Origin of the sequence: Paenibacillus sp. 7523-1 (genome assembly GCF_002276415.1) — a bacterium.
GTDB lineage: Bacteria > Bacillota > Bacilli > Paenibacillales > Paenibacillaceae > Paenibacillus > Paenibacillus illinoisensis_A.
The window spans coordinates 749,728-865,070 of sequence record NZ_NPBR01000005.1; the positions used below are offsets into that span (position 1 = coordinate 749,728).

Genomic DNA, 115,343 nt, shown 5'->3' on the forward strand with positions numbered 1-115,343 from the left:
AATCAGCGAAAGGTTATATCGAAGAAAACTACATGCAGGAAATTACGCTCACCTCCATCGCAGAGCAATTTAACTATCACCCTTCGTATTTCTCTGAAATGTTCAAGGAAGGTGCTGGCATCTCATTTATTCAATATTTGACGGAAACCCGGATGAAACACGCAACACGCTTACTGAAGGAAACTCAATTGAGTGTATGGGATATCACTGAGCTTACAGGCTTCTCTTCCCCGAGCTATTTCAGCGCTCGCTTCAAAAAGATGCATCACATGAGTCCTTCCGAATACCGGGTGCTTCAATCCGAAAAAATCACTAGTCAGAATCCGAAGAAATGAGATTCCGGCCGCATTGGCTCCCAGGTAAGATGAGGTTATCAGGACGTTCACCGCTTATCATGTAAGCGGATTCAGTGATTGGAATTGTGAATGTTCAACCACTCTTAGCCTGAAGGGAGGCAAATCATGAAAAAAATGTCCACGCCCTTATACGGCCAGCAAAATAAAACAGCCTACTTGTTCCTATTACCCTGGCTGATCGGCCTGTTCTGTCTAACGCTGGGGCCAATGGCTGCATCACTGTACTTATCCATGACCAAATTCAATCTGTTATCACCGCCCACGTGGACGGGGCTCAGCAACTATGTGCAAATTTTTAGTGAAGACGATACATTTCGCAGATCGCTCGGACTTACCTTCTTTTATGTATTCTTGTCCGTCCCGCTCCGCCTGGCCTTTGCGCTGCTGGTAGCGATGTCACTAAACAAAGGCATTCGCGGCCTCGGTATTTATCGAACCGTGTATTACATCCCTTCCCTTCTGGGAGGAAGTGTTGCCATCGCCATCGTATGGCGCCAAATTTTCGACGGTAACGGACTCGTTAATCAATTCCTGAACTGGTTCGGCATAGCGGGACCTTCCTGGATTGCACATCCCGACTATGTCATCTATACCATCGTGACCTTATCCGTGTGGCAATTCGGTTCGGCGATGGTGATCTTCCTCGCTGGCCTGAAGCAGATTCCGGCCGACCTTTACGAAGCGTCGGATGTGGACGGTGCGAGCAAGCTGCGTCAATTTTTCCGCATTACGCTGCCCATGCTGTCACCCGTCATTTTTTTCAACCTGATCATGAGCATGATCAATTCCTTTCAGGCCTTCACACCGGCATATGTCATCGGAGATGGTCGCGGAGGACCACTCGATGCCACCATGTTCTACACCTTGTATCTGTATCTGAAAGGCTTCTCGTTCTTTGATATGGGTTACGCCTCAGCACTCGCCTGGATCATGCTGGTCATTATCGGTATATTCACTGCAATTGTCTTTCTTACATCCAGGTTCTGGGTATTCTATGGCGACAATCAGGAGGGGAGGTAATGCATATGCCGTTCAAACGAAAACTGATTCAGACCGGAAGACACACGGTTATCATCCTTCTCGGTCTGCTGATGCTGTACCCGGTGTTATGGCTGATCTTCAGTTCGTTCAAACCTAACCAACTAATCTTTACGAACAGCAGTCTGATTCCGACCAGCTTCACACTGGATCATTACGTGAATGGCTGGAAAGGATTACAGGGCGTTTCCTTCGGCCGATTCTTCGGCAATTCGGCACTCATCTCGGTCATGAGCGTACTGGGAAATGTGATCTCCTGTTCGCTTGCTGCCTATGCTTTTTCCAGACTCCGCTTCAAGTTAAAAACGCTGTGGTTCAGCATCATGCTGGTCACGATTATGCTGCCTTACCATGTAACACTTGTACCTCAATATATTCTGTATAACGAGCTGCAGTGGATCAATACGTATTTCCCGCTTATTTTGCCGAAGTGGCTGGCACAGGACTCCTTCTTCATTCTGCTAATGGTACAATTTATCCGCGGCATTCCGCGGGAACTCGACGAGAGCGCAACGATTGACGGGTGCGGACAATCCCAGATTTTTTTCCGAATCGTGGTGCCTCTCCTTGTTCCTGCATTGATCACAACGGCAATCTTCACCTTTATCTGGAGCTGGGATGATTTCTTCAGCCAGATGATTTACCTAAGCAAGATCGATCTGTTCACCGTACAGCTGGGCATCCGTTCCCTGTTTGATCCATCAGGACAATCCGATTGGGGAGCATTGCTTGCCATGTCCACGTTATCCCTGCTGCCTGTAACGATCATCTTTCTGGTATTTCAGCGCTATTTTCTGGAAGGCATTGCTACTACAGGTCTGAAGTAAGTTCTATTTTCGCAATCACCATATTCGTTAGGAGGATGAACAATGTTTAAGCGACTCATGATGGGAATGGCCGCCTCACTCCTGCTATTTGCAACCGCCTGCTCGGGTACGGATCATACGGGTGCTGGCGGTAATACGGATCAAGGTAACGAATCAAACGGCCAGGTCGAATTGCGCATGATGTGGTGGGGTGATCAGAAACGGGCAGATATTACAAACGAAGCTCTTCAAGTCTTTCAGGAAAAACATCCGGACATCAAAATTGTAGGTGAATTCGCTCCTTCCTCCGGATATTTTGACAAATTGAATACACAGCTGGCATCAGGGACGGCACCCGATGTATTCTTCCTGGGTGGCAATGTGGTTGATTATGCCAAAAAGGATGTCTTGCTCAACCTCGATCCATATGTCGGAAATGAACTGAATCTGGACGGCATGGATCCCACCATGGTGGAATACGGTCGTCTTGACGGGAAGCTTCAGCATATTTCAGCAGGCGCCAACGCACGCGGAATTGTAATCAACAAGGCATTGTTCGAAAAAGCTGGCATTCCTCTGCCTGAGACGGACTGGACCTGGGAAGATTATGCGGCAATCAGCAAGGAGCTCTCTGACAAGCTCGGCGATGGCATATTTGGAACGTATAACTTTACGGTGGACGGTATGGATATCTACCTGAAGCAGCGTGGCAAACAGCTGTATGACATGACCAACGGTACATTGGGTTTTGCACAAGAGGACATTCTCGAGTGGTTTCAATACTGGGAAAAGGCATCGGCCGACGGTGGTGTAGTCACACCTGAATTGCAGGTATCCAATCCGCATGATGACACGAGCAAATCGCTGCTGATTACAGGCAAAGCGGCCATGACCTTGCTTCCTTCCAACCAGCTCGCTGCATTCCAGAGCCTGACGGAGGATCCGCTCATTCTGCATCCGGTTCCGCGCGGACCCAAGGGTACAGGTGTTGTATTTGAATCCAGTCAGGGATTGTCCGGTTATGCGAATACCAAACACCCCAAAGAAGTAGCCATGCTGATGGACTTCTGGATCAATGATCCGGATGCAGCCCGAATTCTTGGCAATGACCGCGGCGTCCCGGTTACGGAAACCAATCGTAATCTTCTTCAGGAAGAAGCCGGGGCCGTTGAAGAACTCGTTTATGACTATACCAATTTTGTATCTGAAGCCACTAAAACGGAGCCTTTTGACGTGAGTTATAACCCTCCTGGATTTGCGGAATTCTCCAAGCTGGCTCAGACGACAACCCAGGAAATCGGATTTGGACGCAAAAGTGTGGAGGAGGCCGTTTCAAGCTTCTACAGCGGTACGCTCCGGATATTCGAATCCAACCAATAACAATAACCACCACATCCTATTAGGAGGCGAACATGGCAGAAGCACTATTGAACCGGCTGCGCCAGATGTCCATTCAAGACTATGTGCAGACGGGCAAACCCGAGGATGAGGAAATCTTGAAGGAGTGGCAGGATTCGGGTGTACGTTTTGCCGCTTCGGGCGGAGGTCTGGAACAGGCTTATTATGCAGCAATAGAGAAGCTGCTGGCCTGTATCGTCCCCATGAGCAGCGGAGATCCTGTTCTTCAGGAAGGAGGCATCTATCTCGGCTGCTGGCTGGAGAGCACGGGCACGATTAACGCAGAACTGCTCTCCCGCCTGCTTCCTTCCGTTTCCCGAGCCACCTATCTAAGCTTTGCAGCTCATCAACGGGAGGATGGGTTACTGCCTTACAAACTGACAGAGAATGGCCCCTCTTTCCGCCAGATTCAATTGGTTACTCCGCTTGCACGAAGTGTATGGAATCACTATCAACTTCACGGTAAAGATCGGAGTTTCCTGAGTACAATGTATACAGCCATGACACGTTATGACGAATGGGTTACGCAGCACAGGGATACCCAAGGAACCGGATGTGTGGAGGCTTTCAGCACATTTGACACCGGACATGATCTATCACCCAGGTTCTGGCATGTGCCCGATACACCATACCAGAATGATCCCGGTGCATACCATCCGGATTCTCCGATATTACCTTTCCTGGCACCGGATTTAACCGCCAATATCTATTGCCAGCGCATGTACCTGTCACGTATGGCAGAGGAGCTTGGCGAATCGGGTCAGGAATGGAAAGCAAAAGCTGAATTCAGTCTGGAGCGACTCTTTCGCTACTGTTATGACGAAGAAGATCAGTTCTTTTATGATCGTGATCGCAATGACAAGCTTGTTCGAGTTCAATCGGATGTCTTGCTGCGTGTCATGGCCTGCGAGGTGGGTGACCAACACTTGTTTGACCGAATATTACGAAGATATCTGCTCAATACAAGCAAGTTTTTTGCCCGATATCCCTTTACGTCCCTAGCCATGGATGATCCCAGATTCGACCCTTCCTCCACCTATAACAGCTGGGGTGGGCCGTCCAATTTCTTAAGCCTCATCCGGGCTCCCCATGCCTTCGAACATCACCATCGCTATGTGGAATTGACATGGGTGCTGAATCCGATCCTGGCTGCGTTATCCAGAGCGAAGCGTTTTGCTCAAACCCTTAGTCCATGGACCGGTGAAGAAGGCTTCACGGAAACCTACTCCCCGGCTATCCTGTGTCTACTTGATTTTGTGGAAAGGTTATGCGGCATTATGCCTGTCGGTTCAGACCAGCTGTGGTTTACCGGACTTCTTCCCCCAGCCATGGACCATGGCGAAGAAGTTGCCGGGAGTACTGCCTACAGCCGAACGGTTGACGGGCAACCGTTTGAACTGGTGAATACCTCAGATCAGATGATGGTCTATCAAAAAGGCAGCATTCATATTCAGGCTCCGTCTGGTATCCGGGTGATCACCGATCGTGAAGGAAGGCTGGAAAGTATCATCGGAATGAGCGTGCGAACGATTGAGGGCGAGCTTACTTATCAGGGGAAGTCCCTTCCGATTCAAATTAAAGGAAATGAGATGCAGTGCTTCACTGGGGATGGTTTGCAAACCGTCCGGGATATTGGCATGATCTATCCAAGCTACCAATAGTAAAAAGGCGCAAGTGCGGAGAAGTCTCCATGCACCTGCGCCTTTGCTTATCCAAAGCATGTCCATTACCGCGGAGAGGATGTCCATTTCTCCCGGTTTATGATGCTATAGCGAAACAGACTCACTTAAGCTTTTCGCTGCCACGACGGGTGGCGATAAAACTCAATCGTATCAATGAAACTTACGTTGTATTCCTGCTCTACTTCCGACAAATTGAACAGTTTGCGGTCAATTTCTTTTAATCCCATGACCACGTCATGCCGCAGCAGGTCCATTGCAATTTTGCCTAGAAACCCGCCCTCGTTCTCCTTTTGTCGATTACGAAACTCTTCATTGTATATGAATTCGGGGGTAAAGGATGACTCCACAAACGCATTGACGAGTGTTAACTCTTTCCCTTCCTTGTGCACCGCAATATAGTAATTTCCGCGGTCATCCTTGACCAAATCTTTACTCAGTTCCACGTTCATTGGAATCACTCCCTTTATCTCAAATAATGTGCCAATACGATAAAACATGGGCAGGCAATTGCTCACCACCTGACCCGATCCGTTCATATAGTAGGTATAAACGGAGAACGGAGGATGACTTATGAAGTGGCATCATCTCCATACAGGCAAAACGCTGCAACAGCGTCTGGCGGAGCTGCAGGGACATCTGGCCGAGCTCAATACACCGCGGTCAGGACTTGAACCAGGCCGGATCAAACGGGTGTATTCTCGCCATTTTATCAAAGTAAATCGACAACTGTTTATTCCGCTCAGCCTGTTGTCCATCCGTGTGTTTGATACACATCAGACACGCCGGGGTGTTCGAGTAGGCATTCGCACCGTGTTCCCATCCAAAAATGCTTTTCGAAATATCCGGCTGGTTGGCGTGGGACTTGATTATCTGGAGCTGCAGGGAACCGGCAAATTCCCTTCCCGCATCCTGTTTCCCCTGAGTCAGATCGAATCCATCCATCGTCCAACAATCAAGAAGAAAAAGCAGACACGTTAATCCGTGCTGTCCCCTCTAATCCATACGGCCCATATCATTATAACGCAACCTGCATCGATTTGCCTGCTTAGCGCTTCACGGCAAAAACGGTGAGCACAGAATTTCTCTGTGTCTCACCGCGAAGTTCATTAATTGAAGCTTATCCATGTAATGAACACTGTATTCGACTCTACTTGAGTTATCTTATTATAGCCCTGTCCATACATCCTTGGCATAACGGCCTTCCTGCTGTAAGCGTTCGAGCCATGCATCTGCCTCATCTACAGGCTTGCCACTAATGTCAGTGTATGCCTGTTTGAGTGTTGCCTCCACATCAGGAGCCATCTTGCTGCCGTCTCCGCAAATATACAGATGCCCGCCCTGCTCCAGCAGAGGAATCAGTTTTTCGGCGTCATCCCTCATCAGATGCTGAACATAACATTTATCCTGTCCATCGACTCTGGAAAAGGCTGTGTGAAGCTGGACAAGTCCTTCTTGCTGTGCCGCTTCAAGCTCATTTCTATACAAATAATCATGCTCCGGATTGCGGCATCCAAAGTACAGATGGGCTTCGCCCACGTTCTGTCCTTGTTCCTTCAGGACCCGTCTTGCTTGCAGGAATCCACGGAATGGTGCCACTCCCGTTCCTGGACCTACCATGATAACGGGTACTTCTGCATCAGATGGCAATTCAAACCCGGATTCAGGCGTTCGAACGAACATAACCACCTCTTCACCCGGTTTCAAGTTTGCCAGATAATTGGACGCAATACCTTTATACTCCCCTTGTCCGCTCCAAGCCGGCGCTCGAACCACACTGACCGTAATACTGGCCTGCTCTGGCTGTACCCGAGGAGAACTCGAGATGGAATAATATCTCGCTTTGAGTGAAGGCAGCAGTTCGAGGAAGCGTTCGAACGGCATTTCGCACGCCTCATACTTGACGAGATAATCCAGCATCGATACGCGCTTACCCCGCACTTCTTCCATATATACGGATTCGTCCAGAAGTGCTTCAAGCTCCTTCTTGTGCGGCGGGCATACGGTGTATGCTGCCAGCTCTCTCAGCTGGGCACGTGTTGCTGCCTCCTGCAATTCCACGCTGTGGCTAAGCAAGTCAACCAGATTAACCGGCTGATGCAGTGGCAAGTGCGCAGCGCTTCGACCGGATGCATCCAAAACCAGGTGTTCCGTACCCGTAAAACCATAACGCTTGAGTACACGTTCCACGAGTTCTGGTGGATTTTGCGGGAGAACTCCCAGATGATCGCCTTCCTTGTAAGTCATGCCTTCTGGCAGCTGAATCTCCAGATGACGCGTGCTCCGGAGGCTGCCAGCATCATGAAGTTCCCGATTTTCCAACACGTGAGCCACATGGGCATCGTACGTATCAGCAAGCGGCGTCACCGCATGCCCACTAACAAATTGCACGGACAACGAGCTGCGCTCACTGCCCGAGCTGCTGTTCAGCTTCAATCCCATCGCCTGTGCCAGATCCGGCCACAATTGTTCGCTCCAGTCCTCAACCTGCTTCTCGAAATCTCCGCTAGCATCACTTTCGCCAAGTGGGGACAACCGGGTTGCCCCCTTGGAAGAGAGCTGTTCATCAATCAAACGCGGAATACGCTGATACGTGCTGGCCCAGTTATGATCCCCGCAACCAAGAACTGCAAAGCGTACTCCTTCAAAAGCATTGGCTTCTGCATGCTGAATCCATTCCACAAAATTCTTGGCGTTGCTTGGCGGCTGACCGTTGTAGGATGCACTAACAATAATGACGGCACCTTCCTTCGGCAGGTTGCCTACCCGATTATCCAGTGCCTCTACTTCGCTACGAAAGCCCTGATATCGCGCAGTATCTGCAATCTCACGTGCAATGCCTTCCGCAGTACCCAGGTTGGAACCGTACAGAACAAGCATCGGGGTATGATGGGCATTTGCCGTGTCCAGCTCTTTTCGTTTGACAGTAGGAGCTGGCTCTTCCAACGCTACACCCGGTACAGCCATGACAGGCTGCCCACCACGGGCACGAACACGGATGGTGAAATGGTCCGGCTTAAGCGTCAAGGTCTCTTTCACCTTCAACTGATAATCCGTATGATCAATGAAGTCAAAATGTTTCAAAACCATGCCCAGCACCAGCGTGGCCTCTTGAAGTGCAAATTGCTGCCCAATACAAGCCCTCTGACCGTTACCAAAAGGTTTATATGCATCGTGCGGCACCTTGCTTGGATCCTCAAATCGCTCCGGACGGAACTCTTCCACATCGTCGCCCCAGGCATCGCGGTCACGATGCAGCTTGGGAATGAGCACACTGACGCTGTCCCCTTTTTTCAACGGATACTCTCCGGCGAGCACAGTATCTTCTTTGGCGTAGAGGGAGAACGCCGGAGCTGTTGGCCACAGACGAAGTGCTTCGTTCAGTACCATGCGGATATATTTTAGGCTCCGAACCTGATTGTACGTAGGAACCGGATCCTTCAGAATCTGGTCAGCCTCGGCTTGTGCCTTAGCCAGTTTATCCGGATTTTTCATTAAATAATAAATGGCAAAGGATAATAGTCCGCTCGTTGTCTCATGTCCTGCAATCAAGAACGTAATGATCTGGTAGCGGATATTTTCGTCATCTAGTGTTTCACCCGTCTCCGGGTCCTTACCGCTCAGCATATGGGATAATAGGTCGTCTGCGCCCTCCTGAGGCTGCTCTTTACGCTCGGCGATAATATGATCGACCAGCGCGAACATGGAGCGAATATCCTGCTCAAATTGTTTCTTTTTGCTAATCATCAATTTGTCCTGCAAACGGAGACGCTGCAGCGAACTCATGGATTCATCCAGAGCGCGTACCATGCTTGTAATAAAGGGGTGAGGTTCTTCCCGATAAAAGCTGTTAAACCGGTAATTGAATCCGCATAACCCGATCGTATCCAGCGTTAGACGTGTCATATCATCGGGTACATTTACCGTTTCATCCGGATTCAGCCGCGACCATTTCTGAACAAGCTGCACGGCCAGATCGATCATTTTATTATGATATCCCTGCATGGCACGCTGACTGAAGCTGGGCAGAAGCACATTATGCGCTTTTTTCCAGTTGGGCTCATCCGTCCAGCTTGTAAATAATCCATCTCCAGCAAACGCACGAACTTTCGCAAGCGGTGCCCATACACGCTTATCGAATTTGGATTCATCCGTCACCTCGGCAACCAGCTTATGACCCGAAATGTACAGCTCACTCCGTCCAGGGTATTCCATTCGAAAGATCGGTCCGTATTCCTCAGCAAGCTTAACCAAGGATTGCACCGGTTCATCAAAGTTCAATTGTGGCAAGTTACCCAGTGGTCCAAAGGTTTTGGGCTGGGGTACTGACATTGGCGACATCTTCTTCACTCCTATTCCAACTCATATGGTCGACCCGATCATGAATCATGGCTCTGTTAACTTCAGAATTCAAATAAATAGGTATACCATCATTTTCTACAAGTACTCACATTTGATTCAAATCATGATAAAACATAATAGAACCCACTGACCAAATTGGTATATCGGTCATTTTTGAGTAAAAAAAATGAGGTGCTTCGATATCTTACTTTTACCCTAACATTTCCAGTTCCAATCTTCAACAGTCTCAAAGTCATAGGACCATGGGGTCGCCCCTGCTCATTGTCCTAGGTGGTCTGTAGGCCTGAAACATATTCAGGCCTTCCCCACTCTTGATTTTTTCACGGCAGCTTCACCATGTAAACTAACGTTGCTTCAGCAGTTCCCTGATTTTCGTTTCCATCATCAAAGGTTCAACTGTCGTTTCATAGCGGGCACTAACCTCGCCATCCGCTCGGACTAAAAACTTGGTAAAATTCCACTTGATCCCGTCCCCTTGATACAGTGCAGGGTGGTTTTCCCTTACAAAATGATCCATCCACCGACCTTCTTCCGTTTCAAGATCATATCCCTGGAATGCAGCCTTTTCGACCAGATGACAAAATAGAGGATGAATGGATGTTCCGGTAACCTCAATCTTATCAAACATCGGAAAGGTCACATGAAAATTGCTTTTGCAATATTCGGTGATCTCTGCATTATTACCCGGTTCTTTATGATTGAACTGATTGCAGGGAAACGCCAAAATTTCCAGGCCTTGTTCGCCATACTTGTCATAGAGCTGCTGCAGCTCGGAAAATTGTCTGGAATAGCTGCACTTGCTGGCAGTGTTGACAATGAGCAGGACCTTTCCCTCAAACCTTGATAAATCAGCAATATGTCCATCCTTTGAAGAAACTTGATAAGAATAAATATGTTTCATAGATAGCGCCTCCCATAAGATGTAGACTAAAATAGGTTCTTGACCTAAATTATATCTGCGCTCCTCTTATAGATGAAATATATAAAACATATCAACTTAATAGCTAACATCTATTACACCTCGTGAAAGTATGCAAAAAAAAACAACTGACCTGAGCAGAGAAAGGATCTACTCCAATGGACAGTTGCTGTGCTGGGTTATTAGAAAATTGATAAATTCGGAAGATTCTGACTTTCACTTTACCCCATAATCAGGCCGTATACTACACCCGGACCATGTACGCCAATCGTCAGATCGTTTTCGATATCGGAAGACCGGCTGGGACCAGAAATAAAATGAATACCTGCAGGAAGGTTCTCTCTTCCTACTTCATCAAAGCGATTCAGTGTCTCGCCCAAACGGGTATGCAGGCGTTCTACCGGAATGATTATGATTAATACGGTTGGCAGAAGGCTCACAGCACGTCCTTTCTCCGGTGAAGAGAGTACCGTAACTGAACCTGTGTAAGCAGTCGCATAATCCGCCATGACCACCCCAATATCAGCCTCTGCGGCCCGGGCTTTCCAGTTTTCATCCGGCTTGCTGTTCCATACGGAAATCTGCACTTCCGGCAGCTCTGCTTCAAGCTGCAATTCATCCAGTTCCTGTTCGTTCTGACGAACCACATACTTTGCTCCCAGTTCATTGGCTTTCGTTGTTATAAAGCTGGAGGCTTCCTCCAGATTCTTCACTCGAGCAATGTGAGCACCCACACTCACAAAGTTATCGGTAAATGCCTGTATACGTTTCTCTTCGTCCCATTCCAGTTCATTCCAAAATGACGGCGCACCTCGAAAAGGCTGCGTTGGCGCATGATTTTGGCGGGGTCTTCTTAGCTTGGTAGCAATACCGTTCATGAACTTTTCCTGTTTCTCGCGCGACCGCTTCTCCAATTGGTTCAGCCACTGCTGATGCTCAGTGCTCATGTCTGCCGCCTCCTTGCTCCCGTTCTCGCAAAATGTGCTCCATCCGGTTGCGAACGTTGCTATCCATTTCTTTTGGATCTTGATCCAGCTCCTGACCCAGCTTGCTCCACTGCTGGCGGAATGAACGTTTGGCCAGACTCGGTGCAACTCGGTATGTGTTCCAGCCCTTGAGCGGACCAAGCTTGAGCGAGATTCCTTCATTGCGTACAACAGCCTTCTGGCCAAGCTGGCCCAGACGAATAGCAGCACTGAAACGTTTGGAGCTGGACACCACTGCGGCAAATCCCTTCATGCCGACTCCCTCCAGCTTGTTTCCGTGGCCTTCTTCAACCTTGCGTCTGCGTAAATACACGAGCATATCATGTAAAGGTATTTTGACAGGACAGGCCTCATAACAGGCCCCACACAAACTCGAAGCACTGGCAATGTCGTTCCACTCGTCTATATTTCCATTCAGTGCTGGGGTCAACACCGCGCCAATCGGACCGCTGTAGGTACCACCATAGGCATGACCGCCTATATGACGGTATACAGGACAAGCATTCAGACAGGCTCCGCAGCGTATGCAATTCAGCAGTTCCTGGAACTCAGGATCGCCAAGCTGCAGGGATCTTCCATTATCCACGATAATAATATGCATTTCATCAGGACCATCCCCGTCTGCTGTTCGGCGCGGCCCGGTGATGCCTGACATATACATGGTCAATTTTTGTCCTGTTGCGGAACGCGGCAGCAGCGTAGCCATCACTTCAAGATCGGTCCAGGAAGGAATGATACGCTCCATTCCCATCAAGGTAATTTGTGTCTTCGGTACAGTGGATACCATACGGGCATTGCCTTCATTTTCGAACAGCACCATGGAGCCTGTCTCCGCAATGGCGAAGTTGCAGCCCGTCATACCAATGTCAGCCTCGAGGAATTTTTCGCGCAGCTTTTTGCGTACAAACCCGGCGAGCACGGTTGTATCCGGTTCAAGGGTTTCCCCTGCTTCTTTTGATAATAAATCCGCAATCTGATAACGATTTTTGTGAATCGCCGGAATAACGATATGTGAGGGGGCTTCCCCAGCCAACTGGATGATATATTCACCCAAATCGGTCTCAATGGCTTCAATGCCTGCAGATTCAAGCGCATGGTTCAGATGTACTTCTTCCGACACCATTGATTTGGATTTGACCACGGACGCAGCTTCATTGTGGGCCGCTATATCAAGGGCAATTGCGGCTGCCTCGGCCGATGTATCTGCAAAATGGATATGGATACCGTTAGCACGAGCGTTATTGACGAATTCATTCAGATAATAATCCAGATATGCGATTGTATGCAGTCGAATCTGGCGGCCTCGTTCCCGCCATTCATCCCAGTTTCCGTGTTCCTCCGAAGCGGATTTCTTTCCGTTCCGCAGACGTTCTGTTGTAAACTTGACGGCTTTGCGCAGAAAATCATCATTGAGCGCGAGTTCCGCACGCTTCTTAACAGACACATCCATTACACCAGGCTGACTCATCCTGTTTGCACCCCCTCATACAGTAATTCCGCCAAATGCATGACACGCACCGGTTCATTCCGGTAACGCAGATTGCCTGCGATATTCATGAGACACGCCATATCCAGTCCAACAAGCACCTCGGCTTCGGTCTCTTTGATATGATCCACCTTCTCGGTAACCATGGCGCCAGATATATCGGACATTTTTACAGCAAACGTTCCCCCGAACCCGCAGCAATCCTCTCCATACGGAAGCGGTACAAATTCCAGCCCTTTCACTGCAGACAACAGCGCCATCGGTTCGTCTTTCACCCCGAGCAGCCTGCTGCCATGGCACGATGGATGGTACGTAACCTTGTGAGGGAAATGTGCGCCCAGATCCGTTATCCCGAGCACCTGCACCAGAAATTGCGTAAATTCATAGGCTTTCGCTTCCAGCCGTTTCGCCTTTTCGAGCCACACCGGATCATCCGCGAACAGCTCGGGATAATGATGAATCATATACGTGCAAGACCCCGAAGGACAGACTACAAAATCGCTGTCGTCAAACGCTTCCAGAATCGTTTTGGCTGCCACTCTCGTCTCATCCCAATACCCGCTATTATAAGAAGGCTGACCACAGCAGGTTTGGACAGGTGGAAATTCCAACCGAACGCCGTGAGCGGCAAGCAGTCTGACCATCGCTTCTCCGACACGCGGGTAGATGGCATCGCTGAGGCAGGTAATGAACAAGGAGACCTTCATAAATACACGCTCCCATAATCAATTAGTAATTGATTTATTGTAGTTAACACCAGGTATCAAGCAGAACGAGCTGACCACGTGCCCATATGCTTATACAGTCGTAATTTGGATGTCATAGTCCTTCAATCGTTTCATGAGATCACCATCCTGCTGCTCATTGAGTATGACCGCATGAACCGCATTCAATCCGGTTACCTTGGCGAACGCTCGCACACCAAACTTGCTGGCATCTGCGAGCAAAATAACCTGGTCGGAGATGCCGACCATTTTTTGTTTCAACCTGGCTTGCAGTTCATTGGATTCGCTAATTCCGCCACCATCCAGATGGACCCCCTTGCAGGACAAGAACAGTTTATCAACGTGATACGTTTCCAGTGAACGTTCAGCGAGCGGCCCGACAAACGATAGCGAACGCTGTGCCAACTGGCCCCCGGTAGAAATCACCTCTATTTTGTCCTTGCTGCTAAGTTCAGTCGCTACCTGAATCGAGTTGGTTAACACCGTCAGCGGAATATCCGGCATGTTCGCAGCCATATAACCTGCAGTGGTGCTTGCATCCAGGAGTATTCGATCCCCGGGGCGAATCATGGCAAGGGCTGCCTGAGCAATTCGCTTCTTCTCTTCCGCATGCGTCGTTTCCCTCACGCGATACGGGATCTCCGGCTGATCATCCTTGATGCTCACAGCACCTCCATGGGAGCGTTTTAATCGCCCGGCTTGCTCCAGCCGATCCAGATCGCGGCGAATGGTCTCTTCGGTTACCTTACAGCGATCACTTAGCTCGGACACACGCATGCTTCCGCTTTCATTAACCATCTCGACAATCCGATCATACCGCTCCGCAGCCAGCATGGTTACACCTCACTTCCGGCCTGTGATTTCGATGAGTCCGTTAACCTAAGAAATCTGCCGTATGCCTCTTCCCAAATCGATCTGTCTTTCGGTTCATACTCGGTTACCGGGAAAGAATCACGAATGACCCTGCGAGCCTCCCAAATGTCCTTGAACGCTCCGCTGGCAATCCATTGGACAGCCATGTTACCAATTGCACTGCCTTCTGCCGGCCCTGCCCATACCGGTCTGCCAATAGAGCTTGCCGTCCACTGGCACAGTAATTGATTCTGGATACCTCCACCGACCATGTGCAATCCATTAAAAGACTGACCCGATAATTGTTCCGTCCATTCCAGTACTCTTCTGTATTTCAGCGCAAGACTTTCCAGGATGGATCTGGCAATAGCTCCTTGGTCCGGTGGTTCCTGCTGTCCCGTATCTCGGCAATACTGGCGAATCCGAATCGTCATGTCACCTGCTGGCATAAACAGATCGTCATCAGGGTCAAACAAGCTTGCAAATGGAGGAGCCGCTTCAGCTTGTTTTAATAATTCAGCGTAACTGATCCCCTTCCCCTGACGCTCCCATTCACGCATGCTCTCCTGCAGGATCCAGAGTCCCATAATGTTCTTCAGCATACGGAATGTTCCGCCAGCTCCGCCTTCGTTCGTAAAGTTCAAGGCCAAACTTTCCGGAGTAATGGCAGGATGATCGATCTCCGTTCCCATCAAGGACCAGGTTCCACAGCTCAAGTAAGCAAATGAACGATCCGTTGCCGGGACAGCGACCACTGCTGAACCCGTATCATGCTCGGCTACTGCAATAACAGGAATCGCTGATATCCCCAATTCACCGGATATACTGCTGCGGAGTTGACCGACTCGTGTACCTGGCATCACTGCTTCACCAAACAACTGATCCGAGACCCCGATGTGAGCAAGCAATTCTCCGTCCCACTGCCCGCTCACCGGGTTGTAGAGCTGTGTTGTCGTTGCATTGGTAAACTCATTCACCGCTTCTCCAGTCAAAAAGTACCGAAGCAGGTCCGGAATCATAAGGAAACGATCTGCTGCACCCAGCAGTGGTGAACCGTTCCGCTGCAGGGTTGCGAGCTGGTACAGGGTATTAAAACTTAGAAATTGAATACCTGTTCGCTCGAAGATCCGCTGGGAGGTTAACTCCTTGCGAATCTGTTCCATCATGCCGTTGAACTGTCCATCACGATAATGATAGGGGTTACCAAGCAATTCTCCATTGTGGCCCAGAAGTCCAAAGTCAACTCCCCAGGAGTCGATCCCCAAACTGCCTGGCTGCTCTCCCTGCTGCTTGACCAGGTGCAGACCTTGCAGCACTTCATGATGCAAACGCAGAATGTCCCAGTGCATTCGCTCGCCTGCTTTGACCGGCTCATTCTTGAATCGATGAACTTCGGTGGCCGTTATTCCGCGGTCATCCAGATGACCCAGCAGCGCCCTCCCGCTGCCAGCTCCCAAATCATACGCCAACACGCTCACTGCTCTACACCAACCTTTCTATGCAAATGTTGCATTTTACCTGCGCTTAATTGTTTGTTTGTTTTTGTTTTATACTGTTTAGCTTTATTTTACGAGTATATCACTGATGTAAGCGTTTGAATACCCTGTGTTTTGTTCTTTTCCAACAAAAAAACGACCTGATCCCTTGGATAAGTCGTTCTTCTGGTTCGATTACGTTTGGATTACGTATAAAAACGGCCATTGCTTACGCCGGACTGGGGCTGCACATCTCTCTCGAAATGCTTGAACCTTGTGCCCTGGTATGTCAGCATGCCTTGGTCATTTTCCACCAGCATGCCGTAGTTGCTTCCGCCGACGTTCAGTTCCACACGTTCTCCGTTATCCAGTTGAAATGTTGCATAGTACCAGGTGGAGGCACTGCTGTCCCCGCTCCCTCCGGTAACTTGGGTTCTCTTCGCCACCACGGTGCAGTGCAGCGTGAGCAGTGTTGCTGCATTATTCGAAGACCATGTTCGAACCCCTGAAATAATGGCGTACACAATCACACATGCAATGATGAGAAATATAGCACCAATAAATATGGATCCGAATGCACTCATGGCCCCAAACTCATTAAATCCCGAAAAAAAACCTCCCTGATTCCCCTCAAATCCCGGCACACTATTCATGTCGTCAAATATACCGAAGCCGTCTGTGGTTAATCTGCCCATCGATGAGGATATGTTGGTCGTTGTCATTCATCATCGTTCCTTTCCGGCTCCATAATAAGAATGCACCGTCCCTTGCCAAGGAGACGGTGCACGTGGACAACCTTACTAGCCTTGTCCGTATACTATATGAACGTAATTAGGAATACAGACGTTCAAGTTCATCAACCAGACTGCCTACATACGCCACGGCTGCACGAATTGGTTCAGGTCCGGACATGTCCACACCCGCAAGTTTCATTAGCTCTTGAGGTGCGAGACTACCTCCTGCTTTTAATGCTTCGAGCCAGCGATCCACGGCAGGCTGTCCTTCCTCGCGAATCAGTCCGGCAGCTGCAGTCGATGCCGTCAAACCGGCTGCATAGGTGTAAGGATACAGACCCATATAGTAATGAGGCTGTCTCATCCAGGTTAGCTTCGCCCCTTCATCTACAACCAGGTCAGGACCCCAGAACGCGGAAAGAATGTTTCCTTTGAGCTCACTGAGCAGCTTGGCTGTAATCGGTTCATCCTTGGTCGCAAGTGCATATACTTGGCGCTGTAATTCACCTTCAAGCAGATGGGTTACGAAGTTATGGTAATATGTGTTGAGTAATTGCAAGATTACCCACCGACGCATTCTTGGATTGTCAGAGCGTTTTAACAGATGATCAGCCAGCAGCATTTCATTCATGGTTGATGGTGCCTCAATGAAATATAGAGAAGGCCTTGTATTGGTGATCCGCTGATAGCGTCCGGCAAGCATGAAATGTCCAGCATGTCCGACCTCATGAGCGAGCGTAAACGCACCACGCATATTGTTAGCCCATGAGATAAGGATATACGAATGCGCACCGTAAATGGATGAACAGAAAGCCCCCGTTGATTTGCCGGCATTATCTGCGTAATCTACCCAACGTTCGCTAAATGCCCGCTCCACAATTTCGCTGTATTCGGGTCCAAGCACAGCAAGCGCTTCGCGGATGAGCGTGCAGGCTTCCTCATATGTAATGATCGGACTGAATTCAGGATCCAGTGGAGCCTTGAGATCACAAAACATAAGCTTGTCCAGCCCCAGCTCGCGTTTCTTGAGAGCCGCAAGTTTGCGCATATGCGGTGCAAGTTCCTGCTGAATGATATCCAGAATATTGTTGTACATCTCTTTGCTAACTTGCTGCGGGCTAAGCAGCATATCGGTGACGTCGTCGTAACCGCGAAGCCTGGATAAAACAACCTGTTTCTTCACTTCGGTTGCATAACTTTCGGCAAAAGTATTTTTATAATCATTTAGCTTGGAGCTAAAGGCTGCATAAGCAGAACGGCGCAGCTTGGTATCAGAAGACATTTCGTAGTTATTTTCATAAAAAGACCAGGACAGTGGACGGTTGTTGTCTTCTCCATCCAGCGCATCGTCAAAAGTCATGTCTGCCAGTTTACCACGCAGGTAGATCCGGTATGGCGAATCCAATACCTCACCGAGGGAAGCCAGCACCTTCTCCGTCTCCGGTGAGAGACGATGAGCTTTTTCCTGAAGCAGAAGGTTCAGGCTGCGAGCATAGGGCTCCAGTCCGGGAAGTTCTGCAATATAGCGTTCCACTGTTCCCTCGGGAAGATCTGCAATTTCCGAATTGACAAAAGACAAGGAAGACGACAGAGAAGATAGGATATCTCCCGCTTTGGCCGAGTTCTCCATGTTTACCGGATTGGTACTATCCTCAGATTGTTTCAGTCGTGCGTAGGATGCGGTCTTCACAATCCGTTCCTGAAGTGCTTCACGTGCGTCCAGACAAGCCAGCAGCTGTTCGGCACCTTCGCCCAGACGTCCTTTGAACGTTTCAATAGCGACAGCTGCATCAGGAAGTGATCTGAGTTCCTGTTCCCACTCCGCATCAGTCCCAAACAAATCGGTCAGATTCCATGTCGACTCCTGGCTTACCTCGTCGCGTGTACGTATTTTTTCCATCTGTATATGTCCTCCTCCTTGCATTTCCAATATCTCTCATCGTATCATATTACGACCGTTTATACCTGACATCTCCCAAATTGAGACTTTGGGTTCAAGCTGATTCAAAATAAACCGCCGAGGTGTGGAATTATTCCATACCTCGGCGGTTTATTTGATTTAGGTTATTTGACTCTAAATTATTCTGATTTCCAGATTACATTTTCCCCGTAATTTTTGCCCCAATCGTACATGGCTCGCAGGACTGGCATCAGACTGTGTCCATGGTCCGTCAAGCTGTATTCTACCCGAGGAGGGACTTCTGCATAAACCTTGCGCTCAATCAGCCGATCTTCCTCCAGCTCCCGAAGCTGGTTCGTCAGCATTTTTTGGGTGATATGAGGGATCAATCGTTTCAATTCACTGAATCGTTTGGTTCCTTCCAGGCCCAGGTGCCACAATATAATAAGTTTCCATTTGCCGCCAATAACAGCAAGGGTCAATTCCTTCTCACAGTTGATTTCTTTCAGATTTATCCGTTCCTTGACTTCGGCTGCCATGGCTCCGAGCCCCCTTAGCTTACATTCTTATATCAATAGGTACATTATTCGATATAGCTTCTCTTAATTCTACTACAGCATGGCCCGGATGCATAGGAGACGTGATCCATCATCGTATAAAGCATGACAGAAAGGACCGGCTCCCCTCTTATATAAGGGACCCGGTCCTGTCTATGTTTACTTCAAGATCTATGAGCGATCTTCTATTCCAGATTTGCGTGACGGCCAAACATGTCCGCCCCGGTCATCTCTTTCATATCCATCAACGTGAGTACCAAAGCATCCATAGCAAGCAGCAATCCTTGTTCAAAAAGCGAACCCATCGGCTGAATCGTGACTGATGCGCCTGACGTTGCCGTGTCCTCTTTCGCTGATGCAGGCAGACGAACGACGGTGCTGGCCAATTGACCGATGGTGGACTCCGGCTTGATCGTGATCAGACCGACAGGAGCACCGGCTTTACTGGCCTTTTGAGCCATCGCCGCCAGACTGCCTGTTTCTCCCGAACCCGAGCATAACAGAAGGAAATCCTTCGGACTGATGCCCGGTGTGACAGTCTCCCCGACAACGAATACCCGGAAACCCATCTGCATCAATCTCATGGCAAAAGCCTTTCCCATCAAACCGGAGCGTCCAGCACCTGCCACAAAAATCTGTTCAGCAGCCAGAATATGCTCAGCCATCGCCTGCATCTCCGAATCGTCGATCTGGCTTAGTGTACGTTCCAGCTCCTTCAGAATATCAGCTGCGTATTGTCTGCTGCTCATTCCGTTACCCTTGTTGAACAAGACGTTGCATTTCAGCTGCAACTTTGGCTTTGTCTGCTTGTCCAGTGATTCCGCCGCCCACAATGACCAGATCCGGTTGTGCCTTGATCACTTCAGGCAATGTTTCCAGCTTGATGCCACCAGCTACAGCCGTTTTTGCGTTTTTCACAGCAGCTTTGATCGTTTGCAGATCTTCGAACGGGCTTTGTCCTTCAGCTTGCAGATCATAACCTGTGTGTACACAGATGTAATCTACGCCAAGAGAATCAACTTCACGAGCACGTTGTTCAAGGTTAGGTACGTTGATCATGTCCACAAGAACTTGTTTGTTTTGTTTCTTCGCTTCTGCTACTGCACCTTTGATCGTACTGTCATTGGTTGCCCCAAGCACAGTGATCAGATCCGCACCAGCTTCAGCTGCTTTCATGATTTCATAACCACCAGCATCCATAATTTTGAGGTCTGCAAGAACTTGCAAATTAGGGAATGCTTCTTTCATCGCTTTTACCGCGTGCAAACCTTCATTAATAACGATTGGTGTACCAATCTCAACGATATCAATATATTGTTCCACTTCTTTAACGAGAGCGATACCTTCAGGGATATTTACCAGATCGAGTGCGAGTTGCAATTTCATGATTCATTTCTCCTTTGTTGTTCAAGTATGAGTATTGCTGTATAGGATTCTAAATAATTAGCCTGCACCAATCAGCCTCTTCAGATGCATGCAACGTTTATTTTGGCTACTCATTCATTGTAGAGGCTGACTTTCCATTCAGGAAGTACGCACTTTGAAGTCAGGTAGTTACCTACACGATACTATTGACTAAATTATGTTGTTATACGAAGATTAAAATCAAAATCAATTAATCAACACTCTATAGAAGAAGTAGCGAAAACAAAACTCTTCCTTACATTAATAAAAATGCCCTGCCATAAGGCAGGGCATTTTTCCATGTATCTATACATGTACAACTGGATCTATATTCGGTTTAGAAATAAACAGGTTTTACACATACCGGTTTGGATGCACCTGTACTATGTCCTGTGTATTTCAAACGTCCGCTTTCTTGATCTACAGTGAACGTAACGATGTTGTTGGTATCACGGTTGGCTGCAATGAGCAATTTACCGTTCGGTGTCAATGCAAAGTGACGTGGATGTTCACCTTCAGCAGAAACGTGTTCTACCAGTTTCAGATGCCCTGTTTCAGCGTCTGCTGCAAATACTACGATGCTGTCGTGTCCACGGTTCGATCCGTATACAAAACGGCCATCATTCGATACGGTAATTTCAGCAGTTGTATTTTCAGCGCCCTCATAGCCATCCGGCAAGGTCGACACAGTGGATACTTCAGTCAACGTACCTGCTACTGCATCATAACGGTAAGACGTAATGGAAGAATCCACTTCGTTAATCACATAAGCGAACTGGCCATTCGGATGGAACCCCAAGTGACGCGGACCTGCTCCTGCATGGGTTTTTGTTTCGCTATGCAGCACAAGCTCATTGTTGTCAGCATCAATCGTGTAGATGGCAATCTTATCAGCACCCAAATCCTGTACCATCATGTATTTGCCATCAGGGCTGAAGAAAGCAGAGTGAACGTGGGGCTTGTCCTGACGCTCTGGATGTGCACCTTTACCCTCATGTTTTTTCTCGTCCAAAAGCGCTCCGACTTCACCGTTATCCGTCAACGATTGCAGACCTACCAGTCCACCGTGATAGCTGGAAAGGATCAGGTAACGTCCTGAAGGATCGCGCTGGATATGACATGGTGGAGCCGAGATGGAATCATTACGATTAAGCAAGGATAGTTTACCTGTGGAAGGATCAATGTTCAGAGCAACCGCTTCGGACATTTTGTTTCCCTCTGGAGACACAGCTTCCCCAATCGCATATACTTTGTTGTTTTCGGCATTAACGTTTACAAACGTTGGATTTTTCACACCCGAGATGCCGTCCAGCTTGCTTAAGCTGCCTGTATCCTCATTCAATTCATATGCGTAAATGCCCTCATTTTCCGCTTCGGCATAAGAGCCGACCAATACGAGCAAGCGTTTTGATTCACTCATTACAGTTTCCTCCTCTATGTGTATGTAGTCTAGCTGCACCTCTTCTATAATAAATCTGCCATATCAAAATAGCAATCCGTCAGCCCTCTCCACGCTCAACCTACAGGGGCTCATGAACGTTATCGGAGAAATATCATGCGGGTATTCATTCACGATTCAGGACAACTTCTGCTATGATTAGATAGGTTTTTCATCATGAAAGGACTGAATTCGGTTGCTGCAATCATTTCTGCTTACGTTGTATCATGTTTTTTTGCCCATATCCCTGCCAGTCATCGGAGGCATTCTGCTAAAGCGGTTCAAAAATTGGGATACCCGGTCACTATCAACCTTCTCCCTCTATATTCTGAGCCCTGCGCTTATCTTTGATACGCTGCTGCATGCCGAAATAACCTGGACGGACGTCACAGGCACGTTCTGGTTTTCCATTATTAATCTGATCGCGTTATGGGCGCTGGCCGAACTATTAAGCCGGATCTTCCACCTGGGTGCAAGCGAAAAAGCAGGACTCACCCTTGTCTCCACGTTTACAAACTGTGTGAATTACGGGCTCCCGCTCGTTTTGCTTGCCTTTGGACAACTGGGATTGGACAAGGCCTCGGTCTATGTGATCGGACAGATGATTATTGTGAATACGGTCGGTATCTTCTTCGCAGTCAGGTCGGAATTCACGGTCAAACATGCCATTTTGTCCGTATTCCGTATGCCGTCCATTTATGCCGCAGTCATTGCAATCGTGCTGCGGTCCACCAACATCAGTCTTCCTGAAGCTCTGGATGGAGGTATCTCGATGCTTGCAGCGGGCTATTCCCCGGTCGTGCTTGCCATATTGGGTGCACAGATGTTACGACCACGCGGTTCCGCCGAGCCATGGCAGCCTAATGTGCGGCGTGCTTTCTGGACTGGACTTGTCGTGCGTCTCGCTGCTGCGCCGGTATTATCTTACCTGATTCTCACCTCACTTCAGGTCGAGGGCACCTTATTTAGTGTCCTGCTGATTCTGGCATCCATGCCGACGGCAGTAAACGCAGTGATTTTGGCTGAACAATTCAATGCCTCACCTCAATTTGTGTCCCGCTGCATTCTATGGACAACCGCCGCATCCATGGTCATTCTGCCAGTTATGATTGTGATGTCTTCCGGATAAGCACGGGTGCTGGTCCAGGAGACATCGCCGCTAGGCGGCGCTTCTCCAATCTTCGTTCATGGCGACGCCGGAGAGCTCTGACGTAGAAGAATTTGACCACAAAATACGAAATGAACCCCAGAATCACGCCAAAGACAGACATGCCTGCAAGGATATCAAGCCCACCCAGCAATAGTTCGCTCAGCGCAGACCAGTTGCCGCGAAACAGCTCCATAAAAGCACTCTCGTGCACAGGGCCCTGTCCCATGCTGTGCGCTGGCAATATCCATGACCCGATCTGCTTGGCTAGCGGCATGAGCAAAATCGGCAGAAATGTCAGTTTTCCGATCACATTACCAACGATAGCAGCCGGAAGTGAACCGCCAGACAATCGCACAATGGGGTAAAACACGAGATAGATCAGTGATGCCGTGGAGATAACGATCAATTCGAGACCAAAGCCGATCGCAAATCCGGTGGAAACCTTATGTGCTCCTCCTGGAGCACGTAACAATTTAAGAAAATTCAGCTTCAACGCACGCGTTAAACGCACGAATCGGTTCGCTTTGCTTTTCTGTGAATTCATACCGAACTTCCCCTTATTTTACACAAATGACGGCTCGCGCCGTCTCTTCATTTCTTTTAGACTGTTTTAACATCAGCTGTGACAATAACAGGCTGCGTTTCGATGGTTACATTCCCTGCGACTGCTCTTGATATCATACAAGACTCTTCGGCCTTATGTGCAAGTCGATCCGCTTTGGTCAGCTCAGCCTCTGTTGCATTAGACTGAAGCACAATGCGTGGTCGATGCACGATTCGTTCATACGTAAAAATATTATTGGTGACATCCACTGTTGCTTCCGACTCCAGTGTCAGCTCATGCGGTCTAATATCCGAGCGTTCCAGCATGGCCGCCAGGGTAATTAGATAACAGGTAGAGGCTGCACCCAGCAGCATTTCATCCGGATTGGTTCCTGTACCTGGCCCCCCCATCTCCTGTGGGATGGATATGACCGATTTTAATCCTCCAGCATCAATTGTTCCCTCACTGTTACGTCCGCCGTTCCATACGGCTTTCAGATGAAAAGGATGTTTCATTTCACTCATTCCTTTCTATAACTACACTCGTTTACATGGTATGGATTGTTCGTTTAGTGCGCTAACAAGCTCTTCGTTCAACCCCACATCGGTAATAACCTGTGTCACACTGCTGAGTTCTGCAACTCTCGTAAAAGCCTGTATATCGAACTTGCTCGAATCGGCGAGCAAAATAACTTCATCCGCAATACTGATCATCTTCTGTTTCACGAGAGCCTGTAATTCGTTCGATTCACTGATGCCTTTGGTCAAATGCACCCCTTTGCAGGACAGAAACACCTTGTCCACATGATAGGCATCCAGTGAACGTTCAGCGAGCGGGCCTACAAAAGACAATGACTTGGAAGCAAGCTGCCCTCCCGTTGCAATAACCCTGATCTGTTCCTTGCTGCTTAGTTCAGCGGCCACCTTGATGGAGTTGGTCAATACGGTCAGCTGAATATTCGGCAGCCCTGCAGCCATATACCATGCCGTTGTGCTTGCATCCAGTGCAATCCGGTCGCCTGGCTGTACCATTTTGATGGCTTCTTCGGCTATTCTACGCTTTTCTTCAGCATGTGTAATCGCCCGTTCAGGATAAGGGATCTCCGCTTGTCCTTCTTCTTTGTATTTTACGCTTACCGCACCGCCATGGGATCTTCTAAGCCTGCCAGCTTGCTCCAGTTTGTCCAGATCGCGGCGAATCGTCTCCTCCGTCACCCCGCAGCGCTCACTAAGCTCGGTTACACGCATGCTTCCCTGAGCATCCACCCATTCCACAATTTTCTCATAACGTTCAGCCACGAGCATTATTTCTTCACTCCAAACCGTTGATATCCAAGATGAATCCTGTACATCCCATCATACCACAGTGCTACCTGAAGGAGAATTTTATCGGGATGAAGAACGTGCAAAAAGAGGGAGCCTATGCTCCCTCCGTCATTGCTGAGATGTATTATTTATCGTCTGCCAAAGGGAACCAGCCCGGTGTGTTAATGATAGCATTCCACAATCCGTCAGGGATAACCAGACGCTCTTGATCCGCTTTTGTCAAAACGGTCTCGATATCCTCTTCGCGTCCGCTCTCGATTTTTTCTACCCAATCCGGTTCAATAATCAACTCACGTCCGATGGCAAGCAGTGGCACGCCAGTTTGAAGAGCTTCCGCTGCCTCGTCTGCCGTATGGATTGCACCTACACCAATAACCGGCAATTTGCCGCCTACACGGTCAAGGATAAATTCCATTCTGGAACGGGTATCAGCTTCGCCCCGGCGTGGTTTGGACCAGAACTCGTTCAGGGATACATGCAAGTAATCCAGATTTTTTTCTTTCAGTGCATCAATGAGTGCGTAAGTCTCTTCCATAGTCAAACCTGGTGTTTCCGGTTCTTCAGGAGAGAAACGGTATCCGACAATAAACGGAAGCTTGGTATGTTTCGCAACAACCTTATTCACTTCATCCACTACAGCCAGCGGGAATGTCAGGCGTTTCTCAATGCTGCCACCCCAGCGGTCTTCCCGGCGATTGGAATGCGGAGAGACGAACTGCTGGATCAAGTAACCGTTCGCACCGTGGATCTCTACACCGTCGAATCCGGCTTCAATGGCGCGACGTGTCGCTTCACCGAAATCGTTGATGATGGACGTAATCTCTTCGTCAGACAGTTCTCTCGGTTGAGGAGATCCTGGACGTTCACTGGCAACTGCACTCGGTGCTACCACTTGACCAGCGGGTACAGCTTGTTCCGGAGTGAGACGTCCGGCATGGAAAATCTGAAGTACTGCTTTGGAACCTTGCTGCTTGATCGTGTCGGCGAGGCGTTTCAAGCCCGGAACGAAGCTATCGTCATAGGCTGCAAATTGCGCCGGAAATCCGATACCGTTCGGTGTTACATACGTTACGGCAGTCACGGACATACCTGCACCGCCAGTGCGACGAGCATAATAAGCCAGTTCAGCATCCGAGACGGTACCGTCGGGATTCGAGGACATATGAGTCATAGGAGCGAGTACGATCCGGTTTTTGAGATTAATGCCGTTTGGTAGTGAAACTTGTTCAAACATTTGGCTATACTTTGGATTCATTCGTGGTTCCCTCCTGATTATAATATCTCTTTAAATAGATATATGAATACGTATTTCGATTACTGTAACCATTATAGTTACTATTACTCCATATTTCAACTTTTCATTTTCAAATCTTTTTGGACGGTTCAATTCCTTCATTTATTAAACACATTCACGCCGCATCAAGCTCACAGCAAAAAGGGCGAAGTGACATCCTACACTCCGCCCCATGGATCGCCATCCACCAAATGCGTTTAGAAATTGCGTACATATGCGAGTTTCAGATCCATCTCTTCCACACATTCATAACAATCATGTTCATCATTAGCTACCATAGGTGTCACCGGGTACAGGTTCATATCTGTCGTATTGTACGATTTGAGAAGAGGCAGCAGCTGTGTTACCCGTGTATTAGCAGGGTCAAGCCATGTGTTGATTTCGTCTTCCGAGAGAATCGCCGGCATTTTGCTCCCGAACTCCCGGGTCACCATGTTGGCACCAGTCATTAGCATCGTACAGGTGCGAAGCGGTTCCTTGCGGGTGTCTTTCCAAATTTCATATAATCCTGCGATACCAAACAACCCCCGGTCCGGCATTACCACTCGTACCGCATAGCTTTTTTTGCCTTCCTTGCGCCAGTAATACAGTCCATTACATGGGATAACGCACCGTTTCGTTTCCACCAGTTTGTAGTAGGATGGGTTCTCATGCACGGTCATCAGGTTGGCATTGACGGCATCACGCCCCCAGAACGGAATAAATCCCCAGCGAAACTCGTCCAATACCCGTTCACCGTCCTGATGCAAAATGATCGGCGTATGCTGCGTCGGACTAATGTTATAGCGGTTCTTGTAATAGTACATCACGCGTTCAATCTTAAAATGGTCCCTCACTTCATCCAGATCAGCTGCCAATGAAAAACGATTGCACATGCTCAACGCTTCCTTCCCTGTGTGAATTTGAATGTATTGTTTGTAATTAAAGGGAAATTATGCATGGCCATATGCAAAGAATTAATGCGTAACCACTGCGTACAAGACATTACATTTCGAGACACTTTTGAAAATGACAAAATGATGCTAATGATCACAACATGATGTTATACTCCACTGAAAACATCCATTATACAATGAGTTAGAAGCACCCTACGTTCATAGGATGGCGTTGCTGATATGACCGTTTCAAGCATATGAACTTCATATGCCGTTTACTATTTCGACAACAAAGGAGCTAATTCATATGGAATTCAACCGTCCCGTTCGAATGGGCGTCGATTATTATCCAGAGCATTGGGACTCTGAGTTATGGGAACAGGATGCCCGTTTGATGGCCGATAGCGGTGTACACATTGTGCGTGTGGGTGAATTTGCGTGGAGCCGTATGGAGCCTGCGGATGGGCAGTTCGATTGGAAGTGGCTTGATCAGGCGCTGGATATTCTGCATAGTCAAGGTTTAGAGATCATCATTGGAACACCCACCATGACACCACCACGCTGGCTCACTGAGAAATGTCCGGATATTCTGCCTATCCTTCCCAACGGTCAACGATACCACGAAGGGGTTCGTGGCCACCGCTGCTATAACAGTCCGAGCATGAGAACGTACAGTGCACGCATCGTGCAGAAGCTGTCTGAACGTTATGCCAAGCACCCGGGAGTCGTGGGCTGGCAAACAGACAATGAATTCAGCTTCACGGATTGCCAGTGTCCCGCCTGTGCGGACGCTTTTCGCGAATGGGTTCAAGCGCGTTACTCGACGCTGGAACAAGTCAATCAACGCTGGGGTACGGTGGTGTGGAGTGGTGAATACAGTGATTGGGAACAGATTACACCGCCTTATGGGGGTTCCAACTTTCAGAATCCTTCTTTCTTGCTGGACTATTCCCGTTTTCAGTCGGATTCCATCGTCGCCTTTCAGCAGATTCAGATAGACATCATTCGCCGCAATTGTCCTGACCATGCGATTACGCATAATTTCCATAGTTATCCGCAGAAGGCGGATCAATATAAAATTGCAGCAGAGCTCGATTTCGCTTCTTTTGATTATTATCCGAATCCATCACCAAACAAAACCGAAACGGCACCATACAGTGGAGCGCTGTCTCTAGATCTGACACGTGGCATCAAACGCCGCAATTTCTGGATTATGGAACAGCTAAGCGGACCGCCAGGATGCTGGTTTCCAATGTGGCGCGCCCCACGTCCGGGTTTTCTGCGTGCTTACTCGTGGCAGACCATAGCCCGCGGAGCAGATGCGGTTGTGCATTTCCGCTGGCGGAGTGCTGCGGTAGGAGCGGAACAGTTCTGGCATGGCCTTATAGACCACAGCAATGTGCCCGGCCGGCGGTTTAAAGAATTCCAGCAGCTGTGCACGGAGGTGAACAGACTCGGCGAGCGTCTGCAAGGTTCAACTCTGGACAATGAAGTTGCCATCCTTCATTCGCATGAGCAATTATACGCCCTGCATATTCAACCTCAGGCTGAGGGATTGAACTACTACGAAAATATAAAAGTATGGCATCGTGCCTTGACCAAATTGGGAATCAGTACAGATGTCATCCACTCTTCCGCATCACTGGACGGCTATAAAATCATTATTGCTCCTCATCTGTACCTCCTGGACGAGGCAACCGCAGAGCGACTCCAGGCATTTGCAGCTGCAGGAGGAACCCTGATCCTTACACATCGTTCCGGCGTTAAGGATGACCATAATGTATGTGTGATGGCCCCGCTGCCGGGCTTGTTGTCCGCTTGTTCCGGTGTGAGAGTGACCGAATATGACCCGGTAGGCGGTGACACCATCACGATTCGGGATGATCAGGGCAATGAATATGCTGCATCCCAGTGGGCAGATGTACTTGAACTCGATACGGCACAACCTGTTGCTGTATATGCGGATCAATTCTATGCCGAAAGTGCAGCCGTTACGCGAAACCAGTGGGGTGAGGGTGAGGTCTATTACATAGCCACCCAGCCGGAAGAGGCCTATTTGCGCAAGTTACTACGAACGATTGGGGACAAACGCAAGCTTGCGGGAATTGAAGCCCTACCTGACGGGGTACAGATCACCACCCGGACAGGTCCGAAAGGATCATTTCGTTTTATTCTGAACTTAAGCCCCGAGACTGTTTCCATTCAGTTGAATGATACCTATACGAGTGCACTGGACGGTCTAATCAAGGAAGATCAGCTGCTAATGGACCCGTTTGACCTTGAAATCCTCGAAATCGAAAAATAAGAAGCATCCACTAATGGTGTTGTGAGATAGAGAAACTAAAAAAAGGCCTGGGTACACGATATGTGCGCCCAGGCCTTTCACATTTGTTTATTCAATAAATTAATAATAAGTACACTTAAAGTTTAATAAAATCCGCCATCGAACGAACCTCAATCGCACCAGTTTCCGAGGCAGCACCAGCATGCTGTAATCCTTCTCTGGACGTGAACTTGACCTTCACCGGAATGCCTGGAATGAGATCGAAGAAGTTATCGGAGAACACACCTTCAGCTTCTGTAGAGATCCATACCTGTTTAGCCAGGGTGTCACTCTCCAGAACCACATATGAACCATCGGACTCCTGCACTTCAGTCACCTGGATCGCAGCTTGCTTCAAGCCAAGATCCTTCGATGGTGCAAAATAGTGTTCCTGTACAATGTCTGCGTGACCCTTCTGCTTCAGTTCCAATCGCAACAGGGTTGCTGCCGCATCGCGGCCTTGGAGCCAGTCGGCGTTGTTCAGGGTCAGGACCTGTTTACCGGAATTCGACTCCAGACTCACTGCGTGCTCTTCCTCCCGGTATACCGTACCATCGAACCCTATGAGTCGCACTTGCAATTGACCCTCTACCGGCTGCAGCTGATCCGAAATCAGGTATACATCCGTTCTGTCTTCCTTCGTACCATCCACCGAGACCAGTACGTCACTGAAACTGCGTTTGGCATAATACTGCAAGGCCTTCCAGTTACCGAAGTAGTCCATGCCTGCCCAGGAAGCGACCGGCCAGCAATCATTCATCTGCCAGTAGAGTGTTCCCATACAATAAGGTTTACGGCGGCGATGTGCCTCAATGGCTGTTTTCATTGCTTCAGCCTGAAGCACCTGACTCATGTACAGGAAGGATGGGAAGTCCTTCGGTTCATGCATGTACATGTCCATATACTGCTTGATCAGACGGTTACCTGCACCGTTCTTCTGGTGTGCTAGCATCACTTCGGATTCCAGTGCCAGATCTTCTTCCTCCGCATATTTGCGAACAGATTTGTATTCCGGGAACGACTGGAATCCATATTCGCTCATAAAACGGCCAACGTAAACGTTGTAGTTTTCAAATGGTTCAACGCTGTGCCACACGCCCCAGTAGTGAATATCTCCTTCCGACGTTGATGGATTAGCATGCTGCTTGTCATCACCCGTCAGTGATACGAGTGGCGAAGAAGGCCAATAGTCCACACCTGGCGCATAGGCTTCAACCACTTCCGGAAGTAGCTCATGGAAAATGGCTTCATAATCTGCCCAGATCTTCTCGCGCTGTTCGGCATTATAATCCTTTTTCCAGCCCCAGCCACCGTCTTCAATGTAATGAGCCCAAGCCGAGTCGATTTCGTTATTTCCGCACCATAGTACGATGCTTGGATGATTGCGCAAACGTTTCACATTATCGATGGCCTCATGTCTCACGCTGTTCAGGAACGCCTCGTCACCCGGATACATGCTGCATGCAAACATAAAGTCCTGCCAAACCAGCAAGCCATACTCATCGCATAATTCATAGAACACATCTTCTTCGTAGATACCGCCGCCCCATACCCGAAGCATGTTCATGTTGGACTCGGCTGCTGAGACAATCTCATGTCGATAACGCTCTGCCGTAATCTCCGTAATAAAGCTGTCATTTGGAATATGATTCGCGCCTTTTGCAAAGACGGCAACACCGTTCAATTCAAAGTAGAAAGAAGCTCCAGCTTCATCCTTGTCCCGCACCAGGCGAATAGATCGAAGCCCTGTCTTAACTGTCGAATCGGCCAGAACCTGTTCTCCCTTGAGCACTTCCGTAACAAAGGAGTACATATGCGGATCACCTAATCCCCGGCTCCACCACAGCTTCGGTTCGTTAATCGAAACTGAAATTTCGATCGTTTGCACCCCTGCCTGAAGCGAAGCAGCCTGTTCCCATGTCTGACCATCCGTACCAATACGGATAATCGTTTCAATCGGGTTGAACGTTTCAACTTCCACGATGGCCGTCAGCGAGGCTGCGGAAGCGGTTACTTCATTTTGCCGGATGAATACATCATTGATTTTCACTTCGGACCAGCCTTCCAGACGCGCTTCACGCCAGATACCACTGGTTACGAAGCGGGGACCCCAGTCCCAACCATAGTGATAAGGTGCTTTCCGGGCAAAAATACTCACTCGTTTATCACCAAGTCCACCGACATCGGACTGGTCATTGGATGCAGGCAATGCATAACCCAACTTCTCAAGCTTGGGCAGATCTTCCTGGATCGGTGACCGAAAACGAATTCGGAGTACGTTACCACTGGCCTTCACAATGGACTTCACATCCACATTCCACACGCGGAACATGTTGTCAGCAGATAATACGTGCTGGTCATTCACATATACATCCGCATATGTATCGAGACCGTCAAACACAATCTCCAGATGTTCCTGTGATAACAAATCCTCGTTGATATCAAAAACTGTCCGGTATTCCCAATCCTTCTTGTCAATCCACTGAATCTCTTTCTCGTTCGTTCCATAAAACGGGTCCGGAATCTTATCCAGTTTCAGCAAATCCGTATGCACACAGCCGGGCACCTGAGCCGGCAACCATTCTTGATCCTCACATGCCTTGAACGTCCAATTTTGAAAAATCTGTGATTGTATTTTACTCATAACAGCCTCCGTTTATCGATGAAGTGTCTTAAGCGAAACGATTTGTTAGGTTTTGTTATTAAATTATCGAATAACTTACAAAACAAAATTAACATGATAACACACTTAACGTCAATCCGTTTTTCTCAAATAACAAAATAGGAAAACAAAAAAAAGACATGAGCCGTTCATCGCTCATGTCTTCTTCTCTATTCGCTAAGCATTTATTCACCTTGATCTTGCTCACGAATGGCGTTGTACTCATCCCGGACAACCAAATCGGAATAGATCAACTTGCGCTCATACGGCTCATGGGGGTGATCCATACGCCATAATAATTGATCCACAGCCCTAATGCCGAGGTTTTCCTTGTTGATATGAACCGTGGCCAGAATAGGCTCATCTACACTCGTATTATCAAAACCTGTCACCGCACAGCGCTCAGGCACTGCAATGCCTCGACTCTGTAAGGCACGCAGGACAATTACTGCCGTATGATCATTGGTACAGACGATGACTTCTGGAATATCTTCTAACGGCATTTCGGTTATTGCCTTCTGAATGAGCTTGAGATCCGGTCCCAGCAAGTCAGCATGCTGCATTGTTGATAGCTGCATTTCTTCAAGCACCGTTCGGTATCCTAACCAACGCTCTCTGAAGCTTGCTGCATCAGGAAGCTGGCCGGCAAACTGGAATCGTCTGTACCCCTTGCTTACGAGCATCAGCACCAGTTCTTTCATACATTTGATATTATCCGTAAATACGGTATCCCCGTGAATGGCCGGGTCTTCATGATCCACCATCACGAGCGATATTTGAAGTCTATAAATCTCAAGCAGTATAGGGGTGGAGATGAATCCCACGGTTATAATGCCGCTAATTGCTTCAGGATTAAGTACCGAGAACATCCGGTCCGAAGATGGTTCGGTTAATGTTAATATATCCATCCCCTGTTCGTTAAGGCGGGCAGAAATACCGTCAAATACAGGCCCCCAGTACAGTGAGGATCGATTTTGGGAACGAATATTGGGAAACAAAATGAGAATCGTGCCTGACTGCACTGGCTTGCTGCTGCGTACAGGCTGTGGCTCAACAGGATATCGCTTGGTTTCTGTTTTGAAATACCCCAGTTGACCTGCCGTTCTCACAATCATTTCCCTGGTTTGTTCACTCACCCCTGGTTTTCCCGTCAAAGCACGCGAGACTGCGAATTTTGACACCCCCGCAGCATCGGCAATTTGCTGCATGGTCACCTTTTTGCCCATATTACTCACTCACCCGTTCTCCCTTAATTTACATTTAGTGTAGCATAAAAAACATAATCCAACAAAACAAGTTATAATTTTGTTTGTTTTGTTAGCCAACATAGATTGCAATTTATACCAAAAAAGAGTTCGTCCACTCTTCTAGAAAGAGATGTTCGAACTCTTTTGTCTTATGCCGATTTTATATTCCGGAAGCTCCCTGCTCCCCTAGGTCTGCAGGCAATGTCCTCCGCTTCCTGCGCCAAAACCTGACGTCCAATGTTCTAATTTCTGTTATTAATACACCCAGCAGCATCAATGCGGCTCCCGTATATCCTTGAGGCGTTAATGTCTCTCCCTGGAAACTAAAAGCAAAGGCTGCCGCAAACAGCGGTTCAAGAGAGAAAATGAGACTGGTCCGGGTAGGCGATGCATGACGCTGAGCCAGTGTCTGGAGGATATATCCAATACCACTGCACAGTACCCCAAGTCCGAGAATAGCCACCCACGATTCCGGGCTATCCGGCAACCGCGGACTCTCGAACAGGAAAGTGGCCCCGATTCCCCAGAGTGCTGCAACCCCCAACTGAATGGTACCAAGCGTTAAGGGATCATGTTTCGGAATATACCTGCCAGCAATCATAATATAAATTGCATACGTTAGAGCAGCCAAAATACACAGGATATCACCGGTATGCAGGCTAAGCTCATGCTGGAGTGTGAGCAGACCAAGTCCGGCAACAGCCACAATAATGCTAATCATCAGCCTTGTATTCGGCATGCGTCTATGTAAGATGGTGCTTAGGATCGGCACAAAGATTACGGCCAAACTAATCAGAAATCCTGCCTGCGAAGTCGTTGTCCGCTGTACTCCATAAGTAATCAGCACAAAAGCTGCAAATAATGCAGTACCCATGATGGTACCTGCCCCAAGTGTTTTCAGATCCATTCGGAACAGTCTCCGGTGGAAAATGACCGCTGCGGCAATAAAAGCGATACTGAAGCGGAATGCGACCAGATTGAGTTCTTGCATGGACTCCAGACCTGACTTCATGAATAAATAGGAGGAACCCCAAATAACCGTTGCGAGCAGCATCTGCAGATCTGCTCTTCTTGAAACATTGACTTGTTTTCCAATGACTCTGCCCACTCTGCTTCAACCTTCATTCTATGTATTGTTCTATGCTGAGTCCGTACCAATTAACTCGCCTTGGCAAGTATAAACGATCTCTTTCCATTATAAAAATGAATATTTATAATAGTATTTATGAAATGAATTCATGCATTACTCACCGGAAGGAACGGATTGAATTATGTCATTGGTCAAGTATGAAATTTTGAATGCCGTTGTAGAATACGGAAGTCTTACCAAAGCTGCGGATGCCCTGAATATTACTCAGTCTGCTATCAGTCATGCCATTGCCAGTCTGGAGTCGGATTGTGGATTTACATTATTGAATCGAGGCCGAACAGGTGTGAAGGTTACCGCTGAAGGGGAACGGATTCTTGGTTATACGCGTGAAATTTTGCGTTGGAATGAGCTCATGAACCAGGAGATATCCCTGATTCGCGGAGCTGAGGTCGGTACAGTGCGCATTGGAACATTTGCCAGCGTCTCGACCCAATGGCTGCCTGGAATACTGAAGCAATTCCGCTTGCGGCATCCGGGTATAGAGATCAAACTGTGGGAGGGTGACTATGCTGAAATCGAAGCCTGGCTGGCTGGTGGGGCTATTGATCTCGGCTTTTTATCCCTTGGAGAATCCATGTCTTATGAGAACATCCCATTGCAAAAAGACAGGATGATGTGCATCCTGCCTCTAGGTCATCCACTTGCAGATGAAACTTCTGTATCATTTGAATTACTCCTGGAGCAGCCTTTTATCCTGCCCCGCTGGGGTGGTGACAATGAGATTGAACGTTTGATTCGACAGCACGCCGCCAAGCTGAATGTAGTATATGAAGTTGCTGAAGATCAGGCCATCATGGCCATGGTTCGAAACGGACTCGGAATCAGTCTCCTGCCAGAAATGGTATTACAAGGTCATACGAATGAACTGGCACTTGTACCACTCAGCGGCGACCCTTATCGTACCATTGGGCTAGCCTGCCCATCTCTTGCCAATCTGTCCCCGGCCACCCGCCGTTTTATTGAAGCTGTACAAGAATGGCTGGCGCATACCCCTTAGTCTGAAGGTAGGATTCAAGATAAGCTCCAGAGTACAAGCTACATTTCTTCATTAAGTGGGGAGCAAACCTCCCCCTTTATCTTAGTTCACGTTACTTACAAATTGTATAACACCGATGCATATCATGAGTATAAAGAGGATCGCCAACACAACAGCAAAGCCAATCAAAAATCGTGTAGCGGGTGAACGCCGGTTTCCCTGAAGATGAACTGCCAAATGATCCAGCTTCTGCTCAAGCCGATCCATTCTTTCGTTCATCTGTTCCAGTTCTTCATTGGAGCTCATGATATCATCCCCTCTTAGTACTACTAAATAAAAAAATCAGTATTACTCCCAGATGCGATCTAATTGATCCGAATAAAAGCGGATTGCCTTATGATAATCTTGTATGCCTTGATCCGAAGATGTATCCGCTAGCTGAACCAGCAGTCGTTTCATGGCTTCCGCATGCTCCCCGGTATTGTAGAGTACCATGGCATAGAAGACTTCAAATTCCCGCTGTTCCGGATATTCTTCCATTCCCGTTTCCAACCACTTCTTAGCCTGCTCATACTGACCCAGGGTCCGATATGTACTGCCGAGACCCAGAATGGCTCCTGCTCTGTCTTCCCCCTTTAATCCCTGGCTTAGCGCTGTTTCATAATATGGTACGGCTTCGCGTTCCAATCCAAGTGAATCATGTGCCCAGGCCAATTGATACCATACGTTTGCATTGCCCGGTTCCTTCTCCGCCATGGTATGTAATAACTCGATCGCTTCCTGCGTCTTGCCTTCCTGTCTTAACCGTATTGCCTGCTCTAGTTGACTCATATCTCTACACCCTTTTTCCCTAAAATTATCCACTTCAATATGACTCATCTGTTAATTATAACAAAAAAACACCTCTGGTCCTTAATGAAGACAATCAGCTTGTCCACACATTGTTCCATAAGGCGTTCGTTTTGATGGGTTACCTCCAGGTCGTATTCACAACCATCAAGATAAAAATAAGCATTAAATAGTTAACCGAAATCAAAAAGTTGATTTTGGCCCATTTCTCATCATCCTGCGTCTTCAACCCGCTAAGGGTATGGATGAACCAGACCACACTGCTTAGCAGCGACACGATCAGAAAAATAAGTCCAACGTAATTGTAGTAGTACAACAAAAATACAGCAGGGAGCAGCAGGAACACATAAGGCACCATTTGAAACTTGGTCCGTGTAATCCCCTTCACAACAGGCAAAAGCGGAAACCCCGCTGCACGATATTCCTCAACCCGCCGGATCCCGAGCGACCAGAAGTGTGGCGGCTGCCATAGAAATAACAGTGCAAACAGCAACCATGCTCCCATATCAATCTGATTGGTCACCGCACAATAACCAATTACCGGTGGCATCGCCCCGGCTATGCCGCCAAGAGAAGTACTCCAGGTAGAGCTGCGCTTCAGCCACATCGTATAGATCACGATATATGCAAACCATCCAAGAAGCGAAAGCCAGCCTGACAGCGGATTCACCCAAACGTATAACACGGCGAAACCGGCAACACCCAGAATAATACCGTACCATAACACAAAGGCGGGACGAAGATGGTTGATATACTCGATGCGTTTTTTGGTCCGCTCCATCTTCTGATCAAGTTCTCGATCCCAGTAATTGTTGATGACACATGCCGAGGCGATAACCAGAGTTGATCCAATAATAACAAGCAGCAGGGATAACCACGAGATATCCCATTTTGAAGCGACCCAGAATCCTACCGCAACCGCAAATACATTAAGCCGCAGAAGTCTGGGCTTCGTTAATGCAATCATGTCTTTAAGCATGAGAAGCCTCCTGAACTATGTAAAAACACCATTCCAATAATGATACATGTACCTACAATGAATTACAATCTTCTTTAACATTTTGTCATAATCAAAAAAGCATCCCTCACCGTTCTGACGAACAGGAGGAATGCTAACTAAGCTCATAATGTTATGGGATATATTGCTGAACCATTTTTGTAACCTTACCATCCTGCACAGTAAGGTGATAAGGGAATACGGACAGATCCACGATGTTTTTGTTGTCGTACAAGGATTCAAATTTGCTGAGAGCAATCGATTCATTCCACTGAATGTCTGTTCCTTTAACCGTTCCATCGCGATCATACAGCTGCATCAGCACTTCGGCATTGCTGCTGACTTCAATCTTGTCCTGCTCCTTGCTGTCGTTGATAATATAGTATCCATCCGGAGCTCCATCTATACCCGAATCAGGGTTGCGCTGCTCGAAGACTTTATCCGCTTCTTCTCCCTGATACCATCCGATTCTATCCACGATCAAATAAAGTTTGCCATTCTCCTGCTGAAGCTCATCCACATAGGCTGTATACATTTCGGAATTGGCTGCCTGAGCTTCTTTTGCGGAAGCCTGTGAGGAACCGACACTTTCCTCGGCATTCGCCGGTGTAAGCAAATATGTAGTAAGCACGATGATACCAAGCAACAGTGCAGCAGTACCAAGTATTTTTAATTTCCATTGTTTCGCCGCGTTCTTCATAGGCAGCATCTCTCCTTATATGAACGTTACTATTTCCTTAACCGGAAGGGTTTGGCTTCAAACGGTCATGTGAAAAATCATTTCAACTTTTACTAAAATCATCATACTTGTTTACAATCATTTAAAAGTATCAGCGAGATGAAAAATAGTTACAATAAAAAGAACCTTGAATGCCTCGCATCCAAGGTTCTCTTGCTTTTAATGAGTGTGCTGTGCAAGACGGACCAGCATATGAGCCAGCATATGTCGTTCCTCTTCCTTACCCACATTCCATAGCTCCTGCAGCAATTTCTCTTCACGGTTACGCGGCTCTTCTTTGGCTGCCAGATAATCGGCTACCTTCTCGGCAATTTTCGCCATCTGCTCTTCACCCAGGCCAATGGATTCTCCCATAGCAATCCGTTTACCCAAATACTCTTTAAATGCATCGAAGTTTTGCAGAATCTGTTCTCTTTCCTCAGGTGCAATTTTATCGATTGCATTCTCAACCTTCTCCGTTGCCACTTGACCATCTTTATGAATTACATGATTACTCTCATTCATTTTATATTCCTCCTTGAGCGTAATGATTTGGCTTGTCATCTATAATATAAACGTCTCGCTGGAGTTTAATCAGGCTATTTCTATACTTCATTTAACAACGGTTTGTTGCATCATTTGACCGCCATATGGATATACTTCCCCAAACATACAACAAGGCACTTAGATAAAACAAAACATCAATCGTAAGCCAATCGATCAGCAGTCCGCCGATAATTACGGCAAATCCTGATGCTGCCGACGTCCAAAAATGATAATTGCCAACCGGCTTGCCCCGTTTACCTGGCTCCGTATAGTCTGCAAGCAGCACCCGTTCACTCATTCGCTGCATGGCATTGCAGAGCCCCATGATTACCTGCAGCAGCAATACCCATATGTAGCTTGTAATCCACGGAAAAGCAATCATTGCTCCAGCCATGCCCAGCGAACTCATCATAAGCCACCGTTTTGCATACATGTCCAGCCGAGGGGCCAGCCACTGCGATGCAGCCGCTGAACTGATTGTAAAAACAGCAAAGGCAAGTCCATATTTGGAGAAGCTGTTCCCGAGGTTTTTAAGAAACAACAAATAATAAGGATAAATCATACCCGAAGCAAGGGTAACCATGCTCTGTGAACGGACCAACCACTTCATATTCATTTACCGTTCCCTCCGTATTGCTCCATAAAATAGTTCATAAATACATGCTCTGGATCGTACTGTTCCTTCGCTGCAAAGAAAACGTCCTTGTGAGCGTAGGCCTGATCAAATTGATCTGCTGTGGCATATGCCTCATAAGGCAAATAATAGGTCCCTTTGAAGCGAATCACAGAATCTATGATCTTCTGCAAACTAGCCTTAAACTTACTCTGTTCTTCTTCTGACAGCGAGGCATGGAACAGGCATACCAGACCAAACATGTCCTGTGTCGCATAGGATAGAACGGCTTCATCGTCTTGCGGCACATAACGAACGGTTATGTTCAGCAGATCCAGTTTCTCATGGGAAACGATCTGCCCCATCTCCTTAACGAAAGCAGGAAAAGCATCCATAGGGATAAAATACTCCTGCAGCAAGTCGTTAGTGCCGGGCTGATGATATTCCATAAACGCCGATGGAGAAGCCATCGCATTATTCCGGCTGATCCTCTTTCCGTTCTGTGAATCGAAATAGCGCTGCTGCAGTTCCCAAAACCACTCTCTGCCCCAAACCGTTCCGCGATTAAGGTTGAATAGAATCTTGGCAGGCAGCACGCCAGGTTCGCGTACAGACATTTTATTATAATCCTGAAGCGAGGCCCCCGTATCTATCGCATAATTAAGAGCATACATATCGCTAAAATACCCTTCACCCGGCTGAAGTGAGATGCGGGCCAGATGCATCCGCATGTCCGGATCGCCTAGTACATTTTTACGGAAATACGTTGGGTACGCTGCGGCCTGAATTCGGTCTACGCTAAGTTGATATAATTCATCGTCCGTTAGCGTCAGCGTCACATCCAGAATCAGGCCAAAGAGTCCATATCCGCCTAAAACCAACGGAAATAATTCCGAATTGGATGAACGGCTCACTTCCCGAATCTGCCCATCTGCAGTCAGGAGACGAAAGGACTCCACGCTCTGAATCAGAGATCCGTTGCGAAGCTCCCTCCCGTGGGCATTCACACTAATCGAACCTCCGACCGTAAAGATATTTTGAGACTGCATATTTTTGAGCGAAAGGCCATACGGATTGATTGCTCGCTGCACGTCCGCCCATGTCGCTCCGGCCTGAACGGTTATCCTTTTGGCTTCCGGCTGAATGTCCAGTATACGGTTATAAGAAGTCATATCAATAATGATGCCGTCTCGGTAATAGGTATGTCCGCCCTGACTATGACGTTGTCCTGCTATTGACACAGTCAGATGATTCTCCCTTGCATCCTTTAGCAGCTCTACAAGCTGCTGTTCCTGATGACCCTGCACGACTCGTTCCACTTTTACCGGGTGTAGGCGACTGTAGTCTGTAATGAGATATGGATTCTGATCTTCTCCACCCGTTCTCCAATACGTCCAAAAACATAAAACAAGGAGCAGCAGGAGTACACTCATTTTTTTGAACACATAACTACCTCCTTCAACCCAAAACGTTTCAAACCCATTCCAGCGGTTAATCGTTTACATATACATTACAACGTTTGGAGATGTTAAGGAACACCCTAGACCTGATTGATAAGGAGGATATACGTATGAGTGAAATTAAAAAAGAAAAGAAAAACAAAGATCTTGAGCCAGGTGTCAATACTGTCCTTCATCCTGATCCCAACAATCCTGGCCCGACAGACATGATTGAGGATGCGATTGGAGATATCGTGGACAATATTTCTGGACATCCCAAAGACAAGTCGGCAGCAACCCACCAAAATAAATCAAACGAATAGATTCTCCACCTATTTGCAGCTCAATCAAAAAGTCCTTCAACCTAAACAGGCTGAAGGACTTTTCGTATGTCTATGAAAGGAAAACCTGGTCGCACCGTGCTTTTGTCTACAACTGCTTCACTTTATTTTCCTTTTTGATCTTCTGTAACTCTTTGTGAATCCAGATGGCCGCTATGGAGCCTTCGCCCATCGCTACCGTAGCTTGCTCCGCATGAAGTCCCAAATCCCCTGCAATCCAAACATTCGGGGCAGCCTGCAAACTGCGATGATCCGCTTCAACATGCTTATTATCAGCGATAACCGCTCCAAGCTGCTCTGCAAGCTCGAAGTGCACCCGGTTGCCACCAAAAGCAATAAATCCGCGTTCTGATTCATAGATATGCCCATCTTCGGTCAGTACACCTGTAATATATCCGTCCTCTGTCTGTTGTACTTCCTGAACCGCAGCTTCAAGATAACGTACGCCCGCCTCCTTCATGCTTCGGTGAAGCTCAGCAGAGATTGGTTTCTGTTCATGGTTGATATACAAAAGATCATTGGTACGCTCGATCAGAATCATGGCCATATTGGCACCAGCTTCTCCTGATCCCAGCAATATGGTGCGACGATCCTGAATTTCATATCCATCACAGTCCGGGCATACGTAAACTGATCTGCCCAGTGTTGGCCTGAGTCCCGGAATCGCGGGGAAACGGTCACTAAGCCCGGTTGCCAGCAGCACAGTCCTTGCTGAATATAAGGTGCCAGAGGAACCCGTTAATTGAATCTGTTCTCCCACTCGTTCTGCTTTAACAATACGATCCTTTTCAAATGTAACTCCAGTCTTCTCGGCTTGCATTCTGCCTTTGGATCTTAATTCTTCACCTGATACACCCTCTGGAAATCCCAAAATATTATGATAGGTTCGGCACAGGGTTGACCTGCCTTCTCCAGCATCCACCACCAGCACCTGATGCGAACTGTAACGTCCCAGCTGAATGGCAGCTTGAAGTCCTGCGAGTCCGCCACCTACAATGATGCAATCATATTCTCGCAACCTTCATCTCCTCCAGTCCATCCTTTTGTCTTGGTATATGTAGATCGCTTCCGATCCTTCTATACATTAAACCGCTCAATCAGACTCAAACGTCCTAGCTCTAGCTTGTACAAAAAATAAATAACCCAAACCGTCCGCATGGTTCACGGTCCGATTTGGGTCTCTTATTCCTTACATTAGATTTAAAATTAAAATAAATATGATTCAAAACGGGAAGCGTTGGAGATGGCATCCCAGACATCTGCGGTTTCCCCGCCCATATACCAATAAGCCAGCCCCGCTATCTTCCGGTCTGTACTCATTCTAACTTTGGCAGTTAAGGAGCGGCTCTCCTCTGCCCAGATGTATCTTGCCAAGCCGTTACTCGAATAACCAATAACATATTGCTCCAGACTTGCATTCCACTGTCTCACAGAGCCCGCAGCATGTGCCCGTGTCCCCTGCTCCGCAAGGGTAATATCCCATGAACCTGTTGCCGGGCTAGCCGATGACCAGTCTCTGGTGTAGAGCGGAAGCGCCAAAATAACTTTGGCACGCACAACGTCCGTAAGCATGGTATCCAGGGCATTTTCAACCCAAGGAAGTGAGGCAACCGACCCGGCAATAGGGTCTCCATTCCAATGTTCCTCATATCCCATAAGAACCATATAATCGGAGACCGCACCAAGCTTGGCATAATCGAATGCGTCGGTCCAGTCCGTACCCAGATCAGGAGACACATCCACCGACACAACAGCACCAATCGGTTGCAGCGAAGCAGCAAGTGACGTCACAAAAGCAGTCATGCCTGCCCGATCTTCTGGCAACACGTTTTCAAAATCCACATTAATACCATCCAATTGGTATTTCTTCACATAAGCAGTAACCTGAGTGACGACCGACGTCCTATTGGCTGAACTGGATAACATCTGGTGGGTCATCGCAGCATCGGAACGGTTGCCAAGCAAAGGCCAAACTTCCCGATTGGTTGACGATGCCCATGTGAGCAGCGCAGAGTCTGTATGGTCTGTAATCTGCATGCTGCTGTTCAAAAAGAACCACCGGGGAACCAGTGTATTTACCTCGGATTGTTCAACCTGCTTCTTGAATTCTGCTGTAGTGGAGTTATACTGCCAGCCCAGTTGTATTCCCAAGGAATCAGCATTCCCAAGCTGCTGCGACCATTCTTTCTTTTGTAAAATGGCATCCAGCATCACGGCAGCTTCCTCGCGAGTCACCTGATCCTGCGGTCGGAATAAACCATCACTACCACGCATCAGGCCGAGCTGATATACCTTCTGTACATAAGGCTTCGCCCATACCGAAATATTAGAAGCATCAACGTAAGTCGTAGACAAGAGTCCTGTAGAACCGGACGTCTGTTTCAGCATTCTCACGAGCAGAGCAGCCGCCTCTTCTCTCGTTATGGATGCGTTAGGTTGAAACGTTCCCTGCCCTTTTCCCTCCAAAATGGAAAGATTGGTCATTGCAGAGACATTGCCATAATACCATGCCGTGGTACGGGTATCATTGTAGGGACTAATATTATTTTTAACAGGTTTCAAACCGAGCAATCGAACTGCAAAAGTCGCAAATTCAGCTCGTGTCACAGCCTTCTTGGGTTCGAACCTGGTTTCTGACGTTCCGGCAGCAATACCCTCGTTCACCAAATGATTTATCGCATCTTTCGCATAACTGGTGCTAATATCCTGGAACTGCTGTTTTGCCGCTGCTGCTCCCACCGAGATGGGGAAGACTGGTACCAGTCCAAGTATACATAGAGCAACGAACAAGACTGCTGCCACTCTTCGACCAGCATGTTTCTTTATTCTATTGTTCACATCAAAAAGCCTCGCTTCATTGGAGTACGATCTTACATCATCGTATCAAATTGAAGCGAGGCCGTATGTGTTTAAATGTTGGAAATCTGCTTAAAGCTTAATACTTATTTGTGTACTTTAACACGCTCTTCAATCGGTTGGAATTCTTTCTCGCCTGGAGTTGCTGTTGGCTTACCAAATGGCATTTGAGCGATCAGTCTCCAGTGTTCTGGAATATTCCATTCTTGTTTCACTTTCTCATCAATCAGTGGGTTGTAGTGCTGCAGGGAAGCTCCAAGACCTTCCTGCTCGAGTGCTGTCCAGATCACGAGCTGCAGCATGCCGTTGGATTGATTAGCCCAGATCGGGAAATTATCCGCATAGGCTGCAAAGTTCTGTTGAAGTTGTGCAATGACATTGTTGTCTTCGAAGAACAATACTGTACCGTATCCGCTGCGGAATCCGGCCATTTTCTCGGCTGTGGATTTGAAGGCTTCTGCATCCCCAACCACTTCACGCAAGATTTCTTCAGTGTGGTTCCACAGTTTATCATGTTGTTCACCAAGCAAAACCACTGCACGGGAAGTTTGTGAGTTAAAAGAAGTTGGCGTATACTTTACGGCTTCCTCAACGATTTCTTGAATTTTCGCATCCGAGATCGTGGATTCCTTGCTGATTCCGTAATAGGATCTTCTGTTTTTCAAAGCGTCAAAGAAAGATTTAGACATAACGATTCGCCTCCACATTGGTTTAATATCAAGATTTTTTAAACTAACATTAGTAACTATAATATAGTAACATACATTAGTCAACAAACTATTTTAATCTCACTAAATATGCAAATATGCAAAATCAATCTTTGTCCGTCTCCCGATAATCCGCACGGTATTTCTCTTCAGTCGAAGAGTTGCTCTTGGTCTGATCCTTATTTTTCTCTTCTTGCTGTTCCATATTCAGATCCTCCAAGGGGATGGGGTCCACGGTCTGCTCTTCTTCATACTGGTCAAGCAAACTTTCCTTCTCCGTCGGGAATTGTTCGGGATTATCGTGCCCGTGTTCCTTATTCGATTCTTTATTTTGACCGGGAATTTGATTTTTCATTCTTAAACGCCTCCTCTGGTTTCATTACCCTTTCTTTACCTTTTCTGCCTGTCTTCTAAACACAGCAAAAAGACCACCCCCAAGATTTGGGTGGCCTTTAATCTCAATATTAAATAGTTAAGCAACGACCTCTTCAAGGCTTAACTTTGCTTCAAAAATGATATTCTGTGCATCTGCTCCTGATCGTCCGCGAATCCAGATTACCCCATCCATCGCTTCTGTCCGTTCCACGACCAGTTCTTCCTGCATTCGAATTTCCCTGTGATATGATATCTGCATGTGTGTCAGACGAGCCGCAAGTTCTTCAGCAGTAAGTGCGTCACAGCACACATCGGCATATCTCGCATTATTCATATGACCGTTGCTGTCGGTGCTGCTGTATCGAACAATCAGGCGATAGTCTTCCTGTGGCTCCAATCCTGTAGGAAGAATCACTTTCTCCGGGGGTCCACCCAGCGATAATTCGGGATGTGACTTCACTTCAAAAGGCAGTGCTGCTGGTCTGAGGAGCTTTCGTTTCTCCAGATCGACAAGTGCCCAGGAAGTCCGTGCCTCCGCCATATGATTCCCCTCTGTATCGGTAAGAACATAATCCCTCAGCCACATGACTCCTTTGTTGCCTCTATGCCAGGTCTGGAGACTGACTTCTTCCTCCAATCGAGCTTGACGGAATATGGTCAAATCCGTCGTGATTAACATCCAGCCCAGCCCCTGATCCAGCATTTCCGATACGGTAATACCCATCCGTGCCAGATCGCGGTCTGCTGCAAGCTGCATATGTTCCAGCAATGCGGAAGGCCGGTATAATGACTTATAGTCTGATTCGGATGATCCGATTCGGTACTGAAATGCATAAGGTAATTCCGTTGTCATTCGTTAAAACCTCCTTCGGTTCGCACTAATTGTGCCTGTTGTTAAGGTAATATCTTGCCGTATCCATCACTGGGTCTTATGTAAGCGAGTACGATATAGGTCAGGTGCACAGCCCACGTTTTGTTTGAATATGCGGCTGAAATGTGACAAACGCTTAAACCCTGACAACCTACTTGCCTCAGTAACCGAAATATCAGGTTGAAACTGAAATAACAGTTTGGCCTGATTGATACGGCGGTCATACAAATATTTAAATATGGTGCTGCCTGTCATTTCCTTGAACAACCCCGCCAGGTAAGGCTTGGATAAATGAAGCTCGTTCGCCAGATCATCCAAACCGATATCCTGCATATAATGCGTATCTACATAACCCATAATGTGCTGGACATGACGCTCCTTATCCGATGAAGGGCGATGATCCACCACGATACCATGGCAAATGCCAGCCACAAAATATAACAGGTCGCACAAACGTACTGTCATTCGTTCCTGTCTGAACTCGCCTGAATTGTTCGATAGCTGATCCAGGTTCAGCAGCAGGGATTCAAATTCCGTACGGATGTCACCCGTCAGATTAATTCGGCAGTTTCGCAGCTCATCAAAAGGCATAAGTACCTCGCTGATTCGATCGGGATGAAGGCTGCTGCGAATAAGTGATGGATCAAAGTGCAGTGTTGTGCGTTCATATAAGCCGCCAGGTACCGGATGAGCCCGATGAAGCGTCATTCCATGCATTAGAATCAGGTCTCCTGGTTCCAGGCTGTACACACGGTCGCCTATAATATAGGTACACTCTCCGGCATGAAAATAATAGACCTCATAGTGCGGATGAGAATGAAATCCGTCTGACGGCCCGCTGAAAAAAGTACGTGTTGAACGATAACTGTATTCCAGCGGTGCATTAAACTGATGCATACGTGTCATTTTGAGCGCCCCCTATGGGAGAGGTTTTCTTATCTAGCATAGAAGCCATGAACGTACCGCTGTTCACGGTTCAACTCATGGCCTCTTCAAAATATCTCTATAATTACAACAGCTGCTCAATGCTAGCCTGAACTTCATCCATGGAATCCACAGGTTCGAAGCGTTTGATTACTTGCCCTTCGGCATTGATCAGAAACTTCGTGAAGTTCCACTTGATTGCATCACCGTGCAGCCATTCAGGTGCCTTATCCGCGACCATTAACTTCAGCAGCTTGGCTTGCACATCGGACTCGTCAAACCCGGCGAAAGGTCCCGATTTTTTCAGAAAGTCATACAGGGGATGTGCCGTGTCGCCATTTACGTCCATTTTGGAGAACATGGGGAATTTCACTCCATAATTAATCTGGCAGAACGAAGCGGCTTCTTCACTGCTTCCGGGCTCCTGCTCAGCAAATTGATTGCATGGAAAACCGATAACCTGAAGGCCTTGATCCTTATACTTATCGTACAGCTTCTGGATATCATCGAACTGATGCGTATATTTGCATTTACTTGCCGTATTCACAATCAGCACGGGCTTTCCTTCATATTGATAGAGCGGGAATCGTTCTCCGCTAGTTTTGGTAACTGTAAAATCGTAGATTGTTGCCATAAATTGGTGCACCTCGTTGTTATGTAGTATGTAGAATGATACGTGTCCTCTATTATATACGAAATGGTCTCTGCTGTATTAAAAATGTATGGACATCATCATTTCAGTGCATCAAATCGGGCAGACTATCTCAATGGATAGATCAGTTGAATCGGTTCTTTGATTAGCGCCTCTTGGAACAGGTAATTATGATCCGCTCCTACAATACACAGAATTCGCTTATCCGGATTCGAATCACATGTATTTTTCACCCGTTGAATCATGATTTGATTACGCACGACCCAGCGAATGTTATGAGCCGTTGGATTGATCTGGTTTAACCATTCATATTTCAGACGGGTCATCTCATCAAAATCCACCGAATTGAAGGGTATATCTCCAGCTGCATGTGTACTCATTTGTTTGAAAAACCATTCATCGTCTTTTTTCTCCAGCTCTTTACGTTCCACTTCAGAGTACCCGCCAAATGGATCGAAATTATTCCAAACATCTAGTTCAAACCAGTCAATGGGTACAAATTCAATGTGTTTCTCCTCACATAATGGAAAAATGAGCTCCCAATATTCGCTTGCCGGCTCTCCCCAATATCCCTTATTGTTGTGGTCCTTCATGTATTTCTGCCAGCTTAACGGATGTACTTCTCCGCAAATGATATCCGGCTCAAATTCAGTTATAAGAGATTCGTATAGGGCGAGTGAACAATTATATTTTTCTCTCAATTCCGGATTATGAATGGTTCCGAGTATACCTGCAACAGTCATTTTCCTCACCTTCCTCTATCAAAATAAGCTGCCCGTTGAGGCAGCGTTTTTTAGTTCTAAAGCATTTGTCATGTGAAAATAACTCAATACATTTTCATAGAAAAAAAGTTAAAACTGACCTGTAGCAAGCATACGCTCTCTGGTAATAGGAATGAGAGATAACACAACCTCTTGAGCTGCGTTATAATCATTGTTGGATAAGGCGTGCAGCGTGTCTCGATTAATCCCGATCGCACTGTAGTGTTTGATATGTGGAGTTCGCTTGAAGCGGACGATGGAATACATGTAGAGTTTATCCCGAAAGGAATCAAATGTGTTCAGCATGACGCCATTATTCAAGGATTCAACGATCTCCCGCATGAAAAGAAAATGATGCTCGGTGTATAAAGGATAATCATTCCTTTTCTCGGCGGTTCGCTGAACCTCCACATGAGCTGCAAGCGAATCCAGATTTAAATAGATCTCTCGGTTCGGGTTTTTCATCATTTCGAAACAGTAAAAAAGCATAGATTGAATCTGTTCGATCAGATCGAGAAATTCCTTCCCGCCTAAATCCTTAACCAATACTCCGCGATTTTTGAGAGCTGTTACATAACCTTCTGATTCAAGACGAGCAATGGCATGGCGAATCGGTGTACGGCTCATCTGGTACTCCTCCGCCAATTCGTTCTCGGATAGCAGGGTTTCGGGCATCAATTCTCCGCAAACCATTCGCTCACGCAGCATCATATATGCTGTATCGACAAGCGATATTTTGTTCATATCATAATCCCTTTCTCCCATTGATGAGGACTTCATTTGAAATTTAACGTCATCTACACATTTCACCCTATATTACCAGTCTTAGAAGAAGTTACGCAACCAGACGGAGGCAAGAAGGAGTCCGAGCACTGTATTCTAGTGTCTGGACTCCATTTTTTTTAAACCAGGTATTTGTTTTGAAGAGCTATCCTTTGCTCTGAGGTAATGCCTAGTCCCCCTGAAAGATACTGCTCGAAAGACCCGTAGTTCTCATCGATTGCTTCGAGTGCAGCCTGGATGAAGGCCGCTTTCATCATTTCCGGAATCGCTCCCTGTAGTTCAGGCATTTGATCCATATATTTCTGATAGTCCTTGTTGTTTCCGGATAGGAAACGCTGCATGAGTCCGTCCACCGCCAGATTCGTTAGCTCGTAGTCTTCAATAACGACTTCTCGCGGCACACCCAGGGTGAGAAGAATCAAGGCACATACAACCCCGGTTCGGTCTTTACCAGCGGCACAGTGGAATAAGGAAGTATCCCGCTCTTCTTTTAATAGTTCATTTAGGATAAGTGCACATTTCTCCGTATTTAAAATCATGGCTTTGTAGCCTGCATGCAGATCATGTCCGATCTTCTGCATTTCCTCCGGACTTGCTTCTGCCATAAAGGGAATATTCGTGTTGATCGCATGGCCAATGGCCGGGCTTGGACGGCTGGCTACTTCAAAATCGCTGCGCAGATCACAAATCCAATCAATGCCTAGCGCAGCTGCCGTTTGCAGGTCCTGCTCACTAAGCTCATGCAGATCAGCAGATCGCAGCAGCATACCCCAACGGGTCGTACGACCATCTTCTGTAAGGTAACCACCCATATCCCGGAAATTAATTACGCCATCCGTGTAGATCATACGGTCGTTAATGGTAGATATCGACCCATTCGTAAACTTCACATGATAATAGTTACGGCCAGGAGAAACCATTCTCGTAAATACCGCTCCTGCCGGGTCAATCTGTATATCAAGCAGCGTGCTGCTCGATTCAATAAATTCCGGACTCACAGAATGGTAAACTGCCTCCACCTCCATGGACTCTGCCATATTCCAGGCTAATGCTATCCCGTTATTCTCGCTATACTTAGCTTGAACCTGAGGGCCTTGTTTTAAAAGTGAATTAGATGTTGACATTGTGCTTCCTCCTCAAAATGATACTCATTATTATGAATTTAAATGAATTAGTTCTGACGTGTTTTTAGCTTCATTTTGTATCGGTTTGCCACAAACTCCACGCTGAATACCATGGCGAAAACGACCAATCCTACAAATAAAGCCGCTGCAAAGTTATAGGATTTCATGGCATGAGTCATCTCATATCCAATACCTCCTGCGCCAACCGCACCAAGAATTGTGGATTCGGCAATGCCGCCTTCCAGCTGCAGCACGCACCAGGCGATAAAGGCTGTCTTCACTATAGGCAAAATACCCTGCATGACAATCTGCAGCCAGCTGGCACCCGTAGACTGCATCGCTTCGAGTACACCCTTGTCGATTTCCTCCAGTGACTGGGCAAATACTTTGATAAGCATACCTGCGGCTGAGACAGCAATCGCAAGCACTCCGGGAAGCGGTCCAAGACCCACTGACACGATAAAAATGAGAGCCCACACGATGGTGGGAATCGCACGAAGCAATGAAGCAGCACTTCGAATGATCCAGGCAACGAACGGATGAGGCGTCAAATTGCTTGCAGCCAAAAAGGAGAGAAAGAACGCTACGACAATCCCCAGCACCGATCCAAGAATGGCAACTTGCAATGATTCTACAGCCGCGAGCAGGACATGGCGCCAGGCCGAGAAATCAGGTGGAAACATAGTTCCCATATAACCGCCGAGTTTCGTAAAGCCTTGGGCAATCTTGGCATAGTCGAACTGCAGCTGGACGAGACTGAATACAAAAAGCACAGCAATAAGCGGCAGACCGATCACTAACAGCTTGTTCTTCTTCGGCTTGGGTGGCTCTGGAATGGAAGTATACAGCGTAAAAGATGGCTTCACTTCGTTCATTTGCATACTCATATGATTCGCTCCCTTACGCGATTGGTGATCGTTTCCACAACAAGAACGATAACGAGCACAAGCAGCACGGCCATGCTGGCTTCCTGATACTGAAACAACTTCAGCTTGGATTGCAGGATAAAGCCGAGGCCACCGCCTCCAACCATACCTACAATCGTGGATGCGCGTACGTTGATTTCGAAGTTGTACAAGCTCCAGCCGATAAACCCGGGAAGGAACTGTGGAAATACGGCTTGGGACAATACTTGAAAATAACTTCCGCCGGCAGCACGAACCGCTTCTACCTGCCCCATGTCAATCTCTTCAAGCACCTCGGCAAAGGAACGCGTCAGCATACCGATCGAAATCAGGATCAGCGACATCGTACCGACTACAGCCCCCAGTCCAAAGGCTGCAACAAGCAGTATCGTCCAGATAATTACGGGAATGTTACGAAACAGCGATGTAGCTGCACGAACAAATACCTGAAGGTAAGGATGTGGGCTTGTCGTAGCCGCGGCTAAAAAGGATAACATTCCTGCTACAACCGACCCGATGACCATCGCTACCACGCTCATATACAGGGTCTGCAGAGCAGGTTCAATGAGTTGGGAAAGCGAAGAAAGATCAGGTGGAAGAAAATCGAAAAAGATAAATCGGAAGCTCTCTCCTATCCCTGCGAATAAAGCTCCTAATGAAAACTCTGCGCCGATGGAAGACCAGATGATGAGAGCCAGCAGCACAATAACAAACAATATCGTCTGCGTGCGTTTCATTTTTCGGGCAGATTGCAACTGAGCCGCATTCATGTCAGGCTGTCTCCTTCACTTTGGGATTGGTCTGGTTGTAAATGAGCCGGATCATATCTTCCGTCAGTTCTTCAGGTGTTCCGTCAAAGACCTTGGATCCTTTGTGAATACCGATGATGCGGGTTGCATATTTCTTCGCAATATCCACCTGATGGAGATTGCACAGACAGGCAATACCTTCCTCTTTGCAGATCGTATACAAGTAATGCATGATCGTCTCCGAGGAAGCAGGGTCGAGACTCGCTATCGGTTCATCGGCCAGTATCAAATCCGGCTTCTGCGAAAGTGCACGTGCAATGCCGACTCTCTGCTGCTGTCCTCCACTGAGCTCATCTGCTCTTTTATACATCTGTTCATGCAAACCAACACGGTGAAGCATGACCTTGGCTGCCTCTGTATCTCCTTTGGAATATAGACCCAGTGCGCCTTTGAGCGGATTCATGTAGCCTAATCGTCCATGCAGCACGTTATTCAGAACAGATACGCGAGTGACCAGGTTATATCCCTGAAAAATCATACCCATATGGCGTCGAAGTTCACGGAGCTTTTTCCCCTTGATGCCCATGGTTTCACTGCCTTTAAACTGAATCTTTCCGTTTGTCGGCTCGATCATTCGGTTCAGGCTTCGCAGCAAGGTGCTCTTCCCGGCGCCGCTCGGTCCAATGACGACAACGAACTCTCCGGCATTAATCGTCAGGTTCAAGTTATCAAGCGCTTTGGTTCCGTCGGAATATACCTTGGACAACCCTTCCACCTGTAAAAGTGTCATATTATTTCCTCCTTATCTTTCAAGTTTAATTCTATTTCTTCAGCAGTTCCTCTGGGGACATATCAAGTGCTTTGGCGACTTCCCGGATTGGATCAAAATCACTGTCACTGCCTTCTACAAAACGGGCTGCGCCTACGCTTTCGAGGAATTTAGGGTTTTTCGTATCATAGTCCAGCATGAGCTCACGCAGCTGTGTAACCAATTCTTCTGGCAAGTCTTGACGGTAAAGCAGTGGAGCCCCACCGACGATCGGATCCGATTCGGCAATCACGCGGAAATCTTCCTCTTTAATAAGTCCTGATTCAGCCATCATCGGCACCATGAGACTTGACGTACCAATCGCATCCGCATTGCCGTTTGCCAGTGCAAGCAGTGATTTGTCATGTCCACCGGAGAACGCTACACTACCGAAAAAGGAATCCAGCTCCTTATTGGAAAGACCCAGCTCTTTCATCAATGTGGCACGTGGGTACAAATTGCCGGAGGTTGATGCCGGATCAGCAAACAAAAAATCTTTTCCTTTAAGGTCCTGTACACTTTGATATGGAGAGTCATTACGAACGAGGATGACCGTATTCGATTGTTGATCACTTTCAGAACGGACAAGCAGCTTGGCATTGGCTCGTTCCGTAGCGATGATGTAACCAAACGGCCCGATCAGTCCAATTTCGATTTTGCCTGCACGCAGGGCTTCGATAACCATGTTATAATCTTCAGCTACAAAAATTTCAGCAGGGATACCGGTTGCTTCTGTAATATCTGTTGCTAGCTGTTCCTGGGAACGGTTCATCTCGCCCTCTTCACTTGGCATAATACCGATTCGGATGACTTCGGGCATTCCACCTTCACTGGAGCTTGAGCTAGCCGAGGCCCCGCATCCCGACAGGATGACAAGCATAAATACAAGCGAGAGGATCAAGCTTTGATAACTTTTGCGTTTACTATTTTTCACAATGTATACCCTCCTGAAATGTGGTTGATTCCATACCGATATTTCTCTGGTACACAAGTAGGATACAAGTTGAATGTAAGAAGAATGATTTGGTAAATCACCAAATTTGTAAAACATTCAAGGGGATTAGTAGTCATAAAATTGAATAAACATACTAAATTATGGGATAAACCACTATCTTCAGGGAGAATATTTGTTTATTTCTGAATGGAAGGAGAAGTGTTGATTTACTCATATAGGAGGGATAGATTTACGTTTTCGAAAACCAAAAAAGAAGCAGAAAATGAACGGATACTCCATGTACCGTCAATGTCTGCTCGTTCATTTTAATGATGTGGAAATAAAGCTGTGAAGGTTCTCTCTGCTATTTTACAATCCTGAGAAATCCTAAGCTGCGTTTATTCCTATTCTCTTTTTACAATTCCATAATAGATCAGACTTTCGTATTGGCCCTCTTTCTTCACATGATCCATGAGGACACCTTCCTGGGTCATACCTACCTTTTGAAGAACTTTTCCAGACGCCGGATTCGAAGCAAAGTGTCGTCCATATACTTTATGAAACCTCTTCACATGAAAGGCAAAGTGCAACATCGCTTGTGAAGCTTCTGTCGCATAACCCTTTCCCCAATACGCCTCACCGGTCCAATAAGCAATTTCGCCAAGATCATACCGATGATCACAAGATAAGGCTATCGCTCCGTATAGTGTTCCTGTTGCCCTATCGCAAATCGCAAATTCATAGTGTTTCTCTTTCTCAAAATTCTGTCGGTGATGCTGAATCCAGGATAATGCACAATCCAATGTATAAGGGTAAGGTAACGTAAGCGTGCTTTTATAAATATTGTAGTTGTTACACAGCTCAGTGACAGCGGCAGCATCGGATTCCTCGAACAATCTCAGACACAGCCGCTCCGTAGTCAAAGTTTGTTGAGTGTCATCATACTGCATGAGGGCCCTTCCTTTCCATTGATGCTTAGCTATTGATTCTCTTCACAACAATTATGAATGGATTAACTCCAATTTTTTGTTATCCGTTAAGATGATCAGTTTATGATGGTATGGTTGCAATCTTTTTTCAAACTCCACTCGATTTCTCTCAAAATCCCTTGTCCATTTGTACATCATTTTTAACATCTGTACATCAGATGTGTAATGACTCTTTTCAATTCCTAGATTTTGTTTGATAAATCGCAAAAAGATTCTCGTTTTTCTTTTCCACATGGGTGTATCCAAAAAAATAATGGTATCTGCCATGTCCCATAAGCATCGGTAAGATGCCCGATCCGTTCCTTCGAATATCCATGCTTCGAGACGGTCAATGTCCTGAATCACCGCAATTTGCTCATCCGGTGTACGTTTACTTCTTCCATGCGGTGTCTCATGGTGAACGATCGTATCCAGCTCATACCACGGTATATTTATCTTTTGAGAAATTTCCTTAGCCAATGTTGTTTTGCCACTCGCCACAATACCCAGGATTAGAATCTTTTTCATTTAAATCTCTCCTACGAATTACGCTCTTTGGACCGTTCCGAACGAAATTTTCATACTGGGTGCATACGTTAGCCAGGACTCCTGATTAAATTTCTTGGAAAACATTCATTCAGCTTCATACTGCTCGCGTGCTTCCTCTGGCTGTAATTCTCTATTCGCTAAGTTGTCTAAGCTCTCATCAGAATCACCAGGTTCCTGGCCAAACCCTTCCTCTCTCAATGAACCAAACAAAGCGCTTTTGCTCTCCATATCCATGTTCTGATCCAAAAAATTAACCTTATCACTCATCCTGCACTCCACGTTCTGTAATCCCAATTGACTCATTCGTATAGGCAGCTTTATCCCAATGTTTCCATCCTTACCTGTACGTCTGTAATCGTTCTCAAATAGCGTTTGCAGGACACCTAGCTTAACTACATGGCTTTGTTCAACACCATCCAGATGACAGTTCGCCATATTACCAATCCAATGAGGTTCGAAACAGATGACTTTTCCTTGATCCTTTACACTTTCAATCATCTTCTGTAGGATCACTTCTGAGTTATTCATATGTAATAAAAAAGCATGACTCACGGCAATGTCATACTTCTCTTCTACGTCTAACTGTTCAATGTCACATGCTATAAACTCAGTCTGAAACGGAACGTTTGAGAACGTCTCCCTCGCTTCTTTTATTAATTCCTCCCCCTTGTCCACTCCCGTATAGCTTGAGCCTTCAGGCAACAATGGAAGTAGTTTAAGACCTAGATAACCGAATCCACAACCATAATCAATAACGCTTACAGAATTGGTGATTTTCCACACACTCTGTACAAGAAATTGCAGGTAATCGTCATTATAATAGAGCCCACGCGTATTCCTCAGATATTCAATTTTATTGTCCCAATAGTATTCAGACATAACTCCATACTCCCTCCTTTGGTACGTTTGTTTATAGAATTATGGGTACATCGTTATTTAGCGTTCCCTTAAATCATCCGGAAGTCTTACCATGAATCGATCCTGGTTTCTATGGAATTGATACTGTTCGTATAGTTCATGTGCATCTAATGTTCCGAGTAATCCCATTACATTTTTGAAGCGGTCCGATTGTGTGATTACTTCAATGAGTTTCTTCCCCAGGCCCTGTCCCCGATAATCTTCATGGATAAAAACATCACAAAGCCAGAACATGGTAGCCTCGTCTGTTACCACCCTCGCAAATCCCACTTGGATCTCCGCTTTGTAGATTCCATAACATATGGAAGAATGGATAGATTTCTCAATGATTTCTTCTGAGCGCTTGTTCGCCCAGTAGCTCCTTGCAAGAAAGCCTTTTACCGTAGGAAGGTCGATCTTCTCTTGGTTATCACTAATAAGATATTCTCCATATACGAATTTCATTGTCCCCGCTCCTTCGGATATGTTTCGCTCTTCCTACAATAATTTTCTCCCTAAAAATAATGCCACTCTGTGTTCTTTATCAATTGTTCCGCCTGATCTATCGATTGAATTTTTAATCTTATTTAATAAGATATCTTTTGGTTTATCGGGAAGCTGTCTATGCTTCGAATTCGTGTTAAGTAATGCAACGTAGTCGCCGCTTGAATATGTAAGAATTTCACTATATTCTCGCACCATTACATTGGAAAAGATTCCTGTCTCCTCCGTGATTGCTCTTCTTTCTTCGATGGTTTCTTCGGGGGGTTGGAACGTTGAATCGTCCAAATGTGGTGCAAGTTCTTTATAGTGTGATCGTATTTCGTTATGGAGCTCATCAAACATGGGCACATGTATGGTCCAAAAAAAGGCAGTTGAACCCGAACTCTCAAGAAGTTCCCATACTTTACGATAACCAAACTTGGGTTCGATAAAATGAAATGCTGTGCCTGAAATCGCTAACTTAAAAGGCCCCCCTTCACCGTTCCATTCTTCAAAGGAGCTATTAATCACCTTTATCGTTTCATAGGATTTAAACTTCTCTGCAGTGAACTGGGCCAAACTGTCACCGTATTCAATACAGGTAATTTGTTTGTAATCTCTTTCGACCATTCCTCCCGTGGCTTGGCCTGTCCCGCAACCAATCTCCAGAATTTTGTCTTCCCTGTTCAGATTTGAATAATCAAATATATCGTTATACATTTCATTTGGGTAGGTAGGTCTATATTTTTCATATTCATTTGCAATTGAATTAAACGTCTCTTTATTCTCCAATTCAATAACCTCCTACGATTCTAATTTAATATTCATCTAAATGAACTGAAGTGAATGGCAAGTATAATCAAAATTGTTCGGTAATCCATTCCTCTCTTAATAATCCCATACGGATCGAATCATAGTATGTATTATTGTAGAAGCGGCACTTCCGAAGTCTTCCTTCCAGCTGCATGCCCAGTTTCTCTGCCACCTTCATCATTCTTTCATTTCCTGACCAGGTTGTTAATCCTACTCGGACTATAGGCAGCTTATTGAACAAATAGTCGATCCACATCTTCAAAACAGCCGTTCCATATCCACCATTCCAATTCTTAGGTTTATATATGACGATCCCCACTTCCATCCAATTGGACGGTTTGTGCTCCCAATAATAATTCACTGTGCCTACGATCTCATCATTAATTTGAATGATCATTCTATGAGCGGGCTCACCGTCTTCTAGCATTTCCTTACTCGTATATTCTTGAAATACAGAATAACTGACATGCTCCAACGGAAAATAAGGTGCGTCCCACTTTTTCCACTCGGGTTGTTCTACACCATATATCAGCTCGTAGAGCTGAGGGATATCATCGTGCGCTATCTCTCTAATTAGAACGTTATGATTTAACACCATGGTTTCACTAATGATCATAAAGGGTTTAACTCCTATTCTTTTTCGATGTATTAGCGCTATTAATATGAATTTAAAATATATTTCTCAAAATGTTGTACTGAGCTTGAGGCACTCTCGGATATAATACTTGTATCGACGTTAACTGATTGTTGTTCCTGGTTAACGAATATATATTGCCCTCTCTTTTCTCCCATTCCCATGACGTAGTATGTCTTATCTCTGTCACCGTCTAACATCCACCAATGGTATCCATACTGGGATTCTGCAACAGCGCTCTGGTGCGTTGATGTTTCAATCTATCTCAAAGGGATCGCTTTGAATCCCCTTCACCATTTTGTGAATACAGCACTCCAAATTTCAACATGTTTTGGACCCCAGGTTCGGACTCCATTGGTTGTCTACATTCAATTGCTGCCTTCGCTCCGTTTTTCAATAAACTCATCTTTCGTTAATCCAAACAGGATATAATCTAAATATTTTCCGTTAACATAGGCCACCTCGCGGCGAACACCTTCCTGCACACAACCGAGCTTCCTCATCATTCTGGCTGATCCTTCATTTCCTTCAAGAACATAGTCATTGAATTTATGGAGTCTGCGTTCCAGAAACGCATATTTTAATAAGATGTTCATGGCACTTGTGCCATACCCCTTCCCTCGGTACTCCTTATCAATAACAATGCCTATACTAAATGTTCCATTTCTCTCATCGATGCTGTTTAAATTAATGCCGCCTATACTCTCGCCATTCAGGTTTTCAATCGTAAACATAATTCTTCCGTTCGTTGAGGAAAAGTCGGCATTTTGTTCAACAAATTTCTTGGCTCCTGATTGAGTAGGCGGCAATTCCACTGCGCATTCCAGCAGAATCCGGGCAGGAGTGTCAAAATCACTGATATAGCAACCTTCCCAGTCCTCTTCCTTTATCGCGCGTAATCTTACGTTGTGATCTTGCCAGAAATAATTGGTGTAATCTATCTCTCTCATCTTAACCTCCTGAAGTGTCTGTACTTATGCTCACACACGAGTTCCTGCACACATCTGGTTTGCTCTAAAATTCCTAGCTTTTCCGATCCATTTTTCGTTGGTACGCTTCTTCTAATACCTCCTTCAGCCCTTTTGATATAAACGTTTCCCAAAATACTCTTCCCTTCTCGGCCATCTCTTCCTGGGTTAATTCACCCGGCACGTAGTTCCCCCAACAACCGTCTTTAGTTAACTTGTCCCAGCCCATAAAATCAGCAAATGTTCTATTCCTATCTGGTATTTCAGACCCCATTGGTTGTAAGATTACATTCTCTGGGCACAACCACAAAGCGGTACACACGGACATAAAGCCTCCATGTAATTCATCTATCCCTTCAAAGCCTGCTGCTTTTACTGCTACTGACCATGCATCATGTTGATGATGCGGGTGGATCACCAGAATATCTGGATACTTATAATTGATATGTTTAATAAAAGCCCCTTCCCAGTAAGCACCTCCGTGCCCGGAACAGATCAGAAATTTACAAAAACCCTGTTTGGATAAATTATAGATGATCTCTTCCAGCATGGCTGTTAATATATTAGGGCTTACGGTTACAGTTCCTTTAAAATTCGCATGTTCTTCGGATGTGTTAAAAGGAAGTGACGGGAGAACATAGGCATTAAGTACTTCGCCATAGGCCTTAGCATATTTTTCTGCAATTAATGTATCTAAGTGCATTGGTAAATAAGGGCCGAACTGCTCTGTTGCACCAACGGGTATAACGACGGTATCCAGGTTATGTTCAGTTAATTGTGCAGTGGTGTTCGTATAATCTAACAATATTAATCACCCTTCTTTTTAATCCATTTCATTACTTCATTATCTGTAACTCTATTACGTTCACGAGAATTCAGCTTTAACATCTATAATTCCATTTCATATTTAAGCTGTTTTTTGGTGTTTCCTCCGATTAGTTCAACCTTCTCTTCTGTTTCTTTAAATCCACACTTTTCATAGAACCCTCTTCCTATATCATTGTCTTTCGCTACCCAGGCAAACAGATGCTTTATCGGTGCTAACACTTGAATATATCTCTGAATGAAGCCTGTTCCAATTCCCAGCTTGTGATATTCTGGCCGTATATAGATTCGGGTTAATTCATACTTTTCTTCATGAATTTGAGTTGTTTGGGCAAACCCAACGATGACGTTATTATATTCCGCTATTAAAAACTTTCGTTTGGAACTCTGCAGGTCTCTCTCTACAGAACGACTTAAGTTCTCCGTCGAATAAGCAACACTTAGAAAGTTATGAATGTAATCTTTGGAGTAAATGTCTCCATAAGTGAACATCCAGGTATCATGCGCAATGGTTTGGATATGAGGGATATCCCCATTTGTAACAAATCGATATGTAATCATGTGGTCACCCTTCTTCCAATTCACATTTTAACCCTATTTTTCTCTCATCCGATAACTTCCCGGAAATCCGGAAACGAGCAGCACAAATCCGATAAAAAACAGGAAGTAAACAAGCAAGCCCGGACCATTGTCATTCAATGATACAATCTCTCTTGGATTACCACCGGACGCATAACCTGCTTCAAGAATCGCTGCAGATAGCCGTACAGAGATCCGCTCTATAGTAGCCAAGCCTACACTTCCCAGCATCAGCGCCGCACCTAGTATCTTATTCGTATTATTCATAACTTAGCTCTCCTATTCAGCAAATTCTGCAAACTCTCGTTAAATTCATTAAGGACGATAACACTTGCAGAAACGATAAATTTCATAAAAATCACCCCTTGTGTTTGATTTTCTTCCGACTCTCAATTCTAAAAACACCCTTCAAATCTATGTAGTCATATTTACTATTATTTTAGGCAACTCACCAACTTCATCCATGATAAACCATATAATGCCATTTGCGAAGCCATCTAATAAAAAAAGGCAACCTGGCTACAGGCTGCCCTCTCAACATTGAAGATGACTCATAAACTATTGATTCACTTGAATAACGTTTACTTCGCGCCGCTGCTCCAGACAACTCTTTCACTCATGGCTTTATGCTGCGCAATTATGCAAAGCTCTGCCGCCTTGAAAGCATGTTCCTGTGTCATGGCTGTCTCCGTCCGCTCCAGACAATCCCGGATGAGATCTCCGAAGAACGGATAGCCCACCTGTCCTTTGACACTGTAACGGTATTCACCTTCATGGTTAACCAGATAGACCTGATCTCCCACCGGCTCTCTCGCGACGTCGATATATTTCCGCAATTCAATGTACCCGTCAGTTCCCAAGATTACAGTGCGCCCATCACCCCATGTCCCGAGACCGTCCGGTGTGAACCAGTCTACCCGGAAGTAACCGGATGCTCCATTGTTTCCAATGAGAGACGCTTCGCCGAAGTCCTCCAGTTCAGGGAATTGTGGATGATGGAAGTTATGCACCCGGCTGAACGCCACTTCCGCATCCGTGCATGAAGCGAACGTGAGAAACTGTTCAATCTGATGACTTCCAATGTCACAGAGGATACCGCCATATTTTTCATGTTGGAAAAACCAATCCGGTCGTCCTGGAGCATTCAATCGATGCGGCCCTGTGCCCATCACCTGCACAACCTTACCGATGGCTCCTTGCTCAATCAACTGCCCGGCATAGATTGCACTTTCGACATGCAGGCGCTCACTATAATAAACCATGTATTTCTTCCCGGTCCGTTTAACTTCTTCCCTTGCCTTAGATAATTGGTCCAATGTTGTGAATGGGGCTTTGTCCGTAAAATAATCCTTGCCTGACGCCAAAACCCTCATGCCTAGTGGCGCACGTTCCGAAGTAATCGCTGCTCCGGCCACTAACTGCACCTGATCATCTGCCAGCACTTGCTCTTCCGAAGCTGCGGCCTGTGCTTGTGGGAACTGTTTACGGAATGCCTCCACTTTGGCAGGATCCGGATCATATACCCACTTAAGCGTTGCCCCTGCCTCCAACAAACCTCCAACCATACCATAGATATGCCCATGATCGAGTGCAACAGCAGCAATAGTGAACTCACCAGGTCCGCATACCACCTCTTTTTTCACACTTTTGGGTGCATAAAACATTCCATCCTTAGCCACGTCATCTCCACCTTTTCATTAGATTCAAGTACAACGCTTGATATAAACTGCCTACTTAAATGTTTGTGTCAGGTCCGCAGGCTGACTACCGCTGGAACTTTTGTCTTTCTTGGTGTTCGAACTGGAAATACGCTCCTGCAAATGTTCATAAAATAACTCTTCATCGATGGGCAGCTCAACCCAATTGTCCGTCCAGGTCGAGAGAAGCATCGCATTAGACAAGGTTAATCCGTGTATACCTTCTTCTCCTGGAGCAATAAGAGTTGCACCCGTACGGATGGCGTCAATCCAGTTTCGAATCAGTCCTGGGTGGCCGGATTCTGTACCTGTAATCGGAACTTCACACTTCCAGCATTCCGGCTGTCCAAAACCTCCGGTAAACCGTTTATTGAATTCAGGCTCGGACTCCCGAAGGCGCCAGAAGGTCAGCTGACCATCCTCAATCACGATTTTACCGCGGTCTCCGTTGACCTCAAATCGGTTGGTACCTGGAGCTTCACCCGTAGTTGTTACAAATACGCCTGTTGCTCCGTTTGCGTACTCCACATAAGCTGTCACATCATCTTCCACTTCAATATCCCGGTACTTGCCAAACGAACAGAATGCACGCATTCGCACAGGCATCATGCCAATGGTCCACTGCCACAGATCAAGCTGGTGAGGATCCTGATTGATCAGCACGCCGCCTCCTTCACCTGCCCAGGTTGCCCGCCAACCGCCGGAGTCATAGTAACTCTGGGATCGGTACCAATTCGTGATGATCCAGTTCGTACGTCTTACTTCCCCGAGTTCTCCAGAAGCAATAAGATCTCTCAGTTTGATATACAGAGGATTTGTCCGCTGATTATACATCATGGAAAACACTTTGCCGCTGGCTGCAGCAGCTTCGTTCATCTTGCGCACCTGTTTAGTGTAAACGCCGGCTGGTTTCTCGATCATGACGTGCAAACCGTGCTGAAAGGCCTGGATTGCCTGCTCAGGGTGATCATAATGAGGTGTTGCAATAATGACCGCATCTATGGTGCCGGATGCCATCATCTGCTCCGCATTCTGCCAGTAACTGACCGAAGCCGGGAAATTACTGGCCACCCAGCTCTCCATTTCCTTTCGGACATCACATACGGCTACCAACTCCGCACCAGGCACATCTCCGGCAATGAGGGTTCTGGCATGTGCTGCACCCATGTTTCCAATACCAATTACGGCTACTCGAATCAAACTCATACCTGTACCTCCTCTTCCAGACGACGCTCGATTTCGCCGAATACCTCAGCAAAATGCTGCAACATCGCTTGGGAATTAAACTCTCCACTGAAATCTTCAATACCGTAGTATCCGTCATATCCCACTGATTTCAGATCACGGAACACTTGCATCCAATCCACGATACCTTCAGTCAGCGGTGACCAATGACATCTCCATTTTGCGGATACAGAACTCTCCGCACTCTCTCCGTTTTGTTCCTCCTTGTACCAAGCTGCATTCTTCACATGGACGTGAGCAAGGTAAGGACCCAAAAGTTCCAGCCCCATACGATAATTCTCATATCCTTCGTGTACCATGTTGCCTGGATCATACAACACGCCAACATGCTGGGCATCCAGCGACTGCACCAGTCGGTAGGCCAGTGAAGCGGTTGGAGCGATCGTCTGGTGATGCGTCTCTACCACGGCTTTGACGTTATACTGTTGAGACATCTCCTGCACTTCGGATAAATACCTAACGGCTTGGCTGTAAAGCTCGGGATAACTAGTTTTACGATCATATCCCGGCACACCTACACGCATCATGGATGCACCCAAATCAGCCGCTGCCTGAAATGCCTGCTCTGTCGCTTGAAGATCTCCACAGCTCAGATACGGTACCAGTGCTATGGAACGTCGACCATGTTTTGCAGTCGCTTCACGAAAATCAGGGACCTGTTCCTCCCACTTGGCAGGATCAATTGAACTCCGATTATGCCTCCAAAAAGAAGGTTCCTCTGTACGTGCGTCTTCCGGTATTCCGCGGAACCTCCACTCGATTCCGTCGATACCTGCTGATGCTGCCGCTGCAGCCAGTTCTTCTGCGTTCAGGTCAGGCGTCGCTACAGTAAATACAGACAGTTTCATCTTGGTCATCTCCTTATGTAAACGTATTCAAATTTATTGGATAAACGAATTGTATCATTCCTGCATATGTACAAATAGTGTTCTGCTCCAACACATGAATAAGAGATAAACATGAGGCAACATTCCCCATTCAGGGATAACTGTAGCTTGGCTGCGGTGGATGTCACCATACTTCTCCAGGGTAATATTCCTACGCAAAAAAACATCCCCATTCAGATGTCCACTCTGAATGGGGATGTATTGGTCATTTCATTAGTTTAATCGTTATCTATTTTCGATCGAAAAACACATGCTCAGCATGCAATTTTCCGAGACGGGTCGTCAGGATTCCGAACGAATACCGCGGCTGACGGCGCCGATCCGTTGGTGAACCCGGATTGAATATCAGCACATCGTTGACGGTATGCATCAAGGGAATGTGCGAATGTCCAAATATGATGGCATCTACCTGCTGACCGGCAAATGTATGAATGGCATTCTGCTCGGTCGTTTTCGATCCCTGGTGCCCATGCACCAGACCTAGACGCAAACCGTCTGCCTCCACGATGCGGGAAAAGCCCAGCTTCTTGCCAATTTCAGGCGGATCCGTATTGCCTGCTACGCCTGCAACGGGAGCATACTCGCTTAGCAGCTTGTATACACTCCAATCCGACCAGTCGCCTGCATGTAATATGAGGTCAGCCTCCGGCAGCACTTGAAGCAGTGGTTCTGGCAGCTGCTTAGCTCTTTTGGGCAAATGCGTATCCGAGATCACGATTATTTTCATATCCAAGCACACCTCCCTGGTTCAGACAATACCCTACTCTGCAGACGGAGGCACAGTCTCCATCTGGGAGCAGGAACGTTCCATATCTTCAAGCGTAATGGATGCGAAGAACAGTTCGACTTTTGCCTCTGCCACCTGATACAGATTCGTCAGCAGACTGTCTATGCGAAGACCAACATCACAATTGGGGTTGCAATTTCCATGAATCGGAAATAGCGGACCTTCGTCCTTGGCAGCCTGATAGATCATGGCCAAGGTAATTTCACTAGCCGGTTTGGCGAGATAAAACCCTCTCGTTCCGGGAGAGGATTCGACCAGACCTGCCTTTTTCAGCCCGCCCAAAATACGCCTTACGACAACAGGGTTGGTGTTGACGCTTCCTGCAATCATTGCAGAAGTGATTCGTTCAGGCGCGCTGAAGGACAACAACAACAAACAATGCACACTGACCGAAAAATGTGTACTCATGATTAACCACCTTTAACGTAATATAATCCTGGTGCTTCAATCTATTCAGGGAACAGACCCTGTTCCGGACGTGCCTTGATTTTCAGCTGCCGTACGCTGTATTCCAGCTGCTTCACAATATCATCCAGCTGTTTGCGATCGATTTTCGTCGGATCATCTACGGGTCTGGCCGTCGACTTAAGGTCCCGAATGGTGAGCTGCTGCTCCTGCCATTTATCCATCAGATCGGCAATATTGGCATAAAAGCGTTCGTAATCCTTGATGACCAGGTCAAGATATGCATCGACTTCATCCGGATCATAGCCACGGAGCTTATAATTGAATTGTTTTTCATGAATTGATAAGGCATCGAGCTGTACGCCCAGTTGTTTAAACAATTGTCTCTGTTTATCCAATCTTCGTTTCATATGTTCATCCATCTTGACAACCTCCATTATAAGAAAAAACGTCTATCGACGTATATTCAAAAGTAGCCGGGACCGTCTCTTCAAGGAGCACGGTGCAATACGACTTCGCGGGGAAATCGCGGCAGTTTCTCTCTCTATTTTTTATAACACATTATCGGCCAGATATAAAATCAAACGCCTCTTCAAGGATGCAAAATGATTGTATACCGCTAAAATCGGGTAAGGACAGACTACACACCCCTAAAGCGGGAAAGGAGCATGTCGTTATGAGTACATTAACCAAAGATCAACTTCAGGAACTGAAGAGCGCCCTTCTGGAGCAGCGTGATAATCTGCAGCGTCATTTTGAATCCAACATGGAAGATGGAGCTCCGGCCGAGTCGCTTAAAGATTCTACAGGCGAGCTTTCATCATACGATAATCACCCGGCTGATGCGGGGACGGAGACGTTTGAACGCAGTCGTGATCTGGCCATAGACGATACATTAACGGATGAATTTAACCAAGTGATCGATGCATTGGAGCGTATGGAAAAAGGAACCTACGGAACATGTGTCACTTGTGGACAGGATATTCCGTTTGAGAGGCTTCAGGCCATTCCATACACGGCGTACTGTATTGACGATACACCGAACCGGGAGCTCAGCAACGACCGCCCTGTGGAAGAGCAGGTGATGACTATGCCCCCAACTGGTGCCGGAGAGGTCAGACAGCGAAATGCTGGCAAGTTCGATCATGCCGAAGCCTGGGAAGCTGTTGAGGATTACGGTACATCCAATTCGCCAGCTACCGCAGCCAAACGAGAAGTTCGGGATTACGATGAGAACATGTAGTTCTGACAATGATTGTCGGCCTCTCTCCATGTATATAAGGTATAGTTGAGCCGTCACCATTGGTCCTCACCACACATCAAAAAGCCGCCTTCAGGCGGCCTTTTCTTTGTTGTCGCATCGGTCTCCCTAGATTATATTTCCTTTGCATCGTCATTCGGCTTGGAACTCTGACCTCCCGGCTGATCCTGTGGCACTTTACTTTTCGGAGATTCAGTCGTTTCATCCACATGTTGGGACAACGTCGTAAACAGCTGAAAAACCTCCTGATCTTCCTTCTGTTCATTCCGCTTCGTATAAGGCTCACACATTTTCGTGATATCCTTGTACAGCTTCTCGACTTCCTCACGGCTCGCATATAACGTCATGTCCGAGATTTGTCCAAACATGTTCTCACCGTGCTTGGCCTGTTTCATAAACATCTGGCGGCTCTGTTCATACATTTCATTTAACAGTTTAAGCGTCTCAGAACGAAAAACCTGCTTCAGTGGGGAGTGCTCCCCATCTTCATGACGAAGATGGATTTCTCCCTGAAAAGGTTCGTAGTATTTGGCAATGATTCCATTAATCTCTCGCGTGGATACGATGGTAAGCAAACCAATTTTCTCCAGCTTTTTCACGTGATAATGTACTTTCGCGGGCACTTCCCCAAGTTTATCAGCTATTTCTTTCACGGTAGAAGGCCTTCCCTGTTTATTAAACATATTCAGGATCTGGATCCGATACGGGTCGGAGTAGATCTTGATCTCTTCGATCGTTGACAGTACTTTCTGCTGCATACCTGTATCCTCATTTCCGGGGTACCGTTTGTCCTTATATATGCATATTATACCGTTCAGTCGGGTCCCCGGTCAAAACAGGTCTTACAGAAAGATACAGGAATTAGGCTATATATTACGCCGGAATGTATTGCTGAGCAGGAGCGATACCGCTGACATAGCAAGTAAAATGCCAAAAGCAATAAATAACACAGGCGTGGACAGCACTTCTGCTGCAGCACCCGCAACCAGACTTCCAAGCGGTATAGCACTTACGATCAGCATACTTTGTAGTGCAGACACCCTGCCGAGCATACCGGCTGGCGTAACCTCCATCAGATATGAGGCAAGAGGTGTCGTAGCTAATGGTATGCCGAGTCCCATCATCAAGCAAAACATAGCTGCCAGCGGTAGCTGATAAGCAGACATATACGCAGGAAGCGCGGTCATGGCATAACTAAGACCCAGCATGGTGATTCCACTAATAATCAATACACTCTTCCGATAGCTGCTTCCTCTGTGAGTCATCCACAATCCACTCAGCACCATGCCACCCACCATTAACCCGCTCAGCAAACTTAAGCCCCCTGCTCCAGCATGCAGATTATCGATAATATATGGAGTTCGGAGGACATTGAAGGGCATCAGGCAGAAGTTGACAAAGGCAAATAAAATGGAGCCAATTAGCAGCAGGGAATGCTTGCGCATGAAATGAAAGGCTTCAATCATATCCGAAAGCAAATTTCTTGGAGCATCTGTGGAAGATAACTTCTCAGCTAATACTTCTTCCGTGCTGGGATCGGATGGATAGACAACTCGGCTCATTAGCACAGCACTTAATGCAAATAGGCCAGCGTCCATCAAAATCGTCCACGTTATTCCAACAGTAGCAATAAGAGCACCTGCTAAAGCAAGCCCGGCAAGTTCAGCCAATCGGGTAGCCGAAGACGACATGGCATTGCCGGAAAGCAGCATGGATTGCGGCAGCAATCGCGGCACGCTGGACATTTCGGCAGGTGACGAGAAGCATTCAAGCAGCGAATTCAGAATCGTGACGAGAAACAAATGCCATACTTGCAGTTCTCCCATACCAAATAACAGAGCAGTTACGCCAACAAGCAATCCCCGGCCCGAATTCGTCAGCACGATGACTTTCTTGGGAGATATGCGGTCCACGATCGCTCCGGCAAAAAGGCCGAGTAGAATGTTCGGCAGAAAGTTGACTGCAAGCAGCGTACCCATCAATAGTTTGGAACCCGTTAACATGTACACCATCCAGCTATACGCAATGGAGTCAATGGAATCACCAAACCTCGCTACCATCTTCCCCAGCATAAACTGCATATATGGTTTAATTCGTATTAACTCTCCAATCCCTGGCTTGTTTACCGCTGTGCCTTCTCTCATTATCGGTTCCGCCCTTCAACGTTAAAATATTTTTAATGTTAATATTATTTTAACGGAGAATTTCTGGAAATCAACCCCTTCGTGAAAATTTTTTTAACGTTTTACCGATTTAGTTCACACTAAAAAACTCCATCCTGAAGGATGGAGTCTTGTTTACTCATTTTTTTAATCGTTTTTTTTAATCAATGAAACGCGCTGGCGTGTCCTTGCTGATAGCAAACAGGCATCAATCACCCGCATATTCGCTATCGTATTATCCGGAGTAAACGGCAGTGGTGTTCCATCCAGCACTGCTGCAGCAAAGGTTTCCGCCTGCAGAACATAAGAATTGGATACGGATACCCGCTCTTCCCGACTGACCGAATCCGTGTGAACGATAATTTGAGGTGGGATATCACTATTCTCCCAGCCGAAGACTTTTGGCAACTCAATTCGTCCGTCTGTACCGAGGATCTCCATCTCCGCCCTCCCGGAAGCCCACATGCCGCAATCAAACGTTAACGCTACGGATCCCGGAAATTCCACAAGCCCCGAAGCCATCATATCCACTCCATCATGTTCATCGGAGAATAAGGCATGTACTGTAACGGCTTCGGGTTCCTGGCCCAGGTACATCCGTGCTGCAGAGATAGGATATACACCAAGGTCAAAGAGCGAGCCTCCGCCCATTTCCCGTTTGAACCTTACATTTTCCTTATCATCCGCCGTATTACAGGTAAAGTTGCCATGGATGGCACGAACAGCACCAATCTCTCCACTCGCGATAATCTCCTGAACACGCCGATGCTTGGGATGATAACGATACATGATTGCCTCTGCGAATAGAACGCCGTGCTCCTTGCATACCTGAATCATTTCGGCAGACTCGTCCGCATTCAGTGCAGCTGGCTTCTCGCATAATACATGCTTTCCGGCCTGAGCGGCTTTTATCGTCCATTCCTTGTGCATATGGTTAGGCAACGGAATATATACGGCTTCAATATCGGGATCTGCAATGAGCTCTTCGTAACTTCCATAGCATCTAGCAATGTCCAATTCTTCGGCGAGCGCTTCAGCCTTCTCCTTGCTTCGACTCGCAATAGCAAGCACTTCTCCCCGTTCGGATTGCTGGATTGCCGGAATTACCGCATTCTTTGCAATGGTGGAAGTACCAAGTACTCCCCACTGTAGCTGCTTATTCATGCTCATCTTCCTTTCGTCCCGTAATTGTCCTCTTCTGCCTTGTGCAGCATGCCCAGACAACGGTCTAGGTCTGCCTTGACCTGCTTTTTGTACAATTCGGCTTTTTCCGCTCCATCATCCGTAAAGTGATATAAAACGATTTCCTGAAAATCCACTTTAGGATCGCTGCCCTTCAACTTCTTCGTCCGATAAAATACACCCTGCTGTACCAGTTCATGCAATGCCCGATATACCTCACTCTGAGGCGGAACATAACCGTAATCTTTAAATTCCTGCTTCATGGCCTCCAGCATTTCGTAACCATATCCTCTGTGCTGTTCAACCATGGTAATGAGATACAGCTTGATAAATGCCCGCTGGGCAATCATAAAAGCCATGTTTGTTCCCCCTATCCTCTACCGCTCTACTTCATATTATAAAACTTGTGTTCGGTTTCTGCCATCATTCTCCGTTTTTCCCGGTTATGCAGCAGGTGAGAACAAAGCACAGGATAGATAGTAAATAGTGTGGTAGAACGGCATTGGGGTTTTTATTCTGAATTTTTCATATAATGATTTTTTAAAATGTAAACCTAGATAAGCTTCAGTTCGACAAAAGCAAACGCTGACTTACATCACAACCCTAGATCACTACCTTCAAGAATGATGACTTCTATTGTGAATTTTTCATTCATTGCCTCTTTCACTTTCTGAAATTGGCCTTCGGTACAGTGCCCACGATCCATTTCCCCCAGCTTACACGCGAAATGCACCAAGTGAGCCCACAGGATAGAGCTAAAGCAAGAACCCACGTCAGAATCATTCGCACAGTTGGATTTAAGCCCCATGCAACGTAAAAGTATTCATCCGGAATGTAACTGTAGCGCAGCATAAGCATATGCATGAGGTAACCGCCGTAAGAAACGCTGCCGATCCATCCAAGCCAGCCCACGGCCAGGTGATTATGCAGTTTGCCTGCGAGCTGATACATGACCATCATCGACGCGATTAGAAAGAGAGCCATATCCGGCCTGATCAAGCTAACGGTATAAAATGTGATCTGAATGCCTTCCGGCTTTTGAAATTCCAGCATTAATAGATATGTAAACCGAAGACCCATGGTTATAAACACGGTCCAATATACCCAGCGCAGCCGATGAATCCACATGTTCCAGCTTTTAACAGATAATCCGGCTGCAGCACCTAGCACAAAATAAAAAAAGAAATACAGGAAATTGCGATCGGCATAGGTTGTGAATACATCGGTCAGTACTGGAATATGGAGTCGCTCCATGACTCGTGCAATATTCCCCAATTGATCAGCTAACACGAGGTATATGGCTCCCGCAATCAGGACAGCAATTAGGCGTCCCCGTGAATCGTAACGGTTATATACATATCGTATGGCCTTTAGAAACAAGGGAAACAGCAAATAAAATTGAATCAACATGATAATGTACCAAAAATGAGATGTGGTCTTGCCGGTAAGCAGCTTCAAACCAAGATTAGGGACATCCTGCCAGCCAATAGCGGTCCACCCTTGTGGTGTCAAGGTGAAGTACACCAACGACCACACGACATATGGTGCGATCACATCCGTTAATCGTTTCTGCATGAAACGGCCGTATTTCAGCTGCTCTCCTGTGTTATAAAACAAAACCATGCCCGTGATGAAAATAAATAAAGGGACGGCAAATTTGGAAGCCATCAGCAGGATTGCAAGCAGAACCCCATCTTCCAGTCCGGCTTCCGGAACCAGAGAAAAATGGGCAATGGAATGCTGGAGTACAACAGCTGCAAAGGCAATCCCCCTTAAACTTTCAATTTCAGCAATTCTTTCTTTTCGTGACATAACGTCCAGCCGCCTTTCTTGGTTTTACAGTAAAAAATAAGTACAATGATAATCGTATAAAAGATGAACGGAGGGATTCCTATCGCTGATTCCGAACTAGACACCCCCACGATTGACTCTCAATACGTACAACAGCATATGGCCAATGAACGGACGTTTCTGGCCTGGGTTCGTACAGGAATAGCCATGGTCGGCGTCGGATTCCTGGCTGCTGGATTGGGATTTAATACTTCCTCTTATGACCAGATTGCACACATTGCAGCCATTATAACCGGAGTAACCTCCCTGATCAGCGGCATTGCCATTATTCTGTGTTCTGCTGCTTCGTATCACCGCAAACGCAAACAAATTAATCAGCAAACCTTTCAAGCCTCAACCCGATTGATTCGCTTCCTGACACTTACTCTGTTGGTCATTGGCCTGGCGCTTGCTATTCTGCTCTATGTATTGTTATTCCCTGCTCCTTAGACTTACCTTTACACACAGTCAACACTTCATCATGATTCCGGGATGGAATTACAGGGACAAAAGCCGGCTTCCTCGAAGGAAACCGGCTTTTGAGCGCCTGACGGCTCACATTAACCAAACCATGATTTATATGTGCTGCTCCTGTTTAACTTTGTATACAAATCCAGTGTACTAGCCTGAACAATCCAAGCTTACAGGAACGTGTTGTTTCCAAATCGTGCTGCTTTATCCTGAGCTTCCAGTCTCCGCTCTTCCATGTCGAGATCCGTTCGCTCTGCTGGCACATCCGTACCATGAGCTGCGTATCGATCACGATTCAGATAGCTGGTGTTGCTGAATACATCATAGACATCCGAATCGCGATCGGTGGAGTCAACCAGGAGAAGGATTTTGCCGTTTTGTACATATTCCTCATACTGTTTGGCATCCTCTTCAGGAATACCCAATCCGACAAGTCCACCGACCAAACCGCCTGCACCGGCACCTACTGCCGCTCCCGTAAACGCTGCTGCAATCGGACCTGCTGCCAAAATTGGACCTATACCTGGAATGGCCAGAGCCCCGATACCAGCCAACAGCCCGGCTACGCCACCTAATACGCCACCTGTGGCTGCACCTGCTGCCACACCTTCTGGCGCCTTAGTACCCGTCTCTTCCCGGATGGCCTTCAACTCGTCCCGATCCTGCGTCACTACCGAAATTTCGTCTGAACTAAATCCTTGCGCTTTCAAGCCCTCTATGGCTTGAGATGCCTCACGTTCTGTATCAAAAACACCTACGATTTTCTTCTGCATAGTGAATTCCTCCTAGTCATTTAAGAGTTCGCTTCGCTATGTTATTACCCGTACAATTTTCTTTCAAACGCTTCCAGCCATTATACCGTGCGCAAATACGAATAAATACAGCTTAATTCGTTGATAAAACATACGCTTATGAAGTCATTCTCATCAAAGGGTCTCTCTGAAAAGCCAGATCAACATCCAAGCCTTTGTATATGCAATGGTGAGCGAAAAAAGTCTTAATGCTCTAGCTGCGCGGCTTCGCCCGATTGGTCGCTATTGCCTCCAAAGGATTGTCTGGCCAGTAATGCTTTGGATATCGGCCTTTCAGGTCTTTTTTCACCTCGAAATAAGTCTCCCGCCAAAAGTTCGTCAAATCCCGGGTCACCTGAACAGGCCGGTGCGCAGGGGACAGCAGTTGCAGGGTTAACGGCACCCGGCCTCCAGCAATACGCGGTGTATCCTGCTGCCCGAACATTTCCTGAAGTCGTACCGCCAGTGTAGGATCTTCAGGTCGGCTATAATCAACCGGAATGCGTGATCCGCTGGGAACCTGAATATGAGTTGGCGCCTCCCGGTCCAACTGCTGCCGTTGTTCCCAGCTCAATCCGCTAAGTAACACGTCCTGCATGGACAGTTTCTTCAGATCCGAAGCTGAACGCATTCCTGCCAGAAAAGGACTGAGTTGATCTTCGAGTTCCGCTGATACATGATCTGCCGCGAGATCCGGCCACCCCGGCAGATGACGATGCAGAAAACGTAATCTGTCCGCCAGCTGCCTTGATGATTTGGTCCAGGGAAGACAATCCTGACCTTCTGTGCGGATTCCGCTTAGCAGCGCATCAAGCACCTGATCTTCCGGAGGTTGTGCGATACTGCTCTCCTTTATCAGGATTGCTCCAATTCGCAGTCTTCGATGAGACCGCACACTTCGTGTACTGGGATCCCATGCAATCTGCACATCCTCTTCTATGAGATCAGCACCATAGTCCAGCAAGAGCTGCTCCCTCACCGGTGCAGCCAGCAGGATGCGCGCATCCGCGCCCTGGTCGTCCGCCTCGGCAGCGACCAGATAGGCTGAACGGCTCAGCGACTCCGCCTGGCTGAGCCGTACCCCGCGGCCGCTGCTCAGCAGGTAGCGGCCGTCCTCCCGGCGCTGCCCGATCCGGTCCGGATAGGCGAAGGACAGCAGCAGCCCGCAGCTGTCCTCATCCGGCCGTTCCGGATCCTCCCGCGCCGGGCCGAGAGCCGTGCGCAGCTGTCGGCTCTCCTGAAGGATGCGCCGTACGGCAGCGATGTCTGCGACCGCCGCTGCCGCTTGCGGCGTACCGCTGCTGCGCGCCATCAGCAGCGCTTCCACGCGCGGGCGCAGGTCCGTGCCCGCGCCTGCACTGCCACTGCTGCGGAAGCCGGCAGGCTCCTGCAGCAGTGCCGCCAGCATGCTGGCGTAGCTGGCCAGCCCAAGCTCCGCCGCGCGGAGCAGCATGCTGGCCAGTCGCGGATGCACGCCAAGCGCGTTCATCCGCCGCCCGAAGGGCGTGATGCGGCCTGTGTCATCCAGGCCGCCCAGCTGGCGCAGCAGCGCCTGTGCCTGGCCGTAGGCAGACGCAGGCGGGATGTCCAGCCACTGCAGTTCTGCAAGGGACTGGACACCCCAGGCGGCAAGCTCCAGCGCCAGCGGTGCAAGGTCCGCGGAGGCAATCTCCGGTCTGGCTGCCTCCGGCAGACCGTCATGAACCTCTTCGCTCCACAATCTATAACATACCCCAGGTGCAATTCGCCCTGCACGACCCCGCCGCTGATCGGCTGAAGCCTTGGACACCGGCTGGGTAACAAGCCGACTCATGCCTGTGCGCGGGGAAAATACGGATGCACGACTCAGTCCGGCATCGACAACCACTCTGACACCCGGAAGCGTAAGGCTTGATTCCGCAATGGAGGTGGACAGTACGACTTTACGATTTCCTTCCACTGCCGGTCGCACAGCCTCATCCTGACGTTCAATCGGCATGCTGCCATACAGGGAGTGCACCTCGACATGAGAAGAAAGATGAAGCTTCGACAGTTCCCGTTCTGTCCGGTGAATCTCTCTGGCTCCTGGAAGAAAGACCAGTACGTCTCCTTCCTGCTGTGCTAAAGCTTTTACAACCGCTTGAGCCGCGAACTCCTCCAGCACAGCAGAAGCAGGTTTTGATACATAACGGGTTTCCACTGGAAACGTGCGTCCCGGACAATCAATCGCGCGGGTCCCTTCACCAAGCAATGTACAGATGGGGTCAGGGTCCAGTGTTGCCGACATAATCAGCACCTTCAGATCCGGACGCAGCATCGCCCGTGACTCCAAAGCCAGAGCCAAACCAAGATCGCCGTGCAGATGACGCTCGTGAAACTCATCAAAGATAATCATCGCAGTATCTTCAAGCCCCTGATCCTGCTGAAGCATGCGTGTAAGTACCCCTTCTGTGACAACTTCGATCCGCGTTGCCTGACTGACCCGAGTGTCCATGCGGACACGGTACCCTACCGTCTGTCCCACGTTTTCATTCAGCGCTGCTGCCATCCGCGCCGCGGCTGAGCGCGCCGCAAGTCTGCGGGGCTCCAGCATTATGATTTTACGCCCGTTTAGCCATGGTTCCTCTAATAGGGATAGAGGTACTACAGTTGTTTTGCCTGCCCCCGGCTCTGCAATAAGAACACCTGTATCCTGCTTTCGAAATAGCTGTTTCAGCTCAGGCAAAATCTGTTGTATCGGTAATTCTATATTCATATTATCGCTCCTAATTCATAAGGCACCATGCAATATATAATCAATCCAAAGTGAATGTTAGCATTATAACAAAAAAAGCCGTTCCAGAGGAACGACTACTTTGGATCAAGCGTATTAACGCAGCAACGATTCGGCGCCATCAATGACAATCTCTGCACCCGTAATGTGTTTGGATTCTGACGATGCCAGGAAGGCGACGAGATTGGCCACATGCTCCGGCTGTCCAGGGCCATCTGCGAGCGGCTGCTCCCCTTCCGGGAACTCCATTGGAATAACGATTTGATGCAATTCATCCGTTTTTACCGTGCTTTGATCAATATTCGTTGCGATAGCTCCCGGACATATGACATTAACCCGGATTTTGAATCTGGCCAGTTCCAGTGCAGCCATCTTCGAAAAGGCAACCTGTCCCGCTTTTGATGTACTGTATGCCGACATCCCAAAGCTGGTGAACCGTTGGTTACCATTAATGGAACTCGTAATAACAATGCTTCCCCCGCCGCGTTTCTTCAGATGTGGGAGAGCGTACTTGATTGTAAAGAAGGTGCCATCCAGATTGGTCGTAATGATCCGCTGCCAATCCTCCACCTGAATTTCCTCAATTGGCGCCGAGACACCGTTAATGCCAGCATTGGCAAACACAATGTCCAAACCGCCGAACAGCTCCACCGTTTCCAGCACCGCTTTTTCCACCCGGGCCGGATCGGAGATATCCACATCGAATGCGCGTGCAGCACCTGGATGTACGGCATTAATTTCGGCTTCCGTCTGAGAGATCCGATCATTCACCAGATCAAACAACGCAACGTGAGCACCTTCATTCGCCAATTTTAATGCCGTTGCCTTACCAATGCCGGAACCGGCTCCAGTAATGATAGCTATTTTGTTTGCAAACCGAGACTTGTCGTTATGTTGTGTCATGCTCCATTCCACTCCTTCTCAGCAATTATGTAAGAATGTACATCCAAGACTTGTGTATCAGCATGATGCAGCATGCTAACTAAGTAGATTCTTCACAAGATTACCCAAAAAGAGCGCCTTTTAAATCAATAACGACAAGTTTTTTCTCAGCTGATTTTTACCACTCATTAAACATACTCAAGACGAAGGATTTATTCGAAAGTAGTTCATCTACCATTCCAGCTCAATGAAAGCGGCATCATCTTCAAGCCCCCCGGTGTGTGCAGCATCCAGCAGTACCTGAATGTGTTCATCCGGGATATATGCCTGTATGGCATCCAGATCATTCAAACCATCTGTGTACAGCTGCAGACGAATCGGTTCATTGGATAGCTTCGCCTCATAAATATGAGGCTTGCCTCCAACTGGCCCTTCCAGGGTTGACCAGCGTTCATTCGTCCGGCAGTGGTTCTGAAAAGCTCCGGATTGTTCCTGACCATTGCGCCATAGACGTATGCGTGAATCCCCTTGCCAAGCCATCCAGATACGACTTTTCCCCATACCGCGGGACAGCTCAATTCGACCACACACATACATCGCCTGGCTGCCTCTGCTTCGCTTCTCCATTAACACTTCACGTAAAAGCAGGGGCGAGTTGTCCAGTGGCTGAATTTTCTTCAGCTGCTCGGATGCGGGAACCGTCAGTTCTTGTAGCAGATGCTCCATCGCTTCTACTGTAGGATTAGAGGTTGTTTCCAACCACTCGAGGAGAGCATTGCCCAGAAAACGCGCGGCAAAATCACCAAGGTAACTCATGCCTACCCCATCACACAAGACGAACGTACATACATTTCCGTCCATGCGAACGGCAGCAAAGTCTTGACCCGAATCCCCCTGATGAACCGTCTCTGCAGCTCTTCCATAGCCATAGCGACACTTAAAAGTACCCTGATAACGAGTAAGCGGCTGTTCTCCGGTCTGTGCGCTAACATAACGAAAGATTCCACGACGCTGCTTTCCTTGGCTTCCTCTCTCACCAGCAGGCAATGCTGCCAATCGCATCGTTCTCAAATAATCCCCTCCTATCTCACAGGCGTAGCAGCAGACATTTGAAACCCGATGGACACCAGTTCTGCACATGTGCCTGGCAGCATCATCAATGCACCGGGTGCGAGCAAATAGTCCGCCTCGACAAGCATTTCACGGTAACTTTCAGGCAGAACAGAAGACATATTGCGCAGCTTCTCTCCATGCTCATCCTTAAGAACGGTTTCCGGCGATATCCCCTTCCATCTTCTTGGTTCAGGGATAGGACCTTCCAATAGGTGATCGGATATAAAAATATTTTCGACGAGTACATTGCCATCAGGCACACTCATGCCCATAATTCGTTTGGCAATGGGTTCCGGATCTTCGCCCGTAGCCACTCCATCCGTCATATGACAGACGAGCGGCGCAGGACAATCCTGCATATTCGGTATTTCAGCCTGCAGAATCTTCTCTGCCTGCAGGAAGGCTTTAGCCGAATCCGAGAAACGTTTAGGTGTCAGGTCTGGCAGCGAACCAACCGCTGCAATTTCGTCGATTCCCTTGATTCCATTCAACAAATCATAGACGTCATCGCTGTATGCAAGGATGGCAATCCGATAGCGAGGTGTCAATCGATTTCCTTTGGTTGAGCGAAACACCATTTGGCGTATGGCCAGGGCCAGGGCATCATAGACGACATCAATCCGTCTGCGGTTTTCCAGAACCATATTCATGGAGGCACTGATATCAATGAGATAAATAATAAGTGCGGGTGTGCGCTGGGATGCTTGTATTGTATAGTTCATCTGGGCCTGAGCCACCTCCGTCGTTCACATAATTTACAAGTTGGGTAGATTATAGTTGTTATTGCTCAAAAATTTATTAATTGCACTCATTCGCGCTGCCACTTTGCCTACCCCTTTGAAGTATGAAGCATCCGTGTTATACAAATTTTTAAAATCACGGGCATAAGACAACGCGTTTTCGGTCTTGTTACCTATTTGCGCATTATACGCCTTGTTATAGTGAGCAATCAATGTAACCACGTTCTGAGCACGTTTTTTCTTAAGTGCAGCCTTTCGAGCAGCTTCCTCGGCTGCTTTTTGCGCTTCCAGTTTGCGCTGAGCTTCAGCCGCTGCCTTGCGCTCCGCTTCCTGCTTCGCTACTTGAGCATCATGCTCTTTCTTCCAGACCAGGTAGGCCTCATACTTCGCCTGCTTGTCATACTTCTCCTGCTGCGCCTTCTTAGCTGCTTCTTTCTTCTGCTGTTCCTGTTTTGCGAGATAAGCCTCGTATTTTGCCTGTTTATCGTATTTTGCCTGAAGAGCTTTCCGTTCTTCTTCCTTTTTCTGTGCTTCAGCCAGTTTTTGCTTTTCCTCGGCTTCAAGCTTCGCCGCTTCGGCCTCCTGCTTCTTCTTCTCTTCTTCCTTTTGCTTCAGCGCAGCAGCTTTTGCAGCTTCCGCTTCTTCGGCAGCCTTGATCTCCGCCAGTCTTGCTGCTTCTTGTTCCTCCTGCTGCTTGACTTCGGCTTGATCAGCCAAAATTTTGACAGTTGGCACGGTACCGGCCAGCAATACAATAAGGACAGCGGAAGAGATCATGAACTTTTTGGATCTGTAAAAAGGAACACGGACAGGCTGTGCGACTTCTTCCTTGGGATTCAGCTTGGCATCCAGCCCGTTGATGGCAGCCTCAACTTCCATCTGCATCGCACTGTTAGCCGGAATGAAATGATACAGCGAACGGTATACTTCCAGGGCCGCTGCAGGCTTATCTTCATCCTCAAGAGCTCGGGCCTGCAGGAAGAGTCTGTTTACCACAGCTTCCTGTCCAGGAGGCACTTCAGGTATCGACGTGGGCGAATCATGTCCATTAGCTAACTTCGAATCTGGTACGCCAGTATCCGGTGCACTTGCGACTGTCTTGCTCGACGCTGCTGCATTTGCCGCATCTGCTGCTTGCTCCTCAGTTTCCTTCACTCCGGCCGCTTCCGCCTGACTGGCATTAGCTGATGCCAAGGCAACAAACCATTCACCAAATGTTGGACAGCTGCTCAAATCGTGACTCTCCCAGGCACGGATGAACAGATCGGATATTTTGGAACCCCATCGATTCTGGAGTGAGTCCCGCATGGCAAAATATCGTTCACTCACCGTTTGCATTTCATGCTGGTCAAAATAACTTTCTCCCCATGCCTTCTCCACAATGGTCGAATCAGACCAGCTCAGCATCTCGGCGATAATAACTGCACCAGCAAAACGATCGGCATATGAACTCCACAGACCACTGTGTACTGCCCGATGAGCTGCATAACCAGGTGAACCAGCAAGTAGAGCATCTGGACGATCCATTTTGGAACCGTACATCTGCTCTACATCGACAAGTTCAACCGCGGATGGGGCTCCCAGGTTTTCCACTTCGGAAAAAAACGGAATCATCACATTGGGTGCGGACAAATCACAATGAGCAAGTCCTCGTTGCTCCATGGCCGAACCAGTCCCTGCTAGTGCTCTGGCCAACTTCAGACTTTCTTCTGCAGTCAGCTGTTTCTGATCACTGATTACGTCAAACCAGGTCAGACCTTGCACCCACGGCATTAAAACCGCGTACAACAAATCGGGATGTTCACCAATGAGCGCTCCGTTTCTTTCCGGAGTGAGCACATCACGCTTGCATACCTGCAAACCTGGCAGTTCACTATAAGGCTCCATATGCTCAGACTGATAGACCATAGCCGGGATACGGAATTTAGGGAAAAATACTTTTAGTGCTTTGGCCCCACTTATTGAACCATTTCGGGGTATTAACTGGTAAACGATCCCTTGCCTTCCGGCTTGGGCGTATGCCAGACCGGGCGCAGCCGGGTGCTGCCCAATGGTATAGGCAATGTCATTGATCACCACTTCATCCCCGGGATTCGGTTGAAAAGACATACTCATCCCTCTCTCTGTCATTCTGTCATAGTGCAGCAAAAACCGGGAGTCGTAAAACGCCCGGTTTTTGCTGTAGTTATACATCTTCAGCTTGCTGCCTGCGTACGATCCAGTGCCGGGTCAGACATGACATCGGCCTGATCTATGTAAAGCAGTTTAGCGAGCTTGGTCAGCTGTACGGAATTTGTTGGCAATAGCCGTCAGTTCCGCGCTGATGCTGTTCAGCGTTTGAACGAATGATTGCATTTGTTTGCTTGCTTCCTGGAACTCCTGGAAGAAGCGTTGTTTCGTCATACCTTCCCATTGTCCTTCCATGCTTGTGATGGATTGAGTCAATGTAGAAACGATTTGCTGACTTTGCTCACCGCTTTGTTTGAATTGGTTGGAAACCTGATCAAGTTGTTCCGGGGTAACTAAAATGCGTCCTGCCATGTGTAATTTCCTCCTTGGTTTGTGCAATTAAATTTTTGCTTGTTCAAATTGTACTATACCAGGATCGATCGAACAAAAGCCGAAGGACCTAATCCTATTTACCCCATTTTTGGTGATTGAAACTTCCCCTAACAGACTATTTACATAAATGATTCACTTTCTGCTGTCCATAATTCGCACTTCTGTAAACTGCCTAATCAGGATACCACAGGTTCGGTTCCTCTTCTCCCCCGAAAGGTGGGATCTGTGAATCTCCAAGCTACAGGTTCAGGCTGCATTGCCTGGATCAATGTAGCGGGAGAACCGTCGGGCGGCGCAGCATCCTGGACCCGGTATACTGCCGCCACCGCGGAAAGGGGATCGGATACTACAGCAGCAGCTGCGGCGTGTGTAGGCATGATTTCCCCTACACGATTGTTTTCTAGAACGTTAAGCATATTGACCGCATTGCCATAGGCTGTGTTCACATGACTCAGCACTGTACGATACTCCATGTCTGCCTGCTGGAATAACAAGGCTTTGCGTCCCAACTGCACGCTTAAGTCCATAAAACGACGCACCGCATCTTCGCCAAGTCGCTTGCTGTGACTCCATTCACTCATCACCGCAGCCCGGGCCTCAATATCCCACTCCAGCGAATGGATTGCCTGTTCCAACACTGTCATCTTTTGCTGTATTTGCTCCGCCGCATACTGAATCTGCCTGCTCAGTGCCCGAAGCACATCCGGTTCCACACGAATGCGCATTTACCATCACCTTTCCTCTTCCCCTGCAGGCTGTTTAAGCCAGTCCAGCAGCATCTCGTGAAACTGTTCTCTCGTCGTCAGCGCCGCTACAAGCCAATCATCTGAAGCGGCTGTACTCATGCGGAACAACCAGTTGGATACAGAGCTAGCAGCGAATGCTGCTGACTGTGACTTCCAACCTTCTCCGTTCCATACAAGCAATCGCAGTTCACCATCTGATTCTTTGTTAACCAGACAACGTGCAAGAGCCAGCGAACCTTCCGGGTCGTTCGTCTCCTGTGCCAGTTCATCAGCAACTGCAGATTCTTCTTTGTTGTTAAGCTCGTTCATAACATCATAGAATTTTTTCTTGGAGCACATCAATGCCGGCTTCTCCGCTGGTGAATGGCCACTCCATTTCATCCTTTGAATCAGGAAGTCAATCGCTTCACGAACGTTCCCGAGATCAGATAACCGGAAGGAGTCCGGTTCATCAGCAACACGGGAAACTTCAACAACCCGTTCGTCCGTGCAATGGATATAACTTTCATACGAAGTGCCACTGGATGTGTAGCGAATCCAGCAAGCCCTGTCTGACAATCCAGCAATGGCTACTCTGGAGAAAACGGTCGGTGTCATGATCAGCTCATTGCTGTCCTGATCCTGAATCAAATATCCCTTTTCGAGCAGAGAAGTTTTGACGTGCTCCCATTCCACAGCGATGTCTTCTGCCATGTAACCGCGGAAGGGGTCTTCAACGCCAAGCAATCGGTCTGAACCGAGAATCCCGGCCAGGAAAAAAAGTTCTTTTATTTGCAAAGTGACTACCTTTTGCTTGGAATCATGAACCGTCAACATTATGAGCCACCTCCCCTCAAACTACAACATGCCATCGGTCACGAATTTCAGAAATCCAATCTGTCATTTTCCAGGTGTCATCACAAGGAACTGCACCTTTAACCCTGGAATATTTGCGTTTAACATAATAACCTTGACCTGGTGGCAGTACCTTCAGCCCAGCTGAGCTACCTCCAGATTCGGTATAAGGAATACGGAAGAACGAGAGATCGTTAGGGTCTAAAGTCCCGAACAACAATCCACTCTGGGAAGCCTTCACATCACTTACCCAGTCTGAACCAAACGTTGGGAAATCAGCTGGAACACCCGAAAGTATGACATGTATCCCGCGATCCCGCCCTTGACGAACAATCGCTCCCAATTGATCTTTCACGTTAAAATCATTCAACTGTTTGGACAGAGTATCCGCATCATCGATTACAAGCACGATCTCCGGTCCACCCTTTAACTCGCCTCTTTTTAGAACTTCATCGTACAACTGTTGGATCACAGGCGCAAGCTGTTCTTCACGGGACACATGTCCGCGGACATGGGGCAAACTGATGATCTCTCCCAGTCCTCCGGTACCATATCTCATATCTACCGTATAGATTTGCACATCTTCAGGAGAAGCATGATACGCCAGAGATAACATCCATGTCAACAAAAATGTTGTTTTACCGCCCTCCATTGGACTTGTGACCATAAAATGCGGACCTTCACGCAGGTTCAGCAAGAAAGGCTCGAGATCATCTGTCAACAATCCTACAGGAACATTGACCGTCGAGAATTCTCCTGCTTGGGCAATTGCCCCCGTACTTACAAGTAAATCCTTGAGCTTCACTTCTTCAGGAAGCGGAGCAATCTGCGGAGCCTCTTCTCCTGTCCAGCTATTCCGAATCTCTGCGATCAACCCGCGGAGAGCAGACGAACGTTTCCCTTCATCCTCACCGGACGATGGCAGAGCCGCTTGGAACATTAATGGTGGTACCTGTCCTTTTACAAGACCTCTACCTGGTGGAAGCTGGCTTGGTGCCTTGGAAGGCCGTCCAACTGCGTAATAATAGTCACTTGGATCGGATAGTTCAAAGGAAACCGCGTTTGGTATGTTGCTTCTGAACTTCTCGAACACATCTGTCACCCGATTCGCAGTCAGAATGAATGTAATTCCAAGACTTCCACCTTCACGAAGAATCGTTTCCAGCAGTTCATTCTCTTCTGGGTAAGCATTGCGGAATGATAGATAACCATCTATTACAACAACAATCTGTGGAACAGCTGCATGTGCTGTACGACGATAAGCCGAAATCGTTTTAACGCCTGCCTCCGAGATCATATCTTTACGCTGTGCTGACAGCTTGAGAATATACCGGAATAGACGCTTGATCCGATCCTCCTCTTCGGCCATCAGAACGCCACCGATCTGCGGCAGTCCTGTAAAGTCCTTCATCATCCGTCCCATATCAATAATGTATCCATGCCATGGATCCGTACGACGAGAACGTGCCAGTGACATCAGCAAAGTCTGGACAAACGTCGTTTTACCCAAACCAGGCATACCGTACACAATCAAATGCCCTTGATCTACGGGGAGTGCAAGAGGCATCTGACGCTGGTTAGGCAGATCATCAAGCAGACCAACCACTGGCTTCAAGCCACTTGCTCCGCCGTCAAGCAATAGCTCTCTGTGCTCTTCATCCTGCCAATCCGTTAGACTATCCCATTCCAGCGTCTCGGGAAGGGGAGGCAGCCATGGACCAGGCAATCTTTTGATACCTGCATCTGCGGCAGACTGTGCCACATAATCAATGAAGACCTGTAGTTGCTTAGGAACATCTTCGCCTTTGAGGACAGCCCTGCGTTCGCCAGTTAAAAGTGGTTCTCTCTTACCGTTAAGACGCACCTCCATGACAGGCAGTACAGTCGATGTGTCCTCCTGCTGGTTATAAGGCGCACCACTCCAGGCAAACTGCATCTCCTCAAATACCTCATCACTGCCGACCTGGAAATATCCGCGGCCCGGCTTAGTAATCCATGCTGCATTAGGGATTTTGATCATATCCCGGCTGTCTCCCTCGCTCTGTACACGAAGACAGATACGGAAACGGGAGTTACTCCATATTTTGTCATCCACTACGCCTGCCGGCTTTTGAGTTGCCAGAATCAGATGGACACCCAGTGTTCGGCCAATAGCCGCAATACTAATCAACTCATCCATGAATTCCGGCTGGTCCCGTTTCAATTGGGCAAACTCATCAATAATAATGACCAAATGAGGCAATGGCTGTTCATGTCTGGAACGTAAAATCTTGTAATATTCATCAATGTGCTGAAGGTTACCGGCATCATTCAATATCTTCTGCCTTCTGACCAATTCGGCCCGAAGCGAGATATTGGCCCGTTCAATCAAATTGCCATCCAGGTTGGTGATCGTACCAACCACGTGAGGCAAGCCTACGAACGTATTGGACATCCCCCCGCCTTTGTAGTCAATCAACATAAAGGCCAGGTCATGGGGATGGAACTCTGCAGCCAGGGAAGCCACGATAGACTGTATGACCTCACTTTTACCTGAACCCGTCGTACCTGCGATCAATCCATGTGGGCCGTGACCCTGACGTTCTATTTTATCATGTAAGTTGATGGCAATTTTCTTGCCACCTGCGCGCACGCCCATGGGTACAGGCAGCGTATCCGGATATCGTGTCTGACCCCAGCGGGTGATTACATCCAGGTCTTCAACACGTGAGGTGCCAAGCATATCAAATAACGGAAGGATTTGCGGGATGTCCGAAGCGGAAGATCGCTTCAGCCGAATGGGAGACATGTAACGTGAGAGTGCCTCAGCGGTCTCTTTTGATATCACATCTGGTGTGTACGTCTGCTGTACAACGTCAGCATCTTCCGTTTTTTTGATGTACACGCCCTTGCCTTTGGATGCTTCCATGATCAATTGACAATGCATCGGAAGGGATTCCTTGCGGTTTGCCAAAATAATGGTACACACATCGATCTCCTGTGCAGATTCAAGCAATAATGGAAGAAGAGGCTCTTCTTCAATAAGCTGTGTGTCCGAGAGAACCACCACATAACATGGAGTCTGCACACTTTTTTTGTATCGGTCCTCTTTGTTGTTTCGACGACGGTTTAACACGGAAAACAAGCTGTCCGCCAATTGATGCGCACCGCTGTGCCTGTCGGCCATATAGCGTTGTCCCTGATCTTCATCCCAGATATGGGGTAACCAGCGCAGCCAGTCCCATTCCTTCGCTTCTTTTTCTTCATAAAAAGCAGCAATCTTCAATTCATCCGGCGAGTGCCGCACCGTAAGTTGTGAAATGATGACGCGCAGTGAAGCAAGCACTTCTTCCCGATTCCCTACCAACCCCATCACTTTCGATTGGAACAGCGGAAGCGTAATGGAAGCATCGGGGACCGTCTCAAATTCTGCTGCAAGTTCATGAGCTGCCTCAATTAATTCATCTTTTTCATAACCATCCACTCGTGGAACCTGCAGTTTAATTCGGAATGGAATTTCTCCCGTACCGATCCGTACCTGCAAGAAATCGTCATCTTCCGGTGAACGCTCCCATAAGGAACTGTTGCGATTCTTCACGACTTGGAGACAAACATTGGGATCACCATGAATCTCGTACAGGCTCTTGACCTGCTCGGCTTGAGCTTCCTTGAGCTCTTCACGGTGCTTATCCAATTGTGCTCGGTACATGGCCTTACGTTCTTCGATTTTTTTGCGATACGTCTTTTTGTTACTCAGATACACAAAAAACGGAATGGTATATGACGTAAGCATCATCATGACAGTCATCATCTGAAACATCATATAACTGCTGTTGCCCATTTTGCCCGTCATGTTGATATATACGTAGAATCCGATACTGACCATCGTCATCATGATCGGTATTATAATAGAAATCATTGAAAACGTAGGTTTGCTCGGCTCCGTTGGAGGTCTGAGAATTTCCAGCCTTTCTTCCTTAAGAACCGGTGTCATTCTTGGAGAACGTTGATATAACACATTCACGAAGAGAAGACCTCCTTATAATTGGTTCGATAATGAATGTATACGTCAAATAGACTCATTCGTTGCTCTCCTGCTGAAATAACGAACGTCTTCCGTATACAGGTGCTTCTTCCGTAGTGGTTGAGAATGCCCGCTGAACCCGTACACAGCTTCCTTGCCGCAGGCCCGTTTCCATCAGCTGCTGCGAGTTCTGCGGAGAGAACCACAGACCTTCGGGGAATTTGGCTTCAAGGATGTACTGGATACCATCACCAGGCGCCTGTCCAAAAATCCGCACCCCCAGCAATGTTTTTAAATGTTCAATCGTACACTCATCCGGGACTTCAATGTCGAACCATTCACCTTCCTCCCGGCCGGAATACACGGTAAGAATCATCATAATCCCTCCCATGGTCTCATATGTAAATTGTCCTAATGTCAAATTAAATCAAATAAATGCGGATGAATCGTTATTCCAACCCTATTTTCTTACATTAACACCCTGTTTGCAATGTACAACCTGTGTTTTTGTTACATATGACCCACATAAATATTAAAATATCGTCCAATGGACTCAGAACTTTTGAGGCATTATTCACGTTAATTGTTGCGAGGATGCGAAAACACTTCTTTTTCTTCCATATAAATGGGAGAGAACATTTCGTATTCGGGACTTCCTATTCCTTCGTCCACAATCAAATTGTGAACACTTTTCAAACATTGCCCACCTTTATGTTTTCATAAGCTGATTTTAAGGTAATTTTAAGCATTGGAATTTAATATAACCAGTATGAAATAACTCTCGTGAGGTGATTTCTAGTGAGAACACTAATAACTTTTCAAAACAAATCAATCCCTGTATATTTCAATCAAGAAAACAAACAACCTATGCAAAAGACATTAAGACTGCTTAGTAGTGCCCTTGAGCATAAAATCAGTAATGGTAAACGCGCTTTGCAAAAATGTCTGCACTCATTGATTAGCATTGAGATTGTCGGTTGTGAGGCTATTCTGCACAGCCGCAGTGAAAATGACTCTCTAGCCTTGTCGCTGTATTAAAGCAGAGTCGGTAAAAAAATTGCATATGCAAGGAAAAAGGAAGCTGTCCATGAAGACAAGCTTCCTTTTTTTTGATGAGGGCAAGGTTCCTCTATCTATTTTAATGCACTCTGCTGACAGCATAAGTAGTCTCATGCTCCTCTGCGATCTCGGCTCTGCGGATACGAATGACAAACAGCCGAACCAGATTGGCACGTGTATGCTCTTCCTGACAAGTGTTCAATTTTCTCAAAATAAAACGGTCAATGGACATGGAGTTCAAGCCCCTTTACCTTTGGATTTACGGATCGGTACTCCCGTGTATCCATAAATAACCAGATTGGACGAGCCCCAAACAGCTTTTCCCTCGGATTTCTCCAGGTCCAAATTGATGATGTAATAACGTGCAAAAGCCCGCCACCTCAAGGCAGGAGAGGACTTTCGCATTCCATGTCGATCTATCTCGAACGATCTGTTTAATTGATGCCAGGGAAATCCCGGTATTCATGCTGCAGACTGATCCAACGGGTACGTGTGAATTTCTCAATGGCCCAATCGCCACCAAAACGGCCAATCCCGGAAGATTTTTCGCCGCCAAACATGACATGTGCCTCATCATTTACAGATTGGTCATTCACATGCACCATACCGGATTCAATGTTCTGGGCTACCCGGTAACCCCTCTCCAGATTGCTGGTGAATACAGAACCACTTAATCCATATGGTGTATCATTTGCCAGACGGACAGCTTCTTGCTCGTCTTCTGCTCGCATGAGGACGGCCACCGGACCAAAGAGTTCCTGTTGGACAATATCTTGTTCAGGTTTGACATCCACAAGCACCGTCGGTTCTAGCACACTGCCCTTACCTGATCCGCCATGAAGCAAACGCGCACCCTCTTCCTGAGCAGTTTGAATCCATTCCAACAAGCGTTGTACTTCTTTTTCGCGAATAAGGGGACCTACCATCGTTTCTGAATCTGCAGGATCGCCTGTCCGTATACGCTTCGTTTTGTCCACGAACAACTTGACAAATTGGTCATATACATCGGCATGTATGATGATCCGGTTGAGTGCCATGCAGATTTGCCCCTGATGAAGAAATTTGCCAAAAACCGCAGCCTCTGCGGCTCGTTCAATGTCTGCGTCTTCGAGTACCACCATTGCATTATTACCGCCAAGCTCAAGTGCCGTTTCTTTTAAATGCTCTCCTGCCAGTTTCCCGATCCCCTGCCCGACTTTGGTCGATCCTGTAAAGGAAATCACCTTGGGAATGGGATGAGCAACAAAATAATCCCCTATTTCACCGCCACTTCCGGCAACCACATTCAGGACACCTTCAGGTAATCCGGCATGATGAAATAAATCCGCGATCAACCAGCCTGCCGTAATCGGCGTGTCCGATGCTGGCTTAATAACTACACCATTTCCAAGTGCAATGGCCGGGGCAACGGAGCGAAGACACAAATGGAGTGGGAAGTTCCATGGTCCAATGACTCCGACCACACCCTTGGGTTCGCGAATGACTCGGTTTTCTTTGCCTAGCGTGTTTGAAGGAAGCAGCTCACCTTTTATTCGGTACGGAAACGAAGCCGCTTCATCGACTATACGTTTCGCTGCGGCAAACTCAGCTTCTGCCTTAATACGCGTACTCCCCGATTCTGTAATCAGCAGATTCAATATTTCTTCTTTGCGATTGGTCATTAAGGATGACACTTTTCGCAATATGCCTTCTTTTATACCTGGCAGGGACTTTCTCCATTCTAAAGAGCTTTTTTGGGCGGCTTCATATGCCCGATCTATATCGGTCTTACTGGAAGAACGCCAGGTTGCAATCACTTCGCCCGTATAAGGGTTCATGTTCTCCATCGTTTTCTCACCGGAGCCTTCTACCCATTCGCCATTAATATACTGTTTGGTCCAAGTTGCAGGTGTTTTCTCCATTAAAGTCATCTGGACGCGCCTCCTAATCAAGATTAGATGTCCTTCCTTCTTCTATAAGAAGTGTAGTACTTCATTAACCTGATTAAAGATTGCGCAAACGCGTCACTCATGACTCTACTAATCCGACGGAGGCGCCTCCTGTCTGGCAAAATCATTCAGATTCTCCCAGCCGTAGGCTATCTCTATCAGATCTTGCCCTCCTATTCGTATGGGTTGTGTATGGACAGGACTTCCACCCATCTTTTCATAAAAACGGCATGCCGAATTTCGCTCCAATGCCCAGATCAATAGACGTTTCATGTCCAGAGAATGAAGATACCGTACAACCTGCACGGCCAGTTGCTGACCAATTCCCTTTTGCTGCGCATCTTCCAGCAAATAAATGGCATATAACTCTGCATCATAAGGCAGCTTACCTTCGCGCTCCCTTCCTCCGCAGGCAAATCCGACAATATTCCCTCCCGGCTGTTCAGCCACCACCAGAATCTGATTTTTTTCGTCAGAGCGTATGGTTTGCTCCCATTGGGATATTCTTGATTCTGTAGTCAAATGATCCAAAAAATCATCCGGTACAATATTGCGATATGTCGTCTTCCAACTCTCTGTATGTACACGGGCAATTCCTTCTGCATCCCCTTCACGGGCTTGTCTGATCTGTACCAACGAACACTCACCTACCTCTCAGATTGTAGTGGTTGTACATTATTATAAGCATGTTGATCCTATTTACCAAATCCATCCATACAGTCCGATTTAGGAGAGAGTAGCGATCAGCCCTTAGGGCCGGATCGTTACTCTTGTGCCTACAGATACCTTTGAAGAGAGATCCAACACATCTGGATTGTACATACGGATGCATCCGTGTGATACAGACTTGCCGATAGACGAAGGTTCATTCGTCCCATGGATGCCATAATGAGGTTCAGATAAGCCCATCCACAGTACACCAAAGGGTCCACCCGGATTTGGTTGTTTATTGACAATGGTAAATTCCCCTTTTGGAGTCTGAGTAAGCATCTTGCCTGTTGCCACTGGATAGCCCTTGATTACCTGATTGCCATCCAGAAGATATAACATGTGATCGGACAGATCCACGATAATTCTGTATTCCGGCATGACGACATCCCTCCTGACCTATTCTATGCTGAAGTCATAAGGATGCCCGCCTAATTTAAGCCTCTTCCCAATCGTTCACTCTCCGGGCATGTTTGGGTTTACGTGAATTCGAAGGTTTGCTTGTAGCAGTCCGACGCTTGGAAGCAACTGCTTCTTTCCGCTGCTGATACTGCAATTCCTTCTGCATTTTCAGGTAATTGTTTAGCCTTTTTTCTTCCAGAGACCCATTTTGAATGGCTTCGATGACAGCACAGCCTGCTTCACGTGTATGACTGCAGTCCACGAATCGGCATGCTTCAGCAAGTTGTTCAATTTCACCAAACGCCTGGGAAAGTCCATCATTTCCTTCATCCCACAGGTTCAGTTCACGCATGCCAGGTGTATCAATGAGCACAGCCCCTTGAGGCAAAACGAACATCTCCCGGTGGGTAGTCGTATGTCTTCCCCGACTGTCGTCCTCCCGAACGGATTGGGTAAGCTGCACATTCCGTCCCATCATCCAGTTGACAAGAGTAGACTTGCCACTCCCCGAAGATCCCGTCAAGGCTACTGTGGTCCCCGGCTGCAGATAAATTTCAAGTGAAGCTTTTCCATAATCCTCGGCAGCCGACAGCGCAAGCACTTCAATGCCAGGGGCAATTCCCTCTACCATCGCCCTTTTTTCCTCTACATCAGTGCATAAATCACTCTTGCTCAAAACGATGACAGGTCTAACCCCTCCATTCCAAGCCATCATAATATACCGCTCCAACCGTCTAAGGTTAAAATCATGATTAAGCGCTGCGACGATCAGCAACGTATCTACATTTGCAGCAATCAGCTGCTCTTTCGTTACGGACCCAGCAGCCTGCCTGGATACCCGGCTCTTCCTTGAGAGAATACCGTGAATTGCAGCCTCTTCTCCGGGCTCTCCCGTAATTGCTACCCAATCCCCTACTGCAGGAAGTGTCCCTGTCTCCAGGTTGTCATGACGCATACGTCCCGATACCCTTCCCCAGCATTCGCCTTCGGCTGTAATAAGACGCTGCAATTGTCCGTGGTCAGCTATGACTCGCGCAGGTTTTCTCAGTTGCTGATCCATCCCGGATTGCTGCCAAAATTCCTGCCACTCAGCAGACCAGCCGTACTTCTCCAAGTAATTGTTCAAATTGAGTTTCCTCCTAGATTATGTTTTAAAAACTACCTACCACTGATGCGAACGAGCCCTCCAGATCGGATTAAACGCAAATAAAATAAACCACGAGTGATAAACCACCCGCGGCAATTCGAAGTTAACAGAATCAAGATTCTCCTATATGCACTATCTGCAGAACGTTAAGTTTAACAAACTGCAGCATGCAATACAGGACACCCTTCTTTTCCGATAATCAAAAAAAGCCACGGGTGCGTCACCCGTGACTTCATCTGCACATGTAATCATACGCTATGCAAATATGGACATACCTGTCCAATCCACATACATTTACATGCTTTGATCCGTTCCGGAGACGCTGTCCATATTCAAATTAACGTATACTGCCGTTAGGTTTGTCATATAACATCGCCTCCCTTGTAGATTTATCCAACATGTTACACACTGTACTCTGCTTTTGTCAAGCCTAATTATATTATATGTTACCTGCCTGTTTTAATTTCATTACTTTCATTTCTTTTATTATAATCGTTATTTTACCTGATCCCAGCGTGTCCACATTTCCTTCGGATTAAGCTCGTAGATCCCATCTTCCCGATACATAAATTGATGCATGATGAATTCACGGCGAATGGTGGCAAAATCCTCATGGTACGTACGTATAAATTCATTGATTTCTTTCTCCGTATACTTGCGTCCGAATTCAAGCTGTTCAACCAGATGACCAAGCACGATCAGCTTCTTCTTGTACTGGGCAGGAATTTGACGCAAGCGTCCATCTTTGGAAAAGAAATTTCGCATGACCGATGCTTTTAGCGTTTCGTTCACATCACTCATATCGGCTACCTCCTCCCTTTTAAAAATAAAGTCAACGGAAGCCTGAGCATGCTCCCGTATAAAGGATGGGTTGAGGGAGAAGAACACCGTATTTTTCTCTCTCCGTTCCTTGATTAATGCTGCTTCTCTCAACTTGGATGCGTGATGAGTAACTGTGGGCTGTGACAGATTCAGCTTCTCGGCAAGTGCCTGTCCGTGCAGTTCACCCTCAGACAGCAATAACAGCATACGAAGCCGGGTAGGATCAGCCAAAGCTTTGTGGTAAGCCACAATTTTCTCCAGTTGCATGGGCGTCGCCTCTTTCGTTTAGATAAATATCTAATTTGATGTTAATCTTTTCTCTCAACAAAGTCAAACCTGTAATTCGGAATTTTCTTCCGTCAATTCCTGGCGTGAACTGGCATTACATGACTATTTACGGTAGGATAATATTGCTTGAATGAAGGAGGAGTAAGAACATGGAAGATGTAATTATCATTGGTGGAGGACCTTGTGGTCTATCCGCTGCCATCGAATGTGAACGGCTGGGTCTGTCAGCTGTCATTGTAGAGAAGTACAATATTGTACAATCCATCTATCTGTATCCAACCCATATGCAATTTTTTAGCACAGCGGAACTGCTCGAGATCGGAAATGTCCCGTTTAGTTCGCCAAACGACAAACCTTTTCGCTACGAGGCACTAGCCTATTATCGCAAAGTAGCCGAACACTTCGGCCTGCGTGTTCATAATTATGAGGAAGCCCGCGAAATCAAACGTAGAGACGATGCAACCTTCGAAGTACATACGGTCAACCGCCGCGGGGAAAGCATTGTTCATCAGGGACGCAATGTCGTTGTCGCTACAGGTTACTTCGACCACCCGAATTACCTCGGTATTCCGGGAGAAGACAAAGATAAAGTGACTCACTATTTCCGGGAAGCACATCCCTACACTCGTACACGTGTTGCAATCATCGGAGGCAGCAATTCCGCCGTGGATGCAGCGATGGAACTCGTCCGTGTAGGCGCCCACATTGACATGGTATATCGGGGTACGGGTCTGTCCGAGCATATAAAGCCATGGGTACGCCCTCTATTTGAGAGCATGGTCCAGAAAGGCCGCATTACGCTCCATCTCGGTGCACGGGTTAATGAGATTTTGGACGATTCCATTAGCCTGCTTCATGCAGATGGATCAACAAGCGAACTTGATAACGACTTCGTTCTGGCTTTGACCGGTTTCCGTCCGGACCGCAAACTGCTTTCTTCCGTCGGCGTTGAAATGTCAGATGACATGGACAAACCTGTGTACAATGTGGAAACGATGGAAAGCAGCGTACCAGGAGTTTACGTTGGCGGAGTCATCGCCTCAGGACGCAACGCCAATGAAGTATTCATCGAATCTGGTCGCTGGCATGGAAAATATATTGCGGAGCATATCGTAAGTCGGCAACGCGGGCAGGCTGAAGGGAATTGAAATCCATGGATATGACCTCTTTGCTGCTGCTCGTGTTTGCAGCACTTGGTATTATCAGCAGCAATACACCTGTGACCGTAGCCATGGTATTTCTGCTCCTGTTACGTGTATTGAATGTGAACCAAGCTTTTCCCTGGCTTGAAAAATACGGACTTACGCTTGGCATTATCATTTTGACAATCGGGGTCATGGCGCCCCTTGCTAGCGGCAAGATGAGTCTGCAGACGATCGGGGAGTCTTTCCTTCACTGGAAATCGCTGCTTGCCATAGGTGTGGGCTTACTGGTGGCTTATCTGGGTGGACGGGGCGCTACGCTCATGAGCACGCAGCCAACCGTTGTTGCTGGGTTACTTATTGGAACCATACTTGGGGTAGCCCTATTCAAAGGAGTCCCTGTGGGACCACTGATTGCAGCAGGCATACTGTCCCTGCTGCTCGGCAAATCCTGATTGAAGTTGGGACTTGACATTCTACTGACTGGCTGTATTTCCCACCGTTGTATGATATACTACTATTCATGCAATTCATGCATCCATGTCCATAGCAGAGAAATCAATTTAATTTGTATTCGTTTGCATAACCAAATTGATTCACCTCGCAATTATTAATGGCCGCAGGAGGATTCAGGTACCATGTCACGTCAGTTTATTACAGAAGCCGTGATGGTGGCTATTTACGGTCAATTGCTCGCGCCGCCCGCGCCTGTTGAATATATTGTTCCTTATACCACCGTCTTGGAGTTATATGAATTTCAGGTCAGTCCTGATCCTTTGATGGATAACCCTGCTGATGATCAGCATGTTAAATCGAAAATTAACGAGATCATTTCTTATTTTGAAGAACCGCTGAATAAGAAGAAGATTGAACGTGCCCTATCCGTTCCCTGGGCAAAAAGCCCGTCCATCTTGTTTGGTGATCAGGTGTCCATCGCTATTATCAATGCGGTGGATACAGCTCAGTATGGTGAGTATTTCGATCCGATTGAGACAGAGCTGCTGCTCACTTCACAGCGCCTGAGCATCCCCATTCTCACGGATCAGGTTGAACTGATCGCACGAATTATAGAGTCATCGGCCCCTGTGCAAGTATTTGATATTGATGACTTTGATTTTGCGATGGACGAAGAACCGCTCGATCAGGTCTAGCTGATCTGAAAAGTTCTGTATGCGCATGTGATATAGACAAAAGAAGCCTTCCCCCGTTGGAAAGGCTTCTTTTATCTTGCCGTTTAATCTAGTATCTTACCGTCAAGCAACATACGACTTAGACTATTCAGCACCGGAAGTGATCTCGGGTCAAAAAACTTCAACCCTGCCTCGCTGTTTACTCGCGACTCCACCAGACGATCCTGAATGATACGGGCTCGGAACAGGGCAATCACATAATAATCTTCATCCCCGCTGGAATGCAGCTGTCTCAGGTCGGGACCCGAATGCAGTGTTTCAAGTATCATGCTGTTTGCTGTCCATCCCGTCTCCTCCCACAATTCACGATGAGCTGTATCTTCAATGGCTTCGCCAGGACGCATCTGTCCAACGGGAATACGCCAATGACCTTGCTCGGCGTGCTGGATCAACAACAATTCACCTCGTTCGTTTTCAGCCCAAACTGCAGCCTTCACTACAATATGGGAGCGGTGTGCAATATATTGGGCCAAATCTCGGGCTGGCGGATTCAATTCCTATCCCTCCTGTTCGAAGCCGGCAGAAGCCAGCGGTACAATCCATGCTTAGATGCATTTCAATCCGGTTCCTTCACCTCGTTACACAGGTTGAACTGAAGGTATCGCAAGAATAACCCTGATTAGACCTCAGTATAACGATATTCGATATCTTGTCCTTCTTCCACTACATCGACATGCAGCTTGTGGCCCTTCAGGTACCAATAATCGTGATCTTCCATAAAAAAGCGAATCCCCGAAACTTCTGTTTGTTCAGCCGGGTGGCGCGGTTCCTCAACAGCGATTCCCAGTGAAAAACCAGGATGGAGACCTCCGCCGGAGCTATAACGCGCGAAGAATCGGATGCTGTCTCCTTCGTTCAAGTTTAGTTCCTCTTTATACCAGCGGGCAGCGCGGTCAGATACATGTATGGTACTCATTTGATGTCAGCTCCTTCTCTATATATATGTTACATCATATCGCTTGATGGGCTTGAGTTCAAACATTACACCACAGAAATAAACAAAAAGAGCTGCTTATGCAATTGTGAAAAAAGTTTGACAGATCCCAAAAGGCGGTGTTAAGATGCAAACATACGAGATCCACATTCAATTTATTTCCAAAACAGAAAGGGTGATTACGGTGTTTAACATTCATATGGATGGTCTATTCAGCTCACAATTAAATACCGGAGCACCCTCGAAATCGTTATTCTGTACTTAAGTCAGCACTGCAGTAATCCTGAATAAGGTTAACTGCCGCGCACACTTTCGATACTTATGTTCAGCGGTGGCTCTGCTCTCGGAGCCATGCGCCGTATGATTGATATCCAAGACATACCGCCTGCGTGCGGTATGTCTTTTTTTGTGGGTAGAAACCGGTACACATGAGTAGATAACGTATTTCACTGACACTTGAAAGGAAGGGATACCACTTGTTCTCTGTACTCAAAAACCTGGCCTGGTTCTTCCGGCTGGAACGCAAACGATACCTGATTGGTGTCATTTTGCTCATTCTCGTGGGTGTAGCCGAACTGCTCCCCCCTCGTCTGCTAGGCAATGCCATTGACGAGATTGTGCGCGGTTCCATTACTGGCGCCTCACTCACACGTTACATTTTACTTATTCTAGGAACAGTCGTTATTATCTATCTGACCACGTACATATGGATGCACAAACTGTTTGGTGGTGCGAATCTGGTTGAACGCTTGTTGCGGTCACGTTTCATGGATCACCTGCTGCGGATGACCCCGCCTTTCTTTGAGAAGAACAGAACGGGAGATCTGATGGCTCGTGCGACCAACGACCTTCGCTCCATTGCCACAACAGCAGGCTTCGGCATGCTGACACTAACGGACTCAACTGCCTTTCTGGCCACCGTATTGTTCGCTATGGGTTTTCTGGTGAGCTGGAAACTGACCCTTGCTGCAATACTGCCATTGCCATTTATCGCGATTGCCATGATGATCTACGGGAAAGCCGTTCATCAACGTTACACCTTGGCACAAGATGCGTTCGGGGACATGAATGATCAGGTTCTTGAATCCATCGCGGGTATTCGTGTGGTTCGTGCTTATGTTCAGGAACGTCTGGACCAGAAACGGTTTGCTGATGTCACCGAAGACGTTTATCGCAAAAACCTGGCTGTTGCCAAGATGGATGCACTGTTTGAACCTACGATTCGGCTGTGTGTTGGTCTCAGTTATGTAATTGCGTTAGCCTATGGGATTTATCTCGTGTTCCACAATGAAATCACTCTTGGAGATCTCGTGTCGTTCAACATGTATCTGGGGATGATGATCTGGCCTATGTTTGCCATTGGCGAACTGATTAACCTGATGCAGCGTGGCAGCGCCTCACTGGACCGGGTTAACGAAACTTTATCTGTAGAGCCTGCTGTCCAGGACGTTGATCAGCCAGCACATATTACGAATCCTGAAGAGATCTCGATGCGTGATGTGACATTCCGTTATCCAAGTTCCACTGTCGATAATCTTAGCCATGTCAGCTTCTCGCTTCGCCGTGGTCAGACACTCGGTGTCGTGGGACGTACGGGAAGCGGCAAGTCCACCCTGCTCAAACAGCTGCTTCATGAATACCCTGCCGGTTCCGGTACATTAAGCATATCGGGCCATCCGATTCAGGAGATCGCCAAGGATGACTTACACAGCTGGATCGGTTACGTTCCGCAGGAGCAAGTGCTATTCTCCAAGTCAGTTCGTCAAAACATTCAATTCGGCAAGCCGGGTGCAAGTGATGAAGTCATTATGGAAGCCATCCGTACTGCAGCCTTTGATGGAGATTTGGGGACATTATCCGATGGACTGGATACCCTTGTTGGTGAAAAGGGAATTGCCCTGTCGGGGGGACAAAAACAGCGGGTATCTCTGGCACGTGCCTTTATTGCCGATCCGGATATTCTGATCCTCGATGATGCCTTATCAGCAGTCGATGCAAGAACGGAAGCCAAAATCATTGAAAATATACGCAACAAACGCTCGGGCAAAACCACGCTGATCTCAACGCACCGCCTGTCCGCCATTGAACACGCAGACCGGATCATCGTACTGGAGCACGGGAAAATTACGGAAGAAGGAACCCACCAGGAACTGCTTGCCATGAACGGCTGGTACCGTGAACAATATGAACGGCAACAGGTGGAATCCAATCTGTCCACGTAGGAGGTCAACGTTTTGAAGTCGAATACAGGCAAAAGGCTGCTGCAATATGCCCTGAAAGCCAAAGGTACTTTTATTGCAGCATTAATCATGTTAACGATCGGTGTAGCGGCTGAGCTCGCCGGTCCGTTCATCGCCAAGTCGATGATTGACAATCATCTGCTTGCCATTGAGCAGCCGTTCTATGAAACAGAGGCTTCATCCGAAGCCGCAGTGTACAACGGCAAGAATTACAAACGAGAAGGCAGATTCGAAACCGGTGAAGTGAAAGGTGCCGAAGTCAGAGTACTGCAGGCCGGCAAAAGCTTTTATTTCGTCAATGAACCCGTAACTGCACCCGATGGAGATCGTTCATATGAGAATGGAACCTTAACGGTTACGCGTGCGGGTGAAGTGACTGGCCAATTTGAAGCAGAGCCGCTTTCCGCGGGTGAACTCTTCGCTTTTTACAAACCTGAGATGCCAAGCATCTATCAATTAATTGTATATTACATGATCTTTCTCGTGATCTCGGTCATTATGGAGTTTGGTAAAACCTACTGGCTGCAATCCTCTGCAAACAAGGTCATTCAAAGGCTTCGTAATGATGTCTACGCCCATATTCAACGGCTGCCCGTACACTTTTTTGATAATCTTCCCGCAGGTAAAGTCGTTTCTAGGGTCACAAACGATACTGAAGCCGTTAAGGATCTGTTCGTTGCCGTGCTATCGAACTTTTTCTCAGGGATCATTACGATTACAGGTGTATATGTCGCCCTCTTCCTACTGGATTTCCGCCTCGGACTGATCTCGTTGTTCGTTGTACCGATGCTGATTCTGTGGATTGTGCTCTATCGTAAATTCGCTACCCGTTACAATACCATTATTCGTTCACGGCTGAGTGAGATCAATGCGATCATTAATGAATCCATTCAAGGGATGTCCATTATTCGCGTATTCCGTCACCAGAAGCAGACCAAACAGGAATTCGAAGATCTGAACGACGATTATATGAAACATCAGAACAAAATGCTGAACTTAAACGCCTTCACTTCTCACAACCTGGTAAATGTATTGCGGAATATCGCCTTTGCCGTTGTTCTATGGTACTTCGGTTCCAGTGTGCTGGACGGCTCCAGTATTATTTCACTGGGTGTTCTGTATGCATTCGTCGATGTTCTGGGTCGTTTGTTCCAACCGATCACCGGCATGGTCAACCAACTGGCGAACCTGGATTCCTCCCTCGTATCCGCTGGACGTGTCTTTGAGCTCATGGACGAACAGGGAGAACCGGTAACCGATGGCTCGATGCCAAGGTACAAGGGAAATGTGGTATTTGACGATGTATCCTTCGCATATAAAAAGGACTTCGTGCTGAACAATATCTCGTTCAAAGCCTCACAGGGCCAAACTGTTGCCTTGGTTGGTCATACCGGTTCGGGTAAAAGCTCGATTATTAACCTGTTATTCAGGTTCTATGATCCGCAAAAAGGCAAGATTACCATCGACGGTCAGAACGTCAAGGAGTTGCCGAAACAGTGGATTCGGCAGCATATGGGGATCGTACTTCAGGATCCCTATCTGTTCACCGGCACCATTGCGTCTAATGTAAGTCTTGGAGATGAGCGCATTACTCGCGCACAGATCGAGCAGGCGCTTCGTGATGTAGGAGCAGAACGGATCCTGGCACATCTGCCTCAGGGATTCGATGAACCCGTTATCGAAAAAGGAAGTACGCTATCTGCCGGACAACGTCAATTAGTTTCTTTCGCCCGAGCACTCGCCTTCGATCCGGCTATTCTTATTCTCGACGAGGCAACGGCCAATATCGATACGGAAACGGAAGCCTTGATTCAAAATGCACTGGAAGTCCTCAAAAAAGGACGGACCACATTCATCATCGCTCACCGCCTCTCAACGATTCGTTCTGCTGACCAGATTCTGGTCCTGCACCGCGGTCGCATTGTGGAACAGGGTGCTCACGATGAACTGATGGAACTTCAAGGACGATATTATCAGATGTATCAGCTTCAACAAGGCGCACAAGCGGTTAGCGGGGGAAATGAGAGCAGCAGCTCAGGTCAGGTTATCCCTACAACCCCTTCCTTGGCTGGAGGTAATCTATAACTCTTTATTCATAAGACATTCATTGACCATACAATGTCTAAAGGTTCTCTTTTCCCGCCCTGCGTGCAGACTTTCCGGTCTGCGCACAGGGCGTTTTTCTAATGTGAACAAAGCGAAGTGCATAAGGAGGTTCATATAATGAGGAGGCGTATGATTGAAAACGGTTGGACTTATCACAGCTGCCCAGTTGTGCAAAAAGAAAAGACAATCCACACTTTTCGCCTCAAGGCTACTGCAGATTGTCTATCCATCCTTTTACCGTATATCCCATGTATAACACAGTCTCTCGCGCCAAAAATGGAATTTGGCTGCGCCAGGTCTGATAGGCTGTCGTTTGTGTTGGAGACGGAACAACATCCATGCCTAGTCCGCTTGCCAGCTTCATGGCCCGCTTCATATGCAGCGGGTCACTTATAATTGTATAATTCTGGTACCCTGCCTTATCCCCAATCACGATGGAGTTAATCAAATTCTCCTCTGTAATTCTAGATTGTGTTTCGATAAGAATATCTGCAGGATCTACGCCGTGTGCAACTGCATAATCTCTCCCCACTTCCGCTTCAGAGCGCTCGCCTTCACGGCCAGAACCGCCGGTCAGGATGAGGTTAGGTATCGTCCCTTGACGATACAATAATATAGCATGTTCGATCCGCTCTCGAAATACTGGCGAAGGATTATCCCCGTCAACAGCAGCACCAAGGATGATGGCGGCATCACTTTGTCTGGTTGATTGCTCAGCCGTGTAAGCCGTGATCAGCCAGGCCGTAACTATGGCCCAGAGAATCCCCATGAGCATCAGGGATGTAATGGAAATGACCAGCCAGCTTCGTTTCCCTCTTCTTTTCCGTTTTCGTTCCCCTACCTTGCCTTCAATCAAGCTGATTCTCCTCTTCCATGCTTCGGGCATGCGAGCTCTCTGAATGCATTTGTTCAAGTCGCCGCAGCGCCGCAGCCGACTCAGCATTCAATCCAAGCTGTGCTATCCAGGCACCCGTGTACTGTTGAAGGCTAATCTCAAGCTCCTGGGCACGGGATTTGAAATCCTCTAATTCCTTGATCATGCGAGTTCGTCCCTCAGGACTAAAGGTTTCGTGAATTCGTTCCTTAAAGTAATGGTGCACAATGCTGTTCCGCTGCTTCCATAGTTCATTCAACTGACGGGTTTCTTCATCTGAAAACGTAAAGTGATGCTTAACCTCATGGATAAGTTGCCCAAGTGAACTGCTCATTTTCCGCTCGTATAGATCTTCCAGATCTTCATCGGATACAACTTTGCCTTGAGACATTTTCATCAACAGGATCAGATTGACGAGCTGCTGCTCAAGAGCCTGTCCATAGTAAACAGCTAATCCATAGTATGCAAACAATTCTCTGGAGTGTTCGCTATCCAGCATGTCACCATGCTGCATGTCTGAGTTTTGCAAAAGCGAGCTCCCCTTTCATTCCCGTACCCATTTCCCGTTTTATGTTCCTCTATCGTAACTAAAGAAAGAGCAACATTCAAGTCGTAGGGATTATCGGCTTCTAACTCCGTAAATCCCTTCTTCCAGCCAGCCATATATGAATGGACAGCAGGACGAACGCGTACATTACAGCCCACAGGATGGGCAATAAGACAGTTATCCACTTTGCTTCTTCAAATAACATCATTTCACGCACAAGATAGAAAGCTGGGGGCAAGACTTTGCTCAACCATTGCAGCCAGTTTGGCAAATGACTTGCGAGTGAACCTTGGACAAATGAAAGAAGCAGCATAACAATCAAACCAGGCAGACTGCGACTAAGCCGGGAAATATACGATTTTTGAAAGAAAAGACTTACAGCTAAACCCAGTAGAGATAATGCCAAATGTCCCGACCACGCCATCATCCACTCTCCGCCAGTCGGCGGTCTCTCGAACATACCAAACATCACAGGATACAACACGGTGATCACCACAAGCGCACATTGCATCAACCAGGTGCACCATAATTGGCCAAGGATAACTTTTCGTCGGTTTCCTGCATGCAGAACAAGCAATTGAATTTGCCCTGCTGGCTCTGCGTTCATTACGGTCAATCCTAGCCAGGCAGACCCAAAAAAGAGAAGCATGGCCGTAACACTATAACTGTCCGCTATCGGGTTCGGCCGATATGAGTAGATCAGGAGCATGGCGATGATGTACATCACCACGGGTGCAAAATACTTCTGTGAACGGATGTACTGTCTGAGCAAATACCGGGTTAGATGAATCATGGAGATTCTCCTTCCATAGTGTCCAACCGAGAATGGGAGGAAGCAGATTCGGTGGCGCTTTTCTTCCGATGATTAGCCGGATGATGACCTTCCAGCAAATGCTCCATATGTACTCGGCTTTCCTCTTGCAAAACAGACACAATCGAACTACCAGCCGCAATAATTTCATGGATCACATAATCCGTGGTACTGCGTTCAACTTTCCAGTCCCATACTACTTCGTTGCGATCATGCATATCCCCATGACGATGGATCTGTAATACACCCTCCTGTTCAATAAGTTTCGAATATGTATTTTGCAGCTCCATATTCGATCCCTTCATTAAACTCTGGATTTGGACAATGGGCTCTCCCAACTCTTTTAGATCTGCGCGTTTCCAATGCCGTAATACACGACCATTTTGAAGTACATAGACCTGATCGGCCATACGCTCAATAAATAGCGGTTCATGACAAGCTGTCACAATGGAGGTTCCTTTCTTTTTCCATTGCTGCAGCAGGGTTACGACCGCCTCCTGGGCAGGAAGATCCAGGCCGGATAACGGCTCATCCAGCAGCATGAGCCCATCTGGACCTGGCAGCATAGCTTGAATCAAGTTGACCTTTTGAAGCAATCCTTTGGATAACAGGGATAATTTCTGATCTAGCGCAGACCCAAGAAAAAGCAACTCACTCAGCTCGTTTATTCGTTGTCGCAGCAACGCAGGTCGGATGCCACGAATCCGGCCCATTTCCCACAAATATTCGCCTGAAGTGAATGGCAAACGTGGCAATCCATCGAGCGCGTACATCTTCTTTTCTTTTATCGTCTGACACACCACGCCATGATCAGGAACCAAGAATCCTGCCAAGGTGCGCAGCAGGGTGCTTTTACCTGAACCATTTCTGCCCACCAACACAGCGCATTCTCCAGCTTTTACATGTAAATTAATCCCATTCAATACGGATACGCCTCCGAGACGTTTACTCACATGCTGAAGCGAGATCCCTTCGGGCAACTTGCCAGCTTCCTCATTTTTAGTTCCATCTGCTTCACAACCAGTTCTACGCTTCCCCCATCTCACAGTACATCACATCCGCTCAGGTGCCCGGACGCCGAGCAAATAGAGACTGCGGACAATACGTTCCGCTGTGCACTTGGTTAGATTCACCCGGAACGGCCGTACTTCAGCGGGGGCGTCAGCGATCCGTTCTGCGTGATAGAAACGGTTGAATGCCTGAGCCAAATCAATCGCATACTTGGCAATCACCGAAGGTTCATTACGCCCAACGGCTTTTTCAAGATATTGCGGATAATCTGCCAATAACTTAAGCAGCGTCCAAGAGGCGTCTCCAACGGTCGCTGCACGACCTGCGACATCATTAAACTCTGTATCATTCGAGCTAGCCAATTGGCCATTTTCACTATCATTGTTCGCGTCCTCAACCTTGGCAAGTACACTGTTGATCCGAGCATAGGTGTACTGCACATAAGGTCCGGTCTCCCCTTCAAAACTGACTGCACTTTCTAAAGAGAAATCGACATCATTCAGCCGGTTATTGCGCAAATCACCAAAAACAATCGCCCCTACACCTACGGCTTCCGCAACGTCCTGCGCGTTGTCCAGATTTGGATTCTTCTCTTCGATGATCTGTAAAGCCCGAGCAACCGCTTCATCCAGCACTTCCTGCAAAAAGACGACTTTACCGCGCCGGGTGGACATCTTCCGCCCTTCAAAGCGCATTAACCCGAACGGAATATGCTCACAGTCCGCAGCCCACTCATATCCCATCCGGGATAGTACGGCAAATACCTGTTTGAAATGCAGCTTTTGCTCTCCCCCAACGACATATAACAGCTTATCTGCCTCCATAACATCATGACGATAAACGGCTGTGGCCAAATCCCGTGTCGGATAGATGGTTGTTCCGTCCTTTTTGATTATCAGGCAAGGCGGCATATTCTCTTCCTCAAGACGCACGACTAGCGCTCCGTCGCTCTCTTCCAGTAAACCCTTGGTTTTGAGATCTTCCACAACGGCTCCCATCTTGTCATTGTAGAAGCTCTCACCGAGAGTGTGGTCAAACTGTACATTCAGACGTTCATACATCCGGTCGAATTCCTTCATGCTCACTTCAACAAAGAACGCCCATAATCGTCTGGCCTCTTCATCTCCCTGTTCCAGTTTGCGGAACCACTCACGGGCTTCGGTCTCCAAGGTTGGGTCATTCTCCGCTTCGTCGTGGAACCGTACATAGAGTTCTAGGGAAGTGCGGATAGGTTCTGCCTGAAGCGCTTCATCGTTACCCCAGCGTTTGTAGGCAGCAATTTGTTTCCCAAACTGGGTTCCCCAGTCTCCAAGATGATTTACACTCACCGGGACATATCCCGCTTCACTGTATAACCGATATAACGCTGCACCAATAACCGTTGAACGAAGATGTCCAATTCCGAACGGTTTCGCGATGTTGGGGGACGACATATCAATTAGTACGCGTGCATCATTGCCAATATTGAGCTTACCGAACGAAGGTTGGCCCACCCATTCCAGTAATTCCGAGGACCACTTTTCCCGGTTAAACTGGATATTCACATAAGGCCCTGCTGCTACAGCTGTAAAGTCTGCTGTCTTCAGTTCGCCGGCAATCTCCGCAGCAATCGCTGCAGGTGCTTTCTTGCGTGATTTGGCGAGTACAAAACAAGGGAATGCTGCATCCCCGAGCTCCGGTTGTGGCGGGATTTCCAAAAGCTTGAGAACCTCTTCTTCCTCCAGCCCCGTAAGAGGAGCAAGATGTACTGCCGCTTGTTTCATTAACATAATAAACACTCCTTTGCCTGATATGGATTAACAAAATATAAAAATAAAAAAGCTCTCGTCTCTATAAAAGAGACGAGAGCTGATCTGACAGTTCCCGCGGTACCACTCTAAGTGAACAACCTCGTACTGCCACATGTTGTATGGCGCCCGAAGCTGCTCCGCTTGGTGCGAATAACGGCCGCATGCCGGATTACCCTCATGAAGATGCTTTGCCTTTCACTCCCATAAAGCATCACTTCGGATAACCATCTCACGGGTGCGGTTCACACAGGTCATGTCATACCGGCTTCCACCTACTCCGGCTCGCTGTTTAGCATGATTCTGGTTACTCTCCCGATCACGGATATTTATCATCATGTCAATACATTTCCATCATTATACATATCACTTCTGACTTTGGCAACCTGTAGGAACTATTCTCCGATGAAGGCAGCCTGATCCTATCATCCTGTTCTGTAGCATCCCATATGTGGTGCATACTTTCAAGTGCTCGTCATCGCAAAAATCCCCTCATGATTGCAACGTATCCGTACATCTGGTTTGATGTACTCTGCGTTGATTTCAAGAGGGGATTGCGCCAATCATATTCAAATCCATTTGGCCGCTCATTCATGCTTCTATAATTAAGCTACTGCTGCCATCAAACGGCAAGCCTCTGCACATTTACGGCAAGCTTCGGCGCATGCCTGACAGTGATCGTGTTCATGTTTGCTGCATTCCGCTGCACATGCTTCGCAAGCTTTTACGCAAAGTTCGCAAATTTCAGCGATGAAGTCACTGCCACGCGTCATGGCTTGAGCAGCGAAGCCACAGATTTCGGCACATTCGCGGTCCAGTCGGATACAGTCACGAAGCATCGCTAGATCGTATTCTTTCAGGCTGGATATGTAACATACATTGCAAGCATTCATGCACTCCAGGCAAGCATCAATACATTGTTGATATTGTTTTTGTGTCATTTAAAGTTACCTCCCAGGCAAAGTTTGCTATGCTTCTTAATACCCAGTTCGGAGGAACCTTGAATCATTAAGCCTGATTTATGGATTCCATTTCCAGCAATTGATGGCGAATGACAGCCTGGTCAAAATGCTCACCTATGAACACAGCCACATTGGGCACGTCACCCTGAGGCGTGATTTTCATATAGTCCGATTCCCGATACGCATACTGAAACCAGAAGCGGCTAGCTGTATCACTAAAGGAGAGAATTCCCTTGGCTCGGTAAACATCTCGCGGCAATCCAGCTATAAACCGCTCAAAAGCTTCGCTATTCACCGGTTGGTTGAAATAGTGCGTATATACCATAACATGCTCATGTGATGCGTGCGGAGTGTGATGATCATGATGATGTTCATGACTATGACCACAACCATGCTCTGAACATGCCTCAGTATGGACGTGCGCTGTCGCAGTCTCTTGATGATCCGATTCAGCTGCAGCCTGATAGGCATGCACCCCATCTCCACTTTGAAGCAGCAGATCCATGTCGACTTCACATCTCACAGCCTGAATAACCGGGGCAAAACCGTTCCACTTCGTGAGCAGCTGCTGCAGATCACTTATTTCCTGTTCACCGACCCGGTCTGTTTTGTTCAGAATCAATACCGAGGCACAGCGAATCTGCTCCTGCATCAGCTTGAATGTCTGCCCCTTCTGCTCTTGGTACAAGCCTGACAGATGTGCTGCATCCACAACGGTAATGAGACTTTTCAGCTCAAGACGCATGTACAACGAAGTCTCCGTCACGGCATCCAGAATTTCCATCGGGTTGGCTGCTCCCGTCGCTTCAATGACAATGACATCCGGCGACTCCTCCTGCACAAGATCAGCAAGCTGAAGACCCAAGTCGCCTCGAACCGTACAACAGATGCAGCCCCCGAGCATTTCGGTCATGGGTACTTCAGCATCTACCACCTGACCATCGAGGTTTACCTCACCAAGCTCGTTCATGACTACTGCAGGACGCAAGCCTGCTTGCTGCCAATGTTCAATCAACTGCACAAGAAGCGTCGTTTTTCCGCTCCCCAAAAAACCTGACAATATATATACTGGTATGGACTTTTCTTTTTCACTCGTTACACTCATTGCTATACACCTCTCTGGCTGACCATTGTATGAAACATACTAGTTCTATATCTTGCGAGTGTACACCATCCTGCATTCAATGTGCAATACGGAGCAATTCACTCAGGCGCATTGCCTGAAACTGCCGAATGGTCTATGCTATGAGAAAATATGGATTAGGAGGATGTCTCATGACCAACTCAGTGGAACAACATCGTCAAGAAGCACCGGACAAGGTCTCTTGCATGGTTGTCACTGTATCCGATACCCGCACCAAGGACACGGATACCAGCGGACAACTCATGCATCAACTGCTGACTGAGGCAGGATATGAAATTGCCGAATATATCATTACGCCAGACGAAACCGAGCGCATCCGCACCATTCTGCAGGATGCAGCTGTACGGGATGATATTGAAGCCGTACTGCTCAGTGGGGGTACCGGGATCGCTCCTAGAGATACAACGTATGAAGCCGTATCCTCCCTACTTGACAAGGAACTGCCCGGCTTTGGTGAAATCTTTCGTTTCCTCAGTTATACAGAGGATATCGGTTCAGCTGCGATTCTGAGCAGAGCCGTAGCCGGAACGATTGGACGGACGGCTGTTTTCTCCATGCCGGGCTCCAAAGGTGCAGTCAAGCTAGCAATGGAAAAAATCATTATTCCGGAGCTGCGGCATGTGATGCGCGAAATATACAAACCCGTCTGAATTATCAGACGGGTTTGTGTTTTTCTATAAATTTATTTATTTCATCCCATGAATGAACTAATAAGTTTAAGGATATTGCTGCTTTCCTGCATCTGAGATCAGTTCAACTGATTCAGCACATGCTGGAACACTTGGGTCACCTTTTCTCCATAAATGTCCTTCTCTCCACCTGAAGCGGTGTATACAAGTGACACATACCCTTTGCTCCGAATCGTTGTTTGGCCAAGTGCATTTTCAATCACTGCCTGCTCGTCAGAAATCCCGTACATTTCTTTCATTCGTGCGGTTCGTGTGTCCGGATCACCAAAAATGTGAACCTTCACAATATGTCGGCCGCTGCCATTCAGCAGGTACATATAGGAGATTCCACCTTCGCCATCATCTGCGGACATGTTGTTCATTAACTTGATGTCTTTGGCGGCAAAAGATTTATCCAGCTCCTGTATCAGTGGGCCATTCAAGCCGTGTCCCTGACTCTTGGCTCTCACATTGCCCTCTTCCGTCGCTTGCCCGCTGTATACCTTTCGCTCCTGCTGAGCAGATTCATTTGAACAGGCAACAAGTGATCCCATACACAGCAGGATAATACAGCCAGCAATTACGGTTCTTGCACCTCGTCCTACTTCCCACTGCGCCTCTTTTCTTCCAACACGCATACGTTTCCTTCCTTTCGCACCACTTCGTGATTCGTGGCAATCTTAGGTAGGATTAGCATGTCTAGGAGAAAAGAATCTTATTCGGTTGGAATCTCTGCCATCGTATTTACCACGGTACGACCGACCGCCCCACCCTGCAAAATGTTCTCCAGCGTGTGTGGCAGCTGTGCCCAGGTGATCTCCTGAATGCCCAGCTCCAGCGCGCGATCCGGCTTCCAATCCCCGCCAAGGAGGTTCCACAAGCGTTCCCGTCTCTCCATTGGACAATACACCGAATCAATCCCGATTAACTGAATGCCCCGCATGATAAAGGGAAATACGGTAGATTCAAACCGGGATCCAGCAGTCAGTCCGGATACGGCAACTGCACCTCCATATTGAACCTGTTTCAAGCGTTCGGCCAGTGCTGGGCCTGCGGCAGGATCAACAACCCCTGCCCACAGCTGTTTGCCCATCGCCCCTTTGGCCGGGGCGTCAGCTTCTTCGCGTGTAATAACATGTGAGGCGCCCAGATCTATAAGCAACTTCTCCTGATCTTTCTTTTTTCCGGTACTAGCCGTCACTTCAAAGCCAAGCTTCGCCAGAATGGCCACAGCTATACTCCCAACGCCTCCGGTTGCCCCCGTAACCAAAATCTTGCCCATGTCTGGTGTAACCCCAGCCTGAAGTAAAGCATCAACCGACAAAGCTGCCGTAAAACCGGCTGTACCGATTGCCATCGCTTCCTTCTCGCTGAGACCCGGCGGCAGCGGAACCAGCCACTCACTCCGTAGACGAGCGTATCTGCTGTAGCCTCCAAAATGAGACACCCCTGGCTCAAAGCCTGTGCTGATCACCCGGTCCCCCGGGGCAAATCGTCCACTTACGGACTCTTCTACCATACCTGCCAGGTCGATCCCAGGTACCATGGGATATTCACGAACAACTCCCCCTTTTTCGATTGTAGCGAGTCCATCCTTATAATTGACACTGGAGTACTGTACTTGTACAGTCACATCTCCATTCGGCAGATCTTCTTTTTTCAACTGTTCTACAGATGCCTTAACTCCGCCTTGTTCTTGACTTCGGATGACATATGCCGGAAACGTATTCTCCATGTAAATCCTCTCCTTATGTTTGGTGATTTTTCTGATCTTAAGCTGCACTTCTTCTATCCGCTACCAAATACACGAGCGGTCCAATCAGGGGCACCACCCCTGTTAATGCCCATACACGCGATCTGCGACTGAACACGGCATCCCTATAGATTGCAATAACGGAGAGCAGTGTCAGCACAATAAAATCAATCGTCATAATATGTACAAAGGAAGATTGCCTGAATGCTTCCATATATACAGCCGGATGGCCTTGAATGAATCCGTAGCATGCCGTACCCAACGTCAACAATAAAAGTATACCATGAGTCAGTTTGTGTGCTGCAATCCGCCCAATTACAGAGCTGCGGCGATAGCCAAAATGAAGATGCTCCGTTCCCCGTCTACTCCGCTTTGGTGAAGACCATGCGAAAAAAGGAAGAAGCGCAAAGGCTCCCAAGCCAAAAGACAAGAGCACGAACGGCCAAACAGGCACACGGCTTCCACGCTCGTTTGCAGGTGTTTTTAACAGGAGACAAGTGAAGATCGCTGGAAAAATACCCAGCCATGAGAACACGGTCATCAACCATGCTTCCTTGCTCTGCAGCGTAATCAACTCTTTGAACACAGGATCGCTCCCCATAGGCTTTCCAGGTGCCCAAATCCATGCATATACCAAGAAGGCCAGCCAGATCATTCCCAAGATCCATTTCATGAGTACACCTCCCTCAATGATTCATCCCCCGAGGCTGCATGCTTGAAACAGAAAACGTAAGATTCTGGAATTGCTCGCAAATTGGATGCTGCCCGTGCTGTCCAGGTGCAACTCCTTAAGACTATGCAGATCCATAACTTCTGCACGATGCAGAATTTTGACGTCTTTTACCATTTCCCGAGAAATAATTATGCCCATGTTAGACTACATTCCGTCCTCAACCCTATTATACTGCGGCTCCTACCCCCTCTGTCGTGACGTTGGATACAGCCGCGTTAATTCGTAAAGCCAAGCCTGAAGGAGATGAACAGTTGCAAAACAAATCTGAAACCAAAAAGGCATAACCCGGTAAACATACCGATTATGCCTTCTTCCATTCTCATTCCTCTGTGAATTGTACGTGTTCAGCAATCAGCTTCTGCTTCATATTCCATGCTGCCGGGCTGATGTTCACACGGTAAATCTCCGGATTGAGTTTACGCAAATACTCTGGCCAGAACAGATCCATCTGTTCACGGTGGTATCTACGGATTTCATCCAGGGTAGGCAGCTCATATACTTTCAACCCATTCACAAAGATTGGTTCAAGCATATTTACCGCTTCATAGCGCGTTACTGTCTTTTTGAGATACGGGTGTAGCGGATTGAACAGCTTGAGCGGCCCGCCCTGAAGCGGCTGTTCTTCTCCAGGATAGCAGATATAGTCTGCAATGGCCTTGCCATGCTTCGGATCAATGATCCGGAATACTTCTTTTTTGCCTGGGGTGGATACCTTCTCGGGATTGGCCGATATTTTGATCGTCGGCAGCATGGCACCATCCACTTCACGTTCGACCAGCTTGTAAACCCCGCCGAGGGATGGCTGGTCGGATGCTGTAATCAGCTGTGTACCTACGCCCCATGTATCGATGCGAGCGCCCTGAGCTTTCAGGTTGAAGATCGTGTTCTCATCCAGGTCATTGGACGCCACAATTTTAACGTAATCCAGTCCTGCCTCATCCAGCATTTGACGTGCCTGAATGGACAGGTAGGCAAGGTCACCGCTATCCAGACGGATGGCATTCATTTTCTTGCCCTGGCTTTCGAGCATTTTGGCTGTTTTGATCGCATGAGGTACTCCACTATTCAGCGTATCAAAGGTATCTACGAGCAGGGTCACCTGATCTGGCAGCACTTTGGCATAGACGTCAAACGCCTCCTGCTCACTCATGAAACTCTGTACCCAAGAGTGGGCATGTGTTCCTGCTGTCGGAATGCCAAAACGTTCTCCTGCCAGCATGTTGGACGTTGCATGGAATCCGGCGACATATGATGCCCGTGCACCCCATATGGCTGCATCGGCTTCCTGAGCCCGTCTGGTTCCAAATTCTAGCAGCGTGTCCTGACTGGCCACCTGTTTGATCCGCGAAGCCTTCGTCGCAATCAAGGTCTGATAGTTCATGAAGTTAAGTATTGCCGTCTCCACCAGTTGGGTCTCCATAATGGAGCCTTCTACCCGAATGAGCGGTTCATCAGGGAAAACGAGCGCTCCTTCCTTCATGGAGTGAATTGTCCCCTGAAATGAAAACTGGAGCAACTCTTCCAGAAAGACCGGATCGTAATTTTCCTCTTGTTTGGATAAATATTTGATGTCTTCCATGGTGAAGCGAAGCTGGCTGATATAGTTCACAATCCGTTCCAAACCGGCAAAAACGGCATAACCGTTACCAAACGGAAGCTTGCGGAAATAGGCCTCAAACACCGCTTTTCGTTTGTGAGTTCCATTCACCCAGTGTGCATACATCATATTAATTTGATATTTATCCGTATGTAAAGCCAGGCTAGTCGTCTGCATTTGTCTCATCCTCTCTGACTTCCGCTCGTTACACAAGTGTATCCTGTGCACTCGGGTCAACATGTGGAGACTCCTCACTTTTGTTTCTGAACATGTGTAAGGATACGAGTCTCCGGTTTATTTCCTGCTCATCATTTTATTAACCCATCACTCAACGCCAGGCTAAGCCCTTGCAAGTATGGTCTCACTGGCCTTAATAACCTGAGCCCCAAGGCTTGATCGAAAATGTCCGAGTGCCCATTCATGTCCCGCCGGGTTGAAGCTGGCAACGGCATCTTCATACACCGTAATGTGAAAACCTTTGTTGTAGGCATCCACCGCTGTATGCAAAACGCAAATATCCGTACATACCCCGATCAGTGAGATGTCTGTAATCCCGCGTTCACGCAGCCTGAGTTCCAGGTCTGTACCACAGAATGCGCTGTATCTTGTTTTGTCCATCCACCGAATATCTTCTTGACGTTCCTGCATCACCTGAGCCAGACGGCCATATAGCTGCCTTCCTTCAGTCCCTCTAACATTATGCGGTGGGAAAAGAGCCGTTTCCGGATGGTACGGATCACTCTCTTCATGCAGATCAACTGCCATGATAACTTCATGCTTATTATTACAATATGCTTCCGTTATCGCCGCAACTCTCTCCTCAATCTCTACCGCAGGCTGGCCTACAGGCAAGGATCCGTCTACGAAATCACGGGTAAAATCAATCACAATCAGTGCTTTCATCGTCCACACTCCCTTTTGAGAATAGGTTGGGTTGATCCAGATACACTCCTTAATGATGAACTTCCGAAATTAAGTATAGATCGACAGACGTGGTACAAGTTCCGTGAAACGATAAAGCTGTGCCGGCCGCTGTGAGTACTGGTTGGAACTTAGCAGGTTCCCTTCTTCGTCTCGTACCTCTTCGACAATCCCTTTTCGACTGCGAGTGGAAGTGATTTTCCGAATGAAGTTTGGTTCTTCAAAATCAGGTACCACACTCTGAATGACCTGGTACAATTCGCTTAACGTAAAATCACGCGGCAGAAATTGTCTTGCAATCGTCGTTTCCAGCATCTGCTGCTGTATGCGGCGATATGCGTCCTCAATGATTGTCCGGTGGTCAAAGGCAAGCTCCAGCTCCTGCAATGCTTCCTGTATGGTAAACAGGCCCACATCTTCAGCATCATCTGCCGCCTGGCGATGTTCCAGCATCCATTCTTCTACAAGCGCGAAAAACGCATGGGAGATAATCCATCCCCTCGGGTCACGCCCGGGTTGACTATATACATTCAAATATTCCAGATGTCCGCCGTCGACACCGGTCTCCTCCATTAGCTCCCGCTTAGCAGCATCATAGATGGACTCATTTTCCTGACAGAAACCACCGGGCAAAGCCCAGCGACCTGCAAAAGGCCAGCCTTTGCGCTTGATCAGCATCACTTTCAGTTCACGAATGGGAAGTGTCTTGGTTACCGTCTTGCGTTCTCTCTTGGTTAAGGTGAACATCACGATATCCGCAGGAACGCCATCGGGGGTACGATATTTCTTGGAACTATAGGCAAGTGCTGCCTGTTCATCGTTCTCTTCATTGACGTGTTCGTAGTTTTCGCTCATGGGCACCACCGACTACTTTCATTTTGATAATCTCATTATGACATAATAATGTCGTTTGTCAACCTTTGGATTCTGTACTTGGCGTTTTTGATCGTGCCACACGGAACGTGGCTGTTGCCATACATCCTAATGTACCTGATGCATCACGAATTTCCGCTTGGGCGGTGAGGCTTCGTCCGGCTTGGTGCAGCACCGTTGCTGTCACCATTAACTCACCCTGTTTCATCGGTGCCAGAAAATGCACATTCAGATTGGTCGTAACGCAGCTGTCCACGGCCATCGCTGCTGTAGCTACCATCCCCATCGCTTGATCCATCAGGGAAGTAAGCACTCCGCCATGAATAATCCCCATCGAATTCGTATGATGTTCGCCAGCCGTTAATGCGATCTGTACTTCCTTTTCATTCCCTTTGATATAACGACAACCCAGGAAACCCCAGAATCGTTCATTGCCCTCTTCGACCATTTTATCCAAAATATCCATTTTCCATTTCCCCTTTGTTGCACATTAATGTTATCGACTAAGTTGTCTATATTTTTTATTGTACTTGTAATCTTGCTGCTGACTCTCGGAGGCTATCTCCTTCATACCGCTGATCAATATTAATAAGCCTGCTCTTGCCAGCCTGGTCTTATTCCTGTATGGCATTCGGCAGCCCGTACACGCACAAAAGAACCCCACTGCGTGGAGCTCTTCGAAATGTATTTCAAGATCGATTGTATTAGCTCCCTGTTCCTATAAGTCAAAAAAGGCACGGACCGCGTCCGCACCCTTCTTGTCCATTAACCGCAGCTGGACGGAGGTGAATCCGTGCCTGCCTCCACGTTCACTTTTTCGGAAACGGTATCCCGAATGACAGAGATGACAAGTTGAAGCAGGTAGTTGATATCGCTTTGGCTCTGCTGGAACTCGGTTACCAATGGGATGCTGTCCAGTTCATCCTGCAATTCTTCAATTTCCTGTTCAATTTTGCTGACCATCTCTGCATTTTTGAAGCTTTCGAAGGCAACGATCTCCTTCTGCTTCTTCTTGAT

Annotated in this window: 119 protein-coding genes and 1 pseudogene (2 of these 120 only partly in view); 19 read left to right on the forward strand and 101 right to left on the reverse strand. The window is 47.5% G+C overall.

Annotated features, from left to right (window positions below; all coding sequences use genetic code 11):
* The 5 genes from CHH60_RS06670 to CHH60_RS06690 all read left to right on the forward strand — a co-directional run.
* Positions 1 to 335 carry the end of a response regulator gene (locus CHH60_RS06670; protein WP_095358480.1) on the forward strand. Its footprint begins 1,267 nt before the window's first position, so only the last 335 of its 1,602 coding nucleotides appear in the window; the start codon falls outside the window, past its left edge; the stop codon is at positions 333 to 335.
* Positions 336 to 461: 126 nt separating this feature from the next.
* On the forward strand, positions 462 to 1,376 hold the full coding sequence (locus CHH60_RS06675) for a carbohydrate ABC transporter permease (protein WP_095358481.1): 915 nt from the start codon (positions 462 to 464) through the stop codon (positions 1,374 to 1,376).
* A gap of 5 nt (positions 1,377 to 1,381) precedes the next feature.
* Complete coding sequence (locus CHH60_RS06680) at positions 1,382 to 2,221, forward strand: carbohydrate ABC transporter permease (RefSeq protein ID WP_095287782.1); 840 nt, start codon at positions 1,382 to 1,384, stop codon at positions 2,219 to 2,221.
* A gap of 42 nt (positions 2,222 to 2,263) precedes the next feature.
* Positions 2,264 to 3,580: an ABC transporter substrate-binding protein gene (locus tag CHH60_RS06685; RefSeq protein WP_095358482.1), complete on the forward strand. Its 1,317-nt coding sequence runs from the start codon at positions 2,264 to 2,266 to the stop codon at positions 3,578 to 3,580.
* A gap of 32 nt (positions 3,581 to 3,612) precedes the next feature.
* Complete coding sequence (locus tag CHH60_RS06690; RefSeq protein ID WP_095358483.1) at positions 3,613 to 5,259, forward strand: MGH1-like glycoside hydrolase domain-containing protein; 1,647 nt, start codon at positions 3,613 to 3,615, stop codon at positions 5,257 to 5,259.
* Between the two features lie 125 nt (positions 5,260 to 5,384).
* On the opposite strand, the gene CHH60_RS06695 is transcribed toward CHH60_RS06690, so the two are convergent.
* The gene (locus CHH60_RS06695; RefSeq protein ID WP_095358484.1) at positions 5,385 to 5,729 is read right to left on the reverse strand and encodes a hypothetical protein; all 345 of its coding nucleotides are present in this window, start codon (positions 5,727 to 5,729) and stop codon (positions 5,385 to 5,387) included.
* A 121-nt stretch (positions 5,730 to 5,850) separates the two neighbouring features.
* Between CHH60_RS06695 and CHH60_RS06700 the strand changes: the two genes are divergently transcribed.
* The gene (locus CHH60_RS06700; protein ID WP_095358485.1) at positions 5,851 to 6,258 is read left to right on the forward strand and encodes a hypothetical protein; all 408 of its coding nucleotides are present in this window, start codon (positions 5,851 to 5,853) and stop codon (positions 6,256 to 6,258) included.
* Between the two features lie 186 nt (positions 6,259 to 6,444).
* On the opposite strand, the gene CHH60_RS06705 is transcribed toward CHH60_RS06700, so the two are convergent.
* The 13 genes from CHH60_RS06705 to CHH60_RS06765 all read right to left on the reverse strand — a co-directional run bounded on the left by CHH60_RS06705 (position 6,445) and on the right by CHH60_RS06765 (position 22,097).
* A complete protein-coding gene (locus tag CHH60_RS06705; protein WP_095358486.1) occupies positions 6,445 to 9,618 on the reverse strand; it encodes a bifunctional cytochrome P450/NADPH--P450 reductase in 3,174 nt (1,057 codons plus the stop codon).
* Between the two features lie 364 nt (positions 9,619 to 9,982).
* Positions 9,983 to 10,540: a glutathione peroxidase gene (locus CHH60_RS06710; protein ID WP_095358487.1), complete on the reverse strand. Its 558-nt coding sequence runs from the start codon at positions 10,538 to 10,540 to the stop codon at positions 9,983 to 9,985.
* Between the two features lie 239 nt (positions 10,541 to 10,779).
* Positions 10,780 to 11,505: a LutC/YkgG family protein gene (locus CHH60_RS06715; protein ID WP_095358488.1), complete on the reverse strand. Its 726-nt coding sequence runs from the start codon at positions 11,503 to 11,505 to the stop codon at positions 10,780 to 10,782.
* The gene (locus tag CHH60_RS06720; RefSeq protein WP_095358489.1) at positions 11,495 to 13,012 is read right to left on the reverse strand and encodes a LutB/LldF family L-lactate oxidation iron-sulfur protein; all 1,518 of its coding nucleotides are present in this window, start codon (positions 13,010 to 13,012) and stop codon (positions 11,495 to 11,497) included. Before CHH60_RS06720 ends, CHH60_RS06715 begins: the two co-directional genes overlap by 11 nt.
* The gene (locus tag CHH60_RS06725) at positions 13,009 to 13,737 is read right to left on the reverse strand and encodes a (Fe-S)-binding protein (RefSeq protein ID WP_095358490.1); all 729 of its coding nucleotides are present in this window, start codon (positions 13,735 to 13,737) and stop codon (positions 13,009 to 13,011) included. Before CHH60_RS06725 ends, CHH60_RS06720 begins: the two co-directional genes overlap by 4 nt.
* A 90-nt stretch (positions 13,738 to 13,827) precedes the next feature.
* Positions 13,828 to 14,589: a DeoR/GlpR family DNA-binding transcription regulator gene (locus CHH60_RS06730; protein WP_095358491.1), complete on the reverse strand. Its 762-nt coding sequence runs from the start codon at positions 14,587 to 14,589 to the stop codon at positions 13,828 to 13,830.
* Between the two features lie 2 nt (positions 14,590 to 14,591).
* The gene (locus CHH60_RS06735; RefSeq protein ID WP_095358492.1) at positions 14,592 to 16,085 is read right to left on the reverse strand and encodes a rhamnulokinase; all 1,494 of its coding nucleotides are present in this window, start codon (positions 16,083 to 16,085) and stop codon (positions 14,592 to 14,594) included.
* Between the two features lie 203 nt (positions 16,086 to 16,288).
* Positions 16,289 to 16,804, reverse strand: coding sequence for a DUF2500 domain-containing protein (locus CHH60_RS06740; RefSeq protein WP_255247848.1), 516 nt, complete (start codon positions 16,802 to 16,804; stop codon positions 16,289 to 16,291).
* Positions 16,805 to 16,913: 109 nt separating this feature from the next.
* A complete protein-coding gene (gene pepF, locus CHH60_RS06745) occupies positions 16,914 to 18,716 on the reverse strand; it encodes an oligoendopeptidase F (RefSeq protein WP_095358493.1) in 1,803 nt (600 codons plus the stop codon).
* Between the two features lie 179 nt (positions 18,717 to 18,895).
* On the reverse strand, positions 18,896 to 19,255 hold the full coding sequence (locus CHH60_RS06750; protein ID WP_095287596.1) for a winged helix-turn-helix transcriptional regulator: 360 nt from the start codon (positions 19,253 to 19,255) through the stop codon (positions 18,896 to 18,898).
* 203 nt (positions 19,256 to 19,458) lie between these two features.
* A complete protein-coding gene (gene hxlB / locus CHH60_RS06755) occupies positions 19,459 to 20,022 on the reverse strand; it encodes a 6-phospho-3-hexuloisomerase (RefSeq protein WP_095358494.1) in 564 nt (187 codons plus the stop codon).
* A gap of 4 nt (positions 20,023 to 20,026) precedes the next feature.
* On the reverse strand, positions 20,027 to 20,659 hold the full coding sequence (gene hxlA, locus CHH60_RS06760; RefSeq protein ID WP_090993813.1) for a 3-hexulose-6-phosphate synthase: 633 nt from the start codon (positions 20,657 to 20,659) through the stop codon (positions 20,027 to 20,029).
* Between the two features lie 355 nt (positions 20,660 to 21,014).
* Positions 21,015 to 22,097 (reverse strand): lactonase family protein, encoded by a 1,083-nt coding sequence (locus CHH60_RS06765; RefSeq protein ID WP_095358495.1) that lies wholly within the window; start codon positions 22,095 to 22,097, stop codon positions 21,015 to 21,017.
* Between the two features lie 214 nt (positions 22,098 to 22,311).
* Between CHH60_RS06765 and CHH60_RS06770 the strand changes: the two genes are divergently transcribed.
* Positions 22,312 to 23,244, forward strand: a complete 933-nt coding sequence (locus tag CHH60_RS06770; RefSeq protein ID WP_095358496.1) for an AEC family transporter — start codon at positions 22,312 to 22,314, stop codon at positions 23,242 to 23,244.
* Here CHH60_RS06770 and CHH60_RS06775 read toward each other — a convergent pair.
* From CHH60_RS06775 to CHH60_RS06795, 5 genes are all read right to left on the reverse strand, one after another.
* Positions 23,219 to 23,809, reverse strand: coding sequence for a DUF2062 domain-containing protein (locus CHH60_RS06775; RefSeq protein WP_095358497.1), 591 nt, complete (start codon positions 23,807 to 23,809; stop codon positions 23,219 to 23,221). The genes CHH60_RS06770 and CHH60_RS06775 overlap by 26 nt on opposite strands.
* Positions 23,810 to 23,865: 56 nt before the next feature.
* Positions 23,866 to 24,324 (reverse strand): OsmC family protein, encoded by a 459-nt coding sequence (locus tag CHH60_RS06780; RefSeq protein ID WP_095358498.1) that lies wholly within the window; start codon positions 24,322 to 24,324, stop codon positions 23,866 to 23,868.
* A gap of 21 nt (positions 24,325 to 24,345) precedes the next feature.
* The gene (locus tag CHH60_RS06785; RefSeq protein ID WP_095358499.1) at positions 24,346 to 25,113 is read right to left on the reverse strand and encodes a DeoR/GlpR family DNA-binding transcription regulator; all 768 of its coding nucleotides are present in this window, start codon (positions 25,111 to 25,113) and stop codon (positions 24,346 to 24,348) included.
* Between the two features lie 145 nt (positions 25,114 to 25,258).
* Positions 25,259 to 26,389: an NADH-dependent flavin oxidoreductase gene (locus CHH60_RS06790; RefSeq protein WP_095358500.1), complete on the reverse strand. Its 1,131-nt coding sequence runs from the start codon at positions 26,387 to 26,389 to the stop codon at positions 25,259 to 25,261.
* Positions 26,390 to 26,625: 236 nt separating this feature from the next.
* Positions 26,626 to 27,303 carry an SOS response-associated peptidase gene (locus CHH60_RS06795; RefSeq protein ID WP_095358501.1) on the reverse strand — a complete coding sequence of 226 codons (678 nt, stop codon included), beginning with the start codon at positions 27,301 to 27,303 and terminating at the stop codon, positions 26,626 to 26,628.
* A 307-nt stretch (positions 27,304 to 27,610) separates the two neighbouring features.
* Here CHH60_RS06795 and CHH60_RS06800 point away from each other — a divergent pair, with 307 nt between their 5' ends.
* On the forward strand, positions 27,611 to 29,608 hold the full coding sequence (locus CHH60_RS06800) for a beta-galactosidase (RefSeq protein WP_095358502.1): 1,998 nt from the start codon (positions 27,611 to 27,613) through the stop codon (positions 29,606 to 29,608).
* 115 nt (positions 29,609 to 29,723) lie between these two features.
* Here the strand turns inward: CHH60_RS06800 and CHH60_RS06805 are convergent, their stop codons facing one another.
* The 3 genes from CHH60_RS06805 to CHH60_RS06815 all read right to left on the reverse strand — a co-directional run bounded on the left by CHH60_RS06805 (position 29,724) and on the right by CHH60_RS06815 (position 34,643).
* Positions 29,724 to 32,270 carry a beta-mannosidase gene (locus CHH60_RS06805; protein WP_095358503.1) on the reverse strand — a complete coding sequence of 849 codons (2,547 nt, stop codon included), beginning with the start codon at positions 32,268 to 32,270 and terminating at the stop codon, positions 29,724 to 29,726.
* A 203-nt stretch (positions 32,271 to 32,473) separates the two neighbouring features.
* The gene (locus CHH60_RS06810) at positions 32,474 to 33,514 is read right to left on the reverse strand and encodes a LacI family DNA-binding transcriptional regulator (protein ID WP_095358504.1); all 1,041 of its coding nucleotides are present in this window, start codon (positions 33,512 to 33,514) and stop codon (positions 32,474 to 32,476) included.
* 181 nt (positions 33,515 to 33,695) lie between these two features.
* The gene (locus CHH60_RS06815) at positions 33,696 to 34,643 is read right to left on the reverse strand and encodes a DMT family transporter (RefSeq protein WP_255247849.1); all 948 of its coding nucleotides are present in this window, start codon (positions 34,641 to 34,643) and stop codon (positions 33,696 to 33,698) included.
* A gap of 163 nt (positions 34,644 to 34,806) precedes the next feature.
* Here CHH60_RS06815 and CHH60_RS06820 point away from each other — a divergent pair, with 163 nt between their 5' ends.
* Entirely contained in the window at positions 34,807 to 35,682 is an 876-nt protein-coding gene (locus CHH60_RS06820; RefSeq protein WP_095358505.1) for a LysR family transcriptional regulator, read from the forward strand.
* 81 nt (positions 35,683 to 35,763) lie between these two features.
* Here the strand turns inward: CHH60_RS06820 and CHH60_RS06825 are convergent, their stop codons facing one another.
* The 7 genes from CHH60_RS06825 to CHH60_RS06855 all read right to left on the reverse strand — a co-directional run bounded on the left by CHH60_RS06825 (position 35,764) and on the right by CHH60_RS06855 (position 40,829).
* Positions 35,764 to 35,967: a hypothetical protein gene (locus tag CHH60_RS06825; protein WP_095358506.1), complete on the reverse strand. Its 204-nt coding sequence runs from the start codon at positions 35,965 to 35,967 to the stop codon at positions 35,764 to 35,766.
* Positions 35,968 to 36,009: 42 nt separating this feature from the next.
* Positions 36,010 to 36,492 carry a tetratricopeptide repeat protein gene (locus CHH60_RS06830; protein ID WP_095358507.1) on the reverse strand — a complete coding sequence of 161 codons (483 nt, stop codon included), beginning with the start codon at positions 36,490 to 36,492 and terminating at the stop codon, positions 36,010 to 36,012.
* 139 nt (positions 36,493 to 36,631) lie between these two features.
* Positions 36,632 to 37,489, reverse strand: coding sequence for a heme o synthase (cyoE, locus tag CHH60_RS06835; protein ID WP_095358508.1), 858 nt, complete (start codon positions 37,487 to 37,489; stop codon positions 36,632 to 36,634).
* Between the two features lie 151 nt (positions 37,490 to 37,640).
* Positions 37,641 to 38,207: a hypothetical protein gene (locus CHH60_RS06840; protein WP_095358509.1), complete on the reverse strand. Its 567-nt coding sequence runs from the start codon at positions 38,205 to 38,207 to the stop codon at positions 37,641 to 37,643.
* Positions 38,208 to 38,405: 198 nt separating this feature from the next.
* Positions 38,406 to 38,750: a DUF3243 domain-containing protein gene (locus CHH60_RS06845; protein WP_095287616.1), complete on the reverse strand. Its 345-nt coding sequence runs from the start codon at positions 38,748 to 38,750 to the stop codon at positions 38,406 to 38,408.
* Positions 38,751 to 38,841: 91 nt separating this feature from the next.
* Positions 38,842 to 39,387 carry an MFS transporter gene (locus CHH60_RS06850; protein ID WP_095358510.1) on the reverse strand — a complete coding sequence of 182 codons (546 nt, stop codon included), beginning with the start codon at positions 39,385 to 39,387 and terminating at the stop codon, positions 38,842 to 38,844.
* Complete coding sequence (locus CHH60_RS06855) at positions 39,384 to 40,829, reverse strand: FAD-binding oxidoreductase (RefSeq protein ID WP_255247850.1); 1,446 nt, start codon at positions 40,827 to 40,829, stop codon at positions 39,384 to 39,386. Before CHH60_RS06855 ends, CHH60_RS06850 begins: the two co-directional genes overlap by 4 nt.
* 125 nt (positions 40,830 to 40,954) lie before the next feature.
* Between CHH60_RS06855 and CHH60_RS06860 the strand changes: the two genes are divergently transcribed.
* Positions 40,955 to 41,146, forward strand: coding sequence for a hypothetical protein (locus CHH60_RS06860; protein ID WP_095358511.1), 192 nt, complete (start codon positions 40,955 to 40,957; stop codon positions 41,144 to 41,146).
* Between the two features lie 106 nt (positions 41,147 to 41,252).
* On the opposite strand, the gene CHH60_RS06865 is transcribed toward CHH60_RS06860, so the two are convergent.
* The 30 genes and pseudogenes from CHH60_RS06865 to CHH60_RS07010 form a co-directional block, all read right to left on the reverse strand.
* Entirely contained in the window at positions 41,253 to 42,182 is a 930-nt protein-coding gene (locus CHH60_RS06865) for an NAD(P)/FAD-dependent oxidoreductase (RefSeq protein ID WP_095358512.1), read from the reverse strand.
* Between the two features lie 188 nt (positions 42,183 to 42,370).
* The gene (locus tag CHH60_RS06870; RefSeq protein WP_255247851.1) at positions 42,371 to 44,002 is read right to left on the reverse strand and encodes an S-layer homology domain-containing protein; all 1,632 of its coding nucleotides are present in this window, start codon (positions 44,000 to 44,002) and stop codon (positions 42,371 to 42,373) included.
* A 104-nt stretch (positions 44,003 to 44,106) separates the two neighbouring features.
* Positions 44,107 to 44,709 (reverse strand): nitroreductase family protein, encoded by a 603-nt coding sequence (locus CHH60_RS06875; RefSeq protein ID WP_095287620.1) that lies wholly within the window; start codon positions 44,707 to 44,709, stop codon positions 44,107 to 44,109.
* A 124-nt stretch (positions 44,710 to 44,833) separates the two neighbouring features.
* Positions 44,834 to 45,082 carry a hypothetical protein gene (locus CHH60_RS06880; RefSeq protein WP_095358514.1) on the reverse strand — a complete coding sequence of 83 codons (249 nt, stop codon included), beginning with the start codon at positions 45,080 to 45,082 and terminating at the stop codon, positions 44,834 to 44,836.
* Between the two features lie 117 nt (positions 45,083 to 45,199).
* A complete protein-coding gene (locus CHH60_RS06885) occupies positions 45,200 to 45,955 on the reverse strand; it encodes an acyl-[acyl-carrier-protein] thioesterase (RefSeq protein ID WP_095358515.1) in 756 nt (251 codons plus the stop codon).
* A gap of 66 nt (positions 45,956 to 46,021) precedes the next feature.
* The gene (locus tag CHH60_RS06890) at positions 46,022 to 46,879 is read right to left on the reverse strand and encodes an AraC family transcriptional regulator (RefSeq protein ID WP_095358516.1); all 858 of its coding nucleotides are present in this window, start codon (positions 46,877 to 46,879) and stop codon (positions 46,022 to 46,024) included.
* 103 nt (positions 46,880 to 46,982) lie between these two features.
* Positions 46,983 to 47,531, reverse strand: coding sequence for a glutathione peroxidase (locus CHH60_RS06895; protein WP_095358517.1), 549 nt, complete (start codon positions 47,529 to 47,531; stop codon positions 46,983 to 46,985).
* Between the two features lie 125 nt (positions 47,532 to 47,656).
* Positions 47,657 to 48,292, reverse strand: a complete 636-nt coding sequence (locus CHH60_RS06900) for a hypothetical protein (RefSeq protein WP_095358518.1) — start codon at positions 48,290 to 48,292, stop codon at positions 47,657 to 47,659.
* Positions 48,293 to 48,400: 108 nt separating this feature from the next.
* The gene (locus CHH60_RS06905) at positions 48,401 to 49,054 is read right to left on the reverse strand and encodes a GntR family transcriptional regulator (protein WP_176475999.1); all 654 of its coding nucleotides are present in this window, start codon (positions 49,052 to 49,054) and stop codon (positions 48,401 to 48,403) included.
* A gap of 158 nt (positions 49,055 to 49,212) precedes the next feature.
* On the reverse strand, positions 49,213 to 50,217 hold the full coding sequence (locus tag CHH60_RS06910) for a tyrosine-protein phosphatase (RefSeq protein WP_095358520.1): 1,005 nt from the start codon (positions 50,215 to 50,217) through the stop codon (positions 49,213 to 49,215).
* Between the two features lie 47 nt (positions 50,218 to 50,264).
* Positions 50,265 to 51,104: a phosphonate ABC transporter, permease protein PhnE gene (gene phnE / locus CHH60_RS06915; protein WP_095358521.1), complete on the reverse strand. Its 840-nt coding sequence runs from the start codon at positions 51,102 to 51,104 to the stop codon at positions 50,265 to 50,267.
* Positions 51,101 to 51,892: a phosphonate ABC transporter, permease protein PhnE gene (phnE, locus tag CHH60_RS06920; protein WP_095287629.1), complete on the reverse strand. Its 792-nt coding sequence runs from the start codon at positions 51,890 to 51,892 to the stop codon at positions 51,101 to 51,103. The genes phnE (CHH60_RS06915) and phnE (CHH60_RS06920) overlap by 4 nt, the downstream gene beginning before the upstream one ends.
* Position 51,893: 1 nt before the next feature.
* The gene (gene phnC, locus CHH60_RS06925) at positions 51,894 to 52,661 is read right to left on the reverse strand and encodes a phosphonate ABC transporter ATP-binding protein (protein ID WP_095358522.1); all 768 of its coding nucleotides are present in this window, start codon (positions 52,659 to 52,661) and stop codon (positions 51,894 to 51,896) included.
* Between the two features lie 31 nt (positions 52,662 to 52,692).
* Positions 52,693 to 53,613 carry a phosphate/phosphite/phosphonate ABC transporter substrate-binding protein gene (locus CHH60_RS06930; RefSeq protein WP_246058076.1) on the reverse strand — a complete coding sequence of 307 codons (921 nt, stop codon included), beginning with the start codon at positions 53,611 to 53,613 and terminating at the stop codon, positions 52,693 to 52,695.
* Between the two features lie 404 nt (positions 53,614 to 54,017).
* Entirely contained in the window at positions 54,018 to 54,563 is a 546-nt protein-coding gene (locus tag CHH60_RS06935) for a GNAT family N-acetyltransferase (RefSeq protein ID WP_095358523.1), read from the reverse strand.
* Positions 54,564 to 54,614: 51 nt separating this feature from the next.
* A complete protein-coding gene (locus CHH60_RS06940) occupies positions 54,615 to 55,109 on the reverse strand; it encodes a hypothetical protein (RefSeq protein WP_095358524.1) in 495 nt (164 codons plus the stop codon).
* A gap of 18 nt (positions 55,110 to 55,127) precedes the next feature.
* A pseudogene (locus CHH60_RS06945) lies at positions 55,128 to 56,009 on the reverse strand (class I SAM-dependent methyltransferase).
* A 57-nt stretch (positions 56,010 to 56,066) separates the two neighbouring features.
* Positions 56,067 to 56,492, reverse strand: coding sequence for a GNAT family N-acetyltransferase (locus CHH60_RS06950; RefSeq protein WP_095358525.1), 426 nt, complete (start codon positions 56,490 to 56,492; stop codon positions 56,067 to 56,069).
* A gap of 33 nt (positions 56,493 to 56,525) precedes the next feature.
* Entirely contained in the window at positions 56,526 to 57,302 is a 777-nt protein-coding gene (locus tag CHH60_RS06955) for a class I SAM-dependent methyltransferase (RefSeq protein WP_095358526.1), read from the reverse strand.
* Between the two features lie 67 nt (positions 57,303 to 57,369).
* Positions 57,370 to 57,933 (reverse strand): GNAT family N-acetyltransferase, encoded by a 564-nt coding sequence (locus CHH60_RS06960; protein WP_441339382.1) that lies wholly within the window; start codon positions 57,931 to 57,933, stop codon positions 57,370 to 57,372.
* Between the two features lie 392 nt (positions 57,934 to 58,325).
* A complete protein-coding gene (locus CHH60_RS06965) occupies positions 58,326 to 58,907 on the reverse strand; it encodes a GNAT family N-acetyltransferase (RefSeq protein ID WP_095358528.1) in 582 nt (193 codons plus the stop codon).
* Between the two features lie 73 nt (positions 58,908 to 58,980).
* Positions 58,981 to 59,730, reverse strand: coding sequence for a creatininase family protein (locus CHH60_RS06970; protein ID WP_095358529.1), 750 nt, complete (start codon positions 59,728 to 59,730; stop codon positions 58,981 to 58,983).
* Between the two features lie 83 nt (positions 59,731 to 59,813).
* A complete protein-coding gene (locus CHH60_RS06975; RefSeq protein ID WP_095358530.1) occupies positions 59,814 to 60,311 on the reverse strand; it encodes a GNAT family N-acetyltransferase in 498 nt (165 codons plus the stop codon).
* Positions 60,312 to 60,344: 33 nt separating this feature from the next.
* Positions 60,345 to 60,596 carry a hypothetical protein gene (locus CHH60_RS06980; protein ID WP_095358531.1) on the reverse strand — a complete coding sequence of 84 codons (252 nt, stop codon included), beginning with the start codon at positions 60,594 to 60,596 and terminating at the stop codon, positions 60,345 to 60,347.
* A gap of 314 nt (positions 60,597 to 60,910) precedes the next feature.
* Positions 60,911 to 61,993: a Gfo/Idh/MocA family protein gene (locus tag CHH60_RS06985; RefSeq protein ID WP_095358690.1), complete on the reverse strand. Its 1,083-nt coding sequence runs from the start codon at positions 61,991 to 61,993 to the stop codon at positions 60,911 to 60,913.
* Positions 61,994 to 62,059: 66 nt separating this feature from the next.
* On the reverse strand, positions 62,060 to 63,232 hold the full coding sequence (locus CHH60_RS06990) for a Gfo/Idh/MocA family protein (protein WP_095358532.1): 1,173 nt from the start codon (positions 63,230 to 63,232) through the stop codon (positions 62,060 to 62,062).
* Complete coding sequence (locus CHH60_RS06995) at positions 63,229 to 64,119, reverse strand: sugar phosphate isomerase/epimerase family protein (protein WP_095358533.1); 891 nt, start codon at positions 64,117 to 64,119, stop codon at positions 63,229 to 63,231. The genes CHH60_RS06990 and CHH60_RS06995 overlap by 4 nt, the downstream gene beginning before the upstream one ends.
* Before the next feature lie 268 nt (positions 64,120 to 64,387).
* Positions 64,388 to 64,885, reverse strand: coding sequence for a metallophosphoesterase family protein (locus CHH60_RS07000; protein WP_095358534.1), 498 nt, complete (start codon positions 64,883 to 64,885; stop codon positions 64,388 to 64,390).
* Between the two features lie 33 nt (positions 64,886 to 64,918).
* Entirely contained in the window at positions 64,919 to 65,353 is a 435-nt protein-coding gene (locus tag CHH60_RS07005) for an Rrf2 family transcriptional regulator (RefSeq protein ID WP_095358535.1), read from the reverse strand.
* 41 nt (positions 65,354 to 65,394) lie between these two features.
* On the reverse strand, positions 65,395 to 65,772 hold the full coding sequence (locus CHH60_RS07010) for a DivIVA domain-containing protein (protein WP_095358536.1): 378 nt from the start codon (positions 65,770 to 65,772) through the stop codon (positions 65,395 to 65,397).
* Between the two features lie 254 nt (positions 65,773 to 66,026).
* Between CHH60_RS07010 and CHH60_RS07015 the strand changes: the two genes are divergently transcribed.
* Positions 66,027 to 66,593, forward strand: a complete 567-nt coding sequence (locus tag CHH60_RS07015; protein ID WP_095358537.1) for a TraR/DksA C4-type zinc finger protein — start codon at positions 66,027 to 66,029, stop codon at positions 66,591 to 66,593.
* 131 nt (positions 66,594 to 66,724) lie between these two features.
* On the opposite strand, the gene CHH60_RS07020 is transcribed toward CHH60_RS07015, so the two are convergent.
* From CHH60_RS07020 to CHH60_RS07040, 5 genes are all read right to left on the reverse strand, one after another.
* The gene (locus tag CHH60_RS07020; RefSeq protein ID WP_095358538.1) at positions 66,725 to 67,369 is read right to left on the reverse strand and encodes a winged helix-turn-helix domain-containing protein; all 645 of its coding nucleotides are present in this window, start codon (positions 67,367 to 67,369) and stop codon (positions 66,725 to 66,727) included.
* Between the two features lie 108 nt (positions 67,370 to 67,477).
* The gene (locus tag CHH60_RS07025) at positions 67,478 to 68,755 is read right to left on the reverse strand and encodes an MFS transporter (protein ID WP_095358539.1); all 1,278 of its coding nucleotides are present in this window, start codon (positions 68,753 to 68,755) and stop codon (positions 67,478 to 67,480) included.
* A 165-nt stretch (positions 68,756 to 68,920) separates the two neighbouring features.
* Positions 68,921 to 69,937 carry a Gfo/Idh/MocA family protein gene (locus CHH60_RS07030; protein WP_095358540.1) on the reverse strand — a complete coding sequence of 339 codons (1,017 nt, stop codon included), beginning with the start codon at positions 69,935 to 69,937 and terminating at the stop codon, positions 68,921 to 68,923.
* A 2-nt stretch (positions 69,938 to 69,939) separates the two neighbouring features.
* Positions 69,940 to 70,314: a helix-turn-helix transcriptional regulator gene (locus tag CHH60_RS07035; protein ID WP_095287651.1), complete on the reverse strand. Its 375-nt coding sequence runs from the start codon at positions 70,312 to 70,314 to the stop codon at positions 69,940 to 69,942.
* Between the two features lie 304 nt (positions 70,315 to 70,618).
* Positions 70,619 to 71,767, reverse strand: coding sequence for an acyltransferase (locus tag CHH60_RS07040; RefSeq protein ID WP_095358541.1), 1,149 nt, complete (start codon positions 71,765 to 71,767; stop codon positions 70,619 to 70,621).
* A 63-nt stretch (positions 71,768 to 71,830) separates the two neighbouring features.
* Between CHH60_RS07040 and CHH60_RS07045 the strand changes: the two genes are divergently transcribed.
* On the forward strand, positions 71,831 to 72,235 hold the full coding sequence (locus CHH60_RS07045; RefSeq protein ID WP_095358542.1) for a YidH family protein: 405 nt from the start codon (positions 71,831 to 71,833) through the stop codon (positions 72,233 to 72,235).
* Between the two features lie 191 nt (positions 72,236 to 72,426).
* Here CHH60_RS07045 and CHH60_RS07050 read toward each other — a convergent pair whose 3' ends face one another.
* The 11 genes from CHH60_RS07050 to CHH60_RS07100 all read right to left on the reverse strand — a co-directional run bounded on the left by CHH60_RS07050 (position 72,427) and on the right by CHH60_RS07100 (position 87,055).
* Positions 72,427 to 73,029 carry a general stress protein gene (locus CHH60_RS07050; protein ID WP_095358543.1) on the reverse strand — a complete coding sequence of 201 codons (603 nt, stop codon included), beginning with the start codon at positions 73,027 to 73,029 and terminating at the stop codon, positions 72,427 to 72,429.
* 232 nt (positions 73,030 to 73,261) lie between these two features.
* Positions 73,262 to 75,781, reverse strand: coding sequence for an ATP-dependent helicase HrpB (hrpB, locus tag CHH60_RS07055; protein ID WP_095358544.1), 2,520 nt, complete (start codon positions 75,779 to 75,781; stop codon positions 73,262 to 73,264).
* A 114-nt stretch (positions 75,782 to 75,895) separates the two neighbouring features.
* Complete coding sequence (locus tag CHH60_RS07060) at positions 75,896 to 76,702, reverse strand: SDR family oxidoreductase (protein WP_095287656.1); 807 nt, start codon at positions 76,700 to 76,702, stop codon at positions 75,896 to 75,898.
* A gap of 210 nt (positions 76,703 to 76,912) precedes the next feature.
* A complete protein-coding gene (locus CHH60_RS07065; protein ID WP_255247862.1) occupies positions 76,913 to 77,743 on the reverse strand; it encodes a protein phosphatase 2C domain-containing protein in 831 nt (276 codons plus the stop codon).
* A 20-nt stretch (positions 77,744 to 77,763) separates the two neighbouring features.
* Positions 77,764 to 78,516 carry a vWA domain-containing protein gene (locus CHH60_RS07070; RefSeq protein WP_095287658.1) on the reverse strand — a complete coding sequence of 251 codons (753 nt, stop codon included), beginning with the start codon at positions 78,514 to 78,516 and terminating at the stop codon, positions 77,764 to 77,766.
* 33 nt (positions 78,517 to 78,549) lie between these two features.
* Positions 78,550 to 80,643: a hypothetical protein gene (locus CHH60_RS07075; protein WP_095358546.1), complete on the reverse strand. Its 2,094-nt coding sequence runs from the start codon at positions 80,641 to 80,643 to the stop codon at positions 78,550 to 78,552.
* 156 nt (positions 80,644 to 80,799) lie between these two features.
* Positions 80,800 to 81,075, reverse strand: coding sequence for a WXG100 family type VII secretion target (locus CHH60_RS07080; RefSeq protein ID WP_017689071.1), 276 nt, complete (start codon positions 81,073 to 81,075; stop codon positions 80,800 to 80,802).
* A gap of 197 nt (positions 81,076 to 81,272) precedes the next feature.
* A complete protein-coding gene (locus tag CHH60_RS07085; protein ID WP_095287660.1) occupies positions 81,273 to 81,821 on the reverse strand; it encodes a WXG100 family type VII secretion target in 549 nt (182 codons plus the stop codon).
* 6 nt (positions 81,822 to 81,827) lie between these two features.
* A complete protein-coding gene (locus tag CHH60_RS07090; RefSeq protein ID WP_095287661.1) occupies positions 81,828 to 82,658 on the reverse strand; it encodes a hypothetical protein in 831 nt (276 codons plus the stop codon).
* Positions 82,659 to 82,674: 16 nt separating this feature from the next.
* Positions 82,675 to 86,679, reverse strand: coding sequence for a type VII secretion protein EssC (gene essC / locus CHH60_RS07095; protein ID WP_095358547.1), 4,005 nt, complete (start codon positions 86,677 to 86,679; stop codon positions 82,675 to 82,677).
* Positions 86,680 to 86,734: 55 nt separating this feature from the next.
* On the reverse strand, positions 86,735 to 87,055 hold the full coding sequence (locus CHH60_RS07100) for a hypothetical protein (protein WP_095358548.1): 321 nt from the start codon (positions 87,053 to 87,055) through the stop codon (positions 86,735 to 86,737).
* Positions 87,056 to 87,477: 422 nt separating this feature from the next.
* Here CHH60_RS07100 and CHH60_RS07105 point away from each other — a divergent pair, with 422 nt between their 5' ends.
* Positions 87,478 to 87,717, forward strand: coding sequence for a hypothetical protein (locus CHH60_RS07105; protein ID WP_095287663.1), 240 nt, complete (start codon positions 87,478 to 87,480; stop codon positions 87,715 to 87,717).
* A 100-nt stretch (positions 87,718 to 87,817) separates the two neighbouring features.
* Here CHH60_RS07105 and CHH60_RS30060 read toward each other — a convergent pair whose 3' ends face one another.
* From CHH60_RS30060 to CHH60_RS07130, 7 genes are all read right to left on the reverse strand, one after another.
* Positions 87,818 to 87,970, reverse strand: a complete 153-nt coding sequence (locus CHH60_RS30060) for a hypothetical protein (protein WP_181429970.1) — start codon at positions 87,968 to 87,970, stop codon at positions 87,818 to 87,820.
* Positions 87,971 to 87,975: 5 nt separating this feature from the next.
* Entirely contained in the window at positions 87,976 to 88,143 is a 168-nt protein-coding gene (locus CHH60_RS29715; RefSeq protein ID WP_176476000.1) for a hypothetical protein, read from the reverse strand.
* A 29-nt stretch (positions 88,144 to 88,172) separates the two neighbouring features.
* Positions 88,173 to 89,648, reverse strand: coding sequence for an aldehyde dehydrogenase family protein (locus tag CHH60_RS07110; protein WP_095358549.1), 1,476 nt, complete (start codon positions 89,646 to 89,648; stop codon positions 88,173 to 88,175).
* Between the two features lie 108 nt (positions 89,649 to 89,756).
* A complete protein-coding gene (locus tag CHH60_RS07115; RefSeq protein WP_095358550.1) occupies positions 89,757 to 90,302 on the reverse strand; it encodes a GNAT family N-acetyltransferase in 546 nt (181 codons plus the stop codon).
* 114 nt (positions 90,303 to 90,416) lie between these two features.
* Complete coding sequence (locus CHH60_RS07120) at positions 90,417 to 90,755, reverse strand: L,D-transpeptidase (RefSeq protein WP_095358551.1); 339 nt, start codon at positions 90,753 to 90,755, stop codon at positions 90,417 to 90,419.
* Between the two features lie 55 nt (positions 90,756 to 90,810).
* The gene (rsgA, locus tag CHH60_RS07125) at positions 90,811 to 91,902 is read right to left on the reverse strand and encodes a ribosome small subunit-dependent GTPase A (protein WP_255247852.1); all 1,092 of its coding nucleotides are present in this window, start codon (positions 91,900 to 91,902) and stop codon (positions 90,811 to 90,813) included.
* A gap of 516 nt (positions 91,903 to 92,418) precedes the next feature.
* Complete coding sequence (locus tag CHH60_RS07130; protein WP_095358552.1) at positions 92,419 to 93,012, reverse strand: DUF2087 domain-containing protein; 594 nt, start codon at positions 93,010 to 93,012, stop codon at positions 92,419 to 92,421.
* A gap of 170 nt (positions 93,013 to 93,182) precedes the next feature.
* Here CHH60_RS07130 and CHH60_RS07135 point away from each other — a divergent pair, with 170 nt between their 5' ends.
* From CHH60_RS07135 to CHH60_RS07145, 3 genes are all read left to right on the forward strand, one after another.
* Positions 93,183 to 94,181 carry a YpdA family putative bacillithiol disulfide reductase gene (locus CHH60_RS07135; protein WP_095358553.1) on the forward strand — a complete coding sequence of 333 codons (999 nt, stop codon included), beginning with the start codon at positions 93,183 to 93,185 and terminating at the stop codon, positions 94,179 to 94,181.
* A gap of 5 nt (positions 94,182 to 94,186) precedes the next feature.
* Positions 94,187 to 94,630: a DUF441 domain-containing protein gene (locus tag CHH60_RS07140; protein WP_095358692.1), complete on the forward strand. Its 444-nt coding sequence runs from the start codon at positions 94,187 to 94,189 to the stop codon at positions 94,628 to 94,630.
* A gap of 183 nt (positions 94,631 to 94,813) precedes the next feature.
* The gene (locus tag CHH60_RS07145; protein ID WP_095287670.1) at positions 94,814 to 95,326 is read left to right on the forward strand and encodes an ADP-heptose synthase; all 513 of its coding nucleotides are present in this window, start codon (positions 94,814 to 94,816) and stop codon (positions 95,324 to 95,326) included.
* Between the two features lie 83 nt (positions 95,327 to 95,409).
* Here the strand turns inward: CHH60_RS07145 and CHH60_RS07150 are convergent, their stop codons facing one another.
* Both CHH60_RS07150 and CHH60_RS07155 read right to left on the reverse strand, forming a co-directional pair.
* Complete coding sequence (locus tag CHH60_RS07150; RefSeq protein ID WP_095358554.1) at positions 95,410 to 95,859, reverse strand: NUDIX domain-containing protein; 450 nt, start codon at positions 95,857 to 95,859, stop codon at positions 95,410 to 95,412.
* Positions 95,860 to 95,984: 125 nt separating this feature from the next.
* Complete coding sequence (locus tag CHH60_RS07155) at positions 95,985 to 96,281, reverse strand: HesB/YadR/YfhF family protein (protein ID WP_095358555.1); 297 nt, start codon at positions 96,279 to 96,281, stop codon at positions 95,985 to 95,987.
* A 494-nt stretch (positions 96,282 to 96,775) separates the two neighbouring features.
* Between CHH60_RS07155 and CHH60_RS07160 the strand changes: the two genes are divergently transcribed.
* Together CHH60_RS07160 and CHH60_RS07165 are read left to right on the forward strand one after the other, a co-directional pair.
* The gene (locus CHH60_RS07160) at positions 96,776 to 98,521 is read left to right on the forward strand and encodes an ABC transporter ATP-binding protein (RefSeq protein WP_095358556.1); all 1,746 of its coding nucleotides are present in this window, start codon (positions 96,776 to 96,778) and stop codon (positions 98,519 to 98,521) included.
* 12 nt (positions 98,522 to 98,533) lie between these two features.
* On the forward strand, positions 98,534 to 100,624 hold the full coding sequence (locus tag CHH60_RS07165) for an ABC transporter ATP-binding protein (protein ID WP_095358557.1): 2,091 nt from the start codon (positions 98,534 to 98,536) through the stop codon (positions 100,622 to 100,624).
* A 229-nt stretch (positions 100,625 to 100,853) separates the two neighbouring features.
* On the opposite strand, the gene CHH60_RS07170 is transcribed toward CHH60_RS07165, so the two are convergent.
* The 8 genes from CHH60_RS07170 to CHH60_RS07200 all read right to left on the reverse strand — a co-directional run bounded on the left by CHH60_RS07170 (position 100,854) and on the right by CHH60_RS07200 (position 107,742).
* Entirely contained in the window at positions 100,854 to 101,501 is a 648-nt protein-coding gene (locus tag CHH60_RS07170) for a YdcF family protein (RefSeq protein WP_176476001.1), read from the reverse strand.
* Positions 101,494 to 102,048: a hypothetical protein gene (locus CHH60_RS07175; protein ID WP_255247853.1), complete on the reverse strand. Its 555-nt coding sequence runs from the start codon at positions 102,046 to 102,048 to the stop codon at positions 101,494 to 101,496. Before CHH60_RS07175 ends, CHH60_RS07170 begins: the two co-directional genes overlap by 8 nt.
* A gap of 100 nt (positions 102,049 to 102,148) precedes the next feature.
* Positions 102,149 to 102,859 (reverse strand): hypothetical protein, encoded by a 711-nt coding sequence (locus tag CHH60_RS07180; RefSeq protein ID WP_095358559.1) that lies wholly within the window; start codon positions 102,857 to 102,859, stop codon positions 102,149 to 102,151.
* On the reverse strand, positions 102,856 to 103,923 hold the full coding sequence (locus CHH60_RS07185) for an ATP-binding cassette domain-containing protein (protein ID WP_095358560.1): 1,068 nt from the start codon (positions 103,921 to 103,923) through the stop codon (positions 102,856 to 102,858). The genes CHH60_RS07180 and CHH60_RS07185 overlap by 4 nt, the downstream gene beginning before the upstream one ends.
* Before the next feature lie 6 nt (positions 103,924 to 103,929).
* Positions 103,930 to 105,657 carry an arginine--tRNA ligase gene (gene argS, locus CHH60_RS07190; RefSeq protein ID WP_095358561.1) on the reverse strand — a complete coding sequence of 576 codons (1,728 nt, stop codon included), beginning with the start codon at positions 105,655 to 105,657 and terminating at the stop codon, positions 103,930 to 103,932.
* A gap of 216 nt (positions 105,658 to 105,873) precedes the next feature.
* Positions 105,874 to 106,014 (reverse strand): hypothetical protein, encoded by a 141-nt coding sequence (locus CHH60_RS29720; RefSeq protein ID WP_176476002.1) that lies wholly within the window; start codon positions 106,012 to 106,014, stop codon positions 105,874 to 105,876.
* A gap of 266 nt (positions 106,015 to 106,280) precedes the next feature.
* Positions 106,281 to 106,616 carry a four-helix bundle copper-binding protein gene (locus CHH60_RS07195; RefSeq protein ID WP_095358562.1) on the reverse strand — a complete coding sequence of 112 codons (336 nt, stop codon included), beginning with the start codon at positions 106,614 to 106,616 and terminating at the stop codon, positions 106,281 to 106,283.
* Between the two features lie 67 nt (positions 106,617 to 106,683).
* Complete coding sequence (locus tag CHH60_RS07200) at positions 106,684 to 107,742, reverse strand: CobW family GTP-binding protein (protein WP_095358563.1); 1,059 nt, start codon at positions 107,740 to 107,742, stop codon at positions 106,684 to 106,686.
* A gap of 170 nt (positions 107,743 to 107,912) precedes the next feature.
* On the opposite strand from CHH60_RS07200, the gene CHH60_RS07205 reads away from it, so the two are divergent.
* Positions 107,913 to 108,431, forward strand: coding sequence for a MogA/MoaB family molybdenum cofactor biosynthesis protein (locus CHH60_RS07205; protein WP_095358564.1), 519 nt, complete (start codon positions 107,913 to 107,915; stop codon positions 108,429 to 108,431).
* Between the two features lie 98 nt (positions 108,432 to 108,529).
* Here CHH60_RS07205 and CHH60_RS07210 read toward each other — a convergent pair whose 3' ends face one another.
* From CHH60_RS07210 to CHH60_RS07245, 9 genes are all read right to left on the reverse strand, one after another.
* Positions 108,530 to 109,087, reverse strand: a complete 558-nt coding sequence (locus tag CHH60_RS07210) for a hypothetical protein (protein WP_095358565.1) — start codon at positions 109,085 to 109,087, stop codon at positions 108,530 to 108,532.
* A gap of 77 nt (positions 109,088 to 109,164) precedes the next feature.
* On the reverse strand, positions 109,165 to 110,184 hold the full coding sequence (locus CHH60_RS07215; RefSeq protein WP_095358566.1) for an acrylyl-CoA reductase family protein: 1,020 nt from the start codon (positions 110,182 to 110,184) through the stop codon (positions 109,165 to 109,167).
* Between the two features lie 37 nt (positions 110,185 to 110,221).
* Complete coding sequence (locus tag CHH60_RS07220) at positions 110,222 to 110,875, reverse strand: hypothetical protein (protein ID WP_095358567.1); 654 nt, start codon at positions 110,873 to 110,875, stop codon at positions 110,222 to 110,224.
* 21 nt (positions 110,876 to 110,896) lie between these two features.
* Positions 110,897 to 111,073: a hypothetical protein gene (locus CHH60_RS30065; RefSeq protein WP_181429972.1), complete on the reverse strand. Its 177-nt coding sequence runs from the start codon at positions 111,071 to 111,073 to the stop codon at positions 110,897 to 110,899.
* Positions 111,074 to 111,254: 181 nt separating this feature from the next.
* Entirely contained in the window at positions 111,255 to 112,709 is a 1,455-nt protein-coding gene (locus CHH60_RS07225; RefSeq protein ID WP_095287686.1) for a nicotinate phosphoribosyltransferase, read from the reverse strand.
* A 162-nt stretch (positions 112,710 to 112,871) separates the two neighbouring features.
* Positions 112,872 to 113,435 (reverse strand): cysteine hydrolase family protein, encoded by a 564-nt coding sequence (locus tag CHH60_RS07230; RefSeq protein ID WP_095358568.1) that lies wholly within the window; start codon positions 113,433 to 113,435, stop codon positions 112,872 to 112,874.
* A 69-nt stretch (positions 113,436 to 113,504) separates the two neighbouring features.
* On the reverse strand, positions 113,505 to 114,308 hold the full coding sequence (locus CHH60_RS07235; RefSeq protein WP_095287688.1) for an NUDIX hydrolase: 804 nt from the start codon (positions 114,306 to 114,308) through the stop codon (positions 113,505 to 113,507).
* A 58-nt stretch (positions 114,309 to 114,366) separates the two neighbouring features.
* The gene (locus CHH60_RS07240) at positions 114,367 to 114,792 is read right to left on the reverse strand and encodes a PaaI family thioesterase (protein WP_095358569.1); all 426 of its coding nucleotides are present in this window, start codon (positions 114,790 to 114,792) and stop codon (positions 114,367 to 114,369) included.
* Positions 114,793 to 115,091: 299 nt separating this feature from the next.
* On the reverse strand, positions 115,092 to 115,343 hold the 3' portion of the coding sequence (locus CHH60_RS07245) for a RicAFT regulatory complex protein RicA family protein (RefSeq protein ID WP_095358694.1). It continues 162 nt past the right edge of the window; only the last 252 of its 414 coding nucleotides appear in the window; its start codon lies off the right edge, out of view; its stop codon occupies positions 115,092 to 115,094.

Coding starts and splice junctions, on each gene's coding strand:
- CHH60_RS06675 (WP_095358481.1), top strand. CDS start 462: ATGAAAAAAATGTCCACGCCCTTATACGGCCAGCAAAATAAAACAGCC.
- CHH60_RS06680 (WP_095287782.1), top strand. CDS start 1,382: ATGCCGTTCAAACGAAAACTGATTCAGACCGGAAGACACACGGTTATC.
- CHH60_RS06685 (WP_095358482.1), top strand. CDS start 2,264: ATGTTTAAGCGACTCATGATGGGAATGGCCGCCTCACTCCTGCTATTT.
- CHH60_RS06690 (WP_095358483.1), top strand. CDS start 3,613: ATGGCAGAAGCACTATTGAACCGGCTGCGCCAGATGTCCATTCAAGAC.
- CHH60_RS06695 (WP_095358484.1), bottom strand. CDS start 5,729: ATGAACGTGGAACTGAGTAAAGATTTGGTCAAGGATGACCGCGGAAAT.
- CHH60_RS06700 (WP_095358485.1), top strand. CDS start 5,851: ATGAAGTGGCATCATCTCCATACAGGCAAAACGCTGCAACAGCGTCTG.
- CHH60_RS06705 (WP_095358486.1), bottom strand. CDS start 9,618: ATGTCGCCAATGTCAGTACCCCAGCCCAAAACCTTTGGACCACTGGGT.
- CHH60_RS06710 (WP_095358487.1), bottom strand. CDS start 10,540: ATGAAACATATTTATTCTTATCAAGTTTCTTCAAAGGATGGACATATT.
- CHH60_RS06715 (WP_095358488.1), bottom strand. CDS start 11,505: ATGAGCACTGAGCATCAGCAGTGGCTGAACCAATTGGAGAAGCGGTCG.
- CHH60_RS06720 (WP_095358489.1), bottom strand. CDS start 13,012: ATGAGTCAGCCTGGTGTAATGGATGTGTCTGTTAAGAAGCGTGCGGAA.
- CHH60_RS06725 (WP_095358490.1), bottom strand. CDS start 13,737: ATGAAGGTCTCCTTGTTCATTACCTGCCTCAGCGATGCCATCTACCCG.
- CHH60_RS06730 (WP_095358491.1), bottom strand. CDS start 14,589: ATGCTGGCTGCGGAGCGGTATGATCGGATTGTCGAGATGGTTAATGAA.
- CHH60_RS06740 (WP_255247848.1), bottom strand. CDS start 16,804: ATGACAACGACCAACATATCCTCATCGATGGGCAGATTAACCACAGAC.
- pepF (WP_095358493.1), bottom strand. CDS start 18,716: ATGGAAAAAATACGTACACGCGACGAGGTAAGCCAGGAGTCGACATGG.
- CHH60_RS06750 (WP_095287596.1), bottom strand. CDS start 19,255: ATGGCAGCCGAAGTCAAGGAACGGATAAATCTGAAAGAAATCAACTGT.
- hxlB (WP_095358494.1), bottom strand. CDS start 20,022: ATGAGCAGCAGACAATACGCAGCTGATATTCTGAAGGAGCTGGAACGT.
- hxlA (WP_090993813.1), bottom strand. CDS start 20,659: ATGAAATTGCAACTCGCACTCGATCTGGTAAATATCCCTGAAGGTATC.
- CHH60_RS06765 (WP_095358495.1), bottom strand. CDS start 22,097: ATGAGTGAATCAAAACGCTTGCTCGTATTGGTCGGCTCTTATGCCGAA.
- CHH60_RS06775 (WP_095358497.1), bottom strand. CDS start 23,809: ATGAATTCACAGAAAAGCAAAGCGAACCGATTCGTGCGTTTAACGCGT.
- CHH60_RS06780 (WP_095358498.1), bottom strand. CDS start 24,324: ATGAAACATCCTTTTCATCTGAAAGCCGTATGGAACGGCGGACGTAAC.
- CHH60_RS06785 (WP_095358499.1), bottom strand. CDS start 25,113: ATGCTCGTGGCTGAACGTTATGAGAAAATTGTGGAATGGGTGGATGCT.
- CHH60_RS06790 (WP_095358500.1), bottom strand. CDS start 26,389: ATGAATCCAAAGTATAGCCAAATGTTTGAACAAGTTTCACTACCAAAC.
- CHH60_RS06795 (WP_095358501.1), bottom strand. CDS start 27,303: ATGTGCAATCGTTTTTCATTGGCAGCTGATCTGGATGAAGTGAGGGAC.
- CHH60_RS06800 (WP_095358502.1), top strand. CDS start 27,611: ATGGAATTCAACCGTCCCGTTCGAATGGGCGTCGATTATTATCCAGAG.
- CHH60_RS06805 (WP_095358503.1), bottom strand. CDS start 32,270: ATGAGTAAAATACAATCACAGATTTTTCAAAATTGGACGTTCAAGGCA.
- CHH60_RS06810 (WP_095358504.1), bottom strand. CDS start 33,514: ATGGGCAAAAAGGTGACCATGCAGCAAATTGCCGATGCTGCGGGGGTG.
- CHH60_RS06820 (WP_095358505.1), top strand. CDS start 34,807: ATGTCATTGGTCAAGTATGAAATTTTGAATGCCGTTGTAGAATACGGA.
- CHH60_RS06825 (WP_095358506.1), bottom strand. CDS start 35,967: ATGAGCTCCAATGAAGAACTGGAACAGATGAACGAAAGAATGGATCGG.
- CHH60_RS06830 (WP_095358507.1), bottom strand. CDS start 36,492: ATGAGTCAACTAGAGCAGGCAATACGGTTAAGACAGGAAGGCAAGACG.
- cyoE (WP_095358508.1), bottom strand. CDS start 37,489: ATGCTTAAAGACATGATTGCATTAACGAAGCCCAGACTTCTGCGGCTT.
- CHH60_RS06840 (WP_095358509.1), bottom strand. CDS start 38,207: ATGAAGAACGCGGCGAAACAATGGAAATTAAAAATACTTGGTACTGCT.
- CHH60_RS06845 (WP_095287616.1), bottom strand. CDS start 38,750: ATGAATGAGAGTAATCATGTAATTCATAAAGATGGTCAAGTGGCAACG.
- CHH60_RS06850 (WP_095358510.1), bottom strand. CDS start 39,387: ATGAATATGAAGTGGTTGGTCCGTTCACAGAGCATGGTTACCCTTGCT.
- CHH60_RS06860 (WP_095358511.1), top strand. CDS start 40,955: ATGAGTGAAATTAAAAAAGAAAAGAAAAACAAAGATCTTGAGCCAGGT.
- CHH60_RS06875 (WP_095287620.1), bottom strand. CDS start 44,709: ATGTCTAAATCTTTCTTTGACGCTTTGAAAAACAGAAGATCCTATTAC.
- CHH60_RS06880 (WP_095358514.1), bottom strand. CDS start 45,082: ATGAAAAATCAAATTCCCGGTCAAAATAAAGAATCGAATAAGGAACAC.
- CHH60_RS06885 (WP_095358515.1), bottom strand. CDS start 45,955: ATGACAACGGAATTACCTTATGCATTTCAGTACCGAATCGGATCATCC.
- CHH60_RS06890 (WP_095358516.1), bottom strand. CDS start 46,879: ATGACACGTATGCATCAGTTTAATGCACCGCTGGAATACAGTTATCGT.
- CHH60_RS06895 (WP_095358517.1), bottom strand. CDS start 47,531: ATGGCAACAATCTACGATTTTACAGTTACCAAAACTAGCGGAGAACGA.
- CHH60_RS06900 (WP_095358518.1), bottom strand. CDS start 48,292: ATGACTGTTGCAGGTATACTCGGAACCATTCATAATCCGGAATTGAGA.
- CHH60_RS06905 (WP_176475999.1), bottom strand. CDS start 49,054: ATGAACAAAATATCGCTTGTCGATACAGCATATATGATGCTGCGTGAG.
- CHH60_RS06910 (WP_095358520.1), bottom strand. CDS start 50,217: ATGTCAACATCTAATTCACTTTTAAAACAAGGCCCTCAGGTTCAAGCT.
- phnE (WP_095358521.1), bottom strand. CDS start 51,104: ATGAGTATGCAAATGAACGAAGTGAAGCCATCTTTTACGCTGTATACT.
- phnE (WP_095287629.1), bottom strand. CDS start 51,892: ATGAATGCGGCTCAGTTGCAATCTGCCCGAAAAATGAAACGCACGCAG.
- phnC (WP_095358522.1), bottom strand. CDS start 52,661: ATGACACTTTTACAGGTGGAAGGGTTGTCCAAGGTATATTCCGACGGA.
- CHH60_RS06935 (WP_095358523.1), bottom strand. CDS start 54,563: ATGCAGTATGATGACACTCAACAAACTTTGACTACGGAGCGGCTGTGT.
- CHH60_RS06940 (WP_095358524.1), bottom strand. CDS start 55,109: ATGAAAAAGATTCTAATCCTGGGTATTGTGGCGAGTGGCAAAACAACA.
- CHH60_RS06950 (WP_095358525.1), bottom strand. CDS start 56,492: ATGAAATTCGTATATGGAGAATATCTTATTAGTGATAACCAAGAGAAG.
- CHH60_RS06965 (WP_095358528.1), bottom strand. CDS start 58,907: ATGAGAGAGATAGATTACACCAATTATTTCTGGCAAGATCACAACGTA.
- CHH60_RS06975 (WP_095358530.1), bottom strand. CDS start 60,311: ATGATTACATATCGATTTGTTACAAATGGGGATATCCCTCATATCCAA.
- CHH60_RS06980 (WP_095358531.1), bottom strand. CDS start 60,596: ATGAATAATACGAATAAGATACTAGGTGCGGCGCTGATGCTGGGAAGT.
- CHH60_RS06985 (WP_095358690.1), bottom strand. CDS start 61,993: ATGTTTTATGCACCCAAAAGTGTGAAAAAAGAGGTGGTATGCGGACCT.
- CHH60_RS06990 (WP_095358532.1), bottom strand. CDS start 63,232: ATGAGTTTGATTCGAGTAGCCGTAATTGGTATTGGAAACATGGGTGCA.
- CHH60_RS06995 (WP_095358533.1), bottom strand. CDS start 64,119: ATGAAACTGTCTGTATTTACTGTAGCGACGCCTGACCTGAACGCAGAA.
- CHH60_RS07000 (WP_095358534.1), bottom strand. CDS start 64,885: ATGAAAATAATCGTGATCTCGGATACGCATTTGCCCAAAAGAGCTAAG.
- CHH60_RS07005 (WP_095358535.1), bottom strand. CDS start 65,353: ATGAGTACACATTTTTCGGTCAGTGTGCATTGTTTGTTGTTGTTGTCC.
- CHH60_RS07010 (WP_095358536.1), bottom strand. CDS start 65,772: ATGGATGAACATATGAAACGAAGATTGGATAAACAGAGACAATTGTTT.
- CHH60_RS07015 (WP_095358537.1), top strand. CDS start 66,027: ATGAGTACATTAACCAAAGATCAACTTCAGGAACTGAAGAGCGCCCTT.
- CHH60_RS07020 (WP_095358538.1), bottom strand. CDS start 67,369: ATGCAGCAGAAAGTACTGTCAACGATCGAAGAGATCAAGATCTACTCC.
- CHH60_RS07025 (WP_095358539.1), bottom strand. CDS start 68,755: ATGAGAGAAGGCACAGCGGTAAACAAGCCAGGGATTGGAGAGTTAATA.
- CHH60_RS07030 (WP_095358540.1), bottom strand. CDS start 69,937: ATGAATAAGCAGCTACAGTGGGGAGTACTTGGTACTTCCACCATTGCA.
- CHH60_RS07035 (WP_095287651.1), bottom strand. CDS start 70,314: ATGGCTTTTATGATTGCCCAGCGGGCATTTATCAAGCTGTATCTCATT.
- CHH60_RS07040 (WP_095358541.1), bottom strand. CDS start 71,767: ATGTCACGAAAAGAAAGAATTGCTGAAATTGAAAGTTTAAGGGGGATT.
- CHH60_RS07045 (WP_095358542.1), top strand. CDS start 71,831: ATGAACGGAGGGATTCCTATCGCTGATTCCGAACTAGACACCCCCACG.
- CHH60_RS07050 (WP_095358543.1), bottom strand. CDS start 73,029: ATGCAGAAGAAAATCGTAGGTGTTTTTGATACAGAACGTGAGGCATCT.
- hrpB (WP_095358544.1), bottom strand. CDS start 75,781: ATGAATATAGAATTACCGATACAACAGATTTTGCCTGAGCTGAAACAG.
- CHH60_RS07060 (WP_095287656.1), bottom strand. CDS start 76,702: ATGACACAACATAACGACAAGTCTCGGTTTGCAAACAAAATAGCTATC.
- CHH60_RS07065 (WP_255247862.1), bottom strand. CDS start 77,743: ATGCGATTGGCAGCATTGCCTGCTGGTGAGAGAGGAAGCCAAGGAAAG.
- CHH60_RS07070 (WP_095287658.1), bottom strand. CDS start 78,516: ATGAACTATACAATACAAGCATCCCAGCGCACACCCGCACTTATTATT.
- CHH60_RS07075 (WP_095358546.1), bottom strand. CDS start 80,643: ATGTCTTTTCAACCGAATCCCGGGGATGAAGTGGTGATCAATGACATT.
- CHH60_RS07080 (WP_017689071.1), bottom strand. CDS start 81,075: ATGGCAGGACGCATTTTAGTTACCCCGGAACAACTTGATCAGGTTTCC.
- CHH60_RS07085 (WP_095287660.1), bottom strand. CDS start 81,821: ATGCGCATTCGTGTGGAACCGGATGTGCTTCGGGCACTGAGCAGGCAG.
- CHH60_RS07090 (WP_095287661.1), bottom strand. CDS start 82,658: ATGTTGACGGTTCATGATTCCAAGCAAAAGGTAGTCACTTTGCAAATA.
- CHH60_RS07100 (WP_095358548.1), bottom strand. CDS start 87,055: ATGATTCTTACCGTGTATTCCGGCCGGGAGGAAGGTGAATGGTTCGAC.
- CHH60_RS30060 (WP_181429970.1), bottom strand. CDS start 87,970: ATGTCCATTGACCGTTTTATTTTGAGAAAATTGAACACTTGTCAGGAA.
- CHH60_RS29715 (WP_176476000.1), bottom strand. CDS start 88,143: ATGCGAAAGTCCTCTCCTGCCTTGAGGTGGCGGGCTTTTGCACGTTAT.
- CHH60_RS07110 (WP_095358549.1), bottom strand. CDS start 89,648: ATGACTTTAATGGAGAAAACACCTGCAACTTGGACCAAACAGTATATT.
- CHH60_RS07120 (WP_095358551.1), bottom strand. CDS start 90,755: ATGCCGGAATACAGAATTATCGTGGATCTGTCCGATCACATGTTATAT.
- CHH60_RS07130 (WP_095358552.1), bottom strand. CDS start 93,012: ATGCAACTGGAGAAAATTGTGGCTTACCACAAAGCTTTGGCTGATCCT.
- CHH60_RS07135 (WP_095358553.1), top strand. CDS start 93,183: ATGGAAGATGTAATTATCATTGGTGGAGGACCTTGTGGTCTATCCGCT.
- CHH60_RS07140 (WP_095358692.1), top strand. CDS start 94,187: ATGGATATGACCTCTTTGCTGCTGCTCGTGTTTGCAGCACTTGGTATT.
- CHH60_RS07145 (WP_095287670.1), top strand. CDS start 94,814: ATGTCACGTCAGTTTATTACAGAAGCCGTGATGGTGGCTATTTACGGT.
- CHH60_RS07155 (WP_095358555.1), bottom strand. CDS start 96,281: ATGAGTACCATACATGTATCTGACCGCGCTGCCCGCTGGTATAAAGAG.
- CHH60_RS07180 (WP_095358559.1), bottom strand. CDS start 102,859: ATGATTCATCTAACCCGGTATTTGCTCAGACAGTACATCCGTTCACAG.
- argS (WP_095358561.1), bottom strand. CDS start 105,657: ATGTTAATGAAACAAGCGGCAGTACATCTTGCTCCTCTTACGGGGCTG.
- CHH60_RS29720 (WP_176476002.1), bottom strand. CDS start 106,014: ATGATGATAAATATCCGTGATCGGGAGAGTAACCAGAATCATGCTAAA.
- CHH60_RS07195 (WP_095358562.1), bottom strand. CDS start 106,616: ATGACACAAAAACAATATCAACAATGTATTGATGCTTGCCTGGAGTGC.
- CHH60_RS07200 (WP_095358563.1), bottom strand. CDS start 107,742: ATGAGTGTAACGAGTGAAAAAGAAAAGTCCATACCAGTATATATATTG.
- CHH60_RS07205 (WP_095358564.1), top strand. CDS start 107,913: ATGACCAACTCAGTGGAACAACATCGTCAAGAAGCACCGGACAAGGTC.
- CHH60_RS07210 (WP_095358565.1), bottom strand. CDS start 109,087: ATGCGTGTTGGAAGAAAAGAGGCGCAGTGGGAAGTAGGACGAGGTGCA.
- CHH60_RS07215 (WP_095358566.1), bottom strand. CDS start 110,184: ATGGAGAATACGTTTCCGGCATATGTCATCCGAAGTCAAGAACAAGGC.
- CHH60_RS07220 (WP_095358567.1), bottom strand. CDS start 110,875: ATGAAATGGATCTTGGGAATGATCTGGCTGGCCTTCTTGGTATATGCA.
- CHH60_RS30065 (WP_181429972.1), bottom strand. CDS start 111,073: ATGGGCATAATTATTTCTCGGGAAATGGTAAAAGACGTCAAAATTCTG.
- CHH60_RS07225 (WP_095287686.1), bottom strand. CDS start 112,709: ATGCAGACGACTAGCCTGGCTTTACATACGGATAAATATCAAATTAAT.
- CHH60_RS07230 (WP_095358568.1), bottom strand. CDS start 113,435: ATGAAAGCACTGATTGTGATTGATTTTACCCGTGATTTCGTAGACGGA.
- CHH60_RS07235 (WP_095287688.1), bottom strand. CDS start 114,308: ATGAGCGAAAACTACGAACACGTCAATGAAGAGAACGATGAACAGGCA.
- CHH60_RS07240 (WP_095358569.1), bottom strand. CDS start 114,792: ATGGATATTTTGGATAAAATGGTCGAAGAGGGCAATGAACGATTCTGG.